The following is a 114980-nucleotide window of genomic DNA, read 5'->3' as shown; positions in this document are numbered from 1 at the left end:
GCGACCGCCGCCCTGCTGGCGGCCCTCCGGGAGGCCGGGCCCGACCGCCCCTGCTGGACGTGGTGGCGGGACGGCGACACCCCCAGCACCAGCGGGACGATCGCCCGCCACCAGGTGCAGGAGGCCGCCGTCCACGCCCACGACGCCCAACTCGCCGCCGGCGCACCGCTCCCCCTCCCGGAGCGCGCCGCGCTGGACGGCCTCGACGAGTTCCCCGACCTCTACTGGCCCCTGTCCGCCCCGTGGCCGCACGCCCCCGTCACCGTCCGGCTGCACACCACCGAGGGCCCCGCCCGGTCGTACGACCTCGCCCCGGCCGAACCCACCACCCCCGCACAGCCCCCACCACCCTCGAACTGACCGGCCCCGCCAGCGACCTGCTCCTCACCCTGCACCGCCGCCGCCCGCCCACCGGCCTCCTCACCACCGGCGACCCCGCCCTCCTCGACCACCTGCTCTCCTGGACCCGCCTCGGCTGACCACCCGGCCCCTCCACCCCCACCGGCCACCCGGCCCCGGGCCGCTCAGAGACCGGCCGGGTGGCCGGAGAGCCAGCCGGCGTGCCGATCGCGCATCCCGTCCCGCTCCTCGGGCGAACCGAGGAAGACGTCGGCGCCCCCGTCGTACGGGTGGTGGATGCGCAGCATCCGGGTGTCGGTGATCAGGACCCCTGCCGTCCGGTCGTCGGCGACGTCCCGGAGCAGGTCGTCGATGCAGCCGCGCCGCCACGGCCGTCGGACGGCGAAGAGGTGGCAGTACGTGCGGAAATCCGGGTCGGGGTCGTCCGCCACCAGCAGGCTCCGCCAGTGGTCGGCGACCCGCCGGTGCGAGGGGACGTCGGGGGCGGACGTCCACTCGGGAGTGACCACGTACACGTCCGCACCGGCGAACAGTTCGTCGAGGACGGTGTTGTAGCGGTCCAGGACGACGGCGTACTCCTCCTCCCCCTCCGCGTACCGCTTGGACCCGGGAAGGCTGTGGAAACGCACCCACACGTCCCGGTACGGGCCCCGGAGCCGGTGGGCCACGGGAGGACAGTCGGCCCACCGACGCTGCCACAGTTCCGTCAGCTCGGCCGGCTCGATCCCGGACACCCGCAGCACCCGCCCTCTCGCCCTGTCTCGTCGTCGGCGACCATGATGCCCGCGGCGGGGTCAAGGCGCGAAGTACCAGCAGTACAGGTTGAGGTGTTTCTCCACGCGGCGGCCGGCCAGGGCCGACACCCGTTCGAGGAGGTTCACTGCGTCGTCCAGCGAGATCTCATCGCCCGGTTCGAAGGCGGCCTCGGCCCAGGCAAGAGCCGTGGAGCGGAGTCGGTCCCTTCCCGCAGCAGCCAGAGCCGCGCACACCGGCTCCGGGAGGGCGAAGACAGCGAATCCGTCGTTGGCCATGGGCACCACGTCTCGAAGTGCGCTCTCGGCGCTCGTCAGTTGGGCTCCCCATGCCAGAACCGCGTCGTCCGGGTAGATGCCGTCGCACGGCACGGCCGGGAAGTCGTGACTGTGGCGGGGGCCCACCCGACGGGCGGACTCGTCGTCCCCGGCAAGGAAGAACTCGCCTACACGCACCATTCGGCAACCATGGCACCCCCGGGACCGGACGCTCATTCGGGTCGCGCATCCCGTCCCGCTCCGTGGCCGGCCCTGCGGGTCCGCACGGTGACGTACGAGCGCGAGCTGCCGCACCTCAAGCACGCTGCGACCCTGGGGCTCACCTACCAGACGCTCCAGGCCCGGAAGTCGGGCTTCGATGACGTCCTGTTCGTCGGCCGGGACGGATTCGTGCGCGAGGGCTCGGTGTGGAACGCGGCGTTCTGGGACGGGGAGCAGGTCCTGTGGCCCGACGCTCCGGTGCTGCCCGGCATCACCATGCAACTGCTGCAGGCCGCCTTGACCCGCGTCGGCGTGCCGTGGTCGACCCGCCGGCTGACGACCGGCGACCTTCCCGCCCTGCGGGCCGCCGCAGCGACCAACTCCCACTGCCCCAACCAGCCCCTGGCTGCCATCGACCGGGTTCTCTTCCCCGGCGGCGACACCGGACTGACCGAGGTCCTCGCCGCGGCCTGGGCCGAGGTCCCCTGGGACTCCGTCTGACGATCACGCTGCCGCCCGGGGCCGCCCAGGGCCGCTCGGCCGGGAAGTCGCGGTCGGACCCGGGGCGCTCACGCCGCCCGGGTTCCGGCCGAACAGGAGGACGGGGCGGGCGGCGGACCTGTCCGCGGACGTGCCGGAGATGCGCTGGATACTGCGGGCCGCGGGCCGCGGGCCGCGGTGACCGGCACGGGCAAGGGCGGGTGGCCGGGGAAGCGCCGGTGGCCTACACAGCACCCTCCCGGACGGGGACCCGGGACTCCGGGTGATCCTGGTGATCCGGATCATCGGTCCGGGCGGCGGCGCGCAGGGCCGCCTCGACCCGGCGGTTGCTCGTCATGGTCGACGTGACGGCGGTCATGGTGAGGAGCAGGCCGGCGGCCGTGTAGAGCGGGGTGCGCACGTCGTAGGTGGTGGCCAGCCAGCCGCCGAGGAAGGCGCCGAACGGGGCGGCGCACATGGCGAGCATGCGGGAGGTGGAGGCGACCCGGCCCATCAGGTGGGCGGGGACGATCGCCTGCCGGAGGGAGGGGCCGAGCACCATCGTGGCGCCCATGCCCGCGCCGCAGACGGCGAGCGCGAGGCCGGCGACGTACGGGTTCGGGGCGGCGGCGAGGCCCAGGATGGCGAGTCCCTCGACCGCGGCCGTGCAGGTCAGTGCGGTGCCGGTACCGAGCCGTCGGCCGAGGAAGGAGGCGGTGCCCGCGCCGAGCAGACCGCCGGTGGCCTCCGCCGTGAGGAGCAGGCCGAAGCCGAAGGTGCCGATGCCGAGGCGGTCGTGCGCGAAGAGGGCGAGTACGGTCTCCACGGCGAGGAAGGCGATGTTCCCGACTGCCGGACGCAGCGCGAGCCCCAGCAGCAGCCGGTCCCGGAAGACGTACGAGGCGCCGGCCCGCGCCTGCCGCAGCAGCGACTCACGGGCCTGGGGTACGGGCCGGGGTGCGGCGGGCAGCGACCGTACGAGCGCCGCGGAGAGCGCGAACGACACGGCGTCGGCGAGCAGCGGAAGCGCCCGCCCGAGCGCGAGCAGCGCACTGCCCGCAGGCGGCCCCGCGAAGCCGGACGCGGCGGTCTGGGTACCGCGCAGGCGGGAGTTGGCGCGCTCCAGGAGCGCGGTGTCGCGGCCGAGCAGGTCCGGCAGATAGGCCGTGGCGGCCGTGTCGAAGAAGAGTCCGCCGAGGCCGAGCAGGAAGGCGACGGCCGCGAGCAGCGGAATGCCCAGTACGTCGAGCGCTGCCGCTGCCGCCGGTATCGCGAGCAGCACCGCACGCGCCGCGTCCGTGACCCACATCGTGCGCCGGCGGTCCCAGCGGTCCACGAGCGCACCGCCGAGCACCCCGAAGAGCAGCCACGGCAGCGTTCCGGCGGCCGTGACGACGGCGAGGGCCATCGGATTCCGCGTCGACGTCAGGGCGAGCAGCGGCAGCGCGGCGTGCGACACCCCGTCACCGAGCGAGGACACCGTCTGCGCGGTCCACAGCCGTCCGAACCCGGTCGGCAGCTTTCGAACGTCCGAAGTCACCTGGCATCACCTACGGCCCGCGTGCCCCGTGCCGGGTGGAAGAGCGCGAAGACGAGTGACGCGTCCGGCAGCGACGGATCGGACAGCTCCCGGTACTCGTCCGCCAGTGCCTCCAGTCGCGCCCCCAGCTCCGCGAACTGCTCCTCGGTGAGCCGCAGGTGCGCCATCCGCACGTGCCGCTCGCCGCTTGCCGGCGACGCCTCCAGGTCCGCCACCGCGTGCCGCATCAGCATGTCCGGCCCGCCCTCGCCCGGGTCCGGCAGCTCGATCGACCGCGCGGCCATGGCGTAGTACCGCTCGGTGACCCCCCGGACCTTCCGCGTCCGCACCACCTTCACCAGGCCGGCCCGTTCGAGCAGCCGTACGTGGTAGCTGGAACTCCCCTTGGCGAGGCCCACCCGCTCGGCGATCTGCGTGATCGTCGCGGGCTCGAAGCGGAGGACGGCCATGATCCGGTGACGCGTGAGGTTGGAAACGGCGCGCAGCTGCTCGTCGGTGGTGACGTGGAACGTCTCGGGAAGGTCATCGGTAGGCATGCCCCAATGGTCAACACTTCTTGACCATTTGGCAAGAGGGATTTCCGAATCGGCTGTCCGGCACGCGAGGACTTCACTCCCGCGCCCCCTTCTCGACCTCGCCCGCACCAACCGACCGCTCCAGGGCGGGGTGCGGGGCTCGCGCAGGCGGGCGATGCCGCAGGCGGGTGACGCCGCAGGCGGGTTGGAGCAGGCCGGGGCGGAGGCCGGCCCCGCAAGCCCCGAACCGACGGGGACCCGTACCGCCAGTTGATGCGCATGCGATGCGATTCGGGCGGCCTTCACGGCGCGACGGACATCCCCCTTCCCACTCGATCGGACCGTCAAGAGCCGATGAGATCCAGGTCTTGCGCTCCCGCTGCTCGCAACCGCCGCGCCCGGCGGGATCGCTGTCGCCCCGCGAGCGGGCGGGCGGTTCTCGACCCATGCCGCCCCGGCGTCCGGAGCGCCGGAGCGGGGCAGCACCGACCGGGAGGGGAGCCGGAGGTTCACCGGGACCGGGAACGCTCGGCGCACCGGCGTGGAGTTGAGGTTCGACGTCCCGGCCGGCGGGTCGGAGCCCTACCCGATAGACCTGGCGTCGGCGAAGGAGGACGGTCAACTCTCGTGGTGCGTCTACGCCGAGCCGGACGGTCCGCGCAGTGGGTACCTGCCGACCAGGACGGCTGGTTGACGATCCACCCGGCGAGCGATCCCCCGGCCTCCGCCGCGCCGACGGGCCGCCCTGCCCCACCCCTGCGAATTCGGGCGGGGCTGTTGCGTTCGAGCTGGCGAGGGTAGCCTTGCCGCAAATTTGAACTCGTTCAATATTGGGGTGGGCCGGTTGACGGGCGCATGGATGGGGAAGCGAGCGCCGGCTGCGGCGCTGGTGGCAGTGCAGCCGGCAGGGCTGGTGGTGTGGCGTCTCCTGTCGTGGGAGGTCGACTCCGGGAGCCTCGCCGTGCTGGAGGCGTCGGGCGCGGTGGCCGGACTGTTCCTCGCGAGCCGGCTGGTGGTCCGCCGGTCGAGGGCGAGACGGCGGGCGGAGATGCGGTGGCTCGGACAGGCCGTGCTGCAGTACGTCGCCTGCTGCCTGACGCCCTTTCTGGTGCTGACCGTGGTCGCGGCACTGATCGTGCCGGACGGGGAGGGCGACCCGGGAATCGGATCCGACCTCGCGCTGCTCGGCATGGTGGTGATCTGGGTGAACGTTCCGACCTTCGTACTACTGCTCGTCCAGGCCCCCCGCGCGCAACGTGGCGCAAAGGTGGGCGCGCTCGTGGGCCTGCTGCCCAGCGCCCTGCCGATGCTCCTGGTGCTCTTCGGCGGCTGGCCGCTGCTCCTGCTGGTCGCGGCTCAGTTGTTCTTCGGCTTCCTGGTGCTACAGGGGCACGTCCCGCTGTCCTTCCTCGGGCTGCCGGCACTCGGCGCCGGAAGCCGACCGGACCTGCTTCCGGCGCGGGGCGCCGAGATGTGAGCGCAGCGGGTCCCCGCCGTGGCGGCGCTGCCGTTACGGGCAGCCGTCGGCGAGGGGGACGGCGGGTCCGGACGGGCTTCGGCCCGTCCGGACCGCACCTTCTGCGACGACCTGCGACGGCCCGCGACGACCCGCGACGGCCTTCAGGGGCGGTGGCGGCCGCCGCCCGGGCGGGGGCGGGCGGCGGCTTCGGCGGCGCCGTGGGCGATGTCGGCGGAGAGCAGGACCAGGAAGCTGCCGGCCACGCAGAGGCCGGCCGGGATGCCGGTGGCGATGCGGACGAAGGCTCCGCGGACCTTCTCGTACTCGGCCCGGGTGAGTTCGGTGCGGGTGTCGTGGCGTTGCAGGTAGTAGCCGGTGTCGTCCTGGCGGGCGTCTTGCGCGCCGGCGGCCGTGGCCAGGCCGAGGCCGACCAGGCAGAGGGCGATGCCGTACCAGGTCTTCAGCCCGCGCGGGAGGTTCCAGACGTACAGCACGGGGTCGAACCAGCCGCCCCGGCGCGGGAACTGGGCATTGAAGCAGCGCACCAGGGCGGAGAGGAAGAGCAGCGCGACCAGTCCGACCAGTCCGGCCCATAGCCACACGGGGGCCACCAGGCGCAGGGGCGGGGCGGTCGCCGCCAGGCACAGGACCTCGGCCGCGAACAGCACCCACATCGCCACGAAGTGCGCCCGGTGAGTGCCCGTCAGTACTTCCACCCCACGTCCCCGTTCCGATGATCATCCGAAGCCCGGCAGCCTACCGCCGCCGGGTGCGGGGGCGGGTGTCGGGTGCTCGGGTCGGCCTGGTGCCCGGCCGGTCCGGCTCTCGAGCCGGAGGGGGGAAGGGAGGGGAAGGGAGGGGAGGCACGCGGTCGGCGGGGTGTTGTCGCAGGATAGAGTCGCCGCCGTGCGAGAACTGGAGGCCGCCGGGCGGCGGGTGTCGGTGGGGCAGGTGCCAGCGGGACAGGTGCCGGTGGGGCGGGGCGTCGTGGAGGGCAGCCGGTGAGCCGCCGGATCGGCGGGGAGGCCGCCGTTCCGGTCCGGGGGGCGACGGCGCGGTGCACGGTCTCGGTCTGCCGGGGCTGCTGCTGCGGTACGCCGAAGATCCCCGGTCTCGATCACGCCGCCCAACTCGCGGACCTGCACGCCTCGTTGGCCGAGGTGGCCACCGTCCGTCCGGTGACCTGCCTGGATGCCTGCGACCACGCCAACGTGGTGGTCGTCCAGCCTTCGGCGGAGGGCCGGCGGGCGGGTGGGCGGCCGGTCTGGCTCGGGCTGGTCAACGACCGTGCCGCCGCTGCCGACGTCACCGCCTGGGTCGAGGCGGGCGGCCCGGGGCTGGCTCCGCTGCCCGCCATCCTCGACCTGTACACCTTCTCGCCCTCGCGTCGCGTCCAGGAGCACCTGGAGGACTGACCGCCCCGGGCACCGCCGGTCGGCCGGGGCCAAGGTCCGGCCGGGGCCGAGGTCCGGCCGGGGCCGCTGCTGGCGCGGCCGGGTTCCGGATAGTTACCATCCGGAATATGCGGACGAGCGAAGGCGTGGAGTGGGGCCTGCACTGCTGTCTCACCCTGGTCTGGGTGGGCGGGGCGGAGCCGGTGCCCTCGGCCCGGCTGGCGGCGATGTTCGAGCTGTCGCCGACGTACCTGAACAAGGTGCTGCAACGGCTCACCCGGGCCGGGGTGCTGACGTCCGTCTCCGGGCCGCGCGGGGGCGTGCGGCTGGCCCGGGAGCCGGAGCGGATCAGCATGATGGACGTGGTGGCCGCCGTCGAGGGCCCGGATCCGCTGTTCGCCTGCGCGGAGATCCGGCAGCGGGGCGTCTCCGCGACGGGCTCGGCCGCGTCCGAGTTCGCCCGCCCGTGCGGGGTCTCCACCGCGATGCGCCGGGCCGAACTGGCCTGGCGGCGCGAGCTCTCCGGTCAGAGCGTGGCCGACCTGGCGGCGGCCACCCCGGCCGCCTCGGTGGCCCGGGTCCGCGCCAACTACGCCCGGCTGGCCGGGATCGCGGGCTGAGCGGCCGCCCACCGGAAACCCCTTCCGCATCCGCCGATTCTGGATACAGTGTGTCTCGAATTATTCGGGACACCAGATGTCCCGAATAGCGGTCGACGCCCGCCACCGAGGAGAGCTCCCCCGTGACCGACGCGCTCAAGGCACCATCCCCCGTTGCCCCGGCCCCGCCCCCCACCGGGGCCGGTCTCGGTCTCGCCGCCGTGCTCGCGCTGGGCACCTTCGCGGTCGGCACCGACGCCTTCGTCACCGCCGGGTTCCTGCCCGCGATGGCGTCCTCGCTGCGGGTGTCGACCTCGGCGGCCGGGCAGTCGGTGAGCCTGTTCGCCGCCTGCTACGCGCTGGCCTCGCCGCTGCTCGCGGTGGCCACCGCCCGGCTGCCCCGGCGGACCCTGCTGGTCGGCGCGCTGGTGCTGCTCGCCGCCGCCAACGCGCTCACCGCGCTCGCCCCGGACTACCCCGTGCTGCTGGCCGGCCGGCTGCTCGCGGCGCTCGGCGCGGCGGCGTTCACGCCGACGGCGGGGGCGAGCGCGGCCGCACTGGTGCGCCCCGAGCGGCGCGGGCGGGCGCTGGCGGTGGTGATCGGCGGGCTGACGGCGGCCACCGCGCTCGGGGTGCCGCTGGGACGGGTGGCCGCCGTCGGACTGGGCTGGCGGGCCGCGCTGGGGGCGGTCGCGGCGCTGACCGCGCTGTGCGCGCTCGCGGTGCGCCTGACCCTGCCCGCGCTGCCGGGCACCGAGCCCGTCCCGCTGCACGTCCGGCTGGCGGCGCTGCGCCGCCCGGGGGTGCTGGGGGTGCTGCCGCTGACGGTGCTCGGGATGGCCGCCTGCTACGTCCCGTACTCGTACAGCGTGCCGGTGCTGGCCGCCGTCGGGGTCTCGGGGCGGACGGCGGTGGTGGCGGCGCTGGTGCTGTACGGGGCGGGCGCGGTCGCGGGGAACCTGCTGGCCGGGCGGTTCGCCGACCGGCGCGGGCCGGTGCGGGTGCTGGCGGCCGGGTACGCCGCGATGGCGGCGGCGTTCGCGGCACTGGCCGGCCTGGCGGCCGGGGAGGTGCGGGCCGGGGTGGCGGCGGTCGGGGCGCTGGTGTTCCTGTGGGGCGCGAGCAGTTGGTGCCAGACGCCGCCGCAGCAGTTGCGCCTGCTGGCGGCGGCGCCGGAGCAGGGCCCTCTGCTGGTGTCGCTGAACGCGTCCGGCATCTACCTGGGCATCGGCGCGGGCAGCGTGCTGGGCGGGGTGGCGCTGCCGTTCGGCGCGGCGGCGGTGTTCGCGCTGGCGGCGGTGCTGGCGCTGGCGGCCGGGGCGCTGCTGCGGGCGACGACGGCGCGGACGAGGGCGTGAGGGTGGCTGCGACGCGGACGAGAGCGTGAGGGTGGCTGCGACGCGGACGAGGGCGGTGTCGGCCGGGCCGCCCTACATCCACATGAACGGTTGGCCCGCGACGGCCGCGGCGGCCCGGTTGCTGGTGGTGAGGAGTTCGTCGGGGCCCCGCCGGTCCGCTGGTCGAGGTAGCGCGAGACGGTGAGGGTGATGTGGTGGCCGACCAGTTCGACCTTGGTGGCGGTCATCGGCCGGGCGGTCCCGGCGGGGGCCAACAGGCCGTCCGGATAGGTGAATTCGAAGTCCGCGGCCTTCTCCCGGACGGTCGGCAGGGCGCGGGCCGCGACCGCCGCGTCGGAGAAGCGCAGCACCGTGACGCTGGAGACCACCGGCTGGTCGCTGCGGGTGAGGGCGATGCCCATCCAGCCCTGGCAGTCGAGTTCGGCCAGCACGTCGCGGGTCTTGTCGTTCTGCACGGCCCGGCACTCCGCGCCCTCCCGGGCGGCCGAGCGGCGGGCCCGGTAGTTGTCGTACTCGTAGGCGCGCTGGGCCGGGAAGTACCGTTCGGCCAGGAAGGACTGGGACTCCGTCAGCGGCTGCGCGGGCTGGCCCGCCGCGGCCGCGGGGGAGGCGGACTTGTCCGCGCCGGGCACCCCCGACGCCGTGCTCCGCTGGTGCGAGGTGGCCACCACCCAGACCCCGCCGGCGGCGAGCACCGCGACGACGCCCCACAGCGCGACCAGCCGACGCCGCTCGCCGACCGCCCGGTGCCCGTGCGGCGGCTGCTCGTCGTCCCCACGCGCGTGCGCGCCCCGCTGGATGGTCATGGCGCAGATTGTAAACAGTTGATCGGACAGTCCTTCCTTCGGGTCGGACACCCGCCCGCTTCGGACCGAACCGCTCCGAACCACCCCGGACCGCTCCGGATCTCCGGACCGCTCCGAACCACCCCGCCCGCCCTGCTCCGCCCGGTCCGCCCTGCTCCGCCCGCTCCGCCCGGTCCGCCTGGAGATCCGGAATCGGGTGGCTGGAGGAACGCGGGGGAACCGGTGGCGATCCGGTGGCGGATCAGTCGAACGTTCCGGCGGGGCGGTCCCGGACGGGAGCCGCCGGCCCGATCCCCGTCCCCCGCTCCCGTCCGTCCCCCGCCGCACCGGCGCGAGGGCGCCTCGGGCGGGCAGCCCGGACAGCGGCCCTGCACAGGGGCCGGATGCCGGGTTCCGGGGTGCCCGTGATCACCGGGTGCCGAAAAACTGTGACAACTCGCACAGCCTGTGGGAGATCTTCTGGCGGGTTCCCTCTGGCGAACGTCTAGCGGCCCCGGGCAGGATCGGGCCATGGACCTCCTCGACATCCTGACCGACAAGGGCCTCCGCCGGGAACTTCCCTCCCGGGAGGAGGCGCTGGCCGTGCTGGCCACCACCGACGACCAGTTGCTGGACGTGGTCGCGGCCGCGGGCCGGGTGCGCCGCCAGTGGTTCGGCCGCCGGGTGAAGCTGAACTACCTGGTGAACCTGAAGAGCGGGCTGTGCCCGGAGGACTGCTCGTACTGCTCGCAGCGCCTCGGTTCGAAGGCGGAGATCCTCAAGTACACCTGGCTGAAGCCGGACCAGGCCGCCGAAGCCGCCGCCGCGGGTGTCGCGGGCGGGGCGAAGCGGGTGTGCCTGGTGGCGAGCGGGCGCGGCCCGACGGACCGGGACATCGACCGGGTCGCGGACACCATCGCGGCGATCAAGGACGCGGACGAGAACGTCGAGGTGTGCGCCTGCCTGGGCCTGCTCTCCGACAACCAGGCCGAGCGGCTGAAGGCGGCCGGCGCGGACGCGTACAACCACAACCTGAACACCTCCGAGGCCACCTACGGCGAGATCACCACCACCCACACCTACGCGGACCGGGTGGACACCGTGACCAAGGCGCACGGCGCGGGCCTGTCGGCCTGCTCGGGCCTGATCGCGGGCATGGGCGAGAGCGACGAGGACCTGGTCGACGTGGTGTTCGCGCTGCGCGAGCTGGACCCGGACTCGGTGCCGGTGAACTTCCTGATCCCGTTCGAGGGCACCCCGCTCGCCGAGGAGTGGAACCTCACCCCGCAGCGCTGCCTGCGCATCCTGGCGATGGTCCGGTTCGTCTGCCCCGACATCGAGGTGCGGATCGCGGGCGGCCGCGAGGTGCACCTGCGCTCGATGCAGCCGCTGGGCCTGCACATCGCCAACTCGATCTTCCTGGGCGACTACCTGACCAGCGAGGGCCAGGCCGGGCAGGCCGACCTCGACATGATCAAGGACGCCGGCTTCGAGGTGGAGGGCGCCGAGCAGACCACCCTCCCCCGCCACCGCGCCCACGCCGCCGCCGGTGCGGGCTGCGGCGGCCACCAGGAGGAGAGCGCCTGCGGGACGGGCGGCGGCTGCGGCCCGTGCGGCGGCCACGGGGAGGCTCCGGAGGCCGTCGCGGCAGAGCCGAAGTCGGAGTCGGAGTCGGAGTCGGACGAGGCGCGCACCGACCTGGTCCGGGTGCGCCGCCGCGGCGCCGGCACCGAACTGGCCCCGAACGCCTGATGGACCGTCAGAACGCGTTGGACGCCGCCCGGTTGCTCGAACTGGACCGGGCGCACGTCTGGCACCCGTACGGCCCGATGCCGGGGACGGCGCAGCCCCTCGTGGTGGAGTCGGCCGCGGGCGTGCGCCTGCGGCTGGCCGAACCGGTGGGCGGGCAGCGGGAGTTGGTGGACGGGATGTCGTCCTGGTGGGCGGCGATCCACGGCTACCGGCACCCCGTGCTGGACGCGGCGGTGCGCGGGCAGCTCGACTCGATGAGCCACGTCATGTTCGGCGGCCTCACCCACCGTCCGGCCGTCGAACTGGCGGTCAATCTGGTCGAGTTGACGCCCGAGCCGCTGCAGCACGTGTTCCTCGCCGACTCCGGTTCGGTGTCGGTCGAGGTCGCGCTGAAGATGTGCCTGCAGTACTGGCGCTCGCTCGGCCGGCCGGAGAAGCACCGGGTGCTGACCTGGCGCGGCGGCTACCACGGCGACACCTTCCACCCGATGTCTGTGTGCGACCCCGAGGGCGGGATGCACCACCTGTGGGGCGGGGTGCTGCCCCGACAGCTGTTCGCCGCCGAGCCGCCCGCCGGGTACGACGCCCCCGCCGACCCGGCGTACCTCGCGCACCTGGCCGAGCTGATCGGGCAGCACGCGGGCGAACTGGCCGCCGTGATCGTCGAACCGGTGGTGCAGGGAGCGGGCGGGATGCGCTTCCACTCCCCCGCGTACCTGTGCGCGCTGCGGGAGTTGTGCGACGCGCACGACGTGCTGCTGGTGTTCGACGAGATCGCCACCGGCTTCGGCCGCACCGGCGAGCTGTTCGCCGCTGACCACGCGGGCGTCGCACCGGACGTGATGTGCCTGGGCAAGGCGCTGACCGGCGGGTACCTGACGCTGGCCGCGACGCTGTGCACGAGCCGGGTCGCCGAGGGCATCTCGCGCGGCGAGGTCCCGGTGCTCGCGCACGGCCCGACCTTCATGGGCAACCCGTTGGCGGCGGCCGTCGCCAACGCCTCGATCGACCTGCTGCTGCGGCAGGACTGGCGCGGCGAGGTGAAGCGGATCGAGTCGGCGCTGCACACCGCGCTCGCCCCGTGCGCGGGGCAGCCGGGGGTCGCGGACGTCCGGGTGCTCGGCGCGATCGGCGTGGTGCAGCTGGACGCGCCGGTCGACATGGCGGCGGCGACGGCGGCCGCGGCCGAACAGGGCGTGTGGCTGCGGCCGTTCCGCGACCTGATCTACACCATGCCGCCGTTCGTCACCGCGGACGCGGACGTCGCCGCGATCGGCCGGGCGGTCGCCGCGGCGGCCGCCGCGTCCACCGCCGCCGGTAGCTAGCCCCCCTTCCCCACCCTCAGCCAGGAGCACCCGCACCATGTCCACCGTCCTGTTCGTCACCGGCACCGGCACCGAGGTCGGCAAGACCCTGACCACCGCTGCCGTCGCCGCGCTCAGCCCGGGGCCGGTGGCGGTCCTCAAGCCCGGCCAGACCGGGCTCGGGCCGGACGAACCGGGCGACGTGGCCGAGGTCGTCCGGCTGGCCGGGCCGCTGGTGCACGGGGTCGAGCTGGCCCGCTACCCGGAGCCGCTCGCCCCCGAGACGGCCGCCCGCCGGGCCGGGCTGCCGGCCCTCGACCCGGAGGACGTCGCCAAGGCGGTGGCCGGGCTCGCCGCCGAGTACCGCACCGTCCTGGTCGAGGGCGCGGGCGGGCTGCTGGTCCGCTACGACGAGCGGGGGCGCACCCTCGCCGACCAGGCCCTGGTCTGCCGGCGCCTCGGCCTGGACGTCGAGTTCCTGCTCGTCGCGGCGGCCGGCCTGGGCACCCTGAACGCCACCGCGCTCACCGCCGAGGCCCTCCGCCACCGCGACCTCCCCCTGCGCGGCGTCGTCATCGGCTCCTGGCCCACCACCCCCGACCTCGCCACCCGCTGCAACCTCGCCGACCTCCCGACCGCCGCCGGCGCCCCCCTGCTCGGCGCCCTCCCGTCCGGTGCGGCCGCTCACACCCCCGCCACCTTCCACCCTCTCGCCACCGCCTCCCTCGCCCCGTCCCTGGGCGGCAGCTGGGACGTCGCCGCCTTCACCGCCGCCCACCGCCCGGACTGATGGACGACCTCCCCGACGCCGCCCAGCCCGGGGCCCGGTCTCCGCCCGGCGGAGGCGGCGGTGCTCGAGGAGCGCCTTCCACAGTTCGAGGCGGTGCCGGGAGTCCGCCGGGACGACGCAACGCAGGACGCCGAGGACGAGGACGACGGCCAGCACCGGAACGGACACCGGTTGACCGGTCAGGTAGGGCACGGGTCAGTTCCCCTCGCCGTCGCGCAGGTCGAGCGCGGCCGTACCCAGCACCACCCGGTGCGCATCGCCCCGACCGACGGGGACAGCCCCCCTGACACCGGCTTCCCGGTGGGTCAATGCCCGTACCACGTCGCGGGCCTGCGGGTAGCCCCTCCAGCGCAGCGTCCACGCGTCCCCGGTTCCCCAGAGGTGGCGAACCGGGCCGCGCGTCATCTCCGGGTACTTGCGGTCCCTGACCTCCGGCCGGTCCAGCGGGTCCCAGGCCAGGCTGGTGGCCCACTGCCGGAGCCGGTCCACCATGGTGTAACGGACGGTCAGGGCTGCCAGTAGCGTCCTGGCGTCCGGTGAGATCGGCGGAACCGCCTCCAGCGTGCGGTGCTCCTCCGCGGTGAGGCAGTGCCCGACCGTGAGCATGTCGGACGCGGACAGGCAACGCCTCCCGGCCGCACACGGACCCCTGTCCGGCTGCGCCGTGACGGTCAGCAGCGCACCGGTGGGCAGGTGGCGCAGCCGCAGGGATGCCCGTCCCCCGCACCGGCAGCCCGCCTCGTACCGGAGCCCTGGAACGCCCCATCCGCTGGCCCCGCAGGTGGGCAGCAGCCGACCTGCGAGGTTCTCCGGAGTGCTGTTCACCATCAGCAGTTCGTCCCGGCGGGGCGACATCACCGGGGAGTACGCCGCGGCGATCGCGTAGTTCCACCGCGCTGTCGGACCGGTGTAATCGTTGTCGTTGAACAGGGCGAGCGCCAGCAGTGCCCGGAAGGTGCGCTGTCCGTCCGAGCAGTCGTCCAGGCCGAGGCGCTGGGTGTCGGGCCGGATCTGCACGGTGCTCTCCCGCTCCCCGGTGTACGCGCAGCGCAGCGCGGTCCGTTCGGGAACCGGCAGTGTCTCGACCGCCAGGGCTCCCTTCTCGCGCGCGGCCATGCTCCGCGCCGTGCGGTAGGGGACGGTGTTCGCGGATTCCCGCTGGATCTCGCGGGCGCGCGTGGCGAGGTCGTCCTTGAGCGGCACGGTCGGGTTCCTTCCGGGCACGTTGCTGTGCTCCCGCTCACTGTGCCCCGGCGGAGGAACGACGGGTCGTACGGCTCACGCGTGCCCAGTGGCACTCTGCGTCCTCAACCCCGGGTTTCGTGCGGGAGGGAACCCGAGTCCGACGTCAGTGGCGGGCGTGTCCGCCTGGGGCGACCGTAGCACTCTCGCCACGGCTTTTCCTGACGGCCCGTCAGGTGATCGGAGGCTTGCCCGGAACGGTCGATTGTCAGTGCTCGCCGGAAGAATAACGGTCATGAACAAGGCCGATCTGCTCTCTTCCGGCGACTACGCCGACGCCGTTGCCGCTGCCGCGCGGGCCGCCGCCGCCTACTACGCGGACGGGACGACGACGCTCGGGGACGACGAGTACGACGCGCTGGTGCGGGCGATCGCCGCGTACGAGCAGGCCCACCCGGAGGAGGTGTCGGAGCAGTCGCCGACCGGCAAGGTCGCGGGCGGCGCCGCGGAGGGGGACGTCCCGCACTCGGTGCCGATGCTCTCGCTCGACAACGTGTTCTCGGGGGAGGAACTCGCGGACTGGGCGGCCTCGTTGGAGCGCCGGCTGGGGCGGGCGCCGGCCAAGTGGTGCGTGGAGCCGAAGCTGGACGGGCTGGCGGTGGCGGCCCGGTACGAGGCGGGGGTGCTGCGGCGGGTGCTGACCCGCGGGAACGGGCTGGCGGGTGAGGACATCACGCACACGGCGGGGGACGTCCTGGGCCTGCCGGCCGTCCTCGCCGAGCCGGTGGATGTCGAGCTGCGCGGCGAAGTCCTGTTGACGCACGCGCAGTTCGAGGTGGCGAACGAGCTCCGGACGGCGCACGGCGCGGTGCCGTTCGCCAACCCGCGCAACGGCGCGGCGGGGACGCTGCGGGCCAAGGACCGGCCGTACCGGATCGAGTTGACGTTCTTCGCCTACGACGCGGTGGGCCTGGACGGGGAATTGGCGCACAGTGCGCTGCTGGAGCGGCTGGCGGCGCTCGGGGCGAACACGGCGGCGTCGACGGCGGCCGCGCCGCTGCGCTGCGAGGGCGTCGAGGAGGTGCAGCGGCGGGTCGAGGAGATCGCGGGGATGCGGGCCGCGCTGCCGTTCGGCATCGACGGCGTGGTGGTGAAGGCCGACGACGCGGCCGACCAGCGGGACGCGGGCTCCGGTTCGCGGGCACCGCGCTGGGCGGTGGCCCGCAAGCTCGCGGCGGAGCACAAGGTGACCAGGCTGCTGGGGGTGGAGTGGGCGGTGGGCCGGACGGGCATCATCGCGCCGCGCGCCGTGCTGGAGCCGGTGGTGATCGACGGGGTGACGGTGTCGTTCGCCACGCTGCACAACCCGGCCGACATCGAGCGGCGCGGGCTGATGCTGGGCGACCGGGTCTTCGTCTACCGCGCGGGGGACGTGATCCCGCGGGTGGAGGCGCCGCTGGTCGAGGAGCGCACCGGCGAGGAGCAGCCGATCGTCTTCCCGTCCGTCTGCCCGCGCTGCGGGGAGGCGATCGACACCGGTGAGCAGCGCTGGCGCTGCGTGCGGGGGCGCAACTGCCAGGCGGTGGCGTCGATCGTCTACGCGGCGGGCCGCGACCAGTTGGACATCGAGGGCCTGGGGTCGACCCGGGCGGTGCAGCTGGTCGAGGCCGGGCTGGTGCGCGACCTGGCGGACGTGTTCACGCTGACCCGCGAGCAGCTGCTGTCGCTGGAGCGGATGGGCACCACCAGCACGGACAACCTGCTCGCGGCGATCGGAACCGCCCGGACGCGCCCGCTGAACCGGGTGCTGTGCGCGCTGGGCGTGCGCGGGACGGGGCGCAGCATGTCGCGGCGGATCGCGGCGCACTTCGGTTCGATGGCGTCGATCCGGACGGCGGACGCGGAGGCGCTGGCGCTGGTGGACGGCATCGGCCCGGAGAAGGCCCGGCTGGTGGTGTCCGAACTCGCCGAGCTGTCACCCCTGTTGGACCGGCTGGCGGAACTGGGCGTGGGCACCCAGGTCACCGCGCCGGCCGTGGCGGCCGTGGCGGCCGCAGTGGTCGCGGTGGTCGCGTCGGCCGATCCGGCGGCCGTCGCGGAGGGGTCCGTCGCGGAGGATGCCGGTGCGCAGAACACCGGTGCGCAGGACACCGGTGCGCAGGCCGCCGTCGGCGGTCCGTTGAGCGGTGAGGCGGTGGTGGTGACGGGCAGCATGACGGGGGCGTTGGCCGCGCTCTCCCGCAACGAGATGAACGAGCTGATCGAGCGGGCCGGCGGCAAGGCGTCGTCCTCGGTCTCCAAGCGGACCACGCTGCTGGTCGCCGGGGAGAAGGCCGGTTCGAAGCGCGCGAAGGCGGAGGAGCTGGGCATCCGGATCCTAGACCCGGAGCAGTTCGCGGCGCTGGTCGCCGCGCTCCTACCCGTCGCGGTCTGAGTCCGGCTCCTGCCGGCAGGGCGTCGTTCTGTCGGTCCGTCGGCCCGGCGCGGGTGGTGGTGGTGCCGCCTCCGTGCCGGGCTGACGGGTTTTCGTGAGGCAAAAGGGAGATAAAGAGATGACCATCGAACGGCTAACATTATGATCTGGTGAGCGAGGTCGGTCGGGGTGGGCCGGATCGACCTGGACGCGTGACAACGGGGGCAGTGGTGTCGCAGCAGATCGTGGTGGATCCGGACAGTCTCCGGTCCGAGGGCAGCAGCATGGCGGCGGTCGGTGAGGACTTCCTGGCCGCGGTGAACGGCCTGTCAGGACGGTTGCAGGCCCTGGAGAAGGGCGACACCCCGCCGTGGGGCGACGACGACCTGGGCGAGAAGTTCGGGGTCGTGTACGAGGGCCTGCGCGACGGGATGAAGGAGTCGATGCAGTCCCTGGGCGAGCGGATCGGCGAGATCGGCCGGAAGCTGCAGGGCATGGCGGCCAACCACGAGGCGAACGAGGCCACGACGGACGGCTCGTTCCGGACCCTGGAGTCCGCGCAGGGCCAGGTCGGGAGCGGCATCCACGCGCTGTACCGGCCGCGGGCGCACTGACCCGCGCCGTCCCGGTCGGCCCGGCCGGTCTGTTGTGGCTGTGCCGTCTGTTCTGACTGTGCCGTCTGTCCTGTTGTGAAGTGCGTGTCGTTACGGGGGGTTTGGCGAAGTGTCGCTGATGTTGCCGGACAGCGTCGAGTGGGTCCTGGAGATGCTCGGCTTCGACTGGCCGACCGCGGACGAGGACAAACTGATGGAGTCCGCGCAGGTGTGGCGCGACTTCGCCGACCAGGTCGAGGAGTTGCACTACCGGGCCGCCGGCGCCGCCAACAACGTGCTGGCGAGCAACGCGGGCGACTCCATCGACGCGTTCGGCAAGACCTGGGAGAAGTTCTCCGGCGGCGGCAGCGGCTACCTGGCGGACGCCGCGATGGCCGCCCGGCTGATCGCGGCGGCGTTCGACGCGGCCGCGGTGATCGTGATCACCTGCAAGGTCGCCGTGATCGCGCAACTCGTCGCACTGGCCGTGGAGTTGATCGCCGCCCAGGCCGCCGCACCGTTCACCCTCGGCCTGTCCGAACTGGGAGCCGCCGGAGCGACCCTGGCCACCAAGGCCATCGTGCGGCGCCTGCTGAAGGAACTCCGGCAGGCCCTGGTCGAGGCCATCATGGAGACGCTGAAGGAACCGGTCGTCTCCGCCGTCCAGGCCATGATCAGCGACCTGATCGCCCAGACCGTCAACCAGGGCTTCGGCGCCCAGAGCGGGTACGACCTCGGACGCACCGGCAAGGCGGGCGCCGAGGAGTTCAAGGACGCGGTCAAGAACTCGGGCCAGACCTTCACCGAGGCCCTCCGGGACGGCGCAGGCGCCCGAGCCGGCGGACACGCCCGCAGCGGACTGGACCACGCGGCGGGACGCGGCAGCGACTCCGGCTCGTCAGGCGGCAGCGACGGCAGTGGCGGCAGCAGCGACGGCAGCGGCAGCGGCACGGGCACTTCCACCTCTGCCTCCGGCGGCACCGGCTCCACTTCCGGCAACGCCGGTTCTGCCTCCGGGAGCGGTGGGACAGCCTCCGGCAGTGGCGGGATGGCCTCCGGCAGTGGCGGGACGGCTTCGGGGGACGGCAGTCCGTCGTCGGGCAGCTCCGCTTCGGGCGCGCCGTCCGGCGGTGCTCCCACCGGGAGCAGCCCGGCTTCGGGGACGTCCACCGGCGGCGGCCCGGCCACGAGTACGCCGGCCGGGAGTACGCCGGCCGGGAGCGGACCGTCCGGGACGGCTGCGTCCAGCAGTGGTCCGTCCGGTGACGGGCCGTCGGGGCAGAGCACCTCCGGTCCGGACGGTGAGTCTCCGCGTTCGCAGCAGCCGACGGCGACGACACCGGCGGCCGAGCCCCGCACCAACACGCCGCTCGATCCGTTCGGCACCCGGCTGACCCCCGACGCCGACAGCACCCCCGCCGCCGACGGCCCGACCCCGCGCAGCGCCCCGGTCGACGCCGACTCGGCTTCCACGGACGGACGTTCGGCACCGGAGTCGTCACAGCCCTCCCCCACGCCGAACAGCGACACCGGCACCGGCACCAGCACCAGCACCAGCACCAGCCCGGACGCGGACACGACGCGGCCCGCTTCCACTCCTGCGGGGGGCGGCGTCCCGTCCCGCACGCCGGACCACGACCCGGGCACCCACCCGGCTGCGTCCGACAACGCCCGGAACCACACGCCCGACGGCGATCCGACGCGCCCCGACTCCACCGACAGCGCCTCCTCCCGCACGCCGGACAGCGGTACGACCCGGCCCGACTCCGCCCCGGCGCACGCTCCGGACGGGGACTCCGGCCGACCCGGTCCCGCCCCCACCGACAGCACCCCGGACCGCACGCCCGACCACGACCCCGGCGCCCGCCCGACGCCCGGCGAGGGCAACCCGCCGCCGCGCACCTCCGAGGCCGCCCCGGCGGCCGGGCCCGCGCACGCGTCCGAGCGTCCGCACTCCGGTGACGTCCCGACACCGCGCGACGAGAGCGCTCCGGCGGGGACCCGCCCGGACGCCGCGACCCCCGATCCGCGGACCGCCGAGCACGCCGCGGCACCCGCCCCCGCGCACGCCTCGTCCGAGGCCGGTCCCGCCCGGGTCGATCCCCGCGCGGCCTTCGCGGGCACCGCAGACCACACCGGTAGCGCAGACCACGCCGGGACCGCCTCCGGCGACGGCACCGCGGGCACCCGTCCCGTCAGCCTCAACACCGCCGGCCTGGGCGCCACCGCCACCGCTCCCCCGGCCCACTCCGGAGGACCGGACCCGCGCCTGGGCCAGACCCAGGCGCCGACCCCTGAGCAGAGCGTCCCGGCCGGTACGCCGACCGGCGCCCCGGTCGTGCCCGGTGCCGTCCCGACCGGTGCCACCCCGGGTGGGAGCGCCCCCGCGGCCACCCCCACCGGCAACCGCCCCGCCGCCACCCCCGCGCCCTCCGTCCCCCACCAGAACACCCCCGCCCAGAACACCGCCGCCCAGAACGCCCCCGCCCCGCGCCCCGAGCAGCCGAGCCGGAACTCGTCCCTCGGCCCGCGCCCCGCCGCCGACCGCGGCCCCGGCACGTCCCGCCCCGACGCCCCGTCCCACCAGGAACCGGCCGCCTCGCACACCCCCCGCCCCGAACGCGACAGCCCCGAACGCGACAGCTCCGAGCGGGACGGCTCCGAGCGGGACGGCTCCGACAGCCGTCCGGCCGACGAGCGTCCGCTGTCCGACAGTCGCCCGTACGACGCCCCGGGCGGGCTCGACCGGGTGGACCCGCAGCATCAGCAGGACCTGGAGAGCCGCATCCCGCGGAACTCCGACGGGACTCCGCAGCGGCACCCGGATCCGAACGGCGACTGGCCCGGGGCGGTCAACGGCGACGGCCACCGCGCGCCCGGCCGGGACAACAACTGCCTCGACGTGGCGCTGTCCACCGCGGACACCTACAGCGGCAACCCGACCGCCGCCGCACCGCGCAACGACTCGAGCCCGGACGGCGAGCAGGGCGGCCGCGACCGGGCGGAGCGCCAACTCGGCGCGCCGTTCCGGGACTTGGGCAACGGTGAGCAGGCGTTCCGGCGGATCGAGGACCAGCTCCGGGCGGCCGGCCACGGCTCGCAGGCCGTCATCGTCACCCAGGACGCCAACGGGCGCGCCCACGCCTGGAACGCGGTCAACCACGGCGGCCGGATCACCTACCTCGACAACCAGACCGGCCAACGCGGCGACAAACCCCTGCACGACGGCGGCCACGGCGTCTTCGCCGTCCCGCTCGACCCGGACCGCCGCCCGCTCCCCGCGGACCGCTCCGCCGGGAACGACCGCCCCGCCGGGAACGACGGCCCGGACCGCGGGGACGGCGGCACCGACCGCCGCCCCGCCGACCCGGCCGGCAAGGGCAAGGACAAGACCGCACCCGACCCCGACCCCGACCCCAGCGAGAGCGGGGACGGGAAGCAGAAGACCGACGACGGCAAGCCGCACCAGTCGCTCGCCGAGAAGCACAAGGACGATCCGGACCACCCGGCCCACGAGTCCGCCCGCACCGAGCACGAGCGGCTCGCCCCGCGGGAGAAGTCCGGCGACCACGTGTACGGGATCCTGGGCGACCAGGTCCAGCAGACTCTTCGCGTCGCCAACGAGGTCCGCCGGGTCGAGATGGAGTACGTCTACGACCAGTTGTACGCGTGGGCGGACAGCGGCCACCTCGGGGCCGCTCTCGACCGTGCCACGGGCGACAACCCGATGACGCTGCGCCGGTCCGACCTGGAGCAGGCGCTGCCGGGCTTCGGGGACATGCACCCGGGTGAGCAGGGTGCAGTGGTGGCGTCGATGGGACGCATGAGCGACTCGTTCCACGAGCAGCACGGCCGGGGGAAGAGTCCCGAGGAGAAGCCCTACCCGTACTCGGCGGACCCCGACCAGCCGGGCTCCGGTCCGGGGCAGGCCGAGACCGAGAGCCGGGGTGCGGTCGACCACGGGAAGACCAAGTCCGACGGCGGGCTGAAGCTCGCGCAGGATTCCGAGGCGATCAAGAAGGAGATCAAGAAGGTCTTCGGGGTCGGCAAGTTCGAGGACTCCTTCGACCAGGCGGTCCACCGTCCCGACTTCACCGGGAAGAACTACGCGGTGCTGGAGGTCTACGACCCCACCACGAAGGAGGTTAGCTACGTCCTGGAGAGCTCGGTGCCGTCCGGCGGCGACCGGGCCGGCATCACGCCGTTGCACTCGGAGACGCACGCGGGCCACTGGATGGAGAACCTCAACCGCGGCCGCGACGAGAAGGACCGCTACGAGGTCCTGAGCCTCTACACCGAGCGCGAGCCCTGCGGTCGGGGAGCCGGCCACGCCAACTGCTCGGGCTACCTGTCGGAGAGCCACAAGGGCGTCCCCGTGCACTACGCCACTGGTTACCGTAAGGGGCAGAAGGTGGAGTCGCCCGAGGTCGGGGACGCCGCGCCGGACACGTCGCAGGACGAGCCGAAGGGCAAGTCGAAGGGCAAGCTGACACCGCGCCAGCACATGAACCGGGACTTCGGCGACCACGTCGGCGAGGTGGCCGGGATCTGGCTGGTGACCGAGCAGCAGCGCCTCCAGTAGGACGGCGGTGGCCGCGGTGCCCGCGGTGCCCGCGGCAGCGGCGGTTTCGGGCGATCCGGGCGAGCCGGGCGAGTACGAGCGAGAGGGAGCGACGGGATGACGGGGCGGGACGGAGCGGCGGTCGAGGCGGCCGTCGAGACGCTGGCCGGGCGGTTGCGGGACGGCGGCCCCGGGCTGGTCGTGGTGCGCGGAGCGGCGGGCAGCGGTCGGAGCGCGGTGCTCGGGGCCGTGGCCGAGCGCTTCCCGGACGCGGTCCTGGTGGACGCGGCCGGGCGCAGTGCCGACTCGGTGGCGGCGGAGCTGATCGACCGGATCCGCCCGCCGCAGCGGCGACGCTTCACGGTCCGCGACACGTACGGCGACTTGACCGGCCTGATGCTGGGCCTGCGCCGGGACAAGCGGCCCCTGACGATCCTGGTCGCCAACGCCGAACTCGCGGGCTCGCTGCGCTCCGGTGGCGAGCCGCAGGTGATGCGGCGGGTGCTGGGCACCCTCCGGATCGCCGCCGAGGAGGGCGGGCTGCAGTTGGTGGTCGAGCGGAGCGCCTGCGGCCCCCGCGACGAGCGGCCGTCGAACCGCGGGGTCACCGTCGTGGAGCTGCCGGGCGGTGCGGGTCCGGAGGAGTTCCGGGCGCTCGGCGAAGCGGTCTCCCCCGAGGTGCTGGGGGCCTTGCGCGCGCTGGCCAACGGCCAGTTGTGGCGGGCGCCGGCGGCGGCCTGGGCGCGGCTCTGCGCGGCGGCCGAAGTCCCCTGCCGTGAAGGGGAGTTGGCCGAACTCCCCTGGCTGGTCGAGGACGAGGAGGGCATCGGGTTCGTCCGGCCCGCACTCGTGGAGCAGTTGCGCTACGAGGGCGAGGCGGCCGTCGCATTCCACCACCGGATGACGGATCTCCTCCTCGCCGACGGGCCGGCCGAGCCTTGGGCCCTGCGGTCGCTGCCGGGCCACGCCGCGGCCGCCGGGCGGTTCGACGAACTGCTCGCCGACGCCACGCTCCTGGCCGGGATCCCGCAGGACGCACTGCTCGAGGCGTTCCGGGCCTGCTACCCGGACGGCATCGAACGGGACACGCACGCGGCGGCCCTGCACTTCCTCAGCGGTTACGGCCTGGCCGGGGCCCCGCACGGCGAGTGGGTCGCCTGGCTGGCCCACGACGCGTTCACCCGGGGCGAGGTGGAGCGGGCCGAGGCCCTGGCCGCGGCCTCGCCCGAGCCGCTGCCGTTCCGCACCGTCTGGTCCCGCTGGCGGCCCGCCGGGGACTTCACGCCGCCCACCGAGCCCGGTCACCAGAGCACGGTGGAGCTGGTGGACCCCGCCGAGTTCGACGGCGCGCCGGTGGTGGTGACCGAGGGCAGCGGGTCGCTCCGGCTGGTCCGGGACGCCGCCACGGGCCGGCTGCTGGCCGCGCTCACCGACGAGTCCGCGGAGTCCGAGAAGTCCCGGCTGGTCATGCTGCCCGCAGGCAGCGCGGCCCTGAACGTCCGCGCGAACGACAACGTCACGGCCGTCCTGGCCCCCGGCGCCGACCGCAAGGCCCCCGCGCTCGGAGTGTTCCACCACCCGGACGCCGACTGGGGCGGCGCCGTCGGCGACCTGCTGGTGCTGGCCGGGGCGCAGGGCGCCTACGCCGTCCGGTTGGACGTCGACCTGCTCCGCGCGGGGCCGGAGAAGCGGCTGCGTTCACTGCTCGGCGGGGACGGGTTCCTGCTGCCGAAGCCGTTCGACCCGGCCGAAGCGGCGGACGTCCGAGGCCTGTTGGAGCGGGCGTTCGGCCCCGAGCGGGTCCACCGCCTGACGGCGGACGAGCTGCCCGCCGGGATCACCCACGAGCCGACCCGCCGGCTGCTCACCGAGGTGGGCGTGCCGGAGGTGGCGGGGCTGGTCGGCCTGTGGCTGACGCCGCACGAGGGGCTGCCGGTGCGGGCCTGGGAGTCCACCGCCGACGCGGAACAACCGCCCGGCAGCGGACCGTTCCACCTGATCGGCGACTGGATGGGCGCCCCGCTGGTCCTGGACGGCTCCGACGGCCGGGTGCTGCGGATGCTGAACCCGAAGTCGCCCGACCACGCGGCTCCGCGGGAGCCGCTGGTGGGCAGTTCGCTGGAGTCCTTCGTCACGATGGTGGCGCTGGAGAAGCAGTACCTGGAGGTGTACCGCACCGAGGGCCCGGACACCTACGACGTGCTGGAGGAGCTCCGGGCCCGGGTCGCGGGCGTGGACCGGGCCGCCGCCGGGTCCGACGTCTGGCAGTACGCCCTCGAATCCGACAACTGGGGGGACTGACCGGCCCCGCCCGTCCCCGTTCCTGACTGTCCCTGCCCCGTCCTTGCCCTGCCCTTGCCCTGTCCTCGTACCGTCCTCGTACCGGAGAGCCCCCGACGTGACCGACTCCAGTGACGCCGCCGTCCCGCAGCAGTCCTACCAGCCCCATCCGTATCTGGGCGGGCGGGCGGTGGCGCTGCGTGCGCTGGCGGCCTGGCGTTCGGGGGGTGCGGGGGCGCCCCGGACGGTGCTCGTGACGGGGCGACCGGGCAGTGGGCGGTCCCGGTTGCTGACGGGGTTCCTGATGCTCTGCGAGCCGTCCCGGCGGGAGGAGTTCGACCTGTCCGTGCTGGATCCGGCCACCGTGCCGCCGGGTGAGCTGCCCGCGCCGCCGGTGTTCGACGCCACCGGGCTGTCGGCCGTTCAGTTGCGCTGGCTGGTGGCCGACCACTTCTCGCCGGGTGCGGTCCGCGCCGAGGAGTTGGACGGGCGGCTGGCCGGGATCGGGTCGGCCGGGGAGCCGGTGACGGTGGTGGTCGCGGACGCCGACCGGGCGGGCGTGCTGCCGCGGTCGGGCGAGCCCGCCCGGGTCGCGGAGGAGGTGCTGCGGCCGCTCGCCCTGGCGGCCGGCGTCCGGCTGCTGGCCGAGGTGGACCGGGCCGACGCGGACCGGCTGGCCGAGGTGCTGCCCGCCGGGGAGCTGCTGGTGATCGACCTCGACCGGGAGCCGTGGCGGGACGAGGAGGGGTTGCGGCTGCAGGCCGAGTTCTCCCTCCGACAGCCGGACGGTGCGGCGCAGCTGGCCCGCACGGCGGACAGTCCGCTGGTGGTCCGGCTGGCCGCCTGGTCGGCCCGCAGCGCGCCGGACGGGCCGGTCCCGCTGCCCCGTACCGTCGGGGACGCGCTCGACCTGCAGGCCGAGCTCCACGGTGTCACCGAGCTGACCCTGCGCCGGCTGCTCGCCCCGTTGGCGCTGGCCGGGCCGGGCGAGCCGCTGCCGCTCGAACTCTGGGCGCCGCTCGCCTCGGCGGTCGCGGGCAAGGACCTCGGTCCGGCGCTGGCGGGCGGGCAGCACCTGCTGCTGCCGTTCTTCGACCTGGTCACGGCGGAGGGTCGGCCGCCCGCCGTCCGGATCGTCCACCCGGCGCTCGGCGCGGAGCTGCGCGCCCGCCTCGGCAGCACCGTCCACGAGGTGCAGCGCCGCCTGGCCACCGCATTGCTCGCCACCCTGGGCGACGGCGGCAGCGGCAGCGGCAGCGACAGCGGCGACGGCAGCAGCGGCATCGGCATCGGCATCGGCGACAGCGACGGCGACGGCCCGGGCCGGTGGGCGGCGGCCGCGCCGTACGTCCGGGAGCAGTTGGCCGGCCACGCGCTGGAGGGCGGTCTGCTGCCGGGGCTGCTGGCGGACCCGGGGTTCCTGCTGCACGCCGAGCAGGTGCGGCTGCGGGCCGCGGTGGAGCACCTGGTCGCCACCGGTGCCGAGCTGCCGCCGACGGCCCGGACCTGGCTGCGGCTGGCGCCGCTGTTCACCCGCCAGGAGCCGGGTCCGGAGCTGCGCGCCGCCCTGCTGGAGCACGCCGCCCGCCAGGACGGCCTGCCCGCGCCGGAGTTCGGCCTCCAACTGCCGTGGCGCACGCTGTGGGCCCGGCCGCTGGACGGGGTCCGGGCGGTCACGGCGGCCGCCCGGCCCGCGGGCGGGGCCGTGCTGGTGGCCTACCGGCCGGGCGCGGAGCCGGAGTTGGCGGCCTACGACGCGCTGACCGGCGAGCCGGACGGCACCGATCCGGCGCTGCTCGTCCGTCCCACCGACGAGGAGCGCTCCGCGACCCCGCTGGGGCTCAGCACCGGCGGCGACTACCTGCGGCTGTGGACCCGGGAGGCGGACGGCCGGGCGGGCGCACAGGTCGCGCTGTTCCTCTCCGCCGAGCCGCTGGGCGGTGCCGACCTGACCCCGGACGGCCTGCTGCTGCTGGCCGACGCCCGCGGTGTCGCCGCCCTGCGCCCGACCGCCCTGGCGTCCGTTCCCCCGACCGCCCCGGCGTCCGTTCCCCCGCCCGCCCCGGCGTCCGTTTCCCCGACCGCCCCGACCGCCCCGGCCGACTCAGTCCTCGACGCCCCCGCGTCCGTCGCCCCGGACGCCTCCGGGCCCGCGGCCCCGGCCGCTGTGCCCGCCGGTTGAGACGGGCGGCTGCACTACTGTGAACCCTGTCCGACCCGCCCTGAAGGAGAACGACCGCGTGACGACCCGCGAGCAGGCGATCGAGACGGCCCACCAGTGGATCAACGGTGCCAAGCCCGAGGAGCAGTGGCACCGGATCGGCGTGCACGAGTTCGAGCTGGGCTGGGTGCTGTGGCCGGTGCTGCCGGCCGCCGGGCCGGACCCGGCGACCGGGGAGCGCCGGGCGCCCGCCGAGATCGGCACCGCCTGCGCGGTGGTCGACCGGGAGAGCGGTGAACTGACGCACTGGCCCTCGGTGCCGGTCGACGAGGTGGTGCAGCTCTACCGGGACAAGCTGGGTGCGGGCTCGTACGACCCCTCCCGTCCGCCGCTGGTCGGCCCGGGCGCCTCCGCCGTGCTGGGGTACCGGGACGCGCAGGGCGAGGAGCAGAGCCTGTTCCTGCTCTCCACTCCCGGGACCGGCCACCCGGAGGTGCGGGCCTGGCGGACGCTCCAGGAGCGGGGGGTGCGCCCGGAGGACGTGCTGTCGGTCTACACCGACCTGCGTCCGTGCGAGCTGCCCGGCGGCTACTGCGCGGCGGTGCTGCTCGCCGAGCTGCCGGTCGCCTCGTTCTCCTACGGCCACGACTACGGTCCGCGCTACGACCGCCGGGCCGCGGCCGTCCGGGCCCTCACCGACGCCACCGAGGAGTCCTTCCGGGCGGCCGGGCGGCCGGTGCCGCCGCGGCCCAACCGGGTGCCGTTCCCGCGTGCGGTGCCCGCCGCGGGCGCCGAGCGCGACGCCGCCCTGGGGCGCCGGCTGGCCGGGCTGTTCGGCGCGGAGGGCGTGCAGCGGGCGGACGCGGACGACGCGGCGGCCTCGCCGCTGCCCGAGGCGGCCCGGCAGACGCTGGTGTGGGCGGGGCTGCCGGTGCGGGTCGAGGGCTTCTTCGCGCCGGTGCCCGGGCTGCCGGACGTGGCCGGTTACCTGGCGGCGGTCGGCCGCGGCGCCCGGGTCCCGGACCGGGCCCGGGCCGTGCTGGCCGAGTACGTGCTGCTGGGCACCGACGGCCACGCGCTGGTGGCCGTCCAGTGCACCGCCGAGGGCGCCGGCCGGGTCTGGGCCGTCGACCCGGACAACGGCACCGGCCGCTACCTCAACTCCGACCTCAACTCCTACCTCCGCTGCCTGGCCCTGCTGGCCGAGCGCCGCCCCGCCCTGCGCGGCCTCGACCCGTACGCGGCGGCCGGTGTCGTCGACGCCTTCCAGCGCGAGCTGGCCGCCCTCGACGGCACGGTCTTCGACGATCCGGAGAACTGGTGGGCGGTCGTCGTCGAGCAGCTCTGGGACGGCATGCTCTGAGGACCCGGTCCGGGGCGGCCCGCCTCCGCTCCGCTCCGCTCCTTCCGGTGGCCCGTCAGTTCGCGGGGGTGGTGTTCTCGCCCGCGAGCAGGCGGGCCACCAGTGCGTCCACCAGGGCGGTGCGGTGTTCGGGGGTGAACAGGTCGGGGAGGGTGAGCCGTTCGAGGATCAGCCAGTTCAGGGCGAGGATGAGCAGCTGGACGGTGGTGGCGTCGCCGGGGAGGCCGGCGGCGAGGTGGTAGTCGGTGTTGAAGCGGACGTCCTCGCCGATCCGGCGGGTGAGGACCTCGCGCAGTTCGGGGCGGCGCAGCGCGGCGAGGCGCAGTTCGAGCAGGGCGAGGAAGCCGGTGGGGAAGGCGGCGACGCGGTCGACGACCTGGTGCATGAGGGCGGTGACCCGGGCCGCGTCGCGGGGGCCTTCGAGGCCCTGGGCGAGGGTGTCGGCGTCGGGTTCGAGGCGTTCGTAGACGCGGTCGGCGCACTGGGCGAGCAGGGCATCCCGGTTGGCGAAGTAGTTGGAGGCGGTGCCGGCGGGGACGGCGGCGCGCTGGTCGACGGCGCGGAAGGTGAGGCCGCGGGCGCCTTCCTCGGCCAGGACTTCGAGGGCGGCGTCGAGCAGGGCGGCTCGGCGCTCGGGGTTGCTGCGGGCCATCGCTTGTAACCACTCCAGTCATAGTGCTACGTTCTTACCACTCCGGCCAGAGTACTACGGAACGAGTACTCATCGGCCTTCCCTGTCGAGAGGTTCCTGGATGCGAAAGCTCGTGTACTACGTCGCCGTCTCCGTGGACGGCTTCATCGCCGGCCCGTCCGGCGAGTTCGACTTCTACCCCGGTGCGCCGGACATGGCGCAGCACCAGCTGGACGAGTACCCGGAGACCATTCCGGTGCAGGGCCGCCCGCAGCTCGGCCTGACGGACACCCCCAACAAGCACTTCGACACGGTGCTGATGGGCCTGGGCGCCTACCGCCCCGGCCTGGACGCGGGCATCCCCAGCCCGTACCCGCACCTGGAGCAGTACGTGGTCTCCAGCACGCTGCCCGGCGTGGACGACCCGGCGGTGCACCTGGTGCGCGCCGATCCGCTGGGCCTGGTGCGGGAGTTGAAGCAGCGGCCGGGCAGCGGCGACCTCTGGCTGTGCGGCGGCGGCCGGCTGGCCGCCGAACTGCTGCCGGAGATCGACGAGTTGGTGTTCAAGCGGTACCCGGTGGTGGCGGGCGGCGGGATCCCCGCGTTCGCCGGCCCGCTGCGCCCGCGCCCGTTCGCCCCGGTGGAGACCCTGACCTTCAGCCACGGCGGCACCGTCACCACCTACCGCCCGGCCGGGTGACGCGGGCGAACGCCCGGCAGCGCGGACCCCTCGGGGCCCTGGCGGCCGTGACGGTCCTGCGCTCCTGCCCGTCCGCCGCCCTCCGCCCCGCTCACCGCCGCCCGGCGGCGGGCGGGGCGTCCGTCGTGCGCGGGATGCTCCGAACGGGCGCCCTCCCGTCACCGGCCGGGCCGCCCGGGCGTTGAACGGCCGTCAAGCCGTCCCCCGCCCCCGCACGCCCGAGGATCCCGCCCATGCGCACCGCACTCTCCGCCCTCGCCCTCGCCGCCGCCCTCCTCACCCCCGCCGCCCCGGCCCTCGCCGACGACGCCCCCGCCCCCGTCCCCAACCAGGGCTACAGCATCCCGGTCGGCGCGATCACCGACCTCGGCGCCCTCCCGATGCTCGGCGGCCTCGGCAACGACTTCGCCCACCTGCTCGGCCAGTAGCAGCAGGACCCCGCCGCCGCCCCCGCCGCGCAGAACCGGCCCGTGTCGAACTCCTGGCCGGCCTCGCACCTCTGCCCGGGTTCCCGGCGGACTTCCGGCAGGCTTCCGACGGACTTCCGGCGAGCAGGGGCAGGGGGTGGCGGGGTTGTTTCCGCTCGGGAAGTTTTGCTGGGGGCGGGGGGCAGCGACAAGGGCGGACGAGGGTTCGTCGTGGGGCCGTCACCGGGTTGCACATCTGGAGCGGGTGCCGCGGCTGCTGGCGGCTGCGGCTGGCCTACAACCAGTACGGCGAGCTGTTCGAGGCCGACGCGGGTGAACTCCCCGCCGGGGCGCACCTGGTGGCGTTGGAGGCGACGGCGGTGGCCGACCTGAAGTGGACGTTCGAGGTGCGGGTGGACGGGGTGGTGACGGGCGCGCTCGGCCCGGTGCACCAGCTGATCGGGATGGCGCCGTTCCAGGGCATCAGCGTCGGCGTCGACCGCAAGTCGCCGGTGTCCTGGCCGCTGTGGGAGCGCCACCGCTCGTTCCGCTACACCGGCGCACTGCGCTCGGTCACCTACCTGCCGGGCCCGGCCGCGCCGTACGACCCGGAGACGGTGGTGCGAGCACTGCGGGAGGCGGCGGCGGCCTTCGAGTAGGCCTTCCTTCGAGCAGACCTTCCGCTGACGCTCGATGCGTGTTGGCGTGGGGGCCGGCCGGTCGTGGTCGTCGCGGCGCACCCGGGTCACGGGGTACCTGCGCGGCGGCGGATGTCGTCGGACATCCGCGGCCGGTGTCGACCGGCTCGCAGTGGCACATCGTCAAGGCGGTGATGTGGCCGGGACGGCTCTGGGCCCGCGGCCTTCCGGTCGGGTGGCGGGACCCTGGCCGGCGTCGTCCTCGATTTCCGCTCGATTTCCGTTCGAGGACGACGCGCAGCCGGTTCTCAGACGACCAGGACCCGCCGTCCGCGGGTGTGACCGGCCTGGCTGTCGATGTGCGCCGCCGCGGCCTCGGCAAGCGTGTACGACTTCTCGATCGGGATGTGGAGCTTTCCCCGCGAGATGAGGTCGACGGCTTCGGCGAGCGCGTCCGGCACGCTCCCGGCGACGCCGGAGAATCGGACACCGAGCTCCGGCGCACCGAGATCGGCGATGGAGACCACCTTCTGCGGGTCCCCGGTCAGTTCGACGAGCTCGCGGATCACGCCCGAGCCGGTCAGGTCGAGGGCCGTGTCGACCTGACCGAGCTGCCGCACCCGCTCGACCCAGCCCTCGCCGTATGTCGTGGCGAGGGCGCCCAGGCTGCGCAGATAGTCCTGGTTCGCCGCCCCGGCGGTGCCGATCGTCGCGATGCCGCGGTCGCGGGCGATCTGCAGCACCGCCGATCCGACTCCCCCGGACGCGCCGCTGACCAGCAGCGTCTGCCCGGGCCGCACACCGACCTCGCGAATGATGCGCAGCGCGGTCTCCACCACGGAGGGGTAGCCGGCCGCCTCTTCGAACGTCAGGCCCTCGGGCATACGGGCCCAGGCCGACAGCACGGCGAACTCGGCATACGTGCTCGCGCCTTCGCCGAACACGCGGTCACCGACCTCGACCCCCTCGACGCCTTCACCGACCTCGTCCACCACCCCGGCGGCGTCCAGCCCGACTCCGGCCGGCAGCTCGATCGGGTGGGCCCCCAGGACCTGGCCCTCACGGAGCCGCCAGTCGACGGGGTTCACGCCCGCCGCCCGTACGGCGATGCGTATCCGGCCGGGGCCCGCGTGCGGATCCTCGGCATCTATGAGTTGCAGAACGTCCGGGCCGCCGAACTCGGCGAAGCTCACCTTCTTCATGCGCCGAACATAACACTAACCGTTAGGGTTTTGAACCTGTTATGGATTTGCACCTGATAGCGTGAGGGCATGACCGTGCCGACCGGGCGCCGCGAGCGCAAGAAGGCCGCGACCCGCCAGAAGATCGCCGACACCGCCCTGCGGCTCTTCCTGGAGCACGGGTACGACGCGGTGGGCATCCGTGACGTGGCCGCCGAGGCCGACGTGGCCGTCACCACGCTCTTCTCCCACTTCGCCTCGAAAGAGGCCCTGGTCTTCGAACAGGACGAGGACTTCGAGCAGCGCCTCACGCGGGCGGTCACCGACCGGGCGCCGCACGAGCCGCTCGTCCCCGCGCTCCGCCGCGAGATCCAAGCCTTGGTGCGACACTGCACGGCGGACGGCGCCGCCCCGATCTGGCACATGATCGCCGCATCACCCGCCCTGCGGGAGTACGAAGAGTCGATGCGGCTGCGCCACGCGGAGTCGCTGGCAACGGCCATCGCCGCCGACCCCGACCTGTCAGGGACCCCGACGGCCTGCCGGGCGATCGCGAGGTTCGTGATCGACGCCTATTCGCTGGCCCGTGAGGCGGCCGATCCGCAGGCCGCGGTCGACGAGATCTTCCAGATGATCGAGGCCGCCTGGGCCGCCACCGCTCCCTCCGGGAACTCCACCGGCACGGCCGAACCGTAGTCAGGACCCGGCCCTGCCCCGCGCCGTCTCGCCGGACCCCAGCCACAGGGCAGAGCAGAGCAGTGGGCGAGCCGGCCTCGACCGCTCCGACCGGCAACCGCGGCCGGGCAGCCTTGCCGGCGGTCGCGGGCAGCGGCCGGCCCCCATGAGCAGGACCACCGATGCCCTCGGAGCCACCTGTGCGCCGCACGTGAACGACCGCCGCGCGCGAACGACCGCCGCGTCGACGAGACCACCGGCCTGGAGCAGTTCCTCGGCTCGGCCGCCGGGCTGTAGCCTGCGACCGTGACGCGGCCTGCACGATCCCGAACTCGTCGGCGGCGGCGGCGCGATGGGAGTGTGGCGGGCCCTGGCCGAGGTGCTCCCGGCAGCCCGGCCGTCGCCCTGGTCCGCTCCGGCGCCCGCTTCGAGAGCGGCATCCTGGTCGAGTGCGCCGAGGTGGCGGCATGACCGAGCCCCTCGACCCCGGCAGCCACGTGGTCGAGGTGGAACTGCAGATCGATCAGGCCACCATCACGGGACCGACCGAGGCGACCGCCACCGTGCGCTGCGTCCTCGGACCGGTGCGCTTCATTCTTGGGTGTGCGGATCGACGGCACGAAACGGGCCCGGGGCGCCACGGACGACGTGCCCGAGTCGGCCAAGGCCTGGGCCGCGTGGCGCAGCGACATGACGGCTCGGGAAATCCAGGCCGCAGTGCCGTTCGTGGAGGTCGCGGAGCCGGCGGAGGCGCATGAGCGCGGAGCCGGCCGAGGCCACCGCGCCGAGCCGGGAACTGCTCCTGGCGAAGCTCCGCCGGATCGGTGAGAGGTACGGCCACCCGGACGGCGGGGCACGGCCGGCAGTGGCCGAAGTCGCCCATAGCGAGCCGTCGTTGCGGCGGCTTTCCCCGTTCACCAGCCACTTCCGGCTTCACTTCTCGCCCTGCACCGGTTTTCCCCACGCACGGGACGTGCCGCACGTCGAGCCCTCGCCCGGTGGGCGGCACCGGATCCACAGGACGGCGCAGACCACAGGGCCCGGTTTCCGGGCCGCGGTCCCGCGCGGGGTCGGGTTCGACAGCACGGGTCTGGGCCCGCCGCGACGATCACCGCCCGTCAGCGCCCCGCGAGATCAGGCGCTGAAGGTCAGTAGCGGGGGGGCCCAGGGGTGGCGACCGGAAGGTTGTTGACCCTTGGGTCAAATATGGCGTACCGTCAGACGCATGGGAAGGCCGAAGCAGTTCGACGAGGAGGCCGCCGTCGCGCAGGCGATGGAGGTGTTCTGGACCAAGGGCTACGCCGGGTCGTCCCCGGCCGAGCTGGCGGAGGCGGCGGGGATCGGCAAGGGCAGCCTGTACCACGCGTTCGGCTCCAAGCGGGAGCTGTTCGGGCGGGCCCTGAACCACTACGACCGGGCCGGCGCCGAGCTCACCGAGGAGTTCCTGTCCGGCCCCGGCACCGCGAAGGAACGCGTCCGCGCCTACCTGCGGATGCTGGTGGACGCGGACTTCGACACCCCGGTCCGGCGCGGCTGCCTGGCCGTCAACACCGCCCTGGAGCTCGGCGGCCGGGACGCCGAGGCCACGCTCGCGGTGCGCCGCTCGACCGAGCGCAGCGCCGACCTGCTGGCCGCCCGGATCGAACGCGGCAAACTGGCCGGCGACGTCCCCGCCTCGGTGGACGCCGCCGAGCAGGCCCGCTTCCTGATGGTGACCATCGCCGGCCTGCGGGTCGCCGCCCGGACCTTCGACCGGGAGACCCTGCACGCCGCCATCGACACCGCCGTCGCCGCACTCTGACGGCCCTCCCCCCTGCTCGACCAGCCCCACCTACCCGCCCGACCCACCTACCCCGACCCGCCCGCGCGGCAGCCGCTGCGCGGGTACCGCACGCCCCGATATTTGACCTCACGTTCAAGAACCCCCTCCATCCACGTTCCACGTCCCGAAATGAGGATCGCCATGAAGCTCGGACTCGACGGCCGCACCGCCCTGGTCACCGGCGCCGGACGGGGCATCGGCCTGGCCGTCGCCCGCGCCCTCGCCGCCGAGGGCGTGCGGGTGGTGGGCGCCACCCGCACCGCCACCCCGGAACTGGCCGAGGTCGCGGCGGCCGTCGTCCTCGCCGACCTGGGCACCGCGCAGGGCGCGGCCGGGGCCGTCCGGCAGGCGGTCGACGCGGTCGGCGGGATCGACCTGCTGGTCAACAACGTCGGCGCGGGCGACGCCGACCAGCTGGTGCTGGGCAGCGTGCTGGACGTCCCCGACGAGCAGTGGCAGGCGATGCTGGACCTCAACCTGTTCAGCGCCGTCCGCACCACCCGGGCCGCGCTGCCGAGCCTGCTGGAGCGGGGCGGGGCGATCGTCAACGTCTCCTCGATCAACGGCCGCATCCCCAGCGGCTCCCCGGTCGGCTACGCGGAGGCCAAGGCCGCGCTCAACCAGTTCGGCAAGCGCCTCAGCGAGGAGCTCGCTCCGCGCGGCGTCCGGGTCAACACCGTCTCCCCCGGCCCGACCGCCACCGCCCTGTGGACCGACCCGGCCGGCTACGGCGGCCGCCTCGCCGACTCCCTGGGCGTCCCGCACGAGGCCCTGCTGGCGGACCTCCCCGCCCAGGCCGGCACCGCCTCCGGCCGCCTGACCGGCCCGGAGGAGGTCGCCGACCTGGTGGTCTTCCTGCTCTCCGACCGGGCCGCCAACATCCACGGCGCGGACCACGTCATCGACGGCGGCACCCTCAAGGCCGCCTGACCCCGTCCCTGGGGAAGACTCCCGGTAGCACCCGCACCCCCGTGCCGTGCCCGCGCCTTCCCCGGGCACGGGCACGGGCACGGGGGTGCGGATACGCCCACGACCCCGGAGGCCCCCGTGACCGTCGAACCGCACCGATTCACCACCCTGACGGCAGACGTCCGACAGGCCCTGCTGGCGGCGTACGCGGACGTCCGGGCCCCGCTGCTCGACCGGCCGAACTACCGGCTCGAAGCCTTCGCCGAACGCCTCGAACAGCACGCGGCCACCCCGGGCTTCACCCTCGTCCTCGCCTTCGCCCTAGCCCCCGGACCGGACGTCCCCGGACAGGGCGCCGGCAGCACGGGCAGCACGGGCGGCATCGGCACGGCGGTCGGCTACGCCTACGGCAACACCGTCGGCCCCGGGGACGGCTACTGGCAGCGCCTGGCCGAACCGCTCCCCGCGGGCTTCACCGCGGCCCCCGTGCTGGCCCTGCGGGAGATCGGCGTCCGGCCCCCGTGGCGGGGAACGGGAGCGGCCCGCCGGATCCACGACGCGCTGCTCGCCGACCGTCCGGAACAGCGCGTCGCCCTGATGGTCAACCCGCTGGCGGGCGAGGGCAAGGTGCTCCGCCTGTACGAGGGTTGGGGCTACCGGGGCTACAACTCCCAGGCCGTGTCGCCGCTTTCACCGGAACTGACCGCGATGATCCGCCCGATCCGCCCCGAGCCCACCGACTGACGATGGCTCAATCCCCTTCCACCTCAAGGGGCTTCGTCCATCGACGCCACTGCTCCTCGCGCCCGTATCCGGCCGCCTCCCAGGCGGCCCGGCCCAGCGCGTTGTGCTCCAGCACCATCGCGTCGGCCCGCCGGCCACCGGCCTGCTCGAACCGGGCGTGCGCGGCGTCGAGCAGCGCGGTGCCGATGCCCTGCCGCCGGGCCCCCGGGTGGACGGCCAGCCGGTACAGGTGGCAGCGCCAGCCGTCCCACCCCGCGATCACCGTCCCGAGCAGCGCCCCCGCCCGCTCCGCCAGGATCAGCGCCTGCGGATCCCGCTCCAACAGCCGGGCCACACCCGCCCGGTCGTCACTGATGCTGGTCCCCTCGGCGGACTCGGCCCAGAACGCCAGCACCGCATCGATGTCCTCGGGCCGGGCCGCCCGCAGTTCGTACTCGCTCATACCCCCCGTTCCTACCAGCCCCACCCGCCCGCCCGCCAACGGGTTTGCCCGGCGCCCGGGACCGGGCCCTGCGCCCGGGACCGGGGGCCGGTCGCGGGCGCTGCCGGGTGCCGCAGAGGTGGAGTCAGCAGCTGCCGCCGGGCGAGCAGGAGTTGCCTCCGGCGGGGGTTCCGAGGGTGATGAGCTGCGGTGCGGCGGGCACGCTGCAGCAGCCTGCGCTGTCGCCCTGGTCCTGGGTGGGTTCGTCGTAGAGGCCGGCGCCGCCGCAGACGCCGGTTTCGGGGAGGGTGAGTTCGACGCGGGCGGCGGCCTCCAGGTCGCCGGCGAGGTGGGCGGCCACGGAGCGGACCTGCTCGTAGCCGGTCAGGGCGAGGAAGGTGGGGGCGCGGCCGTAGGACTTCATGCCGACGAGGTGGACGTCCTGCTCGGGGTGGGAGAGCTCGTTCGCGCCGTGCGGGTAGACGGTGCCGCAGGAGTGCCGGTTGGGGTCGATCAGCGGGGCGAGCCCGGTCGGGGCCTGGAGGCGGTCGTCGAGGGCGAGGCGCAGTTCGGTGAGGAAGGACAGGTCTGGGCGCAGTCCGGTCAGGGCGATGATCTCGTCCAACTCCTCGGCGCGGGTGCCGTCTTCGGCGACGAGGGTGAGGCGGCCGTCGGCGGACGGTTCGACGGCGGCGGTGCGGAAGCCGGTCAGCGCGTCGGCGTGGCCGCTCTCGACGGCGGCCTTGGCGGCGAGGCCCAGCGCCCCGCGGGCGGGGAGCTGGTCGGCGGTGCCGCCGCCGTAGGTGGAGCCGGTGAGGCCGCGGCGCAGCACCCAGACGGCATGGGTGCCGGGCGCGTCCTTCGCGAGGCCGGCGAGGGCTGCGAGGGCGGTGAACGCGGAGGCGCCGGTGCCGACGACGGCGGTGCGCTTGCCGGCGTAGCGGGCCCGGACGGCGGGGTCGCGCAGGTCGGGGATGCGGTAGGAGATGCGGTCGGCGGCGGCGCGCTCGCCGAGCGCGGGCAGGCCGTCGGCGCCGAGCGGGTTCGGGGTGGACCAGGTGCCGGAGGCGTCGACCACGGCGCGGGCGAGGAGGCGTTCCTCGCGGCCGTCGGCGTGTTCGACGTGGACGGTGAAGGGCTGCTGCTCGCGGTCGGCGTCGACGATCCGGTCGCGTCCGGCGCGGGCCACGCCGGTGACCCGGGTGCCGTACCGGACGCGGTCACCGAGGACGTCGGCGAGCGGCTGCAGGTACTGCTCGGCCCAGTCGCCGCCGGTCGGGTACGCGGCGCCGTCGGGGCGGGTCCAGCCGGTGGGGGCCAGCAGCTTCTCCGCGGCGGGGTCGACGACCTCCGCCCACGGCGAGAACAGCCGCACGTGCGACCAGGACCGCACCGAGGCGGCGGCCTGCGGCCCGGCCTCCAGGACCAGGGGTTCGAGGCCGCGTTCCAGCAGGTGGGCGGCGGCGGCCAGGCCGATCGGTCCGGCGCCGATCACGAGGACGGGCAGGTCGGTGGTGTCGGAGGTCATGGCGGTTGGCTCTCCATTCGCGCTGGGCGGTGCGGTCTTGCCGCGATCCGCCTGATTCGACAAACGTCGATGTGTTCTCGCCTCCGACCTTGCCCGCTGGATTGACGGATGTCAACATAGACGTATGTCGAATTCGAGGGTGGAGTTGCCGGTGCTCGAGCCGGAGGTGGTGCCGTGCTGCCCGCCGCTGACCTCGGCGGAACTCTCCGAGGCGGACGCGGTCAGGATGGCGGCGATGTTCAAGGCGCTCGGCGACCCGGTGCGGCTGCGGCTGTTCTCCAAGGTCGCCTCCCACCAGGGCGGCGAGGCGTGCGTGTGCGACATCCAGGACGTCGGCGTCTCCCAGCCGACCGTCTCCCACCACCTGAAGAAGCTCCGCGAGGCCGGACTGCTGACCTCCGAGCGGCGCGGCACCTGGGTGTACTACCGCGTTGAGCCGTCCGTCCTCGCGGGCCTGGCCCAACTGCTCGACCTGAACCGCTGACCCGAGCCCTCCGGAGAACTTCCCGTGCCCGTTCACCTTCCCCCGCCCGCCCCGATGCTGCCCGAGCACGCCGAGCAGGTGCTCGCGATCTACCGGGCGGGCATCGAGGAGGGCAACGCCACCTTCGAGACCGGGGCGCCGAGTTGGGCCGCCTTCGACGCGGCCCGGCTGCCCGCGCACCGGCACGTCGCGCTCGGCCCGGGCGGGCGGGTGCTCGGCTGGGCCGCGGTCAGCCCGGTCTCCTCCCGCCCCGCCTACGCCGGGGTGGTCGAGCACTCCGTCTACGTCCACCCCGACCACCGCGGCCGGGGCATCGCGGGCACGCTGCTGGAGGCGCTGATCGACTCCACCGAGAAGGCCGGGATCTGGACGGTCCAGTCCTCGGTCTTCCCCGAGAACACCGCCAGCCTCGCCCTGCACGCCCGCGCCGGCTTCCGGACCATCGGCACCCGCGAACGCGTCGCCCGCCACCGCGGCGTCTGGCGCGACACCGTCCTGATCGAACGCCGCAGCCCGCTGATCGACTGAGCGGTGGCGGCCGCCCCGGGCCCGGTGGGGCTGCGGCGGCCGATCAGCTCGTCGGGGTGAACTTCCTGCGCCAGGCGAGGGAGACGTACACCAGGGCGATCAGCACCGGGACCTCGATCAGCGGGCCGACCACGCCTGCGAGGGCCTGGCCGGAGGTGACGCCGAAGGTGCCGATGGCGACGGCGATGGCGAGTTCGAAGTTGTTGCCGGCGGCGGTGAAGGCGAGGGTGGCGGTGCGGTCGTAGGTCAGGCCGAGGCCCCTGCCGAGGGCAAAGGTGCCGAACCACATGAACGCGAAGTAGGCGAGCAGCGGCAGGGCGATGCGGGCGACGTCCAGCGGCTGCGAGGTGATCGTCTTCCCCTGCAGGGCGAAGAGGATGACGATGGTGAACAGCAGTCCGTACAGCGCCCAGGGGCCGATCTTCGGGAGCAGGTTGCTCTCGTAGCGTTCGCGGCCGAGCTTCTTCTCGCCGAGGCGGCGGGTGAGGAACCCGGCGATCAGCGGGATGCCGAGGAAGACGACGACGTTGAGGGCGATCCTCCCCATGGAGACGTCGAGGTGCTCGCCCTCGCCCAGGCCCAGCCAGCCGGGCAGGAGGTCGAGGTAGAACCAGCCGAGGACGCCGAACATGACGACCTGGAACACCGAGTTCAGGGCGACCAGGACGGCGGCGGCCTCGCGGTCGCCGCAGGCCAGGTCGTTCCAGATGACGACCATGGCGATGCAGCGGGCCAGGCCGACGATGATCAGGCCGGTGCGGTACGCGGGCAGGTCGGCCAGGAAGATCCAGGCGAGGGCGAACATCACCGCGGGCCCGACGAGCCAGTTGATCACCAGCGAGGAGGCCATGAGCTTGCGGTCGCCGGTGACGGTGTCGAGCCGGTCGTAGCGGACCTTGGCCAGCACCGGGTACATCATGACCAGCAGCCCGAGCGCGATCGGCAGCGAGATCCCGCCGACCTCGACCTTCGCCAGCGCGTCGTTCAGCCCGGGGATCAGGCGGCCCAGCCCGAGGCCGAGGGCCATCGCGACGAGGATCCACACCGCGAGGTAGCGGTCGACGAAGGACAGCTTCCCGGCGACCGACGCCGCTTCGGGTCCGGCCTCGGGAGCGGGCGCGGTGCGGGACATCAGCAGGACCTCTTGGTGTCGGCGTTGGTGCGGGCGGTGGCGGCGAGGTCGGCGAACTGCGCGGACAGCGACTCCAGCACCTCGGGGCGCAGCCGGTAGTAGGTGAAGCGGCCGCACGGCTCGGTGTCCACCACCCCGGCGTCCCGCAGCACCTTGAGGTGGTTGGAGAGGTTGGTCTGGCGGGCGCCGGTCTCCTCCACCAGGTGCGTGGTGCACAGGGTCTCGCGGGCCAGCAGGGTCACGATCCGCAACCGGAGGGGGTCGGACAGCACGCGCATCAACTCAGTATCGACTGACATCACCATGGACTGATACTTTCACATCAGCCGGGACTGACACCAGCGACAGTTGACGCGTCCTGCGGTCGTTGCCGCCTGCCCGCCGCGGACAGCGCCGCCCCGGCCCGGATGCCCGACCTGCCCGACCTGCCCGACCTGCCCGACCCGAACGAAGGACCCACCGATGACCGCCGCCGCGCCGCTCGCCTCCGTGCTGTTCGTCTGCGTCCACAACGCCGGCCGCTCCCAGATGGCCGCCGGCTTCCTCACCCGCCTCGCGGGCGACCGCATCGAGGTCCGCTCCGCCGGCTCCGCCCCCGGCCACCGGGTCAACCCGGCCGCCGTCGCCGCGATGGCCGAGGCCGGCATCGACATCTCCGACCAGCAGCCGAAGATCCTCACCACCGAGGCCGTCCGGTCCTCCGACTACGTCATCACCATGGGCTGCGGCGACGCCTGCCCGTTCTTCCCCGGCAAGAAGTACCTGGACTGGAAGCTGGACGACCCGGCCGGCCAGGGCGTCGAGGCCGTCCGCCCGATCCGCGACGCCGTCAAGGCCCTGGTCGAGGACCTGATCGCCGAGATCGACGCCGCGGCCGCCGCCGGGCAGGAGAGCTGACCTCGGGATCGGCCCCCACCGCCGCAGGGGCGGGCGAGAACGGAGGTCGCCACCCGGTCCGGCCGGGCGGGGCGGGGGCGGCGCGGCCTGACGGAGCGTCAACTCGCTGTGCCGAAACGCCCGGTGGCGGGCCGGAACCGGCCTTTGCCCGCCCTTGACGGACGGCTGCGGGATCCACCATGGTGTGGACCACTCCCTCGCACCGCTGCCCCGTCCCCCTCCCCCGCCGGAGCCGGCATGCGTGCACCCTCCCTCCGCGGTAGCCGCGGCCGCCACGGCCCGCACCGCGGATCCGCCGCCCCGTCCGGGAGCTGACGGCAGGCCACGTCCCGCCCGCGCGGTCCGCGCCGCGGGCGCACCGTCCGCCCGCTCCTCCCCCACACCGGAGCCGCCATGCATCCGCCTTCCCGCCCCCGCCGCCGGCACCCGCAGCGTCCCGGCCGCCTCCCGCTCGGGGCCGCCGCCGCGGCCGCGCTGCTGACCGCCACCGCGGGTTTCGCCCTGCTCGGCTCGGGCACCGCCGGGGCCGCCCAGGAGGCCGTCCGGGACGGCCTGTTCGCGCAGCCGCTCGCGGACAACTGGACCTGCACCGGCGACGTCCGGCAGCTCGACCGGGGCGTCGAGGGCCGTCCGGGCGGCTACGACTACGCCGGGTGCACCCAGCGGGTCACGGTCCAGCCGTACACCACCTACGACCTGACGGCGGACGTCTCCGGCGCGTACGCCTTCGTCGGCGTATACGGCGGCGACACCGAGGCGGTGTACCAGTGGGCCGACGGGCCGGAGCAGACCAGGCTGCACGCCGTGGTCCGCACCGCCGGGAACACCCGGGCGCTGACCGTGTACTTCCACGGCTGGTACGGGCAGGGCCCCTACCAGGTCCGCCGGGTCTCGCTGTACGACGGCAACACCAGCCTGCCGGCCTGCCCGGACATGACCGGCGCCCCGCCCAGCTCGCCGCTGCCCAGCCCGCCGACCCCGACCCGCACCACCACCGCCGCCGACACCGCCGTCCCGCCGCCGGCCGCCACGACGACGACGCCGAGCCCCGGTTCGAGCAGCCCGACCTCCGGTCCGACCTGCCTGCCGCCGCCGGTGGCGGTGCCGTCCAGCAGCCCGGCCCAGCCCCGGCCCACCGAGACCTGAGCCCGTGTCAGCCGCGCAGCGCCCACACCGTGGTGGTCTTCTCGGCCGCGTCCTCCAGGTCGGCGGCGACCGGGACGGTGTACTCGGCGAGCGCGGTGAAGCGCCCGCGCGGCAGGTAGGCCCGCCCGGGGTCGCCGACCACCACGGTCGCGCCCCGGGCGGCGGCCCGCTCCAGGAACGGCAGGAAGCGGGCGGCCATCGTCCGTTCGTAGAACACGTCGCCGGCCAGCACCACGTCGTCGGGCGCGCCGTCGCCGTCCAGCACGTCGGCCAGTTCGGCGGCCACCGCGACGCCGTTGAGCTCCGCGTTGACCACGATCGAGGCCACCGCGTACGCGTCGATCTCGGCCGCCCGCACCCCGGCCGCGCCGCGCAGCGCCGCCGCGACGCCGACCAGGCCGGAGCCCGCCGCCAGGTCCAACACCCGGCGGCCGCGCACCAGTTCGGGATGGTCCAGGACGTACCGGGCGACCGCCACCCCGCCCGCCCACGGGAACGCCCAGAACGGCGGCGGCAGGCCCTCCCGGCCGCGGGCCCGCTCGGTGGTCTCCCACAGCTCGATCGCGTCGCCCGCCATCCGCAGCCGCACCTCGGGCACGAACGGCACCGGCCCCGGCCGGGTGTGGGCCCGGACGAACGCGGCGTCCTCGGCGTCGGCAGCAGCTTCGGCGACCGTCCGGTGCTTGGGCGGATGCGCTGCGGCAGTGTCGTTCCCCATGGGCGGAAGCTTAGGGCGTGCCGGCCGGCGTCCCGACCGGCGTCGCGGCCGACGGCCCGACCGACGGCCCGGCAGGCGTCCCGCTCGGCATCCCGACCGACGGCCCGGCAGGCGTCCCGCTCGGCATCCCGACCGGCGTCCCGGCAGGCGTCCCGACCGGCAGTTCGGCCCGGGTCGGTCCGGGTCCGCCGCGGTGGACGCCCGGTGGCCGCCCGGTTGACGCGCGTGGACCTCTCCCCGCCGTCTTCCGCCGCGCCGACGGCCGGTCACCACGCGATGGCGGACGACGTACCGTTTCGATACCGAAGCCGTTATGAGCTGCGGAAACGCTCGCCCCCCGATGGGCCGCCCGAGTACGATCCGGGCAGACGCCCCGTTCGAGGCACCCCACAGTGCCAGTCCGCGGGCGGCGGCTCCGCGCGGGCCCGCGACGGCCTCACCACGGCCGGACGGGCGATCCCGCGCTCCACGTCACCGCGCGCCAGGGCAGTCGCGCGAAGCGGAAGGGCAGCGACTTGACGGACCGGCTCACCGGAGGGGACTCCTCACTGCTGCGGCGGATCAACGCGGCGGTCACCCTGCGGTCGTTGCGCGACGGACAGGCCGTCACGCTGACCCAGCTCGTCGGCGACACCGGGCTGTCCCGGCCCACCGTCGAGGGCGTGATCGAGGGGCTGTTGGAGTCCGGGCTGGTCGCCGAGGTCGAGCACGTCCAGGAGTCGGGGCGTCAGCGCGGCCGCCCGGCCCGCTGGTTCCGGTTCCGGGCCGAGGCCGGGCACGTGCTGGGCATCGAGATCGGCGTCCACGACCTGCGGGTCGTCCTCGCCGACCTGGCCGGCGAGGTGCTGGCCAGTCACTCCCGGCCGGTGGACGAGTCGGTGGAGGCCGAGGAGCGGCTCACCCTGGTCCGCACCACGGTCGGCGAGGTGCTGCGCAAGGCCGGGGTCTCCCGGGACAGCCTGTGGGAGGTCGCCGTCGGCACCCCCGGCATCGTCGACCGGGACGGCACCGTCCGGCTCGGCACCGCGATGCCCGGCTGGACCGGCCTCGACCTCGGCGCCCGGCTGCGCCGCTCCTTCCGCTGCCCCGTGGTGATCGAGAACGACGCCAACCTGGCCGCCATCGCCGAGCACTGGATGGGCGCGGCCGTCGGCAAGGGCGACGTGGTGTTCGTGATGGCCGGGCTCAGCCCCGGCGCCGGCTCGCTGATCGGCGGCCGCCTGCACCGCGGCCACGGCGGCGCCGCCGGCGAGATCGGCGCGCTCCACCTGCTCGGCCAACAGGCCACCCCCGAAAGGCTGCTGTCCACCACCGGCAAGCCGTTGGACCCGCTGGACGAGGCCGCGGTGGCCCGGGTGCTGCGGCTGGCCCGGGAGGGCGACCAGGTCTCGCAGATCGCCATGGACCGCTTCCTGGGCCGCCTGGTGCACGACGTCACCGCGCTGGTCCTCGCCCTCGACCCCGAACTCGTCGTGGTCGGCGGCTGGGCGGCCGGCCTGGACGGCGTCCTGGAGCCGCTGCGCGAACAGCTCGCCCGCTACACGCTGCGCGCCCCCGAGGTCGCGCTCGCCGCGCTCGGCTCCGAGGTGGTCGCCATGGGTGCGCTGCGGGTCGCCCTCGACCACGTCGAGGAGCAGCTGTTCGCCGTCGACCCGCCCACCGCGCGCTGACCGGGGCCGCCTCGCCGACCTGGGCCGCCGCGCGCTGACCGGGGCCGCCTCCTACTGGAGGCAGAGCAGTTCGTACCCGCCCTTGAGCCGCCCCCGGGCGTGCGCCCGCATCCGGGCCGCGTACCGGGGGTCGTGCTTGAGCGAGTCGTATCCGGGGCGGCCGTCGGACGGCAGGACGCCCGCGGTCTCGGCGAGGTAGACGTCGAAGCCCGGGTGCATCAGCACCGCGTACGGCAGGTCGTCGACGTCGAGCGCGAACACCGGGTACTCGCCCAGCCCGTCGCGCTCGCCGTGCGGGCCCACCGACAGCACCCGGCGGGAGTCGGAGCCGCCGGGCAGCAGGAAGCACGCGCCGAACAGCCCGGAGAACGGCTCGAAGCAGGAGCCCCACGGCTCGCCGAACTCCTCGACCGCGATCTCGCCCAGGGTGCGCGGCGCGAACCCGCCGTCCGCGTCGAACCAGCCGTGCCGCTCCAGCATGCCGCTGTCGTACGCCAGCCAGGCCCGCAGGCTGGGCGGCAGCGGGTGGCCGCCGGGGAACGCCGCCAGCTCGGGGCGGGGCCGCAGCGGGCCCTCGACCCACCGGCCGGCGAACCGGTCGTGCTCCAGCACCTGACGGGACGGGTCGGCGGCCACCTCCGCGATCACCCGCTCGATGAGCGCCCTGCCGTGGTCACCCGGATCGCCCGGGCCACCCGGGACCGTCGGGTCGCCCGGATCCGCCGGGTCGGTCCGGTCCGTCCTCGTGCCGTTCTGGCCCATCCTCGTGCCGCTCCCCTGCTCACCGGTGGTCAGTGGGCAGGAGCGTAACGCGGGCCGCTGACAGGGAGGTTGACGGTCCGTCAGGTGGGAGCCGGTGATGGAAGGGCGGGGCGGGGCGGGTCAGGAGACGGCGGCGGCGGAGACCGGGACGGTGGAGGCGACCTGGACGGCCGCGCCGGACTCGCCGAAGGTCAGCTTGCAGGTGTCGGCCCGGTAGGTGGAGACCGCGACCGCGGCCAGCCGGCCGGCCGCCGCGTACTGGGTGGTGACCACCAGGACGGGGGTGCCCGGGGGGCGCTCCAGCAGCGCGGCCTCGGCGGCCTCGGCGACGCCCAGCTCCACCGAGCGGGACTCGCCGTCGACGCCGAGCCTTTCGAGCTGGCGCAGCACGCCGCGGGCCCGGTCGCCGCCGTCCACCACCACGGCCAGGTGCGGCAGCGCGGCGGAGGGGACGTGCAGCGACTCGGCGGCGACCGCCACGCCCTGGACGGTGCGCAGGCGGCGGACGGTGTGCACCTGGTCGCCCTCGGCCAGGCCCAGGGTGCGGGCCAGCGCGGCGGTGGCGGGGCCGGTGGTGCAGTCCACCACCTTCCACTCCTGGGCGGCGTGGGCGGCCGCGGCCCGGCCGGACTGGCGTCCGCCGACCGGGATGCCCACCCGCGGGGCGGCGACCAGCGTGCCGATGCCGCGCCGGCGGACCAGGCGGCCCTCGAGTTCCAGCTGGTCCAGGGCCTGGCGGAGGGTGGCCCGGGCCACGCCGAAGCGCGCCGAGAGCTCGCGCTCGTTGGGCAGCACCTGGCCGGTCGAGAACTCGGTGTCCATGGTGCGCAGCAGCACCGTGCGCAGGTGCCAGTACTTCGGCTCCGCCACCGCCGCGAGCGTTCCTTGCCCCACCGTGTCCTCCACCCTGAGGGACGACAGGCCCACCGCGGCTCCCCGTTTCGGCAGGTGGGGGAGGCGGGCTTTATCCGTCCTTCTTTATTAAAGGTCTTTGCAGTAAGTGACAGTAGGGGGTGCCCGGGGAGATGGTCAAGACCAATGGGACGGGTTCCTTGCGGATCGCCCGCCGACCCGGTATGGCGCCCGGCTTCGCCCGGAATGCCGGATTGTCGGAGCCGACCGGTACCCTCGCTCCGTGCAAAGCATCACGACTGTCAACGTGAACGGGATCCGGGCGGCCGCCAAGAAGGGCTTCCTGGAGTGGATCGACGACACCAAGTCCGAGGTGGTCTGCCTCCAGGAGGTGCGCGCCGAGGCCGAGCAGTTCGCCGACGTGCTGGGCCGCCTCGACGGGTGGCACGCGGTCTGGGCCCCCGCCGCCGCCAAGGGCCGGGCCGGGGTGGCGGTGCTCTCCCGCCGCGCCCCCGACGCCACCCGGATCGGCTTCGGCTCCGCCGAGTTCGACGGCTCCGGCCGCTACGCCGAGCTGGACCTGCCCGGCCTGACGGTCGCCTCGTTGTACCTGCCCTCCGGCGAGGTCGGCACCGAGCGGCAGGACGAGAAGGAGCGCTTCATGGCCGAGTTCCTCGTCCACCTCGGCGAACTGCGCGCCCGGCCCGCCGCGGAGGGCCGCGAGGTGCTGGTCTGCGGGGACTGGAACATCGCCCACCGCGAGGCCGACCTGCGCAACTGGAAGGCCAACCAGAAGAAGGCCGGCTTCCTCCCCGAGGAGCGTGCCTGGTTCTCCCGCGTCCTCGACGACCACGGCTACGTCGACGTCCTGCGCCGCCGCCACCCCGACCAGGACGGCCCCTACTCCTGGTGGTCCTACCGCGGCCGCGCCTTCGACAACGACGCCGGGTGGCGCATCGACTACCACCTGGCCACCCCGGGCCTGGCCGCCCGCTGCACCGACGCCTACGTCGAGCGCGCCGCCACCCACGCGGAGCGCTGGTCCGACCACGCCCCGGTCACGGCTGTCTACGACGCGGCGGTGTAGCCCGGACCGGCCCGGGGGTCCCCGGTCCGGCCGGTCCCCGGGCCGGGCGCGGCTGATCCCCGGGCCGGGTGGCGCCGGGGATCGGGTGGGGGCGGAGGGGGAGGTCAGACCCGGTCGGCCGCGATCAGGACGTACTGGAAGGAGCCGTCCTTGTAGGACTCGATGAAGGCTTCCTCGATGCCGGTGACCAGCGAGGAGGTGGCGCGCAGCTCCCAGTAGGGGAGGGTGTCGGGGGTGAGGTCGATGACGGCCTGCGGGACGAGGCGGTTGTCGGCCATGGCGCGCAGGTACTCGCGGCGGGAGTGGATGTTGCACTCGAAGTGGGCGTTGATCTGGGAGACCCACTTGGAGGGCTGACCGTAGCGGGGGTTCCAGCAGCCGGTGATGGTGACGTAGCGGCCGCCGACCTTGAGCACCCGGGAGTGCTCGGCGAACAGGTCGTGCAGGTCGACGTACATGCTGGACTCGTTGTTCCAGGAGCCGGACATCTGGCCGTTGGCGAACGGGGTGTCGAGCATGTTGCAGACCCGGGAGCGGACGTGGTCGGCGATGCCGAGCTCCTGGACGCGGCGGTTGCCGAACTCGGCCTGGGTGCTGGAGAGGGTGACGCCCTCGACCTTGCAGCCGAAGCGCTGGTGGGCCATCACCATGGAGCCGCCGCGGCCGCAGCCGGCGTCCATCAGGGTGTCGCCGGGGGCGATCGGGCCGAGGTGGTCGAGCAGGACCTCGGCCTGGGCGGACTCCAGCCGGTGCAGTTCGGTGATCAGCTTCTTCTCGTGCTCGCTGTCCTCGGGGTCGCCGAGGGCGGCGGTGTCGATCTCGCCGATACCGTAGTGGTGGTGGTAGAGGCCGTCGACGTCGCCGAGGCGCAGGTTGACCGGCCGGGCTTCGCTGTTCCAGTAGCGGGCGATGTCGCCCTGGTAGGCGGTGGCCGGAGCCGGAACGAAGGCGGCGGCGGTGGTGTCGAATTCGGTGCTGGTCATGTCCGAGTGTCCGTTTCTTGCCGGTTCTTACCAGAAGTTGGGCAGGCTGTAGCGGTAGGTGTTGGTCTGGTGCCAGTAGTGGTTGCCGTCGACCCAGGCGGCCACGCCGCGCAGGAAGCGCAGCATCTGCGGGGCCGGGCAGGCGGCGGCGAGGGCGGCGGACTCGGCCTCGAAGGCGTGCATCAGCTCGTTGTGGACCTCGACGGCCTTGAGGTAGCCGTCCTTGTCGGAGCGGCCCTCGCGCTCGGCGATCACCACGGGCAGGTTGAGGTGCCGGCCGGGGGCGGCCAGCTCCTTGGTGTACGAGTACAGGTCGTTGACGATCGTGGTGGCGTTGCCGGCCAGCGCGATGACCCGCTGGGTGCCGGGCAGCGCGTGCAGGTCGGCGGGCAGTTCGTAGCCGCCGACGCTGTCGGTGATGGTCGGGCAGGGGCGGAAGTTGTTGAACTGGCGCATCGCCAGGTACTCCCACACCTCGGGCACGTGGTCGGCCTCGGCCCAGGCCGCCTCGGCCAGGTAGCCCATGTGCAGCCGGGCCATGTCGTGCCGGAACCGGTCGGCCTGGGACGCGCTGGCCGTCTCGGTGAAGTACCGCATCGCCGAGTGGTAGGCGCGGCGCGGGGCGTCCGAGCCGAGCGACTCGGCCCAGCCCGGCGCGTACTCCGCCGTGGTGTGCAGCGGGTCGAGCGCGGTGTGGGCGAGCAGCAGGCGGCTGCCGAGGCCGACCGGGGAGCCGCCGTGGTCCTCGCAGTAGCAGTCGTCGACCGCGTTCTCGGCGACCATCAGGCGGGTGGCCAGCATCAGGTGGTCGACGGTCGGGGCGTCCGGGTGGCAGGCGACCATGTAGCGCCCGACCGAGAAGCCGTCGAACTCGCCCTCCCACTCGTCCGGGAAGAGGTCGACCTCGTCGACCGCCCAGTCCTTGATCCGGCGGCTGACCTCCGCCACCCGGGCCGGGTCGGGGTCCGGGATCGGGTGGTAGTACAGGCCGGGCACCGGGATGCCCGCCACCGGCTCGGCCGGCTCGGCGACGGCTGCGGCGGCTCCGGCTGCGGCCACGACTTCGGCCGGCGCGGTCGGTCCGGCGGGGGCCGGGAGGCGGGGCAGCAGCAGGCCGTCCGTCCCGAGGCCGCTGGGGCCGCGCAGGATCCGCCCGATCCCGCCGCCGGACGTCTCGGGGGCGGCCTCGGGGAGGATCTCGAGGTCGGTCTCCGGGACGGCCGCGGGGGCGGGGGCGGACGCGTCGAGGACGGCGGCGACGGCTGCGGTGAGGGCGGCGTGGAAGGACGGGTGGGACGGGCCGGACAGCGGGGAGAGCGCGGCCGGGGCCGGGAGCGGAGAGGAAAGCCCTGGGTCGGGCATCCGTGACTCCTTCACTGGGAGGGGCGGTCTGGTCGGACGGGTGGCGGGGCTCGCCGGCCGCGACGGGGGAGCGTCGCTGCGGACGGGTGGTGCGTGGTGCGGGAGGGCGTCCGGGCGCGGACGTGTGGCGGGCGGCCGGTGGCCGTCCGCCACGAGCGGGGATCCCGTGGTCAGCCCGTTCCGGGGGCGTCCGCGGCCGGGCCGGTCACAACGGTCATGGGCGAACGCTCCTCGGGGTATGGAAAGATGACGAATCGTCAGGATTCGTGGCCGACTCGGTCGGATCTTGAGGAACGCTAACGCTCCGTAGGCGCCCCTCGCCCGTGAGGACGGGGGTATTTACCTCGATACGGTGATCTTGCGGATCCGGATGTTTATCCCGGCCACCAGCGGCATTTGAGCCAGCCGCCCCGAGTTGTCCCCGAACCACCGCCCCGCTGCGCCACCGCCCCTCTCCCGCCCCGCCGCGCTCCGCCGTTTCCGGCCACCGCGCACGCGAACGCCCCCGCCCCCGCACGACGGCGGGGACGGGGGCGGAAGGCGGGGCGAGGGGGCGTCAGGCGGTGGTGCAGACGGTGCCGTTGAGGGTGAAGGCGGGCAGCGCGGCGGGGGTTCCGGTGGCCTGGAAGCCGAAGGACGCGGTGCCGCCCTGGGCCAGCGTGCCGTTCCACCCGGCGTCGGTGGCGGTGACGGCCGCGCCGCTCTGCACCACCTGGGCGTTCCAGGCGTTGCTGACCGCCTCGTTGCCCCGGTACGTCCAGGCCAGCTTCCAGCCGGAGACGGTGCTGCTCCCGGTGTTGCGCACCGTCACGTCGGCGGTGAACCCGGTGCCCCAACTGCTGCCCACCGTGTAGGTGACCGCGCACCCGGAGACCGGCTGCGGCGAGGCGGAGGGAGAGGGCGAGGCCGAGGGAGAGCCGGAGGGGGAGGGCGACACCGGGGCGGACGGCGACGGCGACGGGGACGGGGAGGCCGACACCGAGGCGGACGGCGAGGGCGACGGGGAGACGGACGGGCCGGGGCCGGTGCCCGGTTCGGCGCCCCACTGCGGCGCTCCCCCGTCCAGCAGCCGGATGTTGGCCGCGTCCACCGGCGTCGAGCCGGGGACCAGCGAGATGCCCTGGTACGACCAGTCGTTGGTGGGGTCCCAGGCGCCCGCGGAGGCGATCCGGAACTGGACCTCCTTGCGGTAGGCGGACTGTCCGGCCGGGGCGATCACGGTGTTGGAGCAGTCGACCGTGACGTAGTAGGTGGAGCCGGAGTAGAGCGTGGGCCCGGTGACCGCGCCGCACTGGTTGTAGTTGGTGGTGAGGGTGATCTGGCTCGGGCTGACCCCGGGTTCCAGGGTGAAGTAGTAGCGCAGCGAGGCGTTCTTGAGCGCGCGGGCCGGCCAGGCCGACTTGTTGATCAGGTACGCCTTGATCTCGGTGAAGTTGGTGCCGGCGGCGTTCACCGACGCCTGGACGGACATCTCCGGGCCGTCCGGGGTCTCCTTGGGCGGGAAGGCGGTCAGCGGGTTGCCGCCGTACTCGCCGTAGAGCCGGGCCAGCGCGCCGGTGAAGGCGGCGTTGTAGTCGGTGGCGACCTCGTTGTTGACGTAGTTGGAGCGGTCGTCGGTGTAGGAGTCGTCGGCCGAGCTGGGGCCGCCGACCAGGGCGCCGATCAGGGTGTGCCGGCTGTCGACGGGGTTGGTGAGCTGGTCGGTCCAGGAGCCGTGGGCGGTGCGGTGGTGCGGGTTCTTCGGGGAGTTGGCGCCGAAGCCGATCAGGTAGCTGGACTTGCGGGGGTTGTCGCCGAGCGCGTAGTCGATCTGGCGGACCGCGAAGTCGTGGTAGCGGGCCTTGCGGGTCGGGTCCCCGGTGAGCGTGTCGGAGTAGACCAGGGCGACGAAGGAGGTGTTGGCGGCGTAGCGCAGCGACCCCCAGGAGTCGAGCACGGCCTCGCCGCCCGGGGAGTACTTGACCTGGCTGCCGTTGACGCCGACGGTCCACCAGTCGAGCCAGCGGTTGGCGTCGTCGACGTACTGCTGCTTGCCGGTGAGCTGGGCCAGCAGCACGTAGTCGCCGTAGGACTTGTCGTCCCAGGCGATCGTCCACTTGTAGGACTTGGTCGTGGACTGCGGTTCGGTGGAGAGGTTGGCGTAGTAGCTCTCGGCCTTGGCGAGGTAGCTGCTGTCGCCGGTGGCCTTGTAGAGCCAGATGGCGCCCCAGACCAGTTCGTCGTTGTAGCCGCTCCAGGAGTTGTAGTAGCCCTGGGCGTCCTTGATGCAGTCGCTGTACTTGCCGCGGTAGGTGTCGGCGAAGGAGTACAGCTGCTTGGCGTGGGTGAGCAGGGTCGCGGAGTAGGTGGGGTCGCTGTCCGCGAAGACCATGGACGAGGAGGCGAGCGCGGCGGCCGTCTCCCCCGCCAGGTCCGAGCCCGGGCAGGAGGCGTCGATCTTGTACGCGGGCCGGGCCATCGGCAGCACCTCGGCCGGGCCCCACCAGGCGTGGTCGGCCGAACCGCTGCCGACCTGGCCGTAGAGCACGTTGGGGGCGGGGTGGGCCTTGATCAGGTAGTCGTCGACGAAGCGCAGGTTGTTCTTCAGGTACGGCATCTGCCCGGAGGCGGTGTAGCCCTGCTTCTCGGCGATGCCGCCCCAGGCCAGCATGGTGGTCGAAGCGGCCATCGGCAGGCCGAACTTGACGTGGTCGCCCGCGTCGTACCAGCCGCCGGTCAGGTCGAGTCCGACGTCCTTGCCGTCGTCGAGCGCGGAGTCGCCGCGCCAGCTCACCCGGTTGGTGGCGGGCAGCTTGCCGGACTGCTGGGCCTCGTAGAAGAGCAGCGACTTCTGCAGCGCCTCGCCGTAGTTGAACGCGGGCGCGGTGGCGGCCGGGTCGGCGGCGGCCGCGGCCGAGGAGGCGTGCAGCGGCAGCAGTGCGCCGGCGGCGAGGGCCGTGGCGGCGAGCAGCCCGCCGAGGGCGCGCCGGGCGGAGCCCTGCGGGGGGCGGGCGGCCGTCGGGCGGGCGGATGTGGAGCGGGGCGGTGCGGGCGGGCCGGGTGGGGGTGCGGCGGGGTGCGGCATGGTGTCCTTCCGGGGCGGCTGTGGGGGTGGGGGTGTGGGGGAAGCCGATCGGACGGCCCGTGACCTGCGCGAACTCCATGGGAGCGCTCCCATCCCGGAGCGGCTCGGGACGGGGTCGGCAGGCGGTGGGCGGCGTCCATGGTGGCCGCGCCGCCGCGCGGGTGTCAATGCGCAACCTGGAAGTTACAGGCGGGAGTTGACGCGGCGGCACGAGCACCGCTCCAGTGGCGCTCCACCGACGTCCGGTTCCTTGTACGCGAGCGAGCGGACGGACGGGTGCGGGCGGGCGGGCGTGGGCCGGCGGGCGCGGGCCCTCGGGCGCGGGCGGCCCGGCCGTGCGGACGGATCGTGTGCAGGGCGTCACGAATGTGAAGGGCCCCACCGGTTCCGGAGCCCCAGGCACCCCCCGGCGCCCCTCGCCGCGGACCTCCGGGCCCGTCCTCGGCGGTTCCGCATGGGGGTGGAGCCCCCATCTTTCCGCCCGTCTCCCCCACCCCGTGGGGGTCTCCCCCGCAGGGGAACCGGCCCGGGCGCCCCGGACGGGTCGAACCCTTGTCGGGACAGGTAAAGCCCTGTAATTCTCTGGCCTGTGATCAATACCATGATTGCTCCTGCCGGTTCGGCCGCATCCGGTCGCCGGCGAGGCGGACCGTCCGCCGCAGAACTCCCCGGGGACCCGCAGCCGGGGTGGGCCGCGTTCCTCGCGGCGGCGGTCGCCGCCGCCCCGCTCGCGCCGGTGGTTCCGGCCGGGGAGCTGCCGGGCACCTCCGGTTTCCGGTTCGTCCTGGCGCCCTTCACCGAGCTGGCCGCCACCCGGCTGCCGGTCGCCGTCCCCGACGCCGAACTGCCGCTCCTGCGGGCCGAGTTCACCGACCGGTTGGCCCGGAAGCTGGCCGGGCAGGCCGCCCGCGCCCTGGTGCTGGAACTGAACGTCGCCCGGGCGGAGGGCCGCCTGGCGGGCGACACCCCCGCGGCCCGGTTCCGCACCTTCCTCTCGCTGACGGCACGTCAGGACGGCCTGTCCGCACTGCTGTCGGAGTACCCGGTGCTCGGCCGGCTGCTCGCGCAGACCTGCGTCGACGCCGCCGACGCCCTGACCGAACTGCTCGACCACTACACCGCCGACCGGGCGGAGCTGCTCCGCGCCCTGCTGCCCGGCACCGACCCCGGGCCGCTGGTCTCGCTCCGCGCCGCCGCCGGTGACGGGCACCGGCACGGCCGCAGCACCGCGGTGCTCACCTTCGCCGACGGCTCCCGGGTGGTCCACAAGCCGCGCCCGCTGACCGCGCACCGGCACTTCAACGAGCTGGTCGGCTGGTTCAACGGGCAGCCGGACGTCCCGGAGCTGCGCACCGTCGCCCTGCTGGAGCGGCCCGGCTACGGCTGGCTGGCGCACGTGGCGGCCCTCCCCTGCCGGGACCGCGGCCAGTTGGAGCTGTTCTACCGGCGGCAGGGCGCCTGGCTCGCGCTGCTGCACGCGCTGGACGCGACCGACCTGCACTACGAGAACCTGATCGCCCGGGCGGACCACCCGGTGCCGGTGGACGTCGAGACCCTCTTCCACCCCCCGGTGTCCGGTTCCGCCCCCGGCGGCGACCCGGCGGCACTCGCGCTGGCGGCCTCGGTCCACCGGGTCGGCCTGCTGCCGCTGCTGCTCTTCGGCGAGGACGGGACCGTCCTGGACGCCTCCGGCCTGGGCGGCGACACCGGGGCCGCGACGCCGCTGCCGGTGGCGGCCTGGGCGGAGAGCGGCACCGACCGGATGCGGCTGGTCCGCCGGGCCGGGACGATCGCCGGGGCCGACAACCGCCCCCGGCTCGACGGGGCGCAGGCCGACCCGGCCGAGTTCACCGAGGCGCTGGTGGCCGGGTTCCGCGCGGGCTACCGGGCGATCGCCGCCGGACGGGAGGCGCTGACCGGCCCGCAGGGCCTGGTGCACCGCTTCGCCGAGGACGAGGTCCGCGTGGTGCCCCGGGCCACCCAGGCGTACGCCACGCTGCTCGACGAGTCGACCCACCCGGACGTGCTGCGCGACCCGGCCGACCGCGACGAGCTGCTGCGGCTGCTCGGCACGGACGCCCTCGGCGCCCCCGGCCCGGCCCGGCTGCTGGAGCACGAGGTCGCCCAACTCTGGGACGGCGACGTGCCGTTGTTCACCGCCCGGCCGGGCCTGGCGGACCTGTGGTCCGGCCCCGGCCTGCGGATCCCGGACGCGCTGGAACGGCCGGGGCTGGCCCGGGTGGTGGAGAAGATCCGCGCCATGGGGCCGGCCGACCTCGACGCCCAGGAGTGGATCGTCCGGGCGGCACTGGCCGCCAGGTCCACGGCCCCGGCCCACCGGCCGGACGACGCACCGGCCGCCGGTCGGAGCGACCTGACCGGAGCGGAGCCGACGGGAGCGGACCGGACGGGAGCGGACCGGACGGGACGGCCGGCGAGAGAGCGGACGACGGCGGAACGGCCGACGGCGGAGCGGCTGCTCGGGGCGGCGCGGCGGATCGGTGACCGGCTGGTGGAGGGCGCCCACCGGGGCCGGGGCCGGGCCAACTGGCTCGGCCTCGAACTCCTCGGGGACCGGGCCTGGCGGTTCGGCCCGGCCGGGGCCGACCTCGGGCACGGCTACCCGGGCCCGGCGCTGTTCCTGGCCGAACTCGCCGCGCACACCGGGGAGCAGCGGTACGCGGACACCGCGCGCCAGGCCCTGAGCCCGCTGCCCGCGCTGCTGGAGCGTCTCGCGGCGGAGCCGGAGGACCTGGCGGCCGTGGGCCCGGGGGCCTTCGCCGGGCTGGGCGGCATCGCCTACGTGCTGGCCCGGGCCGCCGTCCTGCTGGACGATCCCGAGTCGGCCGACTGGGCCGACCGGGCCGCCGAACTCACCGCTGCTGCGGTCGAGTTCGACCACACCGACGCCGACGCCGACGCCGAGGCCCGGGCCGACGGGTGGGCCGGGGTGACCGAGGGGGTGGCCGAGGGGACGGCCGGTGGGCTGGCGGCGCTGCTCGCGGTGCACGCGACCACCGGGAGTGCGGCGGCCCGGCGCGGCGCCGTACTGTGCGCCGAGCGGCTGGCGGACCGTCCGCTGCCGGCCGCGCCCGGGTTCGCCGAGGGGGCGGCCGGGGTGGGCTGGGCGCTGCTGCGGTTCGCGGCGGCGTGCGGCGGGGAGCGGTACGGGCGCGCGGGCCTGGCGGCGCTGCGCCGCGCGGCCCGGGGCGTTCAAAACGTCCAGGGCGTCCAGAGTGTCCGGGGCGTTCAAAACGTCCAGGACGTTCAGGGCGTCCGAGGCGCTGCCGGTGTCGACCTCGCCTGGTGCCGGGGCCTGTCGGGGGTCGCGCTGGCGGTGGCCGACAGCCCTGCGGCGCTGGCGGATCCGGAGCTGGCCGGGCTCGTCGGGCGTGCGGTCCGCGCGTCGGCGGCGGCCGGGCCGCTGTCCGGCCACGCCCCGTGCCACGGCGAGTCGGGCGTCCTGGAGTTGCTCGGCCGACTCGCGGACCCCGGCGGCCGGGAGTTGCTGGACCGCCGGGCGGGTGCTCTGGCCGCGGCGCTCGACCGGGTGGGCCCGGTCTGTAGTGCCCCCGGCGGCCTGGCCGTTCCCGGGTTGTTGACCGGACTGTCCGGCATCGGGCTGGGCCTCCTGCGGCTCGGCTCGGCCGGGCGGACAGTTTCGACGCTGCTGTTGCAGCCGTCGCCATCAGTGCGGCCGTCGGGAACCGACGGCGCGACCATCACCGAGAGGAATGTCCATTCATGAACGTCGAAGAGTCGGTCCGCAGCTGGAAGCAGCCGAAGGCGCTCGGCGGCCAGGCCGCCGACCACCCGAGCGGGCAGATCGCGCTGCGCCCCGGTGGCGGTGTCCGCCGCAGCCGCCTGCTCGCGGGCTTCGACGAGCAGACGATCATCGGGACCCTGACCGTGACGGTTCCGTTCGCGACGGAAGCGGCCGCCTAGGGTCGGCAGGGCCCGGCAGGATCCGAAGGAGGGGGTCCGGGCCCGTTGCGTGCGCATAGTGCTGACGGCGCGTCAGCACGCTTCGGCCGGTGTGCCCGTGGAGGTGCGGGTGCGCCGGCCGTCGTGCGGTTGGTGCGGTGAGCGAGCATCCCTGTCCGCATGCCGATCCATCAAGTAGCCTCCACAGCATGCGCATGACTTCCTCACCCGTCGTCGGTCGGGATGCCGAGCTCGCCCTGGCGGACGGTCTGCTGTCGGACGCCCGGCGGCACTGCGGCCGTGCGCTCTTCCTGTTGGGGGAGGCCGGGATCGGCAAGTCCCGGCTGGCCGGCGAGTGCGAGTCCAGGGCTGCCGCGCTGGGTCTGCCGGTGCTGCGCGGGCGCGGCAGTCCGAGCGGGTCGGGCACGCCGTTCCGGCCGCTGGCGGAGGCGCTCTCCTCCCGGTTCCGGATCGGCGGTCCGCCGACCGATCCGGCGCTCGCGCCCTACCGTCCGGCCCTGGCGAGGCTGATCCCGGAGTGGCGGCCCGCGACGGCCGTCGGCCATCCGGAGGGCGTGCTGGACCTCGCGGAGGCGCTGCTGCGGCTGCTGGCCGTGATCGGCCGGGAGCAGGGCTGCGTGCTGGTGCTGGAGGACCTGCACGACGTGGACTCCGAGACCGTCGCCGTGCTGGAGTACCTGGTCGACAACCTCGCCGGGCTGCCGGTGCTGCTGGTCGGCACGCTGCGGCCGCAGCCGGGTCCGGCGCTGGACCTGGTCGACGCGGCGGACCGGCGGCGGGCCGCCTCGGTGGCCACCCTGCGGCCGCTCAAGCCGGGGGCGGTGCGGGCGATCGCGGCCGGCTGCCTCGGGGTGCCGGGCGCCGGGGTGCCGGCCGAGCTGGTGGAGCGGCTGGTGGCCAGCGGGGACGGGAACCCGTACCTGGTCGAGGAGTTACTGGCCGAGATGGTCGGCTCCGGTCTGCTGCGCTGGGGCGGCGGCGGGGGGTGGCAGGTGGCGGGTGACCTGTCGACCACCGTTCCGGCCACCGTGGTGCGGGGCTACCGGCGGCGGATCGAGCTGCTGGAGCCCGGGGCCCAGGAGGCGGTGCTGCTGGCGGCGTCGCTGGGGGCCCGGTTCTCGGTGGCCACGCTGCAGTTGGTGACCGGGACGGCGGACCGCCTGCTGTTCGCCCAGTTGCGTTCGGCGGTCGAGGCGGGCCTGATCGTGCCCGATCCGGGGGCGCCGGACCGGTACGCCTTCCGGCACGCGCTGACCGCCGAGGCGGTGCTCGCCAGTCTCCCGCCGGCCGAGCGGGCCGCGATCGCCCGGCAGGCCGCGGTGGGCCTCCAGCGGGCGGACCCGGAGCTGACCGACGACCGCTGCCAGCTGGTCGCGGACCTGCGGATCGCGGCCGGCGACCTGGCGGACGCGGCCCTGCTGTACGCCGAGGCGGGGCGCCGGGCGCAGGCCGACGGCCTGTCGGGGACGGCCGTGGCGCTGCTCGGGCGGGCCCACGAGCTGGCCGACCCGTCGGCCCGGACGGGGATCGCCGAGTCGCTGCTGCACGCGCTGGCGGACGCCGGGCAGTTGGACCGGGCGCTGGCCCTGGTCGACTCGCTGGCGCCGGCCGGGGCGGCGGCGCTGGGCCCGGACGCCCGGATCGCCCTGCACACCCGGCTGGCCTGGGTGGCGGTGGCGGCCGAGCGGCGGGCCGACGCGGTCGGCCAGTTGGCGGCGGCCCGGGCCCTGCTGCAGGACGGCGGCACTCCCCAGCAGGGGGCCGCGCTCGCCGTGGTCGAGTGCGGGCTGGCCCTGCTGCCGGGGCAGGGCGGGTGCACGACGGAGGCCGAGCGCAAGGCCCGGGCGGCGGCGGAGGTCGCCGAGCAGACCAAGCTGCCGGTGGTGGCCTGCCAGGCCTGGCAGTTGCTGGCCCTGCTGGTCCGGGAGCGCGGCTTCGACGTGGCGGACGCCTGCCTGGAGCGGATGCTCGCGGTCGCCGAGACGCACACCCTGCCGCTGTGGCGGGTCGAGGCGCTGACCAGGCTGGGGGCGAACACCTACATGCGGACCGGTGACATCCGCCGGCTGGAGCAGGCGTGGGAGGCCGCGAACGAGCTGGGTGCGATCCAGCTGGCCCAGACCGCCGAGAGCGTGCTGGCGATGAACGCGGTGCTGCGGGGCGACCCGCGGCGGGCCGAGGAGATCCTGGCCCGCTGCCTGGGTGCCAGCGCCCGGATGGGCAACCTGGGCACCCGCCGGTACCTGCTGCTGGTGTCGGCGACCCTCGGCGCGCACCGGGGGCGCCGCCGGGAGATGGAGCGCGGCCTGCTGGCGTTCCGTCAGGCGGGGGGCGCGGAGTCGCAGTTGACGCCGGTGATGCTGGGCCTGTGCCGGGCCGTCTGCGCGCTGCTGGAGGAGGACCGGACGGCCGCCCGGGCCGAGCTGGCCGCCGCGGCGGCCTGGGAGGCCCTGCACCCGAACGTCTACTACCTGGCCGGCCGGTACGGGCTGAGTCCGCTGCTGGAGGTGCTGGCGGGCCGGGCGGAGCGCGCGGACTTCGCGGCCGTCGCGGCCAACCCGGCGGCCGGGCTGGCCTGGAACCGCCAGTTCCTGATGCTCGCGGACGCCGTGCTGCTCGGCCGGGAGGGCCTGGGCGAGCGGGCGGCCGGGCTGGTCGAGGACTTCCGCCGGCACGCCGTGATCTTCCCGACCGGCCACCACCTGGGCCTGCGCCTGGTCGCCGAGGCCGCCCTGGCCGACGGCTGGGGCGACCCGGCGTCCTGGCTGCAGGCCGCCGAGGAGTACTTCCACCAGTCGGAGGTGCCCGCCGTGGTGGGCGCCTGCCGGGCGATGCTGCGGCAGGCCGGGGTGACGGTGCCGCAGCGCCGCAGCGGCCGGGAGCTGATACCGGCGGAGCTGCGCGCGCAGGGCCTCACCCCGCGCGAGTACGAGGTGCTGGCCCTGCTCGCCGACCGGCCGGGCAACCAGGACATCGGCCGGCGGCTGTGCATCTCGCCGCGGACGGTCGAGAAGCACATCGCCAGCCTGCTGCAGAAGACCGGTCTAGCCGGCCGCGCCGCTCTGAGCCGGCTGTCGGCGGAGCTCGCCTCCGCCGACGGCTGAGGCCGCCGGCCCGGTCTCCCGGTACGGGCCGAACGGGTCCAGGTACAGGTCGAGCGGCGGCTCGGGTGCGAGGTAGAAGTGCCCGCCGGGCAGCGCCCGGTGCCGGAACGGCCCCCGGGTGAGCTCCTGCCACAGCTCGCCCTGGTGGTGCGTCACGTGCGGGTCGTCCGCCCCGCGCACCACCAGCAGTTCGCAGGCCAGCGGCGGGCCGGGGCGGTGCGCGTAGCGCTGGAACAGTTCGAAGTCGGCCCGCAGGTAGGGCAGGACGAGTTCGCGGACCCGGGGGTCGGCCATCAGTTCGGCGTCGGCCTGGCCCATGGCGACGATGCTGCGCACCGCCGAGTCGTCGTTCCAGACGGCGCCCTGCACCGAGACGTGGGCCGGGTCGTGCGGGGCGCGGGCCGCCGAGGCCACCAGGCGCCGCACCCCGCGGCCCTGTTCCTCCAGCAGCCGGGCCACCTCGTAGGCGACGATCGCGCCCATGCTGTGCCCGAACAGCGTGACGGGCCGGTCCAGTTCGGGCAGGACGGCGGCGCAGACCTCCTCGGCCATGGCGTGCAGGTCGTGGTGGCAGGGCTCCAGCAGCCGGTCGGCCCGGCCGGGGTACTGGACGCCGAGGACCTCGGTGTCGGTGCGGCCGCGCAGGGCCCAGCCGCGGTAGTAGTTGGCGGACCCGCCGGCGTGCGGCAGGCAGATCAGCCGCTGCGGGGCGTCGGGGCGGGGTTCCAGGATCCGGACGGTGCTCACGCGTCGACCTCCTGGCGGTGGGCCTGCACCAGGTCGTGCAGTTCGTCGAAGGAGCGCAGCCCGTAGACGTCGGCGAAGTCCAGCCGGACCCCGAAGGCGGCCGCGACCGACTCGATCAGCAGGATCAGGTCCAGCGAGGTCCCGCCGGAGTGGAAGAAGTCCTCGCCGCTCTCGGCGGGCGTGCCGGTCCGCTCCAGCCACAGCCGGGCCAGCTCCGACCGGGCGTCCGTCCCGGCGGCGGGTGCGGTCTGCGGTGCGGGGGTGGACGGCAGGGCCTTCAGGGCCTCCCGGTCGACCTTCCCGGAGGGCCTGAGCGGGAACTCGGCGACCACCACCAGTTCGTCGGGCACCAGGTGCTGCGGTGCCCGCTGCGCCAGCCGGGCCCGGACCGCCCGGGGGTCCGTCCCGGCGGCGGCGGTGCGGACGAAGGCGCGGACGTGCCGCTGGTGGCCGGTGCCGACCGCGGTGGCGACCACCTCCCGCACCTCCGGGTCGGCGGCCAGCAGGGCCTCCACCTCGGCGAGGTGGATCCGGTGGCCCCGGACCTTGATCTCGTCGTCCTCGCGGCCGCGGAACTCCACCGTCCCGTCGGCGCGCAGGACGGCCCGGTCGCCGGTGCGGTACATCCGGGCGCCCGGCAGGTCGGAGAACGGGTCCGGCAGGAAGCGCTGCTCGGTGGTGGTCGGGTCGCCCGCGTAGCCGAGGGCCAGCCGGTCGCCGCCGAGGTGGAGGTCGCCGACCTCGCCGGGCGGCAGCGGGCGCAGCCGGTCGTCCAGGACGTGGCAGGTGGTGCCGGCCACGCCCGGGCCGATCGGGACCGAACTTCCTTGCCGGTCCCAGCCGTTGAGCGGGAAGGCGGTGGAGATCACGGTGTTCTCGGTGGGCCCGTAGCAGTTCAGGAACTCCAGCTCCGGGAAGCGGTCCAGGATCCGCACCGCCTGTTCGCGCGGCATCACGTCGCCGCCGACCATCAGGCGGCGGAGCCGGCCCAGCGCGTCGGGGTGGTGGTCGGCCAGCAGGGCGAACACCGCGGGGGTGAGCACGGCGGTGGTGACCCGCTCGTCCTCGAGCAGTGCGGCCGTCTCGTGCAGGGACAGGGCCCGGCGCGGGGCGCAGAGCACCGAGGCGCCGACCAGCAGGGCCGACCAGATCTCGTACATCGCGGTGTCGAAGGTCAGCACCGTGTGCACCAGGAGGGTCTCGTCCGGGTCGCGGCGCAGCACGCCGGGGCGCAGGCAGAGCGCGGTGAGGGCGCCGTGCGGCACGGCGACGGCCTTGGGGGTGCCGGTGGAGCCGGAGGTGAAGATCACGTAGGCGGGCCGGTCCGGGTCCCCGGCGGGCAGCGGGTCGAGCGGGTCGGCCGGGCCGGCCTGGTCGATCAGTTCGTCGACGTGCCAGCCGTCCGCGCCGATGCCCTCCGGGACCCGGTGCTCCGCGGTGGTCAGCACCAGGGCGGCGCCGGCGATGGCGGTCATCCGGGCGGCGCGTTCCGGCGGGCAGTCGGGGTCGATCGGCACGAAGTGGCCGCCCGCCAGCAGGATGCCGAGCATGGCGGTCAGGGTGTCGCGGTCGCCGGTGCCGAGGACGCCGACCGCGTCGCCGGTGCCGACGCCCTTGGCGTGCAGGGCGCCGGCCAGCCGGAGTGCCCGGTCCCGCAGTTCGGCGTAGGTGGAGCTGCCGGTGCCGTCCCAGGCCGCCACCTTGTCGGGGTGCTCGGCCGCCCGCCGGCGGAACACCTCGTCGACGCACTCGTAGTGCTCCCGGCGGGGGTGGCCGGGCGGGGTCGCGCTACTCATCCGTTGCCTCCTTCTGCGACGGCGTCATGAGCCGTTCGACGAGCCGGGCGTGGTCGCCCATGGTGCGGGCCAGCAGCAGGTCCCGGAGCGGGACCTGCACCGTGAAGAGCTGTTCCAGCCGGCGGGCCAGCCGGATGGCGAGCAGCGAGTCGCCGCCGCTGGCGACGAACTCCGCGTCCTCGGTGAGGTCGGGGTGGCCGAGGAGTTCGCGCCAGGCGTCGGCCACCGCCGCGGCCGGGGAGGGCGGGGCGACGGCGGCCGCCGGAGGTTCCGGGGCCGGGGGCTCCGAAGCCGGGGCGGGGGTCTGCGGAGCCGGGGCGGGGGCGGTCGGCCAGTCCGTCTCCGGGGCGACGTGGCGCCCGCCGCCGAAGGTGGTGCCGGGCAGGTGCAGCCGGCGGCCGGCCGGGATCAGCGCGGACAGTTCGACGGGCTGGCCCTCGGCCCACAACCCGGCCAGCGCGAGGGCGAGTTCGTCCTCGGGCCGGGGGTCCTTCCCCGGTACCAGGGGGAGGCTCTCCAGCCCGGCGGCGGCCGCCATCCCGGCGAGGGCCTGGCCGGGTCCGACCTCCACGGCCAGCGCGCCGGGGTACAGCTCGCGCAGGGCGGCGATGCCCGCGCCGAAGCGCACCGTCCGGCGGACGCCCTCGGCGAGGGCGGTCAGCGGGACTTCGGTGCCGGCCGGCACCACCGTGCCGTCCAGGGTGGAGACGTGAGGCAGGGTGCTCCGGCCGCCGGTGCGGCCGGCCAGGTGGGCGCGCAGGGCCTCGGCGGCGGGTTCCATCGCGGCGGAGTGGAAGGCGTGCGAGGTGCGCAGGCGCCGGGCCGGGATCCGTCCGGCGAGCCGCTCCTCCAGGGCCCGGACGGAGGCGGCGGGGCCGCTCAGCACGCAGGAGCCCGGGCCGTTCACCGCCGCGACCTCCAGGCCGCTGGTCGCGGTCGGCGGTTCGGCCAGCAGGGCGCGGGCGTCGGCCTCGGAGCAGGAGAGCGCCAGCATCGCGCCGGGCGGGCAGGCCTGCATGCCGGCCGCCCGGACGGCGACCAGTTCGATCGCCGCCGCGAGGTCCAGGACCCCGGCCAGGCAGGCGGCCGTCACCTCGCCGAGGCTGTGCCCGGCCAGGGCGACCGGGCGCAGTCCGATCCCGTCCAGGGCGCGGACCGCGGCGTACTCCAGGGCGAACAGCGCGGGCTGGGCCAGTTCGGTGGCGCGCAGCAGTTCGGCGGGGAAGTCCGGGTCGCGCAGGGCCCGTCCGGCCTTCTCGGCCAGTCCGGCCGAGAAGGGCTCCATGGCGTCCAGGCAGCGGTCCAACTCGTCCTGGAATCCGGGGAGTTGTGCTTGGAAGGGCAGGGCCATGCCGGGGCGCTGGGCGCCCTGTCCGGGGAGCAGGAAGACCAGCGGGCGCGGGCCGCCCTGCGGCACCCGGCCGCGGACCCGCCGGGGGCCGGTGCGCAGGGCCGCGGCGAGTTCCGGGCCGGTCCGGCCGACCACCGCGAGCCGTTCGGCCAGCGGGGCCCGGCCGGCCCGCAGGGTGAAGGCGGCGTCGGCGGGGTCCGTTCCCGGTTCGGCCAGTGCTCCGGCGAGTCGGGCCGCGGTCGGCTCCAGGCTCTCCGGCCGGACCGCGGAGAGGGTGAGGACCGAGGTCCGCCCGGCCGGGGCCGCTGCCGCCGGGGCCTCCGCTGCCGGGGCTGCGGGGGCCTGCTCGACGATGACGTGCGCGTTCGTCCCGCCGATCCCGAAGGAGCTGACGCCGGCCCGGCGGGGCTCGGGGCCCTGCCAGGCGGAGGTCTCGGTGGGCACCCGCAGCGGCGAGTCGAGGTCCGCGAGCAGCGGGTTGAGGGTTTCGAAGTTGGCCACCGGCGGTACCTGGCCGTGCTTCAGGACCAGCAGGGCCTTGTACAGCGCGGCCAGTCCGGCGGCCGCGTCGAGGTGCCCGATGTTCGCCTTGAGCGCGCCCACCGGGATGCTGCCGGCCAGGCCGGCGCCGCGCAGGGCGGCGGAGAGCGCGGACCACTCGATCGGGTCGCCGACGTAGGTGCCGGTGCCGTGCGTCTCGACGTACCCGAGCGAGCCGGGCGCCACGTCGCCGGAGCGCAGCGCGGCCCGGATGACGGCGCTCTGCCCCTGCGGGGCGGGGGCGTTGAACCCGGCCTTCGCCGAGCCGTCGTTGTTGACGGCCGAGCCGAGGATGACGCCGTGGCAGGCGCTCCGCGTCCCGAGGTCCTCGAAGCGGCGCAGCACCACGGCGAGCACGCCCGAGCCGCCGACCGTGCCGGTCGCCCGGGCGTCGAAGGGGCGGCAGCGGCCGTCGGCGGACATGATGCCGCCGCGCAGGTGGGTGTGCCCGGCCTGCGGGAAGCCCACCGAGGCGGCCACCACCACGGCCTGGTCGCAGTCGCCGGCGTTCAGTGCCTGGACGGCCAGGTGGACGGCGACCAGCGAGGAGGAGCAGGCCGTCAGCACGTTGACCGCCGGGCCCTGCAGGCCGAGCCGGTAGGCGATCCGGCCGGCCATGAAGTCCCGGCCGGTGCCGACGTGCAGGGCGGCCAGGGTGTCGGCCGTGGCGGCCGGGTTGCCGAGGATCCGCGGCAGGTACTTGCTGCTGGAGGAGGAGGCGAAGACGGCGGTGCGCAGCCGGTCCGCGAGCGGGTTGCGGCCGGCGTCCTCGAGCGCCGCCCAGCTCGCCTCCAGCATCAGCCGGTGCTGCGGGTCGATGAGTTCGGCCTCGCGGGGGCTGATCCCGAACAGCTCGGCGTCGAACCGTTCGGCGTCCTCCAGCAGGCCCCGGACCGGGACGTAGGCCGGGTCGTCGAGCAGGTGGCGGGGCACGCCCCGGGCCGCGAGGTCGTCGGGGTCGAGGGTGCTGGTGAGCGCCTCGCCCGCGCAGAGCGCCGCCCACCACTTCGCCGGGTCGGCCGGGCCGGGGAGCCGGGCGTGCAGGCCGGTGACGGCGACGTCCAGGGAACGGTTCCTCACCTGCCGTCCTCCGTCCCGGCCGTCCGCCGGGAGCGGCCCGCGGCGAGCCGGAGCCGGCGCCGGTCGGTGCCGTCGGTGCCGTCGGTGCCGTCGGCCCCGCCGGGTTCGGCGGCCGCGGCCGGTGCCGGTGCCTCCGGTTGCGGCTCGGGGGTGCCGCCGGCGGCGGCGATCAGGGCGGCCTGGGCGTCGACGGTGGTGGCGGTGAACAGGTCGACGATCGGCACCCGGGTGTCCGCCCGGTCCTCGAGTTCCATCTGGAGCAGCGGCACCAGCAGCGAGTGGCCGCCCGCGTCGAAGAAGTTGACGTCCCCCGCGGCCGGCGCCTCGCCGAGCACGGCGGTCCAGACGGCCAGCACCAGGGCCCGCAGGTCCGGCCCGGTGGCCGCTCCGCTCGCCGGGGCGGTCCCGGGCGCGGCGGGCTCGGGGTCCGGCTCGGTGCGCGCTTCCGCGGCCCGCAGGGCTTCGCGGTCGACCTTGCCGTGCGGGGTGCGCGGCAGTTCCGGGACCGTCCGCAGCACGCCGGGCACCATGGCGGGCGGCAGGGTCTCGGCGAGGCGGGCCCGCAGTTCCCGGAGGTCCAGCCCGTCCTCGGCCACCAGGTGGGCGGTGAGGCTCGCGCCGCCGGGGGCGAGCAGCACGGCGGCGTCGGTGACGCCTTCGGCGGCGCGCAGGGCGGCTTCCACCGCGCCGAGTTCGACCCGGTGGCCGCGGACCTTGACCAGCTGGTCGCGGCGGCCCAGGTAGTGCAGGCCCCCGTCGGTGCCCCAGCGCACCCAGTCCCCGGTGCGGTAGGAGCGGGCGCCGGGCTCCGCGGCGTACGGGTCGGGGCGGAACGCGGCCTCGGTGGCCCCGGGCCGGCCGAGGTAGCCGCGGGCCACGGCGCGGCCGCCGACGTGCAGTTCGCCGGCGGTGCCGGGCGGCATCAGCCGTCCCTGCCGGTCCAGTACGTAGAGGCGGGCGCCGGGGACGGGGCCGCCGATGTCGACCGGGCCGGGTGCCTCGAAGCGGCGGAAGGTGCTCCACACGGTCGCCTCGGTCGGCCCGTACTCGTTGACCAGCGGGGTGGCCGGGAGCAGCGCGAAGTGCCGTTCCAGGAGGGCTTGCGGCAGGACCTCGCCGGCGGTGGTGACCACGTCGAGGGTGCCGAGCGCGGTGCGGTCGGCCCGTTCGGCCCGGTCGAGCATGCCGGCGTAGAGGGCGGGGACGGCCAGCAGGGCGGTGACGGCGTGGGTCTCGACCAAGCGCAGCAGGCTCTCCGGGTCGCGGACCTCCTCGTCCCGGGCGACCACCAGTCGGCCGCCGGAGGTGAGGGTGCCCCAGAGTCCGGCCGCCGAGGAGTCGAAGGAGAGCGGCGAGACCAGCAGGAAGGTGCGGTAGCCGCCGTAGGTGAGCAGCCGGGCGGTGGTGGAGGCGGCGAGGGCGCCGTGTCCGACCTCGACGCCCTTGGGTTCGCCGGTGGTGCCGGAGGTGTAGATGAGGTAGGCCGGGTCGTCGGGTCCGCTGCGGTGGGCGGTCCAGGCCGGGTCGGGGTGTTCCGCGGGGGCGTCGACGGGCAGCACGGTGGCCTGCGGGAGGCGTTCGCGCCAGGCGGCGTCGGCGAGCACGAACTCGGCTCCGGCGTCCGCGAGGACGGCGGCCAGCCGGGCGGTCGGGTGGCCGGGGTGCAGCGGCAGGTAGGCGCCGCCGGCCCGGAGCACGGCCAGTACGGCGACCACCGTCTCGGCCGAGGGTTCGGCCGGCACGGCCACCGGCGTCCCGGGGCGCACGCCCCGTGCGGTGAGCCGGGCGGCCAGGGCGTCGGCCCGGCCGAGCAGCTGTCCGTACGTCAGTTCGCTGCTGCCGCAGGTCACGGCGGGCCGGTCGGGGTCGGCGAGGGCGATCTGGGCGACGGTGTCGGACACGGCCCGGAAGCCGTCCGGCAGCGGGGTGCCGCGGCCGGCGGCCAGCAGGTCGGCGCGTTCCGCGGCGGAGAGCGGGTCGAGCGAGCCCACGGGGGCCGGGTCGTCGGCGGTGAGCGCGCCGAGCACGGCGGCGACGTGCCGGGTGAGCTGCTCGATCGGGGCGGGCCGGTAGCGGGCGGTGCGGTAGGTCGCCAGCAGGTCGGCGCAGTCGCCGTTGTCGCGCAGCACCAGGGTGAGGTCGTACTTGGAGGTGCGGGTGGGGAGTTCGAGGGGGGTGACCGTCAGCCCGGGCACGTCCCGGGGGGCTTCGCGGGCCTCGAAGTTGAACAGCACCTGGAAGACCGGGGTGCGGGTGACGTCCGGGGTGGTCTGGAGCCTGCGGACCACCTCCTCGAACGGGACCGAGCGGTGGGAGAAGGCCCGCAGCAGGCCGCGCTGCACGGCGCCGCAGAACGCCGGGCCGGGCTGCGCCGCGTCGACGTGCACCCGGACGGCGGCCGGGTTGACGAACATGCCGACGGTGTCGACGAATTCGGCGGACCGGGTGTCCATGGTCGAGCCGACCACCAGGTCGTCGGTGTCGGTGTAGCGGGCCAGGGTGAGCGCGAAGGCGCTGAGCCCGACCACCTGCGGGGTGGTGCGGTGCTGCCGGGCGTAGCGGCGGACCGCCGCCCAGGTCTGCTCGGACAGCGGCACCCGGACCACCGCGCCCGCCTTGTCGGCGGTCCGGGCGGCGGGTTCGAAGCCGAGCGGTTCGGCGCTCTGCGGGAGCCGCAGCTCCTCGACCCAGGCGTCGAACTGCTCGGGGGGCGGGCCGGCCGCGGCCTCCCGGGCGACGTGCTCCGGGTAGGGCCGGCCGGCCGGGGCGGGCTCCCGGCCCGCGTAGGCGGCGAACAGGTCGCGGGTGATCAGCGTCATGGAGCGGCCGTCCACCACCGCGTGGTGGGCGTTCAGCACCAGGACGTGGTCCTCGGGGCCGAGCACCAGCAGTTCCGCCTCGGCGAGCCGGCCGCCGACCAGGTCGAAGGGCCGGGTCACCACCCGTTCCAGCTCGGCGGGCAGGTCCTGCGGCGCGACCTCGCGGACCGCGAGCCCGAACTCCCCGGCCGGCCACTGGGCGCGCCGGGGCTCGTTGTCCACCTCGAACAGCCGCAGCCGCAGCTCCTCGTGGCGCTCCACGACGGCCCGCCAGGCCCGGGCGAGGGCCGCCCGGTCGAGCGGTCCGCGCAGCCGTCCGGCCCAGGGGGCGGTGTACTCGGCGCTCCCCGGTTCGAGGACGTGCGCCAGCCAGAGCCGCCTCTGTGCGGACGACAGTCCCCCGCCGGCCTCGGACACCTGCTCGGTCATCGACTTCCCCTCTCGTGCGTGTACGTGAACGTGGGCCGGAAGGCTTCCGGTATCGCCGCGGTGAGCCGGCCGAGGGCCGCGTGGTCGGGCACCCGCCCGTACAGCCGGCCGAGCCGGTCGGCGGCGCCGGCCCGCCAGTCGAGCGGCTGGCCGGGGCGGCCCCGGACGTCGACCAGGTCGACCCCGGGCAGGGCGCGCAGCCGGTCCAGCGGGCCGACCTCCAGCAGGCCGCGGGCGCCGGCCGGCGGCACCAGCGCGTACTGGTAGGTGACCTGGTCGAAGCCGGGGACGGCGGGCGCGGGCCGGCCGAGGGCGAGCAGCAGGGCGGCCTCGACCACGTCGTAGCCGGCGCCCCGGCGCAGCAGGTCGACGACCAGGCCGCCGACCCGGCCGTTGACCTCGATGACGCGCGGGCCGTCCGGGGTCAGTTTGACCTCGGTGTGCACGACGCCGTCCCGGACCCCGAGGGCCTCGACGGCGGCGTCCGCGAGGGCGCGGACCCGTTCGGCGGTCGGCGCGCGCAGGGTGTGCGGGACGAAGGACCCGCGTTCGCGGAACGGCTCCTCCAGCGGGAACTTGCCGGTGATGCAGAGCAGTTGGCGTGCCCCGTCGTGGACGGCGGTCTCCACCGAGACGTAGTCGCCCCAGTCGGGGCCGGCCTCCTGCGGCGCGCCGGTGAGCAGGCTCTCCACCAGGAGGACCGCCCCGGCCGGGGCGGTGCGGAAGAAGTCCGCCGCCAGCCGTTCGGCCTCCGCCGGGCCGTCGGCCCGGCGGACGGAGCGGCTGCCGGTGCCGGTGCGCGGTTTGAGCACCACGGGCGGGCCGACCCCGGCGGCGGCCGCGGCGGCCCCGGCGGGGTCGGTGACCGGCACGCAGCGGGTGGTGTCGACGCCGGCCGCGGCGAACAGCTGCCGCTGGAGCAGTTTGTCCGTCAGCCGCCGGGTGGTCCGCGGGCTGTGCCAGCGGGTCAGTCCGAGTGCGTCGGCGAGCTCGCCGGTCTCGGCGAGGCGGTGCTCGCTGAAGGTGAGCAGGCCGTCCGGTGCCCGGGCGGCCACCTCCTTCGCCGCCCCGGCCGCGGTGAGGCCGCTGACGTCGCAGAGCTCGAACCGGCCGCGCAGGCCGGGCAGCAGCTGGGCGACGTGGGCCGAGGACTGGTCGACCACCAGGAAGAGTTCGGCTCCGCAGGCGCGGGCCGCCGCGGCGATCTCGCCGGGCCCGGCGGCGCCGTCGTCGTAGACCACGCCGAGCCGCGGGCTACCGGATCTGCTGTGCATACCCCATCCATCCGTGCGTCGAAGCGGGTGGCCGCCCGGTGGCGGGCCGCCGGTCGGTGCCGCGGGGCGGCCGGGCGTTCCTGCGGGCCGCCGGTCAGTGCTGCGGGGCGGTCGGCCAGGAGCGTTCGGCGGTGAGGTAGAGCAGTTCGGAGCGGACGCCGCGCTGTCCGGCCAGGTCGCGCAGGATGACCTCCTGGCGCAGCTGTTCGGCCTCCGGGTCGAACCAGCAGCCGGTGAGGTGCTTGAGCCAGGGTTCGATGCCCAGCGCGTAGACGAAGATCTGCTGGGCGCCGAGCCGTTGGGCGAGCTGGTCGGCGGGCTCGGCGAAGGAGCCCTTGAGGCCGCGTTCGAGGCTGTGCTCGCGGGAGATCGGGGTGTCCAGCAGCGGGCCGTAGAGCCAGGTCAGCGGGGCGCCGACGCACTCCAGGCCGATGAACAGGGCGTCGACGGTGCCGATCTCCCGGGCCACCAGGTCGTAGAGGGTGGGGTCGATCGGCGAGGTGTCGGTGGCGAACAGGAAGCCGCGGCCGCCGAGCCGGACCATCGGCACCATCTTGGCGCGGATGTCGAGTTCGCCGTGCTCGCCGAGGAAGGGCAGCGCGGTGATGGTGGCCGGGCCGGCCTGCAGGCTCTGCATGTCGGCGAGTTCGACCACGTTGCGGAAGCCGAAGTGCTCCAGCATCGAGCGCAGGCCGATGTCGGCCAGGCTGCCGCCGGAGGACCGCGGGACCACGATGGTGCCGATCCGGCGCCGGAGCTGGAGCAGGGTCTCCAGCGAGAAGTGGTCGGAGTGGCCGTGGCTGAGCACCACGACGTCGATGGTCTCGGGCAGGTCGGCGATGGTGAAGTGGCCTTCGAAGCCGTCGCCGTCGTAGCCGAGGGTCGGGTCGGTGAGCACGGTGAAGCCGTCGTGGTCCAGCAGCACCGAGGCGTGGCCGAAGTACTGCATCCGCACCCCGCCGGTCCGGTTGGGCGCGTAGCGCCGGGGCTCCTGCTCGGTGAACAGGCGGCGGAAGCCCGCCCGGGCGTCCTCGTCCAGGCCGAACTTCGCCGCGAGCTCCTCCACGTCCACCGGTCGCAGCCGGGCCGCGAACAGTTCGTCCAGCAGCTCGGAGGCGAACGGCACCTGCAGGTCGGTGCGGCCGGGGGCGGGCAGGACCGGCGAGCTGTAGACGAAGGGCTGCGCCTGGTCGTGGCGCTCCAGCAGGGAGACGGTCTGGGCGTGCGGTTCGGTCGCCGGGGTGCGGTAGAGCAGGCTCTCGAAGAACCGCAGTCCGGCGTTGTTCGCGGTGTCGTAGACCAGTTCGGTGGTGCCGCGCAGGCTGGGCGGCAGGTCCTGGTAGAGCGGGGCGAGGGCGCGGCCGTCGCCGTTCTTGGCCAGGGTGGCCCGCATGGTGTCGATGTCCTCGGCCAGCCGGATCCGGGCCTCGCCCGCGGCCAGGGTGCGCTCCAGCAGGTCGGCGACGCCCTGCGGGCCGGCCGGGCCGGGGTCGATGAACGGGGCGCCGAACATGCTCGGGTCGGCCAGCGCGCGGGCGTGCTGCTGGGGGTTCTTCAGGTAGCCGCGCAGGGCCGGCAGGTGGCGCTTGACCAGGTTGAGCGCGCCGGTGTGCGGCGCGGCCACGAACGGCACCGCGTACCAGCGGTGGACCAGTGGCTGCACGACGGTGGCCGGCGAGAGGTAGGCGCGCATGCGGGGTCTCCATCCGTGCCGCGGAGGCACGTTCGAACGTGACGGTCGGGTGGCGGCGCCCACTCTGGCCCGGGGGCCGGGCCGGACGCATGGGGAGGCGGCTCCCAGATTCCGAACACCGGTCCGGACGGAATCTGGGGGCGCGGCCCCCATGTGCGGGGAGGGCGGCGCTGGGAGCGTTGCCGTGCCGCCCCACCCGACGAACGAGAGCGAGGGGACCCATGACCGCGGTCCACCGGCCCGCCACCGCCGTGATCGTGGATGGTTACTCCACGGGCGCCTTCCTCCCCCCGGCCTTCGCGGCCCTCGGGGTCGAGGTGGTGCACGTGCAGAGCACCCCCGAGCCGATGCTGACGATGCTGCAGCCGGACCCGGCCGCCTACCGGGAGCGCTACGTGCTCTCCGGCGAGGACGGGCTGCCGGGCACGGTGGCCGCGCTCGCCGCGCTGGAGCCGGTCGCGGTGCTGGCCGGCCAGGAGCCCGGGGTGCCGCTGGCGGACCGGCTGGGCGAGCTGCTCGGGCTGCCCGGCAACGGCTCGGCGCTGTCGGCCGCGCGCCGCGACAAGTACGAGATGATCGAGGCCCTGCGGGCCGCCGGGCTGCGCTGCGCCCGGCAGTCGAAGGGCGCCGACCCGGACGCGCTGGCGGCCTGGGCGCAGGCCGAGGGCGGGTTCCCGGCCGTCGTCAAGCCGCTCAGCTCGGCCTCCACCGACCACGTGTACGTCTGCCGGAGCGCCGCGGAGGTGGCGGCCGCGGCCCGCCGGGTGCTGGCCGCGACCGACATCTTCGGCAGCCGCAACACCGAGGCGCTGGTCCAGTCGTTCCTGGCGGGCACCGAGTACATCGTGGACACCGTCGGGGTGGGCGGCGCGCACTACGTGTGCGGGGTGTGGGAGTACGAGAAGACCGAGCTGCCCTCGGGCCGGCGGATCTACGACCGGGACGTGCTGCTGGACCCGCGGGCCGAGCCGGTGCCGGAGCTGGTCGCCTACGTGCTGGAGGTGCTGCGGGCGCTGGGCATCGAGCACGGCCCGGCGCACGCCGAGGTGATGCTGACCCCGCAGGGCCCGGCGCTGGTCGAGATCGGCGCCCGGCTGAACGGCAATATGAACCCGGGCTTCCACGACGCCTGCCTGGGCACCAACCAGGCCCACCTGACGGCGCTCGCGTACACCCGCCCGCAGGAGTTCCTGGACCGCTACGCCGGCCGGGTCTACACCAAGCACCGCGAGGCCGTGGTGCACAACACCCGCACCGAGCTGGACGGCGAGGTGGCCGCGGTCGACCAGGCGGCGGTCGACGAGATCGCCGCGCTGGAGACCGTCCACCTGGTCGGCGTCAAGCTCGCCCCGGGCAAGCGGCTGCGCCCCACCACGGACCTGCTGACCAGCCCGCTGCGGATCTTCATGACCGGCCCGGACGCGGAGTCGCTGCGGGCCGACCACCGGACCATCCAGACCCTGAAGGACGCGGTCTACCAGCTGGCCGAGACCCCGGCCGAGGCGTGACGACCCGCCCGCCGCAAGCCCCCCGAGGAGAGGTTAGCCACCCGATGGACACCGAACGACGGCCAACGGTCCTGCTGTTGGGCACCGACAAGTACGTGATGCAGGCCTGCGTGCGCCACGGCGTCGACGCCGTGGTGATCTGGGGCTCCACCGCCTACGACTACGGCATCGTCCCGGTCCCCGAGCAGTTCACGGTGCTCCGGGTCGACGACCAGAGCAGCGCCGAGGCCGTCCTGACCGCCCTGCACCGGGCCGGCCTGGCCGACCGGGAGTACGACGCGGTGCTGACCTCCGACGAGTGGGCCATGGTGACGGCCGGCCTGGTCGCCGAGCACCTCGGCTGCCGCGGCATCGACCCGGTCACCGCCGCGCACTTCCGCGACAAGTCGCTGCAGAAGCGCCGGATCGCCGCGGCCGGGCTGCGCACCGCCCGGGTCACGGTGATCGACGACGTCCACGACGTCTCGGCCGTCACCGAGCTGCCCTACCCGCGGGCGGTGCTCAAGCCGATCGCGGGCGCCGCCACCGCCCGCACCTCGGTGGTCGCCTCGCTGGCCGACCTGGAGCAGCGCAGCCGCCAGTACCGCAAGGAGAAGACCGCCCAGCGCACCTTCGCGCTCGAGGAGTTCGTCGAGGGCGACGAGTGGGTCGCGGACGGCGTGGTGTTCGAGGGCGAGATCGTCTTCCACGCGCTCGGCACCTACGGCGACCCGTGCCTGACCGTGGTCGAGCAGGGGCTGCCGCTGCGGCTGCGCCGCTTCGACCCGAAGTCCGAGTCCTGGGCGTACGAGCTCGGCGACCCGTTCGTCCGGCGCGCGATCGAGGCGCTCGGCCTGCGCAACGGCGCCTTCCACATGGAGCTGTTCCACCACCCGGAGCACGGGCTGGCGTTCGGCGAGTGCGCCTCCCGGCGCGGCGGGGCGCTGATCCACGAGGAGCTGCAGGCCAAGTTCAACGTCCACCTGGGCGCCGCGCAGCTGTTCGCCGCGCTCGGCCGCCGGCCCGAACTGAACGTGGTGGTGCGGCCGGAGACCATCGGCGGGACGTACCTGCCGGGCCGGCCGGGCACCCTGATCAGCTGCCCCTCGCCGGCCGAGCTGCGGGCCCAGCCCGGCGTGGAGTTCGCCCGGGTGGAGTTCCCGTTCGGCGGCCAGTTCGCCGACGGCCTGGGCTCCACCAACCAGAAGCTCGGCCAGGTGCTGGTCGCCGCCGACTCGGAGGACGAACTGCAGGCCCGGCTGGCCGAGTTGCGCGCCTGGTTCGCCGAGCGCACGGTGGTCGCCCCGTACGGCGGCTCGATCCGCGAGCTGCGCGCCTGGCAGCGCGAGACCTGGCCGGAGCAGGACTACCGGGACGCCCTGTGGGACTGACCGGGAACGCCCGGGCCGTCGACGGGGACGCGGCCGTCGGCGAGGGCTCGGCCGTCGAGGACGACGTCCCGGCCGCCGGGGGGCCCGCGGCCGGGGGACGGTGGCAGCGGGGCCCGCTGGCCCGGCTGCTGCCGGAGACCGCGGAGCAGCGCGCGCTGGCGGCCGGGAGCTTCGTGAACTCGCTGGGCGCCGGGATGTTCATGACCAGCAGCGTGCTGTACTTCACCCGGATCGTCGGCCTGCCGATGGCCCAGGTCGCCACCGGGCTGTTCTGCGGGGCGATGGCCGGGCTGGCGGCCGGGCTGGTCGCCGGGCGGATCGCCGACCGGTGGGGGGCCCGGGAGACCCAGATCGCGGTGATGCTGGTCGGGGCCGCCACGGTGGCCTGCTACCTGGTGGTGCGCACCTTCTGGCCGTACCTGCTGGTCTCGGTGCTGCTCGGCGTGGTCTTCGCGGCCGGCAAGTCCAGCCAGGCGCCGCTGGTGCGCAGCTTCGGCGGGGAGAACCCGACGGTCTTCCGGGCCTACCTGCGCTCCTCGACCAACCTGGCGATCGCGCTGGGCGCGCTGATCGCCGGGATCGGCATCCAGCTCGACTCCGCCCCGGCGTACCTGTGCCTGGTCGGCGGCCGGGCGGTGGGCTTCGCGGGCAGCGCGCTCGCGCTGCTGCGGCTGCCCCGGCCGGCCCCGCTGCCGGTGCCCGGCGGCCGGCGCCGCTGGGAGGCGCTGCGGGACCGCCCCTACCTGACCGCGACGGTGCTCAACTCGCTGATGTCGCTGCACTACGCGGTGCCGACCTTCCTGCTGCCGCTGTGGGTCGTCGACCACACCGCGGCGCCGCGCTGGATGGTCTCCGGCGCGCTGCTGCTCAACACGGTGCTGGTGATCGGCCTCCAGGTGCGGGTCAGCCGCGGGGTGGACGACACCGGGGCGGCGGGCACCCGGATGCGGTACGCCGGGGCCGCGGTGCTGGCCGGGCTGGTCATGATGGCCGGCGCGAGCGGCCGTTCCGCCTGGGTGGCGGTGGCGCTGCTGCTGGCCGCGGTCGCCGTCTACACCTTCGGCGAGCTGTGGCACGCCGCGGCCTCCATGGAGTACTCCTTCGGCCTCGCCGCCCCGCACGCCCAGGGCGAGTACTCCGGGGTCTTCGGCCTCGGCGCGGGCGTCGCCGAGGCGCTGGCCCCCGCCGTGCTCGGCGCGCTCGCGCTGACCTGGGGCCCGCCCGGCTTCCTCGCCCTCGGCCTGGGCTTCCTGGCCGTCGGCGCGGGCTGCCGGCCGCTCATCGCCCGTTCCTTGCGCAAGGCCGCCGAGGCGGCGGCCCCGACCACCAGAGAGGCGTGACCGGAGATGACGACCGTGACCGAACCGCAGTCGCTCGGCCAGGACATGCTGGAGCTCGTCCCGGGCCTGCAGTTCGACCACCAGGAGATCCTGCGGGCCTACCAGCAGGTCGTGGACCGGGTGCCGGTCACCGACCCGGAGCACCCCGAGCACCGGCTGCGCCGCCTCGGCCTGACCCACCGGGCCGGTGCGGCCGACCCCTGGCACGACGCCGGCACCGGCCAGTTCGACCAGAAGACCGGCGAGAAGCACTTCGAGGAGTCCGAGTTCGCGTTCTTCAACGAGGAGTTGAAGGACACCTACTTCCACCACCTGTACCAGAGCCTGCCGTTCCGGATCGGCCGGATGCGCCTGGTGCCGCTGCACCCGGGCGAGATCTACCACATGCACACCGACGCCTCCCGGGTGGCGCACGTGGCGATCGTCAGCAACGAGGACAGCCGGCTGCTGTTCCGCACCGGCCACACCTACCACGTGCCGACCGACGGCCGGGTGCACCTGCTGAACACCAGGCTGCACCACTCCGCGTACAACGCGGGCGGCACCACCCGGATCCACCTGACCATGACCAAGGTCGAGTGAGCGCCCCCGCCCTCCCCTTCCGTCCCACCCCACCGATCAGCAGGGAGTCCGCATGACCGCCCAGGAGCCGACCGCGCAGGGCCGCCGCCCGGTCGTGGTGCTCGTCGACGGCTACACCACCGGCAACTACCTGCCGCCGGCCTTCGCCCGCAAGGGCGCGGACGTCGTCCACGTGCAGAGCACCCCCGAGTTGATGACCACGATGCTCGCCCCGGACCTCGGCGCCTACCTGGCGAACCTGGTCTGCGACTCCCCCGAGGAGACCGCCCGGCAGCTGGCCGCGTACCGGCCGGTGGCCGTGGTGGCCGGCCAGGAGCCCGGGGTGCCGCTGGCCGACCGGCTCTCCGAGCTGCTCGGGCTGCCCACCAACGGCAGCGCGCAGTCGGCCGCCCGCCGGGACAAGTACGAGATGATCGAGGCGCTGCGGCGGGCCGGGGTCCGCTGCGCCGAGCAGTTCAGGAGCGGCCGCCCCGAGGAGCTGGCCGAGTGGGCCGAGCGGCGCGGCGAGTACCCCGTGGTGGTGAAGCCGCTGACCTCGGCGGCCGCCGACGGCGTGGCGATCTGCCGGGACGCGGCCGAGGTCCGCAAGGCCGCCGAGGCGGTGCTCGCCACCCGCACCGTCTTCGACGAGCCGAACCTCGAAGTCCTCGTCCAGTCCTACCTGGTGGGCGAGGAGTACGTGGTCGACACGGTCTCCTGCGAGGGCCGGCGCTACACCTGCGGGGTCTGGCAGTACCGCAAGAAGCTGATCGGCACCCACAACATCTACGACTACGAGCTGGTCCTGGACCACCAGGACCCGCGGGTGGCCGAGCTGATCGCCTACATGGACACCGCGCTGCGGGCGCTCGGCATCGTCTTCGGGCCCACCCACGCCGAGGTGATCATCACCGCCGACGGCCCGGCCCTGGTCGAGGTCGGCGCCCGGCTGGCCGGCGGGATGAACCCCGCGTACCACGACGAGTGCCTCGGGGCGAACCAGGCCGACCTGACCGCGCTGGCCGCCGTCCGCCCGGCGGAGTTCCTGGAGCGGTACGCGGACCGGAACTTCCGCAAGCTGCGGGAGACCTGGCTCTACACCACGCCCACCGAGCTCGACGGCGTGGTGGACGGCTACGACCAGGACGTGCTGGCCGAGATCGAGGGCCTGGAGACCGTCCGGGGCCTCAACGTGAAGATCAAGGAGGGCGGCCGGATCCGGCCGACCGTCGACCTCTACACCAGCAGCCTGCGGATCTTCATGGCAGGCGACTCCGCCGCCCAGGTCGAGCGCGACTACCTGCACATCCAGCGGATCAAGGACCAGGTCTTCCGACTGCGCTGACCCCACGCCAACCCCTCACCACCACGCGGGAGTTCTCCAGCATGACCACCACCGAAGGCACTCCGCCGCAGCTGCTCCTGGTCGGCGGCGCCGCGCCCAACCCGCTCAGCGTCGACGTGGCCGTGCAGGCCCTGGCCCAGGCCCGGGCCCGCGGCCTGCGCACCCACGTCACCAACCAGGAGGCCACCGTGGCCGCCACCCCGGAGGTGTCCGGGGCCGCCGACGCGGCGAGCGCGGTCGACTTCGAGGACCCGGCGGGCAGCGCGAAGTGGGCGGCGGCCCGGCGCGCGGAGGGCGAGCGCTTCGACGTGGCGCTCGCGGTCCGCGAGATGGCCCAGGTCGCGGCGGCCGAGGTCGCCGCCGAGCTCGGCGCCCCCGGCAACCCGCCGGAGGCGGTCCGCCGGATCCGCACCAAGGACGCCTGCCGGGCCGCGCTGGCCGCGGCCGGCTTCCCGCAGCCCGCCGTGCGGCTGTGCGCCGACGAGGCCGGGGCCCGGGTCTTCCTCGCGCAGAGCACCGGCCCGTGGGTGGTCAAGCCCCGGGACGCGATGGGCAGCCAGGGCGTCAGCCGGGTGGACGGCCCGGACGGCCTGGCGGCCGCGATCGGGCTGCTGCCGAACCGGAACCCGTTCCTGGTCGAGGAGTTCGTGGACGGCCCGGAGTTCAGCGTGGAGGGCCTGTTCCTCGGCGGGGAGCCCACCGTGCTGGCGGTGACCGCGAAGGAGAAGCTCCCGCCGCCGTTCTTCGTCGAGGTCGCCCACGTGCTGCCCGCCGCGCTGCCGGAGGCGGACCGGGCCGAGATCGACCGGCAGGTGCGGGCCGCACTGACCGCGCTCGGCCTGCGGTTCGGCGCCTTCCACGTCGAACTCTGGCTCACCGCCCGGGGCGTGGTCCTCGGCGAGGTGCACGGCCGGATCGGCGGCGGCTGGATCCACACCATGCTGCCGCACGTCTTCCCCGGCCTGGAGTTCTTCGGCCACATCCTGGACGACGCGCTCGGCCGCCCGGTCGAACTGCCGGCCGCCGCCCCCCGGGCCGCCGCCAGCCGCTTCCTCGCGCCCGGGCCCGGGCGGCTGGTCGCGGTCGAGGGCTGGGACGAGGTGCTGGCGCACCCCGGCCTGCTGTACGCCGAACTGACCGTGCGACCCGGCGACGTGATCAACCCGTTCCGCTCCGGGCAGGACCGGGTGGGCGCGGTCGTGGTCGGCGCGGACAGCCCGGCCGCGGCCGAGCGGCTGGCCCGGGAGCTGGCCGACTCGGTCCGCTTCGTCACCGAGGAGCCGTCCGGCGCGGAGCCGTCCGGCGCGGAGTCCGCTGAGGAGGCCGGGGCATGACCGGCACCACCACCGGCACCGGCCGCGTCGGCCTGCAGGCCGACGTGGCGGTGGTCCCGCACCGGCTGGACCGCCCGTTCCGGATCTCGCACATGACCATCGCCACCGTCGACCGGGTCCGGCTCCGGCTGATCGGCTCCTGCGGCCGGGTCCGCGGCGAGGGCGAGATCGCCGCGGACCTCGGCTACGGCCAGGACGGCCCGGCCATCGCGGCCGAAGCCCGGCTGCTGGCGGGCGAGTTGACCCGGGCGAGCGGCACCGAGGCGCCCGACCGGCTCGGCGAGCTGCTGGCCGGCGCGGCCGCGGAGTTCAGCGCCCCGGCCCGGATGCTGGTCGAGATGGCCTTCCTGGACCGGGCCGCCCGGACCGCCGGGCTGCCGGTCTGGCGGCTGCTCGACCTGCCCGAGCCCGGACCGGTCCGGCTGCTGCACACCGTCCCGATCGACGAGGAGATCCCGGCGGCCGTCCGGCCGGTGAAGATCAAGCTCGGCGGCCCGCGGGACCGGGAGGTGCTGCGCGGCCTGGTCGGCGTGGCCGGCCCGGTGGTGCTGGACGTCAACCGGGGCTGGGGGCGCGCCGAGTGGGAGGAGGTGCGCCCGCTGCTGCAGCAGGTCGCGCCCGCCGTCCTGGAGGACCCGGTGCGCGACGACGCGCTGCTCCCGGAGGTGCGGGCCGCGCTGCCCGGCACCACCGTCCTGCTGGACGAGGGCATCGACAGCCGGGCCGCGGTGGAGCGGGCCGCCCGCACCGCCGACGGCGCCAACGTCAAGCTGATGCGCTTCGGCGGCCTGCTGCCCGGCCTGGACGCGCTGCGCCACCTCGCCGACCGGGGCACCGCCCGGATGCTCGGCTGCTTCCTGGAGCCGCCCCGGTCGATCGCCTACGCGGCGCAGCTGGCCGGCCTGTGCGACTGGACCGACCTGGACGGGCACTTCTGGCTCTGCGACGACCCGCCGGTGCTCGGCTACCGCCTGGACAGCTCCCGCCCCGGCATCCCCGCCATCCGGTACTGACGCCGCCCCGCGCCGCCCACCGCACCCGCACCCGCACCCGGAGCACTCGCCACCCACGAGGAGTCAGCGCACCATGCAGCACGTCACCGAGCCGCTGCCGTACGGCACCTGGACCTCCCCGCTGGAGGCGGCGCAGGTCGCGCAGGGCGAGGCCCTGCTCGAATGGACCGGTTTCGTCGGCGAGGAGGTGTGGTGGACGGAGGCCCGCCCGCAGGAGGGCGGGCGCAGCGTCCTGACCCGCCGCACCGCCGACGGCCCGGCCCCGGCCCTGCCGCCCGGCTGGGACGTCCGCAGCCGGGTGATCGAGTACGGCGGCCGCCCCTGGCTGGCGCTGTCCGGCCGGGCCGAGGACGGCGTCGTCTTCACCCACTGGGACGACCAGCGGGTCTACCGCTGGCGCCCGGGCGCCGACCCGGTGCCGCTGAGCCCCGCCGGGGCGTGGGCGGCCGAGCTGCGCTACGCGGACTTCGCGGTCCGCGGCGCGGAGGTGTGGTGCCTGCGGGAGACCGTGGCCGACGCCGCGGGCACCTCGGTGGTCCGGCACCTGGTCGCGCTGCCGCTGGACGGCCGGGCCGCCGACGACCCGGCGGCGGTGCGGGTCCTGACGGGCGGTCACGACTTCCTGTCCGGCCCGCGGATCGAGCCGGGCGGCCGCCGGGTCGCCTGGCTGGGCTGGAACCACCCGGCGATGCCCTGGGACGGCACCGACCTGATGGTGGCCGGGATCGAGCCGGACGGCACCCTGGCCGCGCCGGTCCGGGTGGCCGGCGGGGACGGCGAGTCGGTCACCCAGGCCGACTGGGCGGCCGACGGCTCCGGCGCCCTGTACGCCGTCACCGACCCGGACGGCTGGTGGAACGTGCACCGGATCGGCCCGGACGGCGGGCGGCGCAACCTGTGCGCCCGGCCGGAGGAGTTCGGCGAGGCGCTGTGGCGGATCGGCCTGCGCTGGTGCCTGCCGCTGCCGGACGGCCGGCTCGCGGTGGTGCACGGCACCAGCGGCCGCCAGCTGGGCCTGCTCGCCCCGGACGGGCGGCTGGAGGACCTGGAGTCGTCGTACACCGAGTGGTTCTTCCCGGCCACCGACGGCCGCCGGATCGCGGCCGTCGCGGCCGGCCCGCGGCAGGGCCGCACCGTGGTGCTGGTCGACCCGGACGGCGGCGGCACCGAGGTGCTGCGCGCGCCGTCCGCCGCCCACCCGGAGTACGCCACCACGCCCTACCGGCGCACCTTCACCGGGCCGGACGGCGAGCCGGTGCACGCCCACGTGCACCCCCCGTACCACCCGGAGCACACCGGGCCGGAGGGCGAGCTGCCGCCGTACCTGGTGTTCGCCCACGGCGGGCCGACCAGCCGCAGCCACCTGGTGCTGAACCAGGAGATCAGCTACTTCACCAGCCGGGGCTTCGGCGTGGTCGACGTCCAGTACGGCGGCTCCACCGGCTTCGGCCGGGCGTACCGGGAGCGGCTGCGGGAGTCCTGGGGCGTGGTCGACGTGCGCGACTGCGCGACGGTGGCCCGGGCGCTGGCCGCCGAGGGCCTGGCCGACCCGGAACGGCTGGCGATCCGCGGCGGCAGCGCCGGCGGCTGGACGGCCACCGCCTCGCTGGCGGCCGAGCCCGGCCTGTACCGGGCGGCCGGCATCTACTACCCGGTGCTGGACGCCGAGCAGTGGCGCACCCGGGGCACCCACGACTTCGAGTCGCGGTACCTGGAGAGCCTGATCGGCGCCTGGCCGCAGCAGCGCGCCCGCTACGCCGAGCGCTCGCCGGTCGAGGGGGCCGGCCGGATCCGCGCCCCGTTCGTCCTGCTCCAGGGCCTGCGGGACACCGTCTGCCCGCCGGCCCAGGCCGAGCGGCTGCTCGCGCTGCTCGCGGACTCCGCGGTCCCGCACAGCTACCTGACCTTCGAGACCGAGGGGCACGGCTTCCGGCTCGCCGACACCGTGGTCCGCTCCCTGGAGGCCGAACTCGCGCTCTACGCCTCGGTCTTCCGCCCCTCCCCGTGACGCCCGCCCGTCCCCGGGCCGTCCCCACCGACACCTCCACGCAGAGGAACACGACATGCCCTCAGGACGATCCTCGGCCGGGCGGACGGAACGCTCCGGTCCCGGCCGCCCGGACCTCGACGACCTCGACTTCGACCGCCTGCCACTGCAGGTCAGACGGGGCCTCAAGGCCCTGACCCGGCTGGACAACCACCACGCGCCGCTGGCGATCGCCTTCGAGTACGGCCTGGTCGCGCTCTGCGTCACCGCCTGCGTCGCGGGCTCCTACTGGGCCTACCCCGCCGCGGTGGTCCTGATCGGCTCGACCCAGCGCTTCCTCGCCCACTTCCTGCACGAGTCGGCCCACAAGAGCCTGGCCCGGAACCGGACCCTCAACCTGGTGGCGGGCACCGCCCTCTCCGGCTACCTGGTCGGCCAGCTGTACGGCCCGTACCGCAGCTCGCACGTCGGCCGGCACCACCGGCACCTCGGCGAGGCGGACGCCGACCCGGACTACCGCTTCCACCTGGAGTGCGGGCTCTACGACCCGGAGCGCAGCGACCGCGGCTTCCTGGTCCGCGAGGTGCTGCTCGCGCTGCTGGGGCTGCGCACCGCGGACTACCTGCGCTACCTGGTCCGGGACCGGCTGTGGGCCCGGGAGTCGGACCTGGCGGTCTCGGTGCCGGTGCCGCTGCGCACCGAGCGGTGGCTGTTCCTGTTCCAGTGGGCCGCCGTGTTCGGCCTCTGCGGCTGGCTCGGGGTGCTGACCGAGCTGCTGCTGTTCTGGTTCGTGCCGCTGCTGACCAGCAACATCGCCATCGGCTGGCTCTCCGAACTGGCCGAGCACTACCCGCTGCCGGAGAGCGAGTCCACCCGGGTGCTGCTGACCCGCAACCGGCACGGCCGGGCCCTGGAGACCTTCCTGCTCAGCCGGCACGGCGACCGCTTCCACCTGGTGCACCACCTCAACGCGGGCATCCCGTTCTGGAACCTGAGCCGGGCCCACCGGCTGCTGCTGGACGACCCGGCGTACGCGGGCTGGGACGGCCTGTGGGCGGGGGTGCTCAGCCGCCCGCGCTCCCGGCGCGGCAAGGAGACGGTGCTCAGCTACGCGGCCAAGTACCGCGCCTGGCGCCGCGGCGGCGGCGACCCGACCACCGCGGACCGCACCTTCGCCCAGTCGATGATGCTGGCCGCCGGGCAGGTCACCGTCGCCGTTCCCCAGCCGTCCGAACCGACCACCGTGAGGCCCTGATGACCGAGGCACCCGCCACCCTGCCGCCCGTGTCCGTCCCCGCCGCGTCCGACCGGAACGCCACCCTCCCCGCCGCCACCGTCCCCGCCGCGTCCGTCCCCGCCGCGTCCGACCGGGACGCGGGCCTGGGCCTGCGGCTGCTGGCCGCCGACGAGCGCTGCCGGCGCGCCTTCGCCGAGCCCGGCTCGCTGCTGCGCCAGCTCGCCTACCCGGCGGCCCGGCGCTACCTGGTCGCCGACGACCTGGCCGGGCTGCTCCCCCGGCTCGACCTGCTCCGGGCCCGCGGGTACCGGGTGTCGGCCGAGTACGTCGGCGAGGAGATCCGCGACGAGGCCGAGATCGAACAGGTGGTCCTGGCGTACCTGGACCTGCTGGCCGCCGACGCCGGGCCGCTCCAGCTCGGCTTCGACCTCTCCAACGTCGGCCTGCTGGTCTCCCGCGGGCTGGCCGTGCGGAACACCGCGCGGATCCTCACCGCGGCGGCCGCGCACGGCAGCGAGGTGGTGCTCTCGATGGAGCGCTCCGAGCTGGTCGACGAGATCCTCCCGGTCTTCGCCGAACTGGCCGCCGACCACCCCAACGTCGGCATCACCGTCCAGGCCCACCTGCACCGCACCGAGCGCGACCTGCCCGGCCTGGTCGCGCTCGGCCGCAGGATCCGGCTGGTCAAGGGCGTCTACGCGGAGGACCCGGGAACCGCCCTCGGCCGCGGCCCCGAGCTCGACGAGCGCTACCTCGCCCTCGCCGCGCACGCCCTCGACGGGGGCGCCCGGCTCACCCTGGCCACCCAGCACGCCGAGCTGCTGGCCGCCGCCGAGCGGCGCGGTCTGCTGGCCGGGGCCGAGGAGATCGAGATGCTGCACGGGGTCCGCCCCGCGCTGCTGCGGCACTACCGGGAGGCCGGCTACCCCTGCCGGGTCTACACGACGTACGGACAGAGCTGGTGGCTGCACCTGCTGCACCGGCTGGCCGAGCACCCCGCCATGGCCCTGCGCGCCCTGGCCGACCTCGCCGACCCCTCCGCCGCCGCCTTCGGCGCCGACTACTGACAGGGCGGACACCCATGACCGGACAGCTGATCCACCTCAACACCGCCGGGGCCGGGTTGATGCCCGCGGCGGTCTCCACCGCGATGGCCGACTGCCTGGCCCGGGAAGCGGCCACCGGCGGCTACGAGACCGAACTGCACCACGACGAGGTCCTCCAGCACGACGTCTACCGGCGGCTCGGCCGGGTCCTCGGCGCCGACGCCGACGACCTCGCGCTCTTCGACAGCGCCACCCGCGCCTGGTGGCGGGTGGTCTCCCGGCTCGACCTCGGCCCGGACGACCTGATCTGGGTCACCCCGTACGAGTACGCGGGCAGCCTGATCGGCTACTTCAACCTGCGCGACCGCACCGGCTGCACGATCGAGACGATCCCGCTGCGCCCGGACGGGAACCTCGACCTGGACTGGATGGCGGCCCACCTCTCCGACCGGGTCGCCCTGGTCTCGGTCACCCACGTGCCCTCCGGCTGCGGGATCGTCAACCCGGTCGCCGAGATCGGCCGGCTGCTCGCCCCGTACCGCGCCCGGTACGCGGTGGACGCCTGCCAGGCCGTCGGGCAGCTCCCGCTGGACGTGGCCGAGATCGGCTGCGACCTGCTCACCGGGGCCGGGCGGAAGTTCCTCTGCGGGCCGCGCGGCAGCGGGTTCGCCTACACCACCCCGGAGTTGCGGGCCGCGCTGCTGCCCGACTTCACCGACCTGCACGTGGCCCGGGTCAGCTCGCCGACCGCCGTCACCGTGCACGAGCGGAGCGCCCGCACCCTGGAACTGGGCGAGCGCAGCACCGCCGTGGTGCTCGGGCTGCACGCCGCGCTCGGCCACCACCTCGAACTCGCCGAGGAGGGAGGGGCGTTCCCCCGCAAGGACGTCGTCGAGGCGCTGCACGCCTGCGTCGCCGGCCTGCCCGGCGCCGAGCTGCTGGCCCCGGGGACGCAGCAGTCCGGCATCCTCTCCTTCCGGCACGGCTCCCTCTCCGCCGAGCAGGTCCGGGACGGGCTGGCGGCCCGCGGCATCAACGGCTGGAAGATCTCCGGCGACCACACCCCGCTCTACCTCTCGGCCCGGGGCGTCGACACCGCGGTCCGGCTCTCGGTGCACCACTACACCTCGCTCGAGGACGTGGAGGCGCTCGGCCGGGCCCTGCACGGCCTCCGGTGAACCGTCCCGCCGGCCACCCGCGGGGAGGGTGGCGGCCGGACGGCCCGGCCGGGCATGCTGGGCGCATGCTGATCAGGGAAGCCACCGCAGAGGACTGGCCCGCCATCTGGCCGTTCTTCCACCGGATCGTCGCCGCGGGCGAGACCTTCACCTACCCGCTCGACCTCGGCCGGGAACAGGGCCGCGACTGGTGGCTGCTGTCCGCGCCGAACCGCACCGTGGTGGCGGTCGACGGGGCCGGCACGGTGCTGGGCACCGCGAAGATGAACACCAACCACATGGGCAACGGCTCGCACACCGCGAGCGCCAGCTACATGGTCGACCCCGCCCACTCCGGCCGCGGGGTGGGCCGGGCGCTGTGCGAGTACTCCCTGGACTGGGCCCGGGAGGCCGGCTACCGGGGCATGCAGTTCAACGCGGTGGTCGAGACCAACACCCACGCGGTCCACCTCTACCGCTCGCTGGGCTTCACCGTCCTGGGCACCCTGCCGGAGGGCTTCCGGCACCCGGAGAAGGGCTACGTCGGCCTGCACATCATGCACCGTCCGCTGCCCTGACCGCCGCGGCCCACCGGGCAGCCGGACCGGCCGTGACACCCCGTCCGCCCGATGGGCCGGCGGGGTGTCACGGCCCCGCCGGCCCGTCCTGCGGGTGAGGCTCCACCGTACGGCCGGGCGGGGCGGCGCGAGCAGGGGCCGAACGTCCCGGGCCGCGGGAAGTCCGGTCCTTCCCGGGGTGCTTCGGGCCAGAGCAGCGGGCGGACGTGTTCGGCGAAGGTGTACGCCTCCTCGAGGTGGGGGCAGCCGGAGAGGACGAACTCGTCGACGCCCGCGTCGCGGTACTCGGCGAGGCGGGCGGCGACCTCGCGGTGGCTGCCGACCAGGGCGGTGCCGGCGCCGCCGCGGACCAGGCCGATGCAGGCCCAGAGGTTCGGGGCGATCCACAGGCGGTCGCGGCGGCCGCCGTGCAGGTCGAGCATCCGGCGCCGGCCGACGGACTCCAGGGCGCGCAGGCGCTGCTGTCCGGCGGCGATCAGTGCGGCGGTGGTGATCCAGGCGTCCTCGCAGTGTGCGCCGGTCGGGGTGAGGACCGCGTCGTAGCCCAACTGGTCGGCGGCCTGGGCGAGTTGGGTGAGGTAGCCGAGGGTGGCGGGGCGGTCGGCGGCCACCGGGGCGGCGGCGGCGCCGATGCCGGTGCCGTGGGCGGCGCCGCCCAGGTCGCGGGCGTCGCCGCCGGTGGGCAGGAACCAGTGGAAGGCGGTGGTGGCGGGCACGGCGGTGCGGCTCCTGTGCGGCGGAGGGGGACGTCGGCGCTGGGCTGGTTCAACCGGCCGGACAGAGCGCGCTGCTGACGCGCTGCAGGTCGACGGGCCGGTCGAGGTGCACCGCGCGCTCCGCTGCCCGCACCGTCGTCCACCTCCCGGATCCGTCCCGTCGCGGCCAAGCCGGGACGGCCCCGGGCGGGGTGTCAACGGCCTTGTGCGGCACCGGATCCGGCGGTTCGTTACCGCTGCGTGAACAGCGTTGTGCCGGGCCCGGGTACGGGGTTACGGTGCGAGGACGGCGGCGCCCGGGTGGTGCCGCAAGTCGCGGACGGGGAGGTGACGGCGGTGCGGGCACTGGAGCGCGAGGTGTACCTCGACCGGCCGGTCGACCTGCTGCGGGTGAGCGCCGCGCTCTGTCCGGGCTGCCCGGTCGGCTGAGTCCGCCCCGCCCGCACCCCTTCCTCCGCCCTGGGCGACGCGTCCCGGCGTCCCGACGCGTCCGCCCGCGCCTCCTCCCCCGCACCCCGTGCACCCCGTGATCCCCGTGAACCTCCGGGGCCCTCGTGAACAGGAACCGGTCCGCCATGCCCGCATCCCCGGCAGCACCCGCCTCTCCCGCCTCCGCCGCCTCCGCTCCCCTGCTGCACCTGGCCGTCGCGCTGGACGGCGCCGGCTGGCATCCCGCCGCGTGGCGGGAGCCGGGGGCCCGGCCGGGGGAGCTGTTCACGGCCCGGTACTGGGCGGACCTGGCGGCGGAGGCGGAGCACGGCCTGCTCGACCTGCTGACCCTCGAGGACGGGCTGAGCCTGCAGTCGGAGCACCCGTTCGAGCCGGACGCCCGGACCGACCGGGTGCGGGGGCGGTTGGACGCGGTGCTGGTGGCGGCCCGGATCGCGCCGCTGACCCGGCACATCGGGCTGGTGCCGACGGCGGTGGTGACGCACACCGAGCCGTTCCACCTGTCGAAGGCGGTGGCGACCCTGGACTTCGTCAGCGGGGGCCGGGCCGGGCTGCGGGTGAAGGTCTCGGGGCGGGTCGACGAGGCCGGGCACTTCGGCCGCCGCGAGGCGCCCGCGCTGCGGGCGGACGACCTGGACTCCCCCGCCGCGGCGGCCGCCCTGGCCGCGGAGTTCGGCGAGGCCGAGGACTACGTGGAGGTGCTGCGCCGGCTGTGGGACAGCTGGGAGGACGACGCGGAGATCCGGGACGCGGCGACCGGCCGGTTCATCGACCGGGAGAAGCTGCACTACATCGACTTCGCCGGGCCCCGGTTCTCGGTGCGCGGCCCGTCCATCACGCCCCGCCCGCCGCAGGGCCAGCCGCTGGTCGCGGCGCTCGCCCACCGGGCCGAGCCGTTCCGGCTGGCGGGCCGTTCGACCGACCTGGCCTTCGTGACGCCGCACGACGCGGACGACGCCCGGGCGGTCCTGGCCGAGATCCGGGCCGCCCAGCGGGAGGCCGGGCGGGCCGCGGAGACGGTGCACGTCTTCGCCGACCTGGCGGTGTTCCTGGCGGAGCGGCCGGGCGCGGCGGCCGAGCGGCTGGCCCGGCTGGACGCGGCGGCGGGCGCCGCCTACCGCAGCGACGCCCGGGTGTTCGCCGGGACGCCGGCCGAACTGGCCGATCTGCTGGAGGAGTTGGCGGAAGCGGGGCTGTCCGGTTTCCGGCTGCGGCCGGGGGTGCTGCCGGACGACCTGGAGCGGATCACCCGCGGCCTGGTGCCGGAGCTGCAGCGCCGGGGCCGGTTCCGCACCGCCTACGAGGCGTCCACCCTGCGCGGCCTGCTGGGCCTGCCGCGCCCCGCCAACCGCTACGCCGCCACCTCCCCCACCGCCACCGCCACCGCCTGAACTCCGAAGGAACGCAACCGACATGGGCAACGAGAACAACGGCAGGCCGCTCAAGCGGATCCACCTGGCGGCGCACTTCCCGGGCGTGAACAACACCACGGTGTGGAGCGACCCGCAGGCGGGCAGCCAGATCGAGTTCAGCTCCTTCGCGCACCTGGCGCGGACCGCCGAGCGGGCGAAGTTCGACTTCCTCTTCCTGGCCGAGGGGCTGCGGCTGCGCGAGCAGAACGGCCTGATCCACGACCTGGACGTGGTCGGCCGCCCGGACACCTTCACGGTGCTGGCGGCGCTGGCGGCGGTCACCGACCGGCTCGGCCTGGCCGGCACGATCAACTCGACGTTCAACGAACCGTACGAGGTGGCGCGGCAGTTCGCCTCGCTGGACCACCTCTCGGCGGGCCGCTCGGCGTGGAACGTGGTGACCTCCTGGGACGCGTTCACGGGGGAGAACTTCCGGCGCGGCGGCTTCCTGCGCGAGGAGGACCGGTACGCCCGGGCCCGGCAGTTCCTGGAGGCGTCCTGGCGGCTGTTCGACTCCTGGCGCGGGGACGAGGTGGTGGCCGATCCGGCGTCCGGGGTTTTCCTGGGCGATCCGAAGGCGGGTGAATTCGCCTACCGCAGCAGCGAGTTCGACATCGCGGGCCGGTTCGACGTGCCGCGCTCGCCGCAGGGCCGTCCGGTGGTCTTCCAGGCGGGCGACTCCGAGCAGGGCCGCGAGTTCGCCGCCGCCTCGGCGGACGCGATCTTCTCCCGGCACGGCACGCTGGTCGCCGGGCAGGCGTTCTACGCGGACGTGAAGGGGCGGCTGGCCCGGTACGGGCGCCCGCCCGGGTCGTTGAAGATCCTGCCCGCGGTGACCTTCGTGCTGGGCGACAGCGACGCGGAGGCGCACGAGCGGGCGGCGCTGGTCCGCCGCCGGCAGGTGAGCGGGCAGACCGCGATCCGGCTGCTGGAGCAGGTCTGGAACCGGGACCTGTCGGACCTCGACCCGGAGGGGCCGCTGCCCGCGGTCGACCCGCTGGTCGGCGAGCACACGGTGGCCCGGGGGCGGGCCTCGGTCCGGATGAACCGGGACCCGCTGGCGGTGGCCCGCGAGTGGCGGGCGCTGGCCGAGGCGAAGAAGCTGTCCGTCCGGGACCTGCTGATCGAGGTGACCGGCCGGCAGTCCTTCATCGGCACCCCGGCGCGGGTCGCCGAGGAGATGAACCGCTTCGTCCAGGAGGACGCCGGCGACGGTTTCATCCTGGCCCCGCACCTGACCCCGGGCGGCCTGGACGAATTCGCCGACACCGTGGTGCCGCTGCTCCAGGAGCGCGGCGTCTTCCGCACCGAGTACGAGGGCAGCACCCTGCGCGAGCACCTCGACCTGCCGCCCCTCACCAACACCCCTGCGAAGGAAGCGATATGACGTCCGTTCAGGAACCCACCACCGCCGAGGAGTTCACCCGCGCGTGGGAGGAGTGGCACGCCGCGAGCCAGCGCGCGCTGGCCGACCCGCACGGCTTCCTCGCCGTCACCTCGCTGCACTGGCTGGACGGCGGGCCGACCCGCTTCCCGGACGCGCCGGGCGCCTGGTGGACCGGCCCGGACGGGGTGTGGGTCGAGCTGGCCGCGGACGAGGAACTGCTGCTGGACGGCGAGCCGGTGCGCGGCCGGTACGGCTTCGGCGTGCTGCCGGAGCGCTCCAGCCGGTACGCGGCGGCGGGCGAGGCGGTGGTCGAGGTCGCCAAGCGCGGCGGCCGCGACATCGTCCGGCCCCGGCACCCCGGCAACCCGCTGCTGCGCGACTTCACCCGCACCCCGGCGTACCCGCCGGACCCGCGCTGGGCGGTGACCGGCCGCTACCTGCCGTTCGAGGCTCCGCGCCCGGTGACGGTCGGCGCGGCCGTCGAGGGCCTGCAGCACGTGTACGACGCGCCGGGCGAGATCGAGTTCACCCTGCCCGACGGCGGCGGCACCCACCGGCTGACGGCGTTCAACGGCCACCTGCCGGGCAGCCTCCAGGTGCTGTTCACCGACGCCACCTCGGGCGTCACCACGTACGCCGCCAACCGGGTGCTGAGCGTCCCGGCGCCGGACGGGCAGGGCCGGGTCACGGTCGACTTCAACCGGGCCACCAACCTGCCCTGCGTCTACACCGACCTGGCGACCTGCCCGCTGCCGCCCGCCGGGAACCGCCTCCCGGCGGCGGTCGAGGCCGGCGAGCGCATCCCGCTGGAGCGCGGCGGCCTGCCGTAGCGGGCACCGGGCCGTCGAAGCCGGCACCGGGCCGTCCGAAGCGGGCACCGGGCCGTCCGGAGCGGTTCCGGTCAGGGCCGTCGCCGCTCCGCCTGCCGCCCGGGCAGTGCCTGGACGATCAGGGCGAGCAGCCCGGTGGCGGCCAGGACGCACCACAGGCAGGCCCGGAACGCGGCGGGGACGGCGCCGGGGCCGGGGGTGTCGGCGAGCACGCGGTAGAAGACCAGGCCGATCAGGGCGACGCCGAGGGCGTTGCCGACCTGGAGGCCGGTGGTCAGCACGCCGCCGGCCGAGCCGGCGCTCGCGGCCGGGACGCGGGCCAGCACGGTGGCGGTCAGCGGGGCGAAGGACAGGCCCATGCCGGCGCCGTCCAGCAGCAGGCCGGGCAGCAGCCACCCCAGGCTCCGCCCGTCCCCGGCGACCGCCCACAGTTCCAGCAGCAGTCCGGCGGCGCGCAGCGCGCAGCCCGCGGTGATGGCGTGCCGGCCGATCCGGGCGGCGAGGTGGCGGGCGGTGGCGGAGGCGGCGACGTAGCCGGCGCCGAGCGCGCTGAAGACCAGGCCGGAGGCGATCGGCGTGAGGTGGCGGCCCTGCTGGAGGTAGAGCGCGAACACCAGGAAGTAGGAGGCCATCGAGGCCCAGAAGGCGAGTTGGGCGGCGAGTCCGGCGGTGAAGGCGCGTTCGCGGAACAGCGCCAGGTCGACCGAGGGGGTGCCGCCGCGGCGGCGCAGGCGGCGCTGCTGGAGGGTGAACGCGGCGAGCAGCAGCGGGGCGGCGACCGGCAGCAGCCGGGTCCACAGCGGCCAGCCCTGTTCGCGGCCCTCGATCAGCGGCAGGCAGAGCGCGGTCAGGGCGGCGGTCGCCAGGACGAGGCCGGTCAGGTCGAGGCGGGGGCGGCCGGGGGCCTTGGACTCGGGCAGCAGGCGGGCCGCGGCGGTCGCGGCGGCCAGGCCGATCGGCAGGTTGACCAGGAAGCAGGCCCGCCAGCCGAGGCCGAACAGGTCGGCGCGGATCAGCACGCCGCCGATCAGCTGGCCGAACACGGCGGCGATCCCGGACGCGGCGGCGTACCAGCTGACCGCCCGGACCCGGGCCGGGCCCTGGTAGGAGGTGGTGATGATGCCGAGCACCTGGGGGGCCATCAGGGCGGCCGCGGCGCCCTGGAGCACCCGTCCGGCGATCAGCAGGTCCGCGGTGGGCGCGGCTCCGGCGGCGGCGGAGGCGGCGGTGAACAGGGCCATGCCGAGGGCGAGGATCCGGCGGCGGCCGTACAGGTCGCCCAGCCGGCCGCCGGTGATCAGTCCGACGCCGTAGGTCAGCGCGTAGGCGGCGACCATGAGTTGGATCTGGGCGTCGGTGGCGTGCAGGTCGCGTTGGACGGCGGGGACGGCGACGTTGACGATGAAGAAGTCGAGTCCGCCGAGGAAGACGCCGGTGAGGACGATCGGCAGGGTGGCGCGGTGCGGCCCGGGCGGCCCGGCGGCGGCCGGGGCGGCGGTGGGCACGGTGGTGCTGTCGGTCATGGGAGGGCAGGCTCCTGGGGAGGCGACGGGAGGGCCGCGCCGCTCCGCCCCGGGCTGCGGGGGCGGGGCGCGGTACGGGCTCCACTCTTCCCGGGGCCGCCGGGTGCCTCAACTACCTGTCAGGTAGGCGGCGGTACGGTCGTCGGCGGGGAAGAAGCTCTCGATGATCAGTTCGGCCATGGTCAGGTCGCGGGCGGTGCCGAACGTGGCGATCGTCCCGATGAAGGACAACTCCCGGTCGCCGTGGCGCAGTTCGAGCGGGATCATGATCTCGTCCGGTCCGGGCACGTGCAGCTCGGGCACCGGCTGGTCGCACGGGTAGCCGAGCAGTTCCTCGTGCAGCGGGCGGAGGCGTTCGTCGAGGGCGGCGCGGCGGGCCAGGCCGGTGAGCAGTTTGGCGCGCCACTGGCCGAGGTTGACGATCCGGGGGGCCATCCCGTCGGGGTGCAGGACCAGGCGCAGCACGTTCGCCGGGGGTGCCAGCAGGTGCGGGGCGACGCCCGCGGTGAACAGCCGGTCGAAGGGCTCGTTGGAGGCGACGATGTTGCGCCGGCCGTCCAGCACCAGCGCCGGGTAGGGCCGGTGGCCGTGCAGCACCCGCCGGACGGCGTCCAGGACGGGCCGCATCGCCGGGTCGTCGAGTGCCTTCTCCTGGAAGACGGGGGCGTAGCCGGCGGCCAGCAGCAGCGTGTTGCGGTCCCGCAGCGGCACGTCCAGGTGTTCGGCGAGCCGCAGCAGCATCTCGCGGCTGGGCTGCGAGCGCCCGGTCTCCACGAAGCCGACGTGCCGGGCCGAGACGCCCGCCAGGTTGGCGAGTTCCAGCTGGCTGATCCCGCGCCGTCGCCGCCACTGCGCCAGCAGCGGCCCCACCTGCGCCCGTTCGACCGCGTCCACCGTCATCGGCGTCCCCCTTCCGTCCGGCCCCAATCTACGCCGGGCCCGCCCCCGCCCGGTGCGCGGACGGGGGCGGGCCCGGCAGGGGCCGGGGTCAGCCGATGGTGCTCTGCGGGCCCGCGTACCGGGCGAGCAGGGCGGGCACGTCGGCGGCCGGGTCCAGGGTGTAGGAGTAGAACGAGGCCGGGTCGAAGGTGGTGCCGTTGGTCTGCTGCTTGCCGGTGCTGTTGACCACGATGCTGCCGCGCTGGGTCAGGGCGGCGGCGGAAGTGTCGTTGTAGTAGGGGTTGTTGACGTGGTCGTAGTAGCTGTTCTCGATCACGGTGCGCGAGGCGCCGCGCGAGAGGTTGCCGTAGGAGGCGACGTTCTGCAGGTAGTTGTCGTAGAGGTGGGCGTAGGCGACGTTGTCGACGCTGGGGTTGCGCTGGTTGGTGTCGTGGATCCAGTTGTGGTGGATGGTGATCCGGGCGGTGACGTTGTCGGTCCAGCCGATCCCGAACGCCTTGTTCTCCTCGCCCATGACGTTCCAGGACACGGTGAGGTAGCTGGTGTCCTTCCGGCTGTCGATCAGGCCGTCGTTCATCCGCTCGATCCGGTTGTGGTCGATCCACACGTGGTCGGCGGTGTCCATCTGGATGCCGTCGTAGTCGTAGACCTTGTCGTCCGGGTCGTCGTCGGCCATCTGGGCGTCCCGGATGGTGAGGTTGCGCAGGATCACGTTGTGCACGCCGGTGCCGAGGAAGAACCCGCCGTGGACGACCTCGCCCGAGGTGCCGACGCCGACGATGGTCTTGTCCGACGTGACCGGGATCTCGTGGCCGTAGGGGGTGGCGGTGACCGCCGCCGCGACCCGGATGGTGTACGGGCCGTCCGCCGTCGCGTACTTGACCAGGTCGGCGTAGCTGGTGACGGTGACGGTCGGACCGGCCGCGCCGCCGGTGGTGCCGCCACCGGTGCCGGCGAAGCCGTCCGCGGTGTTCGACCAGGTCCGGCCGGTGCCGACGGGACGGAAGGCCCACTGCTTGTTGGTGTTGGCGGTGCAGGTCTCCTGGATCACCGCCGTCCCCGCCGTCGTGGACGCCCCCTGGTCGCTCAGGCACAGCCCGCTGCGCACGCTCACCACCTGGAACGTCCCCGAGCCACTCGGCGTCAGCGTCCACTGCTGGTTGGTCTGCCCCGCCCCGCACCCCCACTGCTGCACCTGCACACCACTGGCCGTCGAACCCGACGGCACGTCCACGCACATCCCGCTCTTCACGTTCACCAACTGGTAGACACCGCCGCTGACCGGCACCAGCCGCCACTGCTGGTTGCCCTGCCCGCTGCCGCACCCCCACTGCTGCAACTTCGTCCCCGACGCCGTCGAACCCGACGGCACGTCCAGACACATCCCGCTCTTCACCACCGCCAACTGGTACGTCCCCGCAGCGGGCAGCGTGACGGCCTCGGCGGCCGGGGCGACCGAGACGGCGCCCGCGCCGAGCAGCAGGGCCGCGGCGATCCCGGTCAGACGGCGGGTGGTGGTGGCTCGCACGGTGGTGCCTCCCATGGTGGTGGTGTTCTCTCGTGTGGCGGTCCCGGGGCGGCTCATCGGACGGGGTTCCAGCCGTCGGCGCCCGCCAGGTACTTCTGCGGGGTGTACGAGGCGGCCTGGGTGTCGGTGAGCTGCGGGCGGTTGGCGTTGACGCCCGCGCCCGCGCCGGTGTTGCGGTACTCGAAGTAGCGGGCCTTCTGCCAGCTGCTGGTGGACATGTCGGTCCAGGGCTGGGCGGTGGCGATGGTGTCCGTCAGCGTCGACTCCCGGTACACCACCTGCGCGTCCTGCCGCCAGGGCCGCCCCAGCTGGGTCTTCCCGGCGGTCGTCCCGTCGACGGTCGAGCGGTAGAACAGGAAGCCGTAGGCGCGCGCGGCCGGGGTGCTGGCGGCGGTGACCGGGCCGCCGGTGGTGCGCTTCTCGTGGATCCGGCAGCGGTCGAACACGGCGACGCCGCCGCCGTAGATGAAGTCGACCGTCCCTTCGACGTAGGAGTCGACCACGTACGTCCGGGCGCTCTCGTTGACCAGGAAGGTGTCCTGGTCGCCGAGCAGCCGCACGCCGTCCAGCAGGGCCCGGTCGGCGTCCAGGTAGAGCGCGAGGGCCTGGTCGCCGGTGTCCGAGCTGTTCTCGTCGAAGTCGTTGCCGAAGGTGAGGTTCACGGCGGCGAAGTCGTGGCCCTGCGCGACCACCGTGGCGCTGCCCATCGTCCCGTACGTCCCGGCGTTCCGGTTGCCGACCAGCACCACCTGCTCCGGTCCGGTGCCGAGCCCCTGCAGCGTGACGTACGGCTTGTTCGCCGGGACGGTGACCTTCTCCCGGTAGGTGCCGGGTTTGATGGTGATCACCACCCGGCTGGCGTTGCCGGTGCCGACGGCGTCGACCGCCGCCTGCACGGTGGTGTAGCGGCCGGTCCCGTCCTGCGCGACGGTCGGCGCGGCGCCGGTGCCGACGGGACGGAAGGCCCACTGCTTGTTGGTGTTGGCGGTGCAGGTCTCCTGGATCACCGCCGTCCCCGCCGTCGTGGACGCCCCCTGGTCGCTCAGGCACAGACCGCTGCGCACGCTCACCACCTGGAACGTCCCCGACCCGCTCGGCATCAGCGTCCACTGCTGGTTGGTCTGCCCCGCCCCGCACCCCCACTGCTGCACCTGCACACCACTGGCCGTCGAACCCGACGGCACGTCCAGACACATCCCGCTCTTCACGTTCACCAACTGGTAGACACCCGCCGACACCGGCGTCAGCCGCCACTGCTGGTTGCCCTGCCCACTGCCGCACCCCCACTGCTGCAACTTCGTCCCCGACGCCGTCGAACCCGACGGCACGTCCAGACACATCCCGCTCTTCACCACCGCCAACTGGTACGTCCCGGCCGCCGGCAGCGTCGCCGCGGCGGCCGGGACGGCCGACACCGTCCCCGCGCCGAGCACCGCCGCGGCCATCGCCGCGCCCCGCAGTCTTCCGGACATCGATCCGCCTCTCCGTACAGGGAAACCCGAACTGCCGGCCGGGTCGGCCCGCAGCACCCAGGTAGACGGGGGCGGAGTGACGGAATGACGGAAACTTTTCCGCGAGTTTTCCGGCGGATGTTCCGGGGCGGGGAACGCGGCGGGGCCGCCCGGCTTCGGCCGGGCGGCCCCTACAGCACTGGTGCGATGTCGCGTCGGCTCCCACCGCAGGCGTCAGATGTCGCGGAAGACCTCGATCTGCGCGCCGACCGAGTTGAGGCGGGCGGCCAGGTCCTCGTAGCCGCGGTTGATCACGTAGACGTTGCGCAGGATCGAGGTGCCCTCGGCGGCCAGCATGGCCAGCAGCAGGACCATCGCGGGGCGCAGCGCGGGCGGGCACATCATCTCGGCGGCGCGCCAGCGGGTGGGGCCCTCGACCAGGACCCGGTGCGGGTCCATGAGCTGGACGTTGGCGCCGACCCGGCCGAGTTCGGTGAGGTAGACCGAGCGGTTCTCGTACACCCAGTCGTGGACCAGGGTGGAGCCGTGCGCGCAGGCGGCGATCGCGGCGAAGAACGGCAGGTTGTCGATGTTGATGCCGGGGAACGGCATCGGGTGGATCTTGTCGATCGGGGCGACCAGCTTGGAGGGGCGCACGGTCAGGTCGGTGAGCCGGGTGCGGCCGTTGGCGGCGGGGTACTCGGGGCCGCGCTCGCAGTCCAGGCCCATCTCCTCCAGGACGGCGAGCTCGATCTCGAGGAACTCGATCGGGACCCGGCTGACGGTCAGTTCGGAGTCGGTGACGACGGCGGCGGTGAGCAGGCTCATCGCCTCCACCGGGTCCTCGGAGGGGGCGTAGTCGACGTCGGTGTCGATGACGGCCTTGCCGTGCACGGTGAGGGTGGTGGTGCCGATGCCCTCGACCTCGACGCCGAGCAGTTCCAGGAAGAAGCACAGGTCCTGGACCATGTAGTTGGCGCTGGCGTTGCGGATGACGGTGGTGCCGGGGTGGCGGGCGGCGGCGAGCAGCACGTTCTCGGTGACGGTGTCGCCGCGTTCGGTCAGCACGATGGGGCGCTGCGGGGAGACGGCGCGGTCGACGCTGGCGCGGTAGCTGCCGGTGGTGGCGCTGACGTGCAGGCCGAACTGGCGCAGCGCGGACAGGTGCGGCTGGACGGTGCGGGTGCCGAGGTCGCAGCCGCCCGCGTAGGGGATCTCGAAGCGGTCGGCGCGGTGCAGCAGCGGGCCGAGGAACATCAGGATGCTGCGGGTGCGGCGGGCGGCGTCCTCGTCCATGCCGGAGAGGTCGAGCTGCGCGGGCGGGGTGATCTCCAGGTCGACGCCGCCGTTGGTCCAGCGGTGGCGCACGCCGATGCTGGCGAGGACCTCCAGCAGCCGGTAGACCTCCTCGATCCGGGCGGCGCGGCGCAGGGTGGTGCGGCCGGTGGTGAGCAGCGAGGCGGCGAGCAGGGCGACGCAGGCGTTCTTGCTGGTGCGGACCTCGATGCTGCCGGAGAGGGTGCGGCCGCCGACCACCCGCAGGTTCATCGGGCCGGCCACGCCGAGCGAGACGATCTCGCTGTCCAGGGCCTCGCCGATCCGGGCGACCAGGTCCAGGCCGATGTTCTGGCCGCCGGACTCGATCCGGGCCACCGCGCTCTGGGTGGTGCCGAGGGCCGCGGCGAGCTGGGTCTGGGTCCAGCCCTTGTGGGTGCGGGCGGCGCGGACGAGCTTGCCGATGCGGGAGAGGTAGTCTTCGGTCACTGCGCGAACATATCTCACCTGTGCGATGTGGTGCATCTCTGCTGGTTGTGCGGCGTGTTCCCGGCGGTTGATCCCGGGTCAGCCGGCGCCGGCTGCGGCCGGGCCCACCACCGAACCGCTTTACGGGCCGGGCGCGGGCATGCCAGGATGCGGACCCCGATGAGGTCGGTCGGGACGGGGAGGGGTGCGGCGGTGCGTGCGGACGGTCGGCGGGAGCCGGAGGGCGAGGTCCCGCGGCTGGTGGCGGAGGCCCAGGCCGGGGACGCGGCAGCGCTGGAGCGGCTGCTGGGCGGCCACCTGTCGCTGGTGCACCACCTGGTCGCCCGGGCGGTCGGCCCGGGCGAGGCCGACGACCTGACCCAGGAGACCATGCTGCGGGCGGTGCGCGGCCTGCCCGAACTGCGCGAGCCTGAACGTTTCAGGTCCTGGCTGGTGGCGATCGCCTACCGCCGGGTGCAGGAGCACGGCCGCCGCCGGGTGCTCGAACTGCCGCACCGCTTCGAGGCGCTGGACGCCCCCGACCCGGACGGCGACTTCGCCGAGCGGAGCGTCGCCGAGCTGGCACTGTCCGCCCAGCGCCGGGAACTCGTGCGCGCCACCGCCTGGTTGGACCCGGCCGACCGCCACCTGCTCGCGCTGTGGTGGCAGGAGGTGCTCGGCGACCTCGACCGGGCCGAGCTGGCCGACGCGCTCGGCGTCGAACCGCCGCACGCCGCCGTCCGGTTGAAGCGGATGAAGGAGCGGCTGGAGCTGGCCCGCGCACTGGTGCGGGCGCTCGACGCCGACCCGCGCTGCGCCGCACTGGCACAGGCCGCGGCAGGGTGGGACGGCCGGACCGACTCGGTGTGGCGCAAGCGGCTGGCCCGGCACCTGCGCGCCTGCACCGCGTGCGGCGGCCGCTCGGCCGGGCTGGTCGCCCCGGAACGGCTGCTGCCCGGCCTGGGCGTGCTGCTGGCCCCGGACCGGCTCGCCGAGGGCCTGGGCGCCGCCCTGCGCAAGGCCGCCGCGACGGCCGGCCCCGGCGCGGGCGGCGCAGCGGCCGGCAGCGGCGGCGGGAGCGGCGCGGCAACCGGCAACGGCGCAGCGGGCAGCGGCGGCACGGCAGGCGGCGGCAGCGCAGCAGGCGGTGGCACGGCAGGCGGCGGCAGCGCGGTGGCCCGGACGGCCTCCTGGACCACGGCGGGCGTCGCGGCGGCGGTGGCGGTCACGGTGCTGCTGGCGCTGGCGCCGTGGTCGGCGGACTCCCCCGCCCCGCACCCGTCGGCCGCCCCGGCCGTCCCGGCCGTCCCGGCCGTCTCGCCCTCCCCGGTCGTCGCGGACGGCCCGGCCGCCGCCGAGGCGCTCTCCGGCGCGTCCGCGCCGCCCGCCACCGCCCCGGTGTCCGCGTCCCCGGCCGGGTCCGGGCCGGACTCGCCCCCGGCCGGGCCGGGCCTGGCGTCGGCGGACCTGTACGTCGCGCCGGACGGCTCGGACGACGCGGACGGCTCGCTGGCGCACCCGTTCGCCACCCTGACCCGGGCCGCGGCGGCCGTCCGGCCGGGGCAGAGCATCGCGCTGCGCGGCGGCACCTACCGGCTGGCCGCGCCGGTGGGCATCAGCACGGCGGGCGCCGACGGGCAGCGGATCACGCTCTCCGGCTACCGCGACGAGCACCCGGTGCTGGACGCCTCCGCGCTGGACGCCTCGGCCTGGGCGGTCACCCAGACCGGCGGGTTCTGGACCGTCCGGGACCTGGAGCTGCGCGGCGCGAAGGGGCACGGCTGGGTGTGCAGCGGCTGCCGCTCCACGGTGTTCCAGCACGTCGCGTTCCACGGCAACGCCCGCTCGGGGCTGCTGCTGCGGGACGCCGGGACGAGCGGCAACTCCGTCCTGGACAGCGACTTCTTCGACAACCGGGCCCCGACGGCAAGGCGGGCATCGGACTGGGCCTCACCTTCGGCTCGGGCGAGGGCAACCTGGTGCGCGGCAACCGGTTCCGCACCAACGCCACCGACGGCCTGGACCTGGGCGGGTTCACCAGCCCGGTGACGGTGGACAGCAACTGGTCGTACGGCAACGGCAACGGCTTCACCCTGGGCGGCGGCAACGGCCGCGCCGCGGTGGCGCACCTGGTGGTCAACAACGCGGCCTGGGACAACTCCGGCCTGGGCTTCAACGACGAGGGCAACCCGGGCGCGCTGCGGCTGACCGGCAACTCGGCCTTCCGCAACCTGCTGTCCGGCTTCTACCTGCCGGACGCGGCGGCCGTGCTCACCGCCAACGCCGCCCTCGACAACGGCCGGGACGTCCAGCGCGGGGCGAACTCCCGCTCCAGCGGCAACAGTTGGGACGGCAAGCCGGTCGACCTGTTCCAGGGCACCGAGCCGTCCGCCGCCGAGGGCCCGCGCCCGGCCGACGGCGGCCTGCCGCGCAGCGCCTTTCTGCTGCCCCGGACGGCGGCCGGGGCGACCATGACCGAACAGCACCCGGGCTGAGCCCCCGCCGCTCAGCACCCCTCCCCCGCCCCTTCGAACAGGGCGATCAGGCCGTGCGGAGCGCTCGGGCCGAGCATCAGCTCGTGCAGTTCGGCGGCGTCGGCCGCCTCGGCGGCGCTGCGCGCGAACATCTCCGCCTCGCGCGCGGCGTCGCCGATCAGGGTGACGCCGCCGAGCTGCGCGAGCACGACGACCCCGAGCAGTTCCGCTCCGGCCTCGACCTGGCCCTGGCCCTGGTCGGCATCACCACCCGCCACCCGCCGCCCGCCACCACCTGACGCCCCGTCAGTCCGCCCGCCGCACCCGCCGGGCCCGCAGGTACTCGCGGCCCAGCAGCCGCAGCAGCGCGGGCTTGGCGGGGCTCGCCGGGCGGCGCAGCAACGCGCCGGGGTCGGCCCGGGCGGCGGTGGCGGTGAGCTGCTCGACGCCGACCAGGCAGCGGACCATCGGCCGGTGCGCGGGCGCCACCAGCCCGGCGAGGGTCCGTCCGGCGGCCCGGTCCCGGTCGGCCCGGTCCAGCAGCGCCCCGAGCAGGGCCCGCACCGCCGGGGTGGCCTCGCCCCGTTCCAGGTCGGCGCGGGTGACGCCGTGCTCGGCCAGGGTCTGCCGGGGCAGGGGGAGGCGGCCGCCGGCGAGGTCCTCGGCGAGGTCGTTGACGAAGTCGAGCCGCTGGCAGGCGTCAATGAAGGTCCGGCAGGCCGCCAGGTAGGCGCGCTGGTCGCCGTCCGGGCCGAGCAGCGCGGCGACGACCATGAAGCCCGGCAGCGAGTACCCGTCCAGGTAGTCCTGGTAGTCGGCCTCGGTGGCGAAGCCCGCGAAGTCCAGGTCGGCGTCCGCGGCGGCCAGGAAGTCCAGCACCCGCCCGCGCAGCACCGGCCGGGCCTCGACGCTGTTCAGCAGCGGCCGCAGGTCCGGCCGGTCGGTGCGGCCGTCCCGGAGCGCCGCGGCGACCTCCGCGCGCCAGCGGTCGGCCGCGGCCCGGCGGGTGGCGGGCGGCCCGCTGTCCAGCAGGTCGTCGGTGCGGTGCATGAACGCGGTCGCGGCGATTACGTGCGGCAGCGTCGCGGGCGGCAGCAGCAGCCCGGCGGCCAGCGCGACCTCCCGCTTGTACGCCGCCACTTCCGCCCGCTGCCGCCCGTACGCCTCCCGCAGCGCGGGCTCCCGCACCCCCGCCGCGTCCAGCGCCCGCTCCCAGCCGCCCACCCGTCCCCGCCCTTCCGCCGTTCCCGCCCCTGTTCCCGTTCCTGAGCGGCCATCCTGCCAGTTCCCGGGGCCGCCCGGCCCGGGCGGTTCAGCCGGGCAGGCCCGGGACGACCAGGCCGGATTCGTAGGCGATGACCACAGCGTGGGTGCGGTTCTGGGCGCCGAGCTTGGTCAGGACGTTGCCGACGTGGGTCTTGACGGTCTCGGGGCTGACGGTGAGCGCGTGCGCGATGTCGGGGTTGGAGCGCCCGGTGGCCATCAGCCGGAGCACGGCCTCCTCACGGGGCGTCAGGCCCGCGTCCGGCAGGGCCCGCCCGGAGTCCAGCGGGCGGGCGGTGACCATCCGGCGCAGGTCGGCCGGGAAGAGGATCTCCTCGCCCGCGGCGACGGTCCGCACCGCCCGGGCGATCCGGTCCACCGGCAGGCGCTTGAGGACGAACCCGCTGGCCCCGGCGCCGAGCGCGGCGGTGACGTGGCCGTCGTTCTCGAACGTGGTGATCACCATGACCCTGGGCGGCTCCGGCACCTCGGCGAGGATCCGCCGGGTGGCCGCGATGCCGTCGCAGCGCGGCATCCGCACGTCCATCAGCACCACGTCCGGCCGCAGCAGCCGGGCCTGTTCGACCGCCTCCAGGCCGTCGGCGGCCTCGCCGACCACGGTGATCCCGGGCTGCGCGGCGAGCAGGACCCGCAGGCCGCTGCGGGTCACCGGGTCGTCGTCGGCGATCAGCAGCGTGGCGGCGGGCGCCACCGCCACCGCGCTCACCCCCGCGTCCGGAGCGGGAGGCGGGCCGCCAGGACCCAGTGGCCGTCGCCGTCCGGGCCGGCCCGGAACTCGCCGGCGAGCAGGCTCACCCGTTCGGCCAGGCCGGCCAGCCCGTGGCCGGAGGCCGGGAAGGCGGGCCGCCGGCCGCGGCCGGTCGGGTTGGCCACGGACAGCTCCAGCCACCCGGCGGGGGCGAGCAGCGCGGTGACCCGGACCGGGCCGTCCGCACCGTGCCGCAGCGCGTTGGTCACGCCCTCCTGGAGGATCCGGTAGGCCGCCCGGGCCACCGCGCCCGGCACCCGGTCCAGGCCGTCGGAGAGGTCGGTCCGCACCTCGGTGCCCGCGTGCCGCAGCCGCTCCAGCAGTTCGGGCAGGTCGGCCAGGGTCCGGACCGGGGCGGTGCCGGCCTGTTCCTCGCGCAGCACGCCCAGCACGTGGTCGAGGTCCGCCAGGGCGGCCCGGGTGGACTCCTCGATGCTGCGCAGCGCGGCCCGGGCGGCCGCCGGGTCGCCGGTGAGGACCTCGCCCGCGACCGCCGCCTGGATGGTGGCCGCCGTCAGGGTGTGCCCGATCGAGTCGTGCAACTCCTGGGCCAGCCGGTTGCGTTCGGCCAGTTGCCGTTCCCGGGCGGCGGCCAGCGCGAGCCGCTCGGCCGGGGAGGGTCCCAGCAGCCGGGGCGCGAGCCGGCGCAGCGTGCCCGAGACCGCGGCGCACACCAGCGCGGCCAGCAGCACGCACACCAGGGACGCGGCCCAGCTCCCCCAGCCGTCGCCGGAGCGCACCGTCCGGCCGGACAGCGACAGTTCCAGTTCGCCGCCGAGCCACCGCCCGGGCAGGGCGAGCGCCGCCAGCAGCAGCAGGTTGACCGTCAGGGTGGCGGCCCAGCCCAGCGCGGCGTGCAGCAGCAGCCACAGCGGGGTCCGCCGCCGGTCCGCGCCGAACGCCCCGGACGGCGGCGGCAGCGGGACGTCCAGCAGGCGGCGGGCCGCCGCCACCAGCACCCGCCGGGTGGAGCGGGCCGTCCCGGCCAGCGCCACCAGCGCCGCCCACCCCGCCAGCACCAGCCCGGCCCGCGCCCCGTACGGGCCGGAGCCCCACGCCAGCGCGGGCAGCACCGCGACCGGCAGCAGCAGGGCGCTGGCCGCCGCGCCGAGGAAGGCGAACAGCGTGCCGGTGTAGGTGGAGCCGCGCAGCAACGGCCCGATCGCCCAGGTCATGGAGCAAGTATGGCGTCCGGGCCGGGCCGTCCCCTCCCCCGATCGGGGGAGCCCGGGTTCCCTCCCCGTCGGGAGGTGCGGCGGGGGCGCGGTGCCCCAGGATCGGTCCGGTCCGGAAGTGCCGGACGCCGTACGGAAGGACCGCCGATGCCCGTCCCGGGAACGACCGCCGAACACCCCGCAGCCCCCGCAGCGGCCCCCAACTCCCCGGCGACGGCCGCCGTGCTGCTGGGCGCCCTGGGCCTGTTCACCTCGTTCGCCCTGGTCGGCGGCCCGGTCGGCCTGGCCGGCCTGGTCACCGCCGGGTTCGCCCTGCGCACCGCCCGCCGCACCGGCACCGGCCGGGGCCGCGCGGTGGCCGGCCTGCTGCTCTCGCTGGCCGCGGTGGCGCTGTCCGTGCTGGCCGCCGTCCTGCTGGCCTGGTACGCGAACCACACCCAGCAGTGCTACCGGCCCGACGGCCTCCACCAGTACGTCGAGTGCGTCCGCCGCAGCCTGTCCGACCGCTGACGGGCCGTCAGCCACCCGCCCACCGGTCACCCGCCCGGCAGCTACCCGCCCGGCAGCCCTCCGCCCTGCAGCCCCCCGCCCGTCAGCCGTCGGCCAGCGCGGCGTCGACCGCGGCCCGGGCGTGCAGGGCGGTGGTGGGGAAGAGCGGGACGGGGCTGTCGGCGGGCCCGACCAGCAGTTCGATCTCGGTGCAGCCGAGGACGACGCCCTCGGCGCCCCGGGCGACCAGTCCGGCGATCACCTCCCGGTAGGCGGCCCGGGACTCCTCCCGGACGACGCCCAGGCACAGCTCCTGGTAGATCACCCGGTGCACCAGCTCCCGGCCCGGCGCGTCCGGGACGAGCACCTCCAGCCCGTGCCCGGCCAGGCGGCCCCGGTAGAAGTCCTGCTCCATGGTGAACGCGGTGCCCAGCAGCCCGACCCGCCGCAGCCCGGCCGCCCGGACCGCCGCGGCGGTGGTGTCGGCCAGGTGCAGCAGCGGCACGTCGACCGCCGCGGCGACCTGGTCGGCGACCTTGTGCATGGTGTTGGTGCAGATCAGCAGCAGGTCGGCCCCGGCCGCCGCCAGCGCCCGGGCCGCCCCCGCCAGCACCTCTCCGGCCTCCGCCCAGCGCCCGGCCGCCTGCAGCCGCTCGATCTCGGCGAAGTCCACCGAGTACAGCACGCACTTCGCCGAGTGCAGCCCGCCGAGCCGCTCCCGCGTCAACTCGTTGAGCAGCCGGTAGTACTGGGCGGTCGACTCCCAGCTCATGCCGCCGATCAGTCCGATGGTCCTCATCGCGCCAGTCTGCCACCCGGTCGGCGGGTGCCGGTGCTACTGGGTCGGCGGGTGCCAGTGCTACTGGGGCGGTACGGCGGCCGCCGGCCCCGCCGCGGGCGGGGCCGGCTCCGGCGGGGCGTCCGGGTCGGGGCGGACGGCCCCCAGGATCGGCAGCATGGTGACGGGCGCGAGCTTGACCACGGTGCCGGTGTGCGGGGCGTGCACGACGGCGCCGCCGCCCAGGTAGAGCGCGACGTGGCCGGCGTCCCCGTGGTAGATCACCAGGTCGCCGGGGCGCAGGTCGCGCAGGGCGATGTGGTGCAGGCCCGCCCACTGCTGCTGGCTGGTGCGCGGGATCGGGACGCCCGCGGCCCGCCACGCCTGCGAGGTGAGGCCGGAGCAGTCGAACGCGTCGGGGCCGGTGCCGCCCCACAGGTAGGGCTTGCCGCGCTGGGCGAGGGCGAAGTCGACGGCCCGCCGCCCGGCCGCGGACGCCCCGCCGCCGGGGCCCGCGGCGTTCGCGGCGGCGGCCAACTGCCGGGCGGCGCCGTCCGCGAGGGCGCTCTCCCACTGGTCGAGCCGGCCGAGCTGCTCGGCGGTGGCGGCGGCCAGCACCTGCTCGGTCCGGGCGGCGCCCTGCCGGGCCTGCTCCAGGGCCCGTTGGGCCCGGTCTGCGGCCGCCGACGCCGACTGCTCGGCCTGCCCGGCCCGTTCGGAGAGCAGCACCATCCGGTTGCGGGCCTCCCGCAGGTCGCGCAGCACGGCCGCGGCGCTGCGCGAGTCGGACGCGGCGCGCTGCTGCCGGTCGAGGAAGTCCTCGGGCCGGTCGGCGAGGAACAGCCGGGCCAGCGAGCCGAGTCCGCCGTTGCGGTACTGCTCGGCGACCAGCCGGGCCGCCTCGGTCTCGGCCTCGGTGAGCCGCCCGCGCTGCTGGTCGGCCTGCCGGGCGGCGTCCGCCGACTCCTTCCGGCGCTGCGCCAACTCCCCTGCGGCGGCCGTGTACTGCTGCTCGGCGGCCTCGGCGGTGTGCCGGGCCGCCGCGACGTCCCGGGCCAGCCGGTCGAGCTCCTGTCCCGCCCCCGTCGGCCCGGAACCCCCCGGGTCCTCGCCCGCCCCGGCCGGCGGCGGCGGCGGTTCGGCCGCGGCCGGCACCGCCGGAACGAACAGGAACGCTGCCACCAGCAGGGCCGCAGCCCGCCAGGACCGGGGTGTGCCACGGGACACCGAAATCCACCGTCCTCGGTCTGATGATCGGAACCACGGACACTCTGGCACCCGCCCCCACCGCCCCCGGGGACCTCACCGCCCGGAACCGGCACGCTCACCCGCCCGGCCCAGCCCCACCCGCAACACCCGTACCCCGCATGCCCGCCGCCTCCCGGGGTAGCCGACCGTCGCCACGGACGGCAGGCGGCCGTCCGGTCCGAGAGGAGACGCGAACCCATGACCCAGCAGATCCTGACCGGCTACGACGGCTCCCCGCGGTCCCGGACCGCCGTGCACTGGGCCGGTGCCGAAGCCGCCCGGCACGGCGCGGAACTGACCGTGCTGCGGGTCTGGCCCTGGCTCGGCCCCTCCGAGCCCGACGGCCCCACCACCGACCCGGTCCGACGGGCCGAGCACGGCGACCTGGAGGCCGTGGCCCGGGAGGTCCTGGCCGCCCACCCAGACCTGACGGTGGCCACCCAGGCAGCCGCGGGCGACACCGCCGACGCTCTGGTCGACGCCTCCGTCGAGTACGACCTCCTGGTCCTCGGCTCCGACGGCCCCGGCGCACTGGCCGATCTCCTGGGCGGCTCGGTGGCCCTCTCCGTCGCCGCCCGCGCCAGTTGCCCAGTGGCCCTGGTCCGGGAGCAGCCGGACGCCCCGGAGGACGAACTCCCGCTCATCGAAGGCGAGTTGCCCACTCCGGAGAACCCCCTCCCCACGGCGACGAACCCGTTCCCCGCCACCGTCCCGGAAGACGTACCGCCCGCCACCGCGGCTCCCCGCCCCGCCCCGGCGAACCCGTCATCCACCACCGCTACCGCCACTGCCACCGCCACTGCCGTTGCCCCGAGCCCGTCCCCCGCCGCCGTCCTGGAGGGCGAACTGTCCGCGTCGGCCCCGCACTCCGCCACCGCCGTCGCCCCGAGCCCCGGCCCGGCCGAGATCGTGGTGGGTGTGGCGGGTGAATCCTCGCTGCCCGCCGTGGAGTTCGCGCTCGCCGAGGCGGCCCGCTCGGGCGGGCGGGTGCGGGCCGTGCACGGCTGGGAGCTGATGCCGTTCTGGTCGGCGACGCCCGGTTGGCTGCCGCCCGACACCGACGCCGACGACCAGGCGTCGCGGATCGAGGCCGACCTGACCCGGGCGCTGGCCGCCGCCCGCGCCGCCCACCCGGAGGTCGAACTGGTCGTCGAGGCCCGCCTCGGCGGCGCCGCCGGCGGGCTGCTCTCCGCCGCCGAGCACGCCGACCTGGTGGTCCTGGGCCGCCGCCCGCACCTGCTGGGCCACAGCCTCGGCCCGGTCGCGCACGCCGCCGTCCGGAACAGCCCCGCCCCGGTGGTCCTCGTCCCCCAGCCCTGACCCGCCGCGCCCGCGTGCCAACCACCCTTCCGCCTCAACTCTGTTGACCCATTCGGATACGAATCACCAGCTGCCCGTATCCCTTCTCCCGCCGCATGCCGACACCGTTGGCATGACTCCCTCCCCCTCCTCCCCTTCCCGGTACCGCCGGACGCTCGCCGCCCTGGCCGCCACCGTGTGCGTGGCCACCGCGACGGGCCTGGCCCCCGCCCGCGCCTCCGTCGTCGAGGCACCCGCGGCCGACGCGCCGTGGGTGGTGTCGCTGGGCGACAGCTTCATCTCCGGTGAGGCCGGGCGCTGGGCCGGCAACAGCAACGAACCGGCGGACGGCTGGTCCAGGACCGACCGGGCCCACGACGCGGCCACCGACGAGAGCGATCCGCACCGGGTGTACGGCGCCTCCTACGACAGTGGCTGCAACCGCTCCGACGTCGCCGAGGTGCAGTCCCTGGCGCTCGACGTCCGCAAGCTCAACCTGGCCTGCTCCGGGGCGACGTCGAGCGCCGTCAAGCTGCCCGAGCACGGCGGGCAGCCGTTCAAGGGCGAGCCCTCGCAGGCCGGACAGCTCCAGGCAGCGGTGAACGGGCAGCCGCTGCGCGCCGTGGTGGTGTCCATCGGCGGCAACGACCTCGGCTTCTCCGACATCATCACCGACTGCACGAAGGAGTTCGTCAAGCCCTTCGGCGGCTCCCCGTGCGCCCCCGACGCCGCGAAGACCGTCCAGGAGCGGCTGCCCGGCGTGCGGCAGGCCGCCGCCGACACCCTCGCCGACGTGAAGGCGGCGCTGGAACGGGCCGGGCACGCGCCCGGCTCCTACCGGCTGGTCCTGCAGTCCTACCCGTCCCCGCTGCCCGAAGCCGCCCGGATCCGCTACCCCGGGGAGAAGTACGACCGCCTCACCCAGGGCGGCTGCCCGTTCTTCGACCGGGACCTCACCTGGGCCCACGACGACCTCGTGCCCGAGATCAGCGCCACCCTCGCCGGGGCCGCCCACGACGCCGGCGCGGAGTTCCTCGACCTCTCCCGCGCCTTCGAGGGCCGCGAGGTCTGCGCCACCGGCACCCGCCAGGCCGACCCCGGGAACCCGCCCACCGGCGAGACCGCCGAGTGGGTCCGCTTCGTGACCAGCGGCGTCGGCCAGGGCCAGCTCCAGGAGTCCCTGCACCCCGACAGCTTCGGCCAGCAGGCCCTCGGGACCTGCCTGAGCCTCCAACTGGAGCAGGACGCCGCCGACCACCGCTGCACCAACACCCCCGGCAAGGGACCCGCCGACATGGCCCTCGCCCCGCGCCCCTGACCACCGCCGCCGCCCGCCCCGCCGAAGTCGACGGTCGTGGCGGGCGGCCGGGCCTGCGGGGCGGGGGACGTCAGCTGTCGGTGGCCGGCAGCCGCAGCCAGGCGCAGGTGTCCGGGGGGAGGAGGGTGTCGTCGAGCGGGGTGCTGGTGAGCAGGACGGTGCTGCCTTCCGGGAGGGGCAGCGGCCGGTCGGTGAAGTTGACGAGGCAGGCGAAGGAGCCGTCGCGGGTGAAGGCGAGGGCGCCCGGGTCGGCGGGCAGCCAGGTGAGGGTCTCGGGCAGGGCGGCGAGTTCGGTGCGGCGCAGGCGCAGGGCGGTGCGGTAGAGGGTAAGTGCGGAGTGCGGGTCGGCGTCCTGGGCGGCGACGCTCCGGCCGGCCCAGTCGGCGGGCTGCGGGAGCCACGGGGCGGCGGCCCCGTCCGGGGAGAAGCCGAGGGAGGCGCCGTCGGCGGTCCAGGGCAGCGGGACGCGGCAGCCGTCGCGGCCGCGGTCGGCGCCGCCGGAGCGGACGAAGGTGGGGTCCTGGATCAGTTCGTCCGGGAGGTCCTCGACCTCGCTGAGCGCGAGTTCGTCGCCCTGGTAGACGTAGACGCCGCCGGGCAGGGCCATGGTGAGCAGGGCGGCGGCGCGGGCGCGGCGCAGGCCCAGGTTCCGGTCGGTGGGGGCGCCGAGCCGCTTGTTGCCCATGTCGAAGGAGGTGTCCTCGCGGCCGTAGCGGGTGACGTGCCGGATGGTGTCGTGGTTGGAGAGCACCCAGGTGGGCGGGGCGCCGACCTCGGCGTGGGCGGCCAGGGTGGCGTCGACCACGTCCTTCACGGCGTCGAACTCCCAGGCGCAGCAGAGGAATTCGAAGTTGAACGCGGAGTGCAGCTCGTCCGGGCGCAGGTAGCGGGCGAACTGTTCGGGGGTGGGGAGCCAGACCTCGCCGACGAAGACCCGCTCGCCCGGGTAGCCGTCGGTGATCTTGCGCCAGGAGCGGTAGACCTCGTGGACGGCGTCGACGTCCTGGTAGGGGAGGTCGGTGACGTCGGGGTCGGGGCCGACGTCGGGCAGGCCGGGCTTCTTGGCGAGGCCGTGGGCGACGTCGATCCGGAAGCCGTCCACGCCGCGGTCCAGCCAGAACCGCAGGACGGACTCGAACTCGGTGCGCACCTCGGGGTGTTCCCAGTTGAGGTCGGGCTGCTCGGGGGCGAACAGGTGCAGGTACCAGTCGCCGGGGGTGCCGTCCGGGTCGGCCGTGCGGGTCCAGGCGTTGCCGCCGAAGTACGACTGCCAGTCGTTGGGCGGCAGTTCGCCGCTCTCCCCCTTCCCGGGAGCGAACCAGAAGCGTTCCCGTTCGGCGGAGCCCGGCGCGGCGGCGAGCGCCTCGCGGAACCAGGGGTGCTGGTCGGAGCAGTGGTTGGGCACCAGGTCGACGATGACCCGCAGGCCGTGCTCGTGGGCGTCGGCGATCAGTTCGCGGGCCTCGGCGAGGGTGCCGAACAGCGGGTCGATGTCGCGGTAGTCGGCGACGTCGTAGCCGCCGTCGGCCATCGGGGACCGGTACCAGGGGTTGAACCAGAGGGCGTCCACGCCGAGGTCGCGCAGGTACGGCAGGCGGCTGCGCACGCCCGCGAGGTCGCCGACGCCGTCGCCGTTGCCGTCGGCGAAGCTGCGCACGTAGACCTGGTAGATGGCGGCGGTGCGCCACCAGGGCTGGGCGGGGCGGGCGGTGGGCGTGTTCACGGGGGGTCTCCTTGTTCGTGGACGGTGCGGGGGCCCGCCCGCGCGCCCGGCGGGGGGTGCGGGCGGGTCCGGGGTGCGGGGGTGCTACCAGCCGGTGTTGCCGGTGCCGCGCTGGACGGTGAAGCCGCCGGTGACGTTCAGCGGCGCGTCGGCGGTGCCGCTGATCCGGGTGTTGGCGAAGGTGCCCTGCCCGGTGGCGTTGACCTCGATGCCGTGGTGGCCGGTCCGGTCGACGACCAGTCCGTCGACGCGCAGGTCGGCGACCTGCTTCTGCCAGGAGAGCAGCAGCGCGCTGTAGGTGGAGTCCTGGACGGTGTTGTCGTTCAGGACGACGGGCCGGGTGAGGTCGCTCTGGTCGGCGTAGATCCAGATCGCGCCGAGCTGGGAGTTCCAGTTGACCTCCAGGCTGCCGGTGCGGCGCAGCAGGTTGCCGGAGACGGTGGTGGTGCCGGTGAAGGGCTGGCCGAAGCGGCTGGAGACGGTGATGCCGGCGCCCGCGGTGACGGTGTCGGAGATCAGGTTGTCCTCGACGCTGTTGCCGCTGCCGCCGTAGACGGCGGCGCCGTTGGCGAGGGTGGGCAGTTGGACGGTGTTGTGGCGGAAGGCGCTGTTGGTGACGGCGGCGCCGTCGGACCACATGGCGAGGGCGTCGTCGCCGGTGCCGCGGATGCTGCTGTCGGAGACCACGGTGCTGTCGACGGCGCCGTGCAGGTTGACGCCGTCGGCGTAGGTGTCGCGGATGCGCAGGCCGCTGGCCTGGAGTCCCTTGGTGGGGGCGTTGATCCACAGGCCGACCTTGGTGTGCCGGATCCAGACGTTCCTGATGACGGATCCGGTGCCGAAGTCGCCCTCGATGCCGGCCTGGCCGTTGGCGTCGTCGCGGACGGTGTTCTGGCCGTCGATCGCCAGGTCCTCGACGGTGCTGGTGCCGCCGGTGCCGTACAGGCCGCCCTTGAGGCCGGTGCCGCGCAGCACGGTGTACCAGACGCCCGCGCCGCGCAGTTTCACGCCGGACAGGTCGACGTGGTCGGAGACGACGTAGGTGCCGGCCGGCAGGAACAGGCCCTTGCCCTGGTTCCTGGCCGCGGCCAGCGCGTTGCCGAGGGCCGCGGTGACGTCCTGGCCGTCGGGGGTGACGCCGAGGTCGGCGGCGGAGACGTACCCGGCGGGCAGGGTGCCGGCGGCGCCGGTCTGTTCGGCCTCGACCAGGTCGAGGGTGTAGGAGGCGGCGGTGTCCGCGGCGTTCTTCTGGAAGCGCAGCACGGTGCCGGCGGGCAGGGTGCGGCCGAAGGTGGCGCGGGTCTCGTCGAAGAAGCGGTGCGGCTGCCCGTCGGCGGGGTTGTTGGTGTACGGGTAGGCCCCGTAGACCCAGGCGTAACGGGACGTCAGGTGCAGACCGGCCAGGGCCTGGCCGTCGGCGTAGGCGCTGAGGGTGGCGTCCTGGCCGGTGCCGTCGGCGCTGTCGGGGAGGGAGTAGCGCAGGTTGATCGCGTCGGCGGGGGCGGTGAGCTTGATCTCGACGTACTGGCCGGTCCGGTCCAGCCTGACGGCGCTGCGGCCGGAGGCTTCGGAGGCGACCGCGAGGTAGGTGCGGTCGGGGGTGAGGACGGTGCCGTTGGTGGTTCCGGCCTCGGCCTCGTAGCCGGTGTAGGGGAGATCGGCGCCCGGGGTGCCCGGGTCGGTGGGCGCGGTGCTGCCGGTGGGGGTGGTGGGGGTGAGGCTGTCGAGGTTGACGTTGCCGCTGTCGGCGGTGGTGAACGCCAGGGCGAGGGTGTTGCTGCCCGCGGCGTAGGTGGCGGGCTGCCGGACGGTCGCCCAGGTGTCCCAGTTCGCGGTGGCGGGCAGCGTGACCTGCCCGGCCGCGGCGCCGTTGACCAGCAGGGTGAGCGTCTTGGCGGAGCCGGTGCCGTTGGCGTACCGGATGTCGGCCGTTCCGCTGCCCGCGGTGGCGGAGGTGACGGTGAAGGTGGTCCTCGCGGTTCCCTTGTTGCCGTCGGTGTAGCCGCCGACGAAGCCGCTGCCGGTGTACCCGGCGTGGTCGGCGGCCGCGGCGGCGCCGCCGGAGAGCGCGGCGGACTCGGCCTCCAGCGTGCCGCCCGGCGTGGTGGTGCCGGTGGTGCCGGTGGTGACGGTCAGGTTGTCGAGGTTGACGTTGCCGCTGTCGGCGGCGGTGAACGCGTAGGCGACGGTGTTGGCACCGGAGTCGAGGGCGACGTCCTGCCGGACGGTCGCCCAGGTGTCCCAGTTCGCGGTGGCGGGCAGCGTGACCTGCCCGGCGGCGGCGCCGTTGACCAGAAGCGTCAGCGTCTTGGCGGAGCCGGTGCCGTTGGCGTACCGGACCGCGAGGGTGGCGGTTGTGGCGGTGGTGGCCTGCACGGTGAAGGAGGTCTTCGCCGTGCCCTTGTTGCCGTCGGTGAAGCCGCCGACGAAGCCGGTACCGGTGTACCCGGCGTGGTCGGCGGCCGCGGCGGCGCCGCCGGTGCTGGCGGCGGACTCGGCCTCCAGGACGACGGAGGCGGCCCGGGCGGTGCCGGGGGCGAGCGTCCACAGGGTGAGGCCGGCGAGGAGCGCGACGGCCGCGGCGAGGGCGGCGGGCCTGGTGGTTCTGGTGGTGCGGGACGTGCCGGGTGCAGGGTACACGTGGGCTCCCGAAGGTGACCGGGGCGCGACGGCTCCCGGTGTGGGGGTGGGGGGGGTGGTGCGGCGGCGCCGGCCGGGTCGAGCGGCTGCTTCGGCCGGCGCCGGGTCGGTGGGGGGCGGTGCCGTCCCCGGGAGGTCGGCACCGGGGACGGCAACCCGCGCGCGAGGGCGGGCCAAGAACTGACGTACCGTCAATTCCCTTTTATTGCACGATGGTTCAGCCCTTGAGGCTGCCGGCGGTCAGTCCCGCCATGATGTGGCGCTGGAACAGCAGGAAGATCACCAGCAGCGGGACGGCGGCCATCGCCATGCCGGCCAGCAGCTGGTTGGCGGGCATGTCGTTGGCGAGGGTGTTGAGGGCGACGGTGATCGGCTGGCCCTTGGGGTCGGGCAGCGTCAGCATCGGCCACAGGAAGTCCTTCCAGACGCCGACCACCGCGAAGATGGACACCACGGCGAGGACCGGCCGGGCCAGCGGCAGCACCACGTGCAGCAGGATCCGCACCGGCCCGGCGCCGTCGATCCGGGCGGCGTCGATCAGCTCCTCCGGGATCTGGTCGAAGAACCGCTTCAGCACGAAGATGTTGAAGGCGTTGGCGCAGGCGGGCAGCCAGACGGCGAACGGCGTGTTGATCAGGTTGACGTGGATCAGCGGGATGTCCACCACCGTCAGGTAGGTGGGCACCAGCAGCGCGGAGACCGGCAGCATCAGGGTGGCCAGCATCATCGCGAGGACGACGTTGCCCAGCACCGGCCGCAGCTTGGACAGCGCGTAGGCGGCGCAGACGTCCACCACCAGTTGGAGGAGCAGCGCACCGGCGGCCAGCAGCAGGGTGTTGAGGAAGTAGCGGCCCAGTCCGGTGCTGCTCCACGCCTGGCTGTAGCTCTCGGGGTGGAAGCTGTGCGGGAGCAGCGTCGGGTGCGGGTCGGCGAGTTCGGCGGAGGACTTCAGCGCGCCGGAGACCAGCCAGTACAGCGGAAAGACGAACGCGGCGGTGAAGGTGACCAGGACGGTGCCCAGCACGGTCCGGTAGAGCAGGCGTCCGAGCGGCCGGTCGAGTTCGGCGGGGGCGACGAGGGTGCGGGCGGCGGATTCGGCGGTGGCCATGGCGGGTTCCTCTCAGCCCTTGGAGCGGGTCAGGCGCAGGTAGAGGCCGGCGAAGGCGCCGAGGACGACGAACAGGACGGTGCTCATCGCGCTGGCCAGGCCGAAGTCGTTGTAGACGAAGGCGTAGCGGTAGAGCAGCAGCAGGACGGTGACGGTGGCGTCGTTCGGTCCGCCGCCGGTCAGCACGAAGGGTTCGATGAACACCTGCATGGTGCCGATGACCTGGAGCAGCAGCGTGATCAGCAGGATGAAGCGCATCTGCGGGATCGTCACGTGCCACAGCCGCTGCCGGATCGAGGCGCCGTCGAGCTGCGCGGCCTCGTACAGTTCGCCGGGCACGCCCTGGAGGGCGGCGAGGTAGATCAGCGTGGTGGTGCCCATGTTGGCCCAGGTGGAGACCAGGACCAGCGACAGCATCGACAGGTTCTCCGACTCCAGCCACTGCTGCGGGGGCAGGTGCAGGATCCCCAGCGCGTGGTTGAACAGGCCCGGGCCCGGGTCGTAGAACCAGCGCCACAGCAGGACGGTGACGATCGGCGGCAGCATCACCGGCAGGTAGACGGTCATCCGCAGGTAGGCCCGGCCGTGGCGCAGCTCGTTGAGGACGACGGCGGTGACGAACGGCGCGGCGAAGCCGAACACCAGGGCCAGCGCGGTGAACCACAGGGTGTTGCGCCAGGCGGTGAGGAACAGCGGGTCGTCGAACAGGCGCTGGAAGTTGTCCAGGCCGACCCAGGTCGCGGGCTGCGCGAAGTCGACCTGCTGGAAGCTCAGCAGGAACCCGCGGACGATCGGGTACCAGGAGAACAGGGCGAAGGCGAGGATGCCGGCGCCGAGGAACAGGTACCCGACGAGGTTGTCGGCGACGCGGCGGCGCAGTCCCGCCCGGCGCGGGGAGGAGGGCGGGGACGGTGCGGGGCCGGCGGCGGGCCGCCGCTGGGTGCGGCGCGGGGCGCCGACGGTGTCGACCTTCATGGCTGGTGGCTTTCGGCTCGGGCGGGACCGGGAGGACGGACCGAGGACGGACGGATGGCGGACCG

92 protein-coding genes and 1 pseudogene (1 of these 93 only partly in view) are annotated in these 114980 nt (G+C 75.0%); 53 read left to right on the top strand and 40 right to left on the bottom strand.

The features are described 5' to 3' along the window. On the top strand, nt 1-360 hold the 3' portion of the coding sequence (locus EDD39_RS34925; RefSeq protein WP_123563619.1) for a maleylpyruvate isomerase N-terminal domain-containing protein. Its footprint begins 267 nt before the window's first position; 360 of the gene's 627 nt are visible here — the last part of the coding sequence; its start codon lies beyond the left edge, outside the window; its stop codon occupies nt 358-360. A 164-nt stretch (nt 361-524) separates the two neighbouring features. On the opposite strand, the gene EDD39_RS34920 is transcribed toward EDD39_RS34925, so the two are convergent. Then, nucleotides 525-989, bottom strand: coding sequence for a DUF3885 domain-containing protein (locus EDD39_RS34920; RefSeq protein ID WP_123564046.1), 465 nt, complete (start codon nt 987-989; stop codon nt 525-527). Nucleotides 990-1154: 165 nt separating this feature from the next. Further along, nucleotides 1155-1571 carry a hypothetical protein gene (locus EDD39_RS40010; protein WP_162870315.1) on the bottom strand — a complete coding sequence of 139 codons (417 nt, stop codon included), beginning with the start codon at nt 1569-1571 and terminating at the stop codon, nt 1155-1157. 9 nt (nt 1572-1580) lie between these two features. Between EDD39_RS40010 and EDD39_RS40005 the strand changes: the two genes are divergently transcribed. Further along, entirely contained in the window at nt 1581-2093 is a 513-nt protein-coding gene (locus tag EDD39_RS40005; protein ID WP_162870314.1) for an aminotransferase class IV, read from the top strand. A 223-nt stretch (nt 2094-2316) separates the two neighbouring features. On the opposite strand, the gene EDD39_RS34910 is transcribed toward EDD39_RS40005, so the two are convergent. Continuing rightward, complete coding sequence (locus EDD39_RS34910) at nt 2317-3612, bottom strand: MFS transporter (RefSeq protein WP_123563617.1); 1296 nt, start codon at nt 3610-3612, stop codon at nt 2317-2319. Then, the gene (locus EDD39_RS34905; RefSeq protein WP_123563616.1) at nt 3609-4148 is read right to left on the bottom strand and encodes an ArsR/SmtB family transcription factor; all 540 of its coding nucleotides are present in this window, start codon (nt 4146-4148) and stop codon (nt 3609-3611) included. Before EDD39_RS34905 ends, EDD39_RS34910 begins: the two co-directional genes overlap by 4 nt. A gap of 793 nt (nt 4149-4941) precedes the next feature. Here EDD39_RS34905 and EDD39_RS34900 point away from each other — a divergent pair. Next, complete coding sequence (locus tag EDD39_RS34900) at nt 4942-5604, top strand: hypothetical protein (RefSeq protein WP_148089586.1); 663 nt, start codon at nt 4942-4944, stop codon at nt 5602-5604. Nucleotides 5605-5747: 143 nt separating this feature from the next. Here EDD39_RS34900 and EDD39_RS34895 read toward each other — a convergent pair whose 3' ends face one another. Continuing rightward, nucleotides 5748-6302, bottom strand: a complete 555-nt coding sequence (locus EDD39_RS34895; protein WP_123821001.1) for a hypothetical protein — start codon at nt 6300-6302, stop codon at nt 5748-5750. A gap of 285 nt (nt 6303-6587) precedes the next feature. Between EDD39_RS34895 and EDD39_RS34890 the strand changes: the two genes are divergently transcribed. The 6 genes from EDD39_RS34890 to bioD all read left to right on the top strand — a co-directional run bounded on the left by EDD39_RS34890 (nt 6588) and on the right by bioD (nt 13568). Then, entirely contained in the window at nt 6588-7001 is a 414-nt protein-coding gene (locus EDD39_RS34890) for a (2Fe-2S) ferredoxin domain-containing protein (RefSeq protein WP_208765739.1), read from the top strand. Nucleotides 7002-7108: 107 nt separating this feature from the next. Beyond that, nucleotides 7109-7600 carry an RrF2 family transcriptional regulator gene (locus tag EDD39_RS34885; protein ID WP_123563613.1) on the top strand — a complete coding sequence of 164 codons (492 nt, stop codon included), beginning with the start codon at nt 7109-7111 and terminating at the stop codon, nt 7598-7600. Nucleotides 7601-7722: 122 nt separating this feature from the next. Continuing rightward, nucleotides 7723-8937 (top strand): MFS transporter, encoded by a 1215-nt coding sequence (locus EDD39_RS34880; protein ID WP_208765738.1) that lies wholly within the window; start codon nt 7723-7725, stop codon nt 8935-8937. 1316 nt (nt 8938-10253) lie between these two features. Continuing rightward, entirely contained in the window at nt 10254-11474 is a 1221-nt protein-coding gene (gene bioB / locus EDD39_RS34875; RefSeq protein WP_123563612.1) for a biotin synthase BioB, read from the top strand. After that, nucleotides 11474-12799, top strand: a complete 1326-nt coding sequence (locus EDD39_RS34870; RefSeq protein ID WP_123563611.1) for an adenosylmethionine--8-amino-7-oxononanoate transaminase — start codon at nt 11474-11476, stop codon at nt 12797-12799. The genes bioB and EDD39_RS34870 overlap by 1 nt, the downstream gene beginning before the upstream one ends. A 37-nt stretch (nt 12800-12836) precedes the next feature. Further along, nucleotides 12837-13568 carry an ATP-dependent dethiobiotin synthetase BioD gene (gene bioD, locus EDD39_RS34865; protein ID WP_123563610.1) on the top strand — a complete coding sequence of 244 codons (732 nt, stop codon included), beginning with the start codon at nt 12837-12839 and terminating at the stop codon, nt 13566-13568. A 195-nt stretch (nt 13569-13763) separates the two neighbouring features. Here bioD and EDD39_RS34860 read toward each other — a convergent pair whose 3' ends face one another. Next, complete coding sequence (locus EDD39_RS34860; protein WP_123563609.1) at nt 13764-14771, bottom strand: hypothetical protein; 1008 nt, start codon at nt 14769-14771, stop codon at nt 13764-13766. A 274-nt stretch (nt 14772-15045) separates the two neighbouring features. Between EDD39_RS34860 and ligA the strand changes: the two genes are divergently transcribed. The 6 genes from ligA to EDD39_RS34830 all read left to right on the top strand — a co-directional run bounded on the left by ligA (nt 15046) and on the right by EDD39_RS34830 (nt 28121). After that, a complete protein-coding gene (gene ligA, locus EDD39_RS34855; RefSeq protein ID WP_123563608.1) occupies nt 15046-17184 on the top strand; it encodes an NAD-dependent DNA ligase LigA in 2139 nt (712 codons plus the stop codon). Nucleotides 17185-17390: 206 nt separating this feature from the next. Then, nucleotides 17391-17777 carry a hypothetical protein gene (locus tag EDD39_RS34850; RefSeq protein ID WP_123563607.1) on the top strand — a complete coding sequence of 129 codons (387 nt, stop codon included), beginning with the start codon at nt 17391-17393 and terminating at the stop codon, nt 17775-17777. 118 nt (nt 17778-17895) lie between these two features. Further along, on the top strand, nt 17896-22338 hold the full coding sequence (locus EDD39_RS34845; RefSeq protein ID WP_148089585.1) for a toxin glutamine deamidase domain-containing protein: 4443 nt from the start codon (nt 17896-17898) through the stop codon (nt 22336-22338). Nucleotides 22339-22434: 96 nt separating this feature from the next. After that, nucleotides 22435-24618: an SUKH-4 family immunity protein gene (locus EDD39_RS34840; RefSeq protein ID WP_123563605.1), complete on the top strand. Its 2184-nt coding sequence runs from the start codon at nt 22435-22437 to the stop codon at nt 24616-24618. A gap of 97 nt (nt 24619-24715) precedes the next feature. Continuing rightward, nucleotides 24716-26779, top strand: coding sequence for an ATP-binding protein (locus EDD39_RS34835; RefSeq protein ID WP_208765737.1), 2064 nt, complete (start codon nt 24716-24718; stop codon nt 26777-26779). A gap of 58 nt (nt 26780-26837) precedes the next feature. After that, on the top strand, nt 26838-28121 hold the full coding sequence (locus tag EDD39_RS34830; protein ID WP_162870313.1) for an SUKH-4 family immunity protein: 1284 nt from the start codon (nt 26838-26840) through the stop codon (nt 28119-28121). A gap of 55 nt (nt 28122-28176) precedes the next feature. Here the strand turns inward: EDD39_RS34830 and EDD39_RS34825 are convergent, their stop codons facing one another. Next, complete coding sequence (locus EDD39_RS34825) at nt 28177-28773, bottom strand: TetR/AcrR family transcriptional regulator (protein ID WP_123563603.1); 597 nt, start codon at nt 28771-28773, stop codon at nt 28177-28179. Between the two features lie 100 nt (nt 28774-28873). Here EDD39_RS34825 and EDD39_RS34820 point away from each other — a divergent pair, with 100 nt between their 5' ends. The 3 genes from EDD39_RS34820 (at nt 28874) to EDD39_RS34810 (ending at nt 30518) form a co-directional block, all read left to right on the top strand. Next, nucleotides 28874-29452, top strand: coding sequence for a dihydrofolate reductase family protein (locus EDD39_RS34820; RefSeq protein WP_123563602.1), 579 nt, complete (start codon nt 28874-28876; stop codon nt 29450-29452). Nucleotides 29453-29685: 233 nt separating this feature from the next. After that, entirely contained in the window at nt 29686-29880 is a 195-nt protein-coding gene (locus tag EDD39_RS34815; protein WP_123563601.1) for a hypothetical protein, read from the top strand. A gap of 227 nt (nt 29881-30107) precedes the next feature. Continuing rightward, nucleotides 30108-30518 carry a hypothetical protein gene (locus tag EDD39_RS34810; RefSeq protein ID WP_425269802.1) on the top strand — a complete coding sequence of 137 codons (411 nt, stop codon included), beginning with the start codon at nt 30108-30110 and terminating at the stop codon, nt 30516-30518. A 287-nt stretch (nt 30519-30805) separates the two neighbouring features. Here the strand turns inward: EDD39_RS34810 and EDD39_RS34805 are convergent, their stop codons facing one another. Next, nucleotides 30806-31699 (bottom strand): NADP-dependent oxidoreductase, encoded by an 894-nt coding sequence (locus EDD39_RS34805; protein ID WP_123563600.1) that lies wholly within the window; start codon nt 31697-31699, stop codon nt 30806-30808. 69 nt (nt 31700-31768) lie between these two features. Between EDD39_RS34805 and EDD39_RS34800 the strand changes: the two genes are divergently transcribed. From EDD39_RS34800 to EDD39_RS34780, 5 genes are all read left to right on the top strand, one after another. Further along, the gene (locus EDD39_RS34800) at nt 31769-32374 is read left to right on the top strand and encodes a TetR/AcrR family transcriptional regulator (RefSeq protein WP_123563599.1); all 606 of its coding nucleotides are present in this window, start codon (nt 31769-31771) and stop codon (nt 32372-32374) included. A 733-nt stretch (nt 32375-33107) separates the two neighbouring features. Continuing rightward, nucleotides 33108-33545 (top strand): DUF6193 family natural product biosynthesis protein, encoded by a 438-nt coding sequence (locus EDD39_RS42820; RefSeq protein ID WP_425269801.1) that lies wholly within the window; start codon nt 33108-33110, stop codon nt 33543-33545. Nucleotides 33546-33578: 33 nt separating this feature from the next. Then, entirely contained in the window at nt 33579-34154 is a 576-nt protein-coding gene (locus tag EDD39_RS34790) for a TetR/AcrR family transcriptional regulator (RefSeq protein WP_030461826.1), read from the top strand. A 162-nt stretch (nt 34155-34316) separates the two neighbouring features. Next, entirely contained in the window at nt 34317-35105 is a 789-nt protein-coding gene (locus EDD39_RS34785; RefSeq protein WP_123563597.1) for an SDR family oxidoreductase, read from the top strand. 117 nt (nt 35106-35222) lie between these two features. Then, nucleotides 35223-35828 carry a GNAT family N-acetyltransferase gene (locus EDD39_RS34780; protein ID WP_123563596.1) on the top strand — a complete coding sequence of 202 codons (606 nt, stop codon included), beginning with the start codon at nt 35223-35225 and terminating at the stop codon, nt 35826-35828. 7 nt (nt 35829-35835) lie between these two features. Here the strand turns inward: EDD39_RS34780 and EDD39_RS34775 are convergent, their stop codons facing one another. After that, nucleotides 35836-36270: a GNAT family N-acetyltransferase gene (locus tag EDD39_RS34775; protein WP_123563595.1), complete on the bottom strand. Its 435-nt coding sequence runs from the start codon at nt 36268-36270 to the stop codon at nt 35836-35838. 124 nt (nt 36271-36394) lie between these two features. Next, nucleotides 36395-37777, bottom strand: a complete 1383-nt coding sequence (locus tag EDD39_RS34770) for an FAD-dependent oxidoreductase (protein ID WP_123563594.1) — start codon at nt 37775-37777, stop codon at nt 36395-36397. A gap of 124 nt (nt 37778-37901) precedes the next feature. Here EDD39_RS34770 and EDD39_RS34765 point away from each other — a divergent pair, with 124 nt between their 5' ends. After that, nucleotides 37902-38261, top strand: coding sequence for an ArsR/SmtB family transcription factor (locus EDD39_RS34765; RefSeq protein ID WP_123563593.1), 360 nt, complete (start codon nt 37902-37904; stop codon nt 38259-38261). A 54-nt stretch (nt 38262-38315) separates the two neighbouring features. After that, entirely contained in the window at nt 38316-38789 is a 474-nt protein-coding gene (locus EDD39_RS34760) for a GNAT family N-acetyltransferase (protein ID WP_123564043.1), read from the top strand. 43 nt (nt 38790-38832) lie between these two features. Here EDD39_RS34760 and arsB read toward each other — a convergent pair whose 3' ends face one another. Then, nucleotides 38833-39921 (bottom strand): ACR3 family arsenite efflux transporter, encoded by a 1089-nt coding sequence (gene arsB / locus EDD39_RS34755; RefSeq protein WP_123563592.1) that lies wholly within the window; start codon nt 39919-39921, stop codon nt 38833-38835. Next, nucleotides 39921-40226 carry an ArsR/SmtB family transcription factor gene (locus EDD39_RS34750; protein ID WP_123563591.1) on the bottom strand — a complete coding sequence of 102 codons (306 nt, stop codon included), beginning with the start codon at nt 40224-40226 and terminating at the stop codon, nt 39921-39923. Before EDD39_RS34750 ends, arsB begins: the two co-directional genes overlap by 1 nt. Nucleotides 40227-40383: 157 nt before the next feature. On the opposite strand from EDD39_RS34750, the gene EDD39_RS34745 reads away from it, so the two are divergent. Together EDD39_RS34745 and EDD39_RS34740 are read left to right on the top strand one after the other, a co-directional pair. After that, nucleotides 40384-40818, top strand: coding sequence for an arsenate reductase ArsC (locus tag EDD39_RS34745; RefSeq protein ID WP_123563590.1), 435 nt, complete (start codon nt 40384-40386; stop codon nt 40816-40818). A gap of 393 nt (nt 40819-41211) precedes the next feature. Then, a complete protein-coding gene (locus EDD39_RS34740) occupies nt 41212-41964 on the top strand; it encodes a hypothetical protein (protein WP_123563589.1) in 753 nt (250 codons plus the stop codon). Nucleotides 41965-41971: 7 nt separating this feature from the next. On the opposite strand, the gene EDD39_RS34735 is transcribed toward EDD39_RS34740, so the two are convergent. Beyond that, a complete protein-coding gene (locus EDD39_RS34735; protein ID WP_208765736.1) occupies nt 41972-42682 on the bottom strand; it encodes a class I SAM-dependent methyltransferase in 711 nt (236 codons plus the stop codon). A gap of 515 nt (nt 42683-43197) precedes the next feature. On the opposite strand from EDD39_RS34735, the gene EDD39_RS34730 reads away from it, so the two are divergent. Continuing rightward, the gene (locus EDD39_RS34730) at nt 43198-44352 is read left to right on the top strand and encodes an ROK family protein (RefSeq protein WP_123563588.1); all 1155 of its coding nucleotides are present in this window, start codon (nt 43198-43200) and stop codon (nt 44350-44352) included. A gap of 51 nt (nt 44353-44403) precedes the next feature. Here EDD39_RS34730 and EDD39_RS34725 read toward each other — a convergent pair whose 3' ends face one another. Further along, nucleotides 44404-45000: a hypothetical protein gene (locus tag EDD39_RS34725; RefSeq protein WP_208765735.1), complete on the bottom strand. Its 597-nt coding sequence runs from the start codon at nt 44998-45000 to the stop codon at nt 44404-44406. Between the two features lie 234 nt (nt 45001-45234). Next, the gene (locus EDD39_RS34720; RefSeq protein ID WP_123564040.1) at nt 45235-46008 is read right to left on the bottom strand and encodes a GntR family transcriptional regulator; all 774 of its coding nucleotides are present in this window, start codon (nt 46006-46008) and stop codon (nt 45235-45237) included. Nucleotides 46009-46258: 250 nt separating this feature from the next. Here EDD39_RS34720 and EDD39_RS34715 point away from each other — a divergent pair, with 250 nt between their 5' ends. Next, nucleotides 46259-47053, top strand: coding sequence for an exodeoxyribonuclease III (locus EDD39_RS34715; protein WP_425269809.1), 795 nt, complete (start codon nt 46259-46261; stop codon nt 47051-47053). A gap of 104 nt (nt 47054-47157) precedes the next feature. Here EDD39_RS34715 and EDD39_RS34710 read toward each other — a convergent pair whose 3' ends face one another. The 3 genes from EDD39_RS34710 to EDD39_RS34700 all read right to left on the bottom strand — a co-directional run bounded on the left by EDD39_RS34710 (nt 47158) and on the right by EDD39_RS34700 (nt 52462). Next, nucleotides 47158-48036 (bottom strand): geranyl diphosphate 2-C-methyltransferase, encoded by an 879-nt coding sequence (locus EDD39_RS34710; protein WP_123563586.1) that lies wholly within the window; start codon nt 48034-48036, stop codon nt 47158-47160. Nucleotides 48037-48063: 27 nt separating this feature from the next. Next, nucleotides 48064-49398, bottom strand: coding sequence for a family 2 encapsulin nanocompartment cargo protein terpene cyclase (locus tag EDD39_RS34705; protein ID WP_123563585.1), 1335 nt, complete (start codon nt 49396-49398; stop codon nt 48064-48066). Nucleotides 49399-49954: 556 nt separating this feature from the next. Further along, nucleotides 49955-52462, bottom strand: coding sequence for a glycoside hydrolase family 9 protein (locus tag EDD39_RS34700; protein ID WP_123563584.1), 2508 nt, complete (start codon nt 52460-52462; stop codon nt 49955-49957). A 736-nt stretch (nt 52463-53198) separates the two neighbouring features. On the opposite strand from EDD39_RS34700, the gene EDD39_RS34695 reads away from it, so the two are divergent. The 3 genes from EDD39_RS34695 (at nt 53199) to EDD39_RS34685 (ending at nt 59511) form a co-directional block, all read left to right on the top strand. Then, nucleotides 53199-56210 (top strand): type 2 lanthipeptide synthetase LanM family protein, encoded by a 3012-nt coding sequence (locus tag EDD39_RS34695; protein ID WP_162870312.1) that lies wholly within the window; start codon nt 53199-53201, stop codon nt 56208-56210. Beyond that, nucleotides 56207-56407: a hypothetical protein gene (locus EDD39_RS34690; protein WP_123563582.1), complete on the top strand. Its 201-nt coding sequence runs from the start codon at nt 56207-56209 to the stop codon at nt 56405-56407. The genes EDD39_RS34695 and EDD39_RS34690 overlap by 4 nt, the downstream gene beginning before the upstream one ends. Before the next feature lie 188 nt (nt 56408-56595). Beyond that, nucleotides 56596-59511 carry a helix-turn-helix transcriptional regulator gene (locus EDD39_RS34685; protein ID WP_123563581.1) on the top strand — a complete coding sequence of 972 codons (2916 nt, stop codon included), beginning with the start codon at nt 56596-56598 and terminating at the stop codon, nt 59509-59511. Here the strand turns inward: EDD39_RS34685 and EDD39_RS34680 are convergent. From EDD39_RS34680 to EDD39_RS34655, 6 genes are all read right to left on the bottom strand, one after another. Further along, nucleotides 59452-60258, bottom strand: coding sequence for a thioesterase II family protein (locus EDD39_RS34680; protein WP_123563580.1), 807 nt, complete (start codon nt 60256-60258; stop codon nt 59452-59454). The genes EDD39_RS34685 and EDD39_RS34680 overlap by 60 nt on opposite strands. Next, nucleotides 60255-62054 (bottom strand): non-ribosomal peptide synthetase, encoded by a 1800-nt coding sequence (locus EDD39_RS34675; protein ID WP_123563579.1) that lies wholly within the window; start codon nt 62052-62054, stop codon nt 60255-60257. The genes EDD39_RS34680 and EDD39_RS34675 overlap by 4 nt, the downstream gene beginning before the upstream one ends. Then, nucleotides 62047-65025 carry a type I polyketide synthase gene (locus EDD39_RS34670; RefSeq protein ID WP_123563578.1) on the bottom strand — a complete coding sequence of 993 codons (2979 nt, stop codon included), beginning with the start codon at nt 65023-65025 and terminating at the stop codon, nt 62047-62049. The genes EDD39_RS34675 and EDD39_RS34670 overlap by 8 nt, the downstream gene beginning before the upstream one ends. Beyond that, entirely contained in the window at nt 65022-68273 is a 3252-nt protein-coding gene (locus tag EDD39_RS34665) for a non-ribosomal peptide synthetase (protein WP_123563577.1), read from the bottom strand. The genes EDD39_RS34670 and EDD39_RS34665 overlap by 4 nt, the downstream gene beginning before the upstream one ends. Next, nucleotides 68270-69547: an ATP-grasp domain-containing protein gene (locus EDD39_RS34660; protein ID WP_123563576.1), complete on the bottom strand. Its 1278-nt coding sequence runs from the start codon at nt 69545-69547 to the stop codon at nt 68270-68272. The genes EDD39_RS34665 and EDD39_RS34660 overlap by 4 nt, the downstream gene beginning before the upstream one ends. Before the next feature lie 94 nt (nt 69548-69641). Continuing rightward, nucleotides 69642-71240 carry an MBL fold metallo-hydrolase gene (locus EDD39_RS34655; RefSeq protein ID WP_123563575.1) on the bottom strand — a complete coding sequence of 533 codons (1599 nt, stop codon included), beginning with the start codon at nt 71238-71240 and terminating at the stop codon, nt 69642-69644. A gap of 221 nt (nt 71241-71461) precedes the next feature. Here EDD39_RS34655 and EDD39_RS34650 point away from each other — a divergent pair, with 221 nt between their 5' ends. From EDD39_RS34650 to EDD39_RS34595, 12 genes are all read left to right on the top strand, one after another. After that, nucleotides 71462-72748 carry an ATP-grasp domain-containing protein gene (locus tag EDD39_RS34650; RefSeq protein ID WP_123563574.1) on the top strand — a complete coding sequence of 429 codons (1287 nt, stop codon included), beginning with the start codon at nt 71462-71464 and terminating at the stop codon, nt 72746-72748. A gap of 44 nt (nt 72749-72792) precedes the next feature. After that, a complete protein-coding gene (locus tag EDD39_RS34645) occupies nt 72793-74118 on the top strand; it encodes an ATP-grasp domain-containing protein (protein WP_123563573.1) in 1326 nt (441 codons plus the stop codon). Then, on the top strand, nt 74109-75458 hold the full coding sequence (locus EDD39_RS34640) for an MFS transporter (protein ID WP_123563572.1): 1350 nt from the start codon (nt 74109-74111) through the stop codon (nt 75456-75458). Before EDD39_RS34645 ends, EDD39_RS34640 begins: the two co-directional genes overlap by 10 nt. Nucleotides 75459-75464: 6 nt before the next feature. Continuing rightward, the gene (locus EDD39_RS34635; RefSeq protein ID WP_148089584.1) at nt 75465-76040 is read left to right on the top strand and encodes a hypothetical protein; all 576 of its coding nucleotides are present in this window, start codon (nt 75465-75467) and stop codon (nt 76038-76040) included. A 52-nt stretch (nt 76041-76092) separates the two neighbouring features. After that, entirely contained in the window at nt 76093-77364 is a 1272-nt protein-coding gene (locus EDD39_RS34630; RefSeq protein WP_123563570.1) for an ATP-grasp domain-containing protein, read from the top strand. A 41-nt stretch (nt 77365-77405) separates the two neighbouring features. Next, on the top strand, nt 77406-78698 hold the full coding sequence (locus tag EDD39_RS34625; protein ID WP_123563569.1) for an ATP-grasp domain-containing protein: 1293 nt from the start codon (nt 77406-77408) through the stop codon (nt 78696-78698). Then, nucleotides 78695-79711, top strand: a complete 1017-nt coding sequence (locus EDD39_RS34620) for an enolase C-terminal domain-like protein (RefSeq protein ID WP_123563568.1) — start codon at nt 78695-78697, stop codon at nt 79709-79711. Before EDD39_RS34625 ends, EDD39_RS34620 begins: the two co-directional genes overlap by 4 nt. A 73-nt stretch (nt 79712-79784) precedes the next feature. After that, nucleotides 79785-81719 carry a prolyl oligopeptidase family serine peptidase gene (locus EDD39_RS34615; protein ID WP_123563567.1) on the top strand — a complete coding sequence of 645 codons (1935 nt, stop codon included), beginning with the start codon at nt 79785-79787 and terminating at the stop codon, nt 81717-81719. A gap of 55 nt (nt 81720-81774) precedes the next feature. Continuing rightward, nucleotides 81775-82953: a fatty acid desaturase family protein gene (locus EDD39_RS34610; RefSeq protein WP_123563566.1), complete on the top strand. Its 1179-nt coding sequence runs from the start codon at nt 81775-81777 to the stop codon at nt 82951-82953. Then, nucleotides 82953-84002 carry a proline dehydrogenase family protein gene (locus EDD39_RS34605; protein WP_123563565.1) on the top strand — a complete coding sequence of 350 codons (1050 nt, stop codon included), beginning with the start codon at nt 82953-82955 and terminating at the stop codon, nt 84000-84002. Before EDD39_RS34610 ends, EDD39_RS34605 begins: the two co-directional genes overlap by 1 nt. 14 nt (nt 84003-84016) lie before the next feature. Next, nucleotides 84017-85159: an aminotransferase class V-fold PLP-dependent enzyme gene (locus EDD39_RS34600; RefSeq protein ID WP_123563564.1), complete on the top strand. Its 1143-nt coding sequence runs from the start codon at nt 84017-84019 to the stop codon at nt 85157-85159. Nucleotides 85160-85224: 65 nt separating this feature from the next. Further along, the gene (locus EDD39_RS34595; RefSeq protein ID WP_123563563.1) at nt 85225-85716 is read left to right on the top strand and encodes a GNAT family N-acetyltransferase; all 492 of its coding nucleotides are present in this window, start codon (nt 85225-85227) and stop codon (nt 85714-85716) included. 191 nt (nt 85717-85907) lie between these two features. Here the strand turns inward: EDD39_RS34595 and EDD39_RS42880 are convergent. Next, nucleotides 85908-86219, bottom strand: a pseudogene (locus tag EDD39_RS42880) (LLM class flavin-dependent oxidoreductase); the annotation flags it as partial. Between the two features lie 513 nt (nt 86220-86732). On the opposite strand from EDD39_RS42880, the gene EDD39_RS42415 reads away from it, so the two are divergent. The 4 genes from EDD39_RS42415 (at nt 86733) to EDD39_RS34575 (ending at nt 90511) form a co-directional block, all read left to right on the top strand. Next, nucleotides 86733-86861 carry a hypothetical protein gene (locus tag EDD39_RS42415; protein WP_279638471.1) on the top strand — a complete coding sequence of 43 codons (129 nt, stop codon included), beginning with the start codon at nt 86733-86735 and terminating at the stop codon, nt 86859-86861. 146 nt (nt 86862-87007) lie between these two features. Next, nucleotides 87008-88273: an LLM class flavin-dependent oxidoreductase gene (locus EDD39_RS34585; RefSeq protein ID WP_123563562.1), complete on the top strand. Its 1266-nt coding sequence runs from the start codon at nt 87008-87010 to the stop codon at nt 88271-88273. 22 nt (nt 88274-88295) lie between these two features. Further along, nucleotides 88296-89681, top strand: coding sequence for an NtaA/DmoA family FMN-dependent monooxygenase (locus EDD39_RS34580; protein WP_123563561.1), 1386 nt, complete (start codon nt 88296-88298; stop codon nt 89679-89681). Further along, nucleotides 89678-90511 (top strand): DUF1684 domain-containing protein, encoded by an 834-nt coding sequence (locus EDD39_RS34575; protein ID WP_123563560.1) that lies wholly within the window; start codon nt 89678-89680, stop codon nt 90509-90511. The genes EDD39_RS34580 and EDD39_RS34575 overlap by 4 nt, the downstream gene beginning before the upstream one ends. A 71-nt stretch (nt 90512-90582) precedes the next feature. Here EDD39_RS34575 and EDD39_RS34570 read toward each other — a convergent pair whose 3' ends face one another. The 5 genes from EDD39_RS34570 to EDD39_RS34550 form a co-directional block, all read right to left on the bottom strand. Next, entirely contained in the window at nt 90583-92034 is a 1452-nt protein-coding gene (locus tag EDD39_RS34570) for an MFS transporter (protein WP_123563559.1), read from the bottom strand. A 108-nt stretch (nt 92035-92142) separates the two neighbouring features. Then, complete coding sequence (locus EDD39_RS34565; RefSeq protein ID WP_123563558.1) at nt 92143-92934, bottom strand: helix-turn-helix domain-containing protein; 792 nt, start codon at nt 92932-92934, stop codon at nt 92143-92145. A gap of 88 nt (nt 92935-93022) precedes the next feature. After that, the gene (locus tag EDD39_RS34560; protein WP_123564039.1) at nt 93023-94477 is read right to left on the bottom strand and encodes an RICIN domain-containing protein; all 1455 of its coding nucleotides are present in this window, start codon (nt 94475-94477) and stop codon (nt 93023-93025) included. 38 nt (nt 94478-94515) lie between these two features. Beyond that, a complete protein-coding gene (locus EDD39_RS34555; RefSeq protein ID WP_208765734.1) occupies nt 94516-95934 on the bottom strand; it encodes a pectinesterase family protein in 1419 nt (472 codons plus the stop codon). Between the two features lie 213 nt (nt 95935-96147). Next, a complete protein-coding gene (locus EDD39_RS34550) occupies nt 96148-97677 on the bottom strand; it encodes a UDP-N-acetylglucosamine 1-carboxyvinyltransferase (RefSeq protein WP_123563556.1) in 1530 nt (509 codons plus the stop codon). A 192-nt stretch (nt 97678-97869) separates the two neighbouring features. On the opposite strand from EDD39_RS34550, the gene EDD39_RS42410 reads away from it, so the two are divergent. Continuing rightward, a complete protein-coding gene (locus tag EDD39_RS42410) occupies nt 97870-99705 on the top strand; it encodes a sigma-70 family RNA polymerase sigma factor (protein ID WP_208765733.1) in 1836 nt (611 codons plus the stop codon). After that, nucleotides 99636-100151 (top strand): hypothetical protein, encoded by a 516-nt coding sequence (locus tag EDD39_RS40000; RefSeq protein WP_162870310.1) that lies wholly within the window; start codon nt 99636-99638, stop codon nt 100149-100151. Before EDD39_RS42410 ends, EDD39_RS40000 begins: the two co-directional genes overlap by 70 nt. Nucleotides 100152-100162: 11 nt before the next feature. Here EDD39_RS40000 and EDD39_RS34540 read toward each other — a convergent pair whose 3' ends face one another. The 4 genes from EDD39_RS34540 to EDD39_RS34525 form a co-directional block, all read right to left on the bottom strand. Beyond that, entirely contained in the window at nt 100163-100408 is a 246-nt protein-coding gene (locus EDD39_RS34540) for a hypothetical protein (RefSeq protein WP_123563555.1), read from the bottom strand. A 28-nt stretch (nt 100409-100436) separates the two neighbouring features. Beyond that, entirely contained in the window at nt 100437-101354 is a 918-nt protein-coding gene (locus EDD39_RS34535; RefSeq protein ID WP_123563554.1) for a squalene/phytoene synthase family protein, read from the bottom strand. 88 nt (nt 101355-101442) lie between these two features. Beyond that, nucleotides 101443-102120: a response regulator transcription factor gene (locus tag EDD39_RS34530; RefSeq protein WP_425269800.1), complete on the bottom strand. Its 678-nt coding sequence runs from the start codon at nt 102118-102120 to the stop codon at nt 101443-101445. After that, complete coding sequence (locus EDD39_RS34525; RefSeq protein WP_123563553.1) at nt 102117-103337, bottom strand: sensor histidine kinase; 1221 nt, start codon at nt 103335-103337, stop codon at nt 102117-102119. The genes EDD39_RS34530 and EDD39_RS34525 overlap by 4 nt, the downstream gene beginning before the upstream one ends. Before the next feature lie 147 nt (nt 103338-103484). Between EDD39_RS34525 and EDD39_RS34520 the strand changes: the two genes are divergently transcribed. Further along, entirely contained in the window at nt 103485-103847 is a 363-nt protein-coding gene (locus EDD39_RS34520; protein WP_244257463.1) for a DUF4190 domain-containing protein, read from the top strand. An 82-nt stretch (nt 103848-103929) separates the two neighbouring features. On the opposite strand, the gene EDD39_RS34515 is transcribed toward EDD39_RS34520, so the two are convergent. After that, nucleotides 103930-104625: an aspartate/glutamate racemase family protein gene (locus tag EDD39_RS34515; protein ID WP_123563552.1), complete on the bottom strand. Its 696-nt coding sequence runs from the start codon at nt 104623-104625 to the stop codon at nt 103930-103932. Nucleotides 104626-104685: 60 nt separating this feature from the next. Then, nucleotides 104686-105831, bottom strand: coding sequence for a C40 family peptidase (locus tag EDD39_RS41715; protein WP_244257462.1), 1146 nt, complete (start codon nt 105829-105831; stop codon nt 104686-104688). Between the two features lie 219 nt (nt 105832-106050). On the opposite strand from EDD39_RS41715, the gene EDD39_RS34505 reads away from it, so the two are divergent. Together EDD39_RS34505 and EDD39_RS34500 are read left to right on the top strand one after the other, a co-directional pair. Beyond that, complete coding sequence (locus EDD39_RS34505; RefSeq protein WP_123563551.1) at nt 106051-107172, top strand: universal stress protein; 1122 nt, start codon at nt 106051-106053, stop codon at nt 107170-107172. Between the two features lie 112 nt (nt 107173-107284). After that, complete coding sequence (locus EDD39_RS34500; RefSeq protein WP_123563550.1) at nt 107285-108469, top strand: GDSL-type esterase/lipase family protein; 1185 nt, start codon at nt 107285-107287, stop codon at nt 108467-108469. A gap of 70 nt (nt 108470-108539) precedes the next feature. On the opposite strand, the gene EDD39_RS34495 is transcribed toward EDD39_RS34500, so the two are convergent. From EDD39_RS34495 to EDD39_RS34480, 4 genes are all read right to left on the bottom strand, one after another. After that, complete coding sequence (locus EDD39_RS34495; protein WP_123563549.1) at nt 108540-110192, bottom strand: glycoside hydrolase family 13 protein; 1653 nt, start codon at nt 110190-110192, stop codon at nt 108540-108542. Nucleotides 110193-110276: 84 nt separating this feature from the next. Then, nucleotides 110277-112832 carry a carbohydrate-binding protein gene (locus EDD39_RS34490; protein ID WP_123563548.1) on the bottom strand — a complete coding sequence of 852 codons (2556 nt, stop codon included), beginning with the start codon at nt 112830-112832 and terminating at the stop codon, nt 110277-110279. A 217-nt stretch (nt 112833-113049) separates the two neighbouring features. Further along, nucleotides 113050-113940: a carbohydrate ABC transporter permease gene (locus tag EDD39_RS34485; RefSeq protein ID WP_123563547.1), complete on the bottom strand. Its 891-nt coding sequence runs from the start codon at nt 113938-113940 to the stop codon at nt 113050-113052. A gap of 12 nt (nt 113941-113952) precedes the next feature. Then, nucleotides 113953-114915, bottom strand: coding sequence for a carbohydrate ABC transporter permease (locus EDD39_RS34480; RefSeq protein ID WP_123563546.1), 963 nt, complete (start codon nt 114913-114915; stop codon nt 113953-113955). Nucleotides 114916-114980 lie beyond the last annotated feature (65 nt).

Source organism: Kitasatospora cineracea (assembly GCF_003751605.1).
GTDB lineage: Bacteria > Actinomycetota > Actinomycetes > Streptomycetales > Streptomycetaceae > Kitasatospora > Kitasatospora cineracea.
The sequence above is the reverse complement of the archived record's forward strand: the minus strand, read 5'-3'. Positions and strand labels throughout refer to the sequence as shown.

What these genes read in the sequence shown, in the direction of transcription:
- EDD39_RS40010 (WP_162870315.1), bottom strand. Translation starts at nt 1,571, where the DNA reads ATGGTGCGTGTAGGCGAGTTCTTCCTTGCCGGGGACGACGAGTCCGCC.
- EDD39_RS40005 (WP_162870314.1), top strand. Translation starts at nt 1,581, where the DNA reads ATGGCACCCCCGGGACCGGACGCTCATTCGGGTCGCGCATCCCGTCCC.
- EDD39_RS34905 (WP_123563616.1), bottom strand. Translation starts at nt 4,148, where the DNA reads ATGCCTACCGATGACCTTCCCGAGACGTTCCACGTCACCACCGACGAG.
- EDD39_RS34885 (WP_123563613.1), top strand. Translation starts at nt 7,109, where the DNA reads ATGCGGACGAGCGAAGGCGTGGAGTGGGGCCTGCACTGCTGTCTCACC.
- bioB (WP_123563612.1), top strand. Translation starts at nt 10,254, where the DNA reads ATGGACCTCCTCGACATCCTGACCGACAAGGGCCTCCGCCGGGAACTT.
- EDD39_RS34870 (WP_123563611.1), top strand. Translation starts at nt 11,474, where the DNA reads ATGGACCGTCAGAACGCGTTGGACGCCGCCCGGTTGCTCGAACTGGAC.
- bioD (WP_123563610.1), top strand. Translation starts at nt 12,837, where the DNA reads ATGTCCACCGTCCTGTTCGTCACCGGCACCGGCACCGAGGTCGGCAAG.
- ligA (WP_123563608.1), top strand. Translation starts at nt 15,046, where the DNA reads ATGAACAAGGCCGATCTGCTCTCTTCCGGCGACTACGCCGACGCCGTT.
- EDD39_RS34845 (WP_148089585.1), top strand. Translation starts at nt 17,896, where the DNA reads ATGTTGCCGGACAGCGTCGAGTGGGTCCTGGAGATGCTCGGCTTCGAC.
- EDD39_RS34840 (WP_123563605.1), top strand. Translation starts at nt 22,435, where the DNA reads ATGACGGGGCGGGACGGAGCGGCGGTCGAGGCGGCCGTCGAGACGCTG.
- EDD39_RS34825 (WP_123563603.1), bottom strand. Translation starts at nt 28,773, where the DNA reads ATGGCCCGCAGCAACCCCGAGCGCCGAGCCGCCCTGCTCGACGCCGCC.
- EDD39_RS34820 (WP_123563602.1), top strand. Translation starts at nt 28,874, where the DNA reads ATGCGAAAGCTCGTGTACTACGTCGCCGTCTCCGTGGACGGCTTCATC.
- EDD39_RS34815 (WP_123563601.1), top strand. Translation starts at nt 29,686, where the DNA reads ATGCGCACCGCACTCTCCGCCCTCGCCCTCGCCGCCGCCCTCCTCACC.
- EDD39_RS34805 (WP_123563600.1), bottom strand. Translation starts at nt 31,699, where the DNA reads ATGAAGAAGGTGAGCTTCGCCGAGTTCGGCGGCCCGGACGTTCTGCAA.
- EDD39_RS34800 (WP_123563599.1), top strand. Translation starts at nt 31,769, where the DNA reads ATGACCGTGCCGACCGGGCGCCGCGAGCGCAAGAAGGCCGCGACCCGC.
- EDD39_RS42820 (WP_425269801.1), top strand. Translation starts at nt 33,108, where the DNA reads ATGAGCGCGGAGCCGGCCGAGGCCACCGCGCCGAGCCGGGAACTGCTC.
- EDD39_RS34790 (WP_030461826.1), top strand. Translation starts at nt 33,579, where the DNA reads ATGGGAAGGCCGAAGCAGTTCGACGAGGAGGCCGCCGTCGCGCAGGCG.
- EDD39_RS34785 (WP_123563597.1), top strand. Translation starts at nt 34,317, where the DNA reads ATGAAGCTCGGACTCGACGGCCGCACCGCCCTGGTCACCGGCGCCGGA.
- EDD39_RS34775 (WP_123563595.1), bottom strand. Translation starts at nt 36,270, where the DNA reads ATGAGCGAGTACGAACTGCGGGCGGCCCGGCCCGAGGACATCGATGCG.
- EDD39_RS34770 (WP_123563594.1), bottom strand. Translation starts at nt 37,777, where the DNA reads ATGACCTCCGACACCACCGACCTGCCCGTCCTCGTGATCGGCGCCGGA.
- EDD39_RS34765 (WP_123563593.1), top strand. Translation starts at nt 37,902, where the DNA reads ATGTCGAATTCGAGGGTGGAGTTGCCGGTGCTCGAGCCGGAGGTGGTG.
- EDD39_RS34760 (WP_123564043.1), top strand. Translation starts at nt 38,316, where the DNA reads ATGCTGCCCGAGCACGCCGAGCAGGTGCTCGCGATCTACCGGGCGGGC.
- arsB (WP_123563592.1), bottom strand. Translation starts at nt 39,921, where the DNA reads ATGTCCCGCACCGCGCCCGCTCCCGAGGCCGGACCCGAAGCGGCGTCG.
- EDD39_RS34750 (WP_123563591.1), bottom strand. Translation starts at nt 40,226, where the DNA reads ATGGTGATGTCAGTCGATACTGAGTTGATGCGCGTGCTGTCCGACCCC.
- EDD39_RS34745 (WP_123563590.1), top strand. Translation starts at nt 40,384, where the DNA reads ATGACCGCCGCCGCGCCGCTCGCCTCCGTGCTGTTCGTCTGCGTCCAC.
- EDD39_RS34740 (WP_123563589.1), top strand. Translation starts at nt 41,212, where the DNA reads ATGCATCCGCCTTCCCGCCCCCGCCGCCGGCACCCGCAGCGTCCCGGC.
- EDD39_RS34735 (WP_208765736.1), bottom strand. Translation starts at nt 42,682, where the DNA reads ATGGGGAACGACACTGCCGCAGCGCATCCGCCCAAGCACCGGACGGTC.
- EDD39_RS34710 (WP_123563586.1), bottom strand. Translation starts at nt 48,036, where the DNA reads ATGACCAGCACCGAATTCGACACCACCGCCGCCGCCTTCGTTCCGGCT.
- EDD39_RS34705 (WP_123563585.1), bottom strand. Translation starts at nt 49,398, where the DNA reads ATGCCCGACCCAGGGCTTTCCTCTCCGCTCCCGGCCCCGGCCGCGCTC.
- EDD39_RS34700 (WP_123563584.1), bottom strand. Translation starts at nt 52,462, where the DNA reads ATGCCGCACCCCGCCGCACCCCCACCCGGCCCGCCCGCACCGCCCCGC.
- EDD39_RS34690 (WP_123563582.1), top strand. Translation starts at nt 56,207, where the DNA reads ATGAACGTCGAAGAGTCGGTCCGCAGCTGGAAGCAGCCGAAGGCGCTC.
- EDD39_RS34685 (WP_123563581.1), top strand. Translation starts at nt 56,596, where the DNA reads ATGCGCATGACTTCCTCACCCGTCGTCGGTCGGGATGCCGAGCTCGCC.
- EDD39_RS34675 (WP_123563579.1), bottom strand. Translation starts at nt 62,054, where the DNA reads ATGAGTAGCGCGACCCCGCCCGGCCACCCCCGCCGGGAGCACTACGAG.
- EDD39_RS34665 (WP_123563577.1), bottom strand. Translation starts at nt 68,273, where the DNA reads ATGACCGAGCAGGTGTCCGAGGCCGGCGGGGGACTGTCGTCCGCACAG.
- EDD39_RS34660 (WP_123563576.1), bottom strand. Translation starts at nt 69,547, where the DNA reads ATGCACAGCAGATCCGGTAGCCCGCGGCTCGGCGTGGTCTACGACGAC.
- EDD39_RS34655 (WP_123563575.1), bottom strand. Translation starts at nt 71,240, where the DNA reads ATGCGCGCCTACCTCTCGCCGGCCACCGTCGTGCAGCCACTGGTCCAC.
- EDD39_RS34650 (WP_123563574.1), top strand. Translation starts at nt 71,462, where the DNA reads ATGACCGCGGTCCACCGGCCCGCCACCGCCGTGATCGTGGATGGTTAC.
- EDD39_RS34645 (WP_123563573.1), top strand. Translation starts at nt 72,793, where the DNA reads ATGGACACCGAACGACGGCCAACGGTCCTGCTGTTGGGCACCGACAAG.
- EDD39_RS34635 (WP_148089584.1), top strand. Translation starts at nt 75,465, where the DNA reads ATGACGACCGTGACCGAACCGCAGTCGCTCGGCCAGGACATGCTGGAG.
- EDD39_RS34630 (WP_123563570.1), top strand. Translation starts at nt 76,093, where the DNA reads ATGACCGCCCAGGAGCCGACCGCGCAGGGCCGCCGCCCGGTCGTGGTG.
- EDD39_RS34625 (WP_123563569.1), top strand. Translation starts at nt 77,406, where the DNA reads ATGACCACCACCGAAGGCACTCCGCCGCAGCTGCTCCTGGTCGGCGGC.
- EDD39_RS34620 (WP_123563568.1), top strand. Translation starts at nt 78,695, where the DNA reads ATGACCGGCACCACCACCGGCACCGGCCGCGTCGGCCTGCAGGCCGAC.
- EDD39_RS34615 (WP_123563567.1), top strand. Translation starts at nt 79,785, where the DNA reads ATGCAGCACGTCACCGAGCCGCTGCCGTACGGCACCTGGACCTCCCCG.
- EDD39_RS34610 (WP_123563566.1), top strand. Translation starts at nt 81,775, where the DNA reads ATGCCCTCAGGACGATCCTCGGCCGGGCGGACGGAACGCTCCGGTCCC.
- EDD39_RS34605 (WP_123563565.1), top strand. Translation starts at nt 82,953, where the DNA reads ATGACCGAGGCACCCGCCACCCTGCCGCCCGTGTCCGTCCCCGCCGCG.
- EDD39_RS34600 (WP_123563564.1), top strand. Translation starts at nt 84,017, where the DNA reads ATGACCGGACAGCTGATCCACCTCAACACCGCCGGGGCCGGGTTGATG.
- EDD39_RS34595 (WP_123563563.1), top strand. Translation starts at nt 85,225, where the DNA reads ATGCTGATCAGGGAAGCCACCGCAGAGGACTGGCCCGCCATCTGGCCG.
- EDD39_RS34585 (WP_123563562.1), top strand. Translation starts at nt 87,008, where the DNA reads ATGCCCGCATCCCCGGCAGCACCCGCCTCTCCCGCCTCCGCCGCCTCC.
- EDD39_RS34580 (WP_123563561.1), top strand. Translation starts at nt 88,296, where the DNA reads ATGGGCAACGAGAACAACGGCAGGCCGCTCAAGCGGATCCACCTGGCG.
- EDD39_RS34575 (WP_123563560.1), top strand. Translation starts at nt 89,678, where the DNA reads ATGACGTCCGTTCAGGAACCCACCACCGCCGAGGAGTTCACCCGCGCG.
- EDD39_RS34570 (WP_123563559.1), bottom strand. Translation starts at nt 92,034, where the DNA reads ATGACCGACAGCACCACCGTGCCCACCGCCGCCCCGGCCGCCGCCGGG.
- EDD39_RS34565 (WP_123563558.1), bottom strand. Translation starts at nt 92,934, where the DNA reads ATGACGGTGGACGCGGTCGAACGGGCGCAGGTGGGGCCGCTGCTGGCG.
- EDD39_RS34560 (WP_123564039.1), bottom strand. Translation starts at nt 94,477, where the DNA reads ATGGGAGGCACCACCGTGCGAGCCACCACCACCCGCCGTCTGACCGGG.
- EDD39_RS34555 (WP_208765734.1), bottom strand. Translation starts at nt 95,934, where the DNA reads ATGTCCGGAAGACTGCGGGGCGCGGCGATGGCCGCGGCGGTGCTCGGC.
- EDD39_RS34525 (WP_123563553.1), bottom strand. Translation starts at nt 103,337, where the DNA reads ATGACCTGGGCGATCGGGCCGTTGCTGCGCGGCTCCACCTACACCGGC.
- EDD39_RS34520 (WP_244257463.1), top strand. Translation starts at nt 103,485, where the DNA reads ATGCCCGTCCCGGGAACGACCGCCGAACACCCCGCAGCCCCCGCAGCG.
- EDD39_RS34515 (WP_123563552.1), bottom strand. Translation starts at nt 104,625, where the DNA reads ATGAGGACCATCGGACTGATCGGCGGCATGAGCTGGGAGTCGACCGCC.
- EDD39_RS34505 (WP_123563551.1), top strand. Translation starts at nt 106,051, where the DNA reads ATGACCCAGCAGATCCTGACCGGCTACGACGGCTCCCCGCGGTCCCGG.
- EDD39_RS34500 (WP_123563550.1), top strand. Translation starts at nt 107,285, where the DNA reads ATGACTCCCTCCCCCTCCTCCCCTTCCCGGTACCGCCGGACGCTCGCC.
- EDD39_RS34485 (WP_123563547.1), bottom strand. Translation starts at nt 113,940, where the DNA reads ATGGCCACCGCCGAATCCGCCGCCCGCACCCTCGTCGCCCCCGCCGAA.
- EDD39_RS34480 (WP_123563546.1), bottom strand. Translation starts at nt 114,915, where the DNA reads ATGAAGGTCGACACCGTCGGCGCCCCGCGCCGCACCCAGCGGCGGCCC.